Annotated in this window: 82 protein-coding genes, 2 tRNA genes, 2 pseudogenes and 1 riboswitch (2 of these 87 only partly in view); of the genes and pseudogenes, 35 read left to right on the top strand and 51 right to left on the bottom strand. The window is 71.8% G+C overall.

Annotation, left to right across the window (positions count from 1 at the left end; all coding sequences use genetic code 11):
- Window positions 1–61: the final stretch of a pyridoxamine 5'-phosphate oxidase family protein gene (locus OHS59_RS07785; protein ID WP_328492648.1), read on the top strand. The gene continues 437 nt to the left of window position 1, outside the view; only the last 61 of its 498 coding nucleotides appear in the window; its start codon lies off the left edge, out of view; it ends in the stop codon at window positions 59–61.
- 159 nt (window positions 62–220) lie between these two features.
- Here the strand turns inward: OHS59_RS07785 and OHS59_RS07790 are convergent, their stop codons facing one another.
- The 5 genes from OHS59_RS07790 to OHS59_RS07810 form a co-directional block, all read right to left on the bottom strand.
- Window positions 221–1,135, bottom strand: coding sequence for a YceI family protein (locus OHS59_RS07790; protein WP_328492649.1), 915 nt, complete (start codon window positions 1,133–1,135; stop codon window positions 221–223).
- A gap of 163 nt (window positions 1,136–1,298) precedes the next feature.
- The gene (locus tag OHS59_RS07795; RefSeq protein ID WP_328492650.1) at window positions 1,299–2,771 is read right to left on the bottom strand and encodes a glycoside hydrolase; all 1,473 of its coding nucleotides are present in this window, start codon (window positions 2,769–2,771) and stop codon (window positions 1,299–1,301) included.
- Between the two features lie 112 nt (window positions 2,772–2,883).
- The gene (locus OHS59_RS07800) at window positions 2,884–3,084 is read right to left on the bottom strand and encodes a hypothetical protein (protein WP_328492651.1); all 201 of its coding nucleotides are present in this window, start codon (window positions 3,082–3,084) and stop codon (window positions 2,884–2,886) included.
- A 132-nt stretch (window positions 3,085–3,216) separates the two neighbouring features.
- A complete protein-coding gene (locus OHS59_RS07805) occupies window positions 3,217–4,272 on the bottom strand; it encodes a maleylacetate reductase (protein WP_328499103.1) in 1,056 nt (351 codons plus the stop codon).
- A 32-nt stretch (window positions 4,273–4,304) separates the two neighbouring features.
- Complete coding sequence (locus tag OHS59_RS07810) at window positions 4,305–5,192, bottom strand: dioxygenase family protein (RefSeq protein WP_328492652.1); 888 nt, start codon at window positions 5,190–5,192, stop codon at window positions 4,305–4,307.
- 265 nt (window positions 5,193–5,457) lie between these two features.
- Here OHS59_RS07810 and OHS59_RS07815 point away from each other — a divergent pair, with 265 nt between their 5' ends.
- From OHS59_RS07815 to OHS59_RS07825, 3 genes and pseudogenes are all read left to right on the top strand, one after another.
- Window positions 5,458–7,470, top strand: a complete 2,013-nt coding sequence (locus tag OHS59_RS07815) for a helix-turn-helix domain-containing protein (protein WP_328492653.1) — start codon at window positions 5,458–5,460, stop codon at window positions 7,468–7,470.
- A gap of 321 nt (window positions 7,471–7,791) precedes the next feature.
- Window positions 7,792–7,977: pseudogene (locus tag OHS59_RS07820) on the top strand (AfsR/SARP family transcriptional regulator); the annotation flags it as partial.
- A 9-nt stretch (window positions 7,978–7,986) separates the two neighbouring features.
- A complete protein-coding gene (locus OHS59_RS07825) occupies window positions 7,987–8,469 on the top strand; it encodes an AfsR/SARP family transcriptional regulator (RefSeq protein ID WP_328499104.1) in 483 nt (160 codons plus the stop codon).
- A gap of 206 nt (window positions 8,470–8,675) precedes the next feature.
- On the opposite strand, the gene OHS59_RS07830 is transcribed toward OHS59_RS07825, so the two are convergent.
- The gene (locus OHS59_RS07830; protein WP_328492654.1) at window positions 8,676–9,674 is read right to left on the bottom strand and encodes a DUF2156 domain-containing protein; all 999 of its coding nucleotides are present in this window, start codon (window positions 9,672–9,674) and stop codon (window positions 8,676–8,678) included.
- A 160-nt stretch (window positions 9,675–9,834) separates the two neighbouring features.
- Here OHS59_RS07830 and OHS59_RS07835 point away from each other — a divergent pair, with 160 nt between their 5' ends.
- From OHS59_RS07835 to OHS59_RS07865, 7 genes are all read left to right on the top strand, one after another.
- The gene (locus OHS59_RS07835) at window positions 9,835–11,499 is read left to right on the top strand and encodes an aldehyde dehydrogenase family protein (RefSeq protein WP_328499105.1); all 1,665 of its coding nucleotides are present in this window, start codon (window positions 9,835–9,837) and stop codon (window positions 11,497–11,499) included.
- 119 nt (window positions 11,500–11,618) lie between these two features.
- Entirely contained in the window at window positions 11,619–12,800 is a 1,182-nt protein-coding gene (locus tag OHS59_RS07840) for an acyl-CoA dehydrogenase family protein (RefSeq protein WP_328492655.1), read from the top strand.
- Between the two features lie 13 nt (window positions 12,801–12,813).
- Window positions 12,814–14,079, top strand: a complete 1,266-nt coding sequence (locus OHS59_RS07845; protein ID WP_328492656.1) for an aspartate aminotransferase family protein — start codon at window positions 12,814–12,816, stop codon at window positions 14,077–14,079.
- Window positions 14,080–14,083: 4 nt separating this feature from the next.
- Window positions 14,084–14,563: a type II toxin-antitoxin system RatA family toxin gene (locus OHS59_RS07850; protein ID WP_328492657.1), complete on the top strand. Its 480-nt coding sequence runs from the start codon at window positions 14,084–14,086 to the stop codon at window positions 14,561–14,563.
- A complete protein-coding gene (locus OHS59_RS07855; protein ID WP_328492658.1) occupies window positions 14,563–15,114 on the top strand; it encodes a hypothetical protein in 552 nt (183 codons plus the stop codon). Before OHS59_RS07850 ends, OHS59_RS07855 begins: the two co-directional genes overlap by 1 nt.
- A complete protein-coding gene (locus tag OHS59_RS07860; protein ID WP_328492659.1) occupies window positions 15,111–15,602 on the top strand; it encodes a flavin reductase family protein in 492 nt (163 codons plus the stop codon). The genes OHS59_RS07855 and OHS59_RS07860 overlap by 4 nt, the downstream gene beginning before the upstream one ends.
- A 97-nt stretch (window positions 15,603–15,699) precedes the next feature.
- Window positions 15,700–16,587 (top strand): VlmB-like protein, encoded by an 888-nt coding sequence (locus tag OHS59_RS07865; protein ID WP_328499106.1) that lies wholly within the window; start codon window positions 15,700–15,702, stop codon window positions 16,585–16,587.
- Window positions 16,588–16,620: 33 nt separating this feature from the next.
- Here the strand turns inward: OHS59_RS07865 and OHS59_RS07870 are convergent, their stop codons facing one another.
- The 3 genes from OHS59_RS07870 to OHS59_RS07880 are packed head-to-tail and all read right to left on the bottom strand — an operon-like array spanning window position 16,621 to window position 20,992.
- Window positions 16,621–17,349 carry a hypothetical protein gene (locus OHS59_RS07870; RefSeq protein ID WP_328492660.1) on the bottom strand — a complete coding sequence of 243 codons (729 nt, stop codon included), beginning with the start codon at window positions 17,347–17,349 and terminating at the stop codon, window positions 16,621–16,623.
- Window positions 17,346–19,388 carry an MmgE/PrpD family protein gene (locus OHS59_RS07875; protein WP_328492661.1) on the bottom strand — a complete coding sequence of 681 codons (2,043 nt, stop codon included), beginning with the start codon at window positions 19,386–19,388 and terminating at the stop codon, window positions 17,346–17,348. Before OHS59_RS07875 ends, OHS59_RS07870 begins: the two co-directional genes overlap by 4 nt.
- Entirely contained in the window at window positions 19,385–20,992 is a 1,608-nt protein-coding gene (locus OHS59_RS07880; protein ID WP_328492662.1) for an MFS transporter, read from the bottom strand. Before OHS59_RS07880 ends, OHS59_RS07875 begins: the two co-directional genes overlap by 4 nt.
- 121 nt (window positions 20,993–21,113) lie before the next feature.
- Between OHS59_RS07880 and OHS59_RS07885 the strand changes: the two genes are divergently transcribed.
- The 4 genes from OHS59_RS07885 to OHS59_RS07900 all read left to right on the top strand — a co-directional run bounded on the left by OHS59_RS07885 (window position 21,114) and on the right by OHS59_RS07900 (window position 24,244).
- Window positions 21,114–21,752 (top strand): TetR/AcrR family transcriptional regulator, encoded by a 639-nt coding sequence (locus OHS59_RS07885; RefSeq protein ID WP_328492663.1) that lies wholly within the window; start codon window positions 21,114–21,116, stop codon window positions 21,750–21,752.
- A gap of 104 nt (window positions 21,753–21,856) precedes the next feature.
- Window positions 21,857–21,943: transfer RNA gene (locus OHS59_RS07890), tRNA-OTHER, on the top strand.
- Window positions 21,944–22,021: 78 nt separating this feature from the next.
- Window positions 22,022–23,041, top strand: a complete 1,020-nt coding sequence (locus tag OHS59_RS07895; protein ID WP_328492664.1) for a diacylglycerol/lipid kinase family protein — start codon at window positions 22,022–22,024, stop codon at window positions 23,039–23,041.
- A 144-nt stretch (window positions 23,042–23,185) separates the two neighbouring features.
- Window positions 23,186–24,244: a LacI family DNA-binding transcriptional regulator gene (locus tag OHS59_RS07900; protein ID WP_328492665.1), complete on the top strand. Its 1,059-nt coding sequence runs from the start codon at window positions 23,186–23,188 to the stop codon at window positions 24,242–24,244.
- Between the two features lie 36 nt (window positions 24,245–24,280).
- Here OHS59_RS07900 and OHS59_RS07905 read toward each other — a convergent pair whose 3' ends face one another.
- The 3 genes from OHS59_RS07905 to OHS59_RS07915 form a co-directional block, all read right to left on the bottom strand.
- Window positions 24,281–25,528 carry an alginate lyase family protein gene (locus OHS59_RS07905; RefSeq protein WP_328492666.1) on the bottom strand — a complete coding sequence of 416 codons (1,248 nt, stop codon included), beginning with the start codon at window positions 25,526–25,528 and terminating at the stop codon, window positions 24,281–24,283.
- Window positions 25,529–25,925: 397 nt separating this feature from the next.
- Entirely contained in the window at window positions 25,926–27,698 is a 1,773-nt protein-coding gene (locus OHS59_RS07910) for a putative Ig domain-containing protein (RefSeq protein WP_328492667.1), read from the bottom strand.
- 151 nt (window positions 27,699–27,849) lie between these two features.
- The gene (locus OHS59_RS07915) at window positions 27,850–29,466 is read right to left on the bottom strand and encodes a glycoside hydrolase family 43 protein (RefSeq protein ID WP_328492668.1); all 1,617 of its coding nucleotides are present in this window, start codon (window positions 29,464–29,466) and stop codon (window positions 27,850–27,852) included.
- A gap of 402 nt (window positions 29,467–29,868) precedes the next feature.
- On the opposite strand from OHS59_RS07915, the gene OHS59_RS07920 reads away from it, so the two are divergent.
- Complete coding sequence (locus OHS59_RS07920; protein WP_328492669.1) at window positions 29,869–30,873, top strand: RNA polymerase sigma factor; 1,005 nt, start codon at window positions 29,869–29,871, stop codon at window positions 30,871–30,873.
- Window positions 30,874–30,933: 60 nt separating this feature from the next.
- Here the strand turns inward: OHS59_RS07920 and OHS59_RS07925 are convergent, their stop codons facing one another.
- From OHS59_RS07925 to OHS59_RS44505, 5 genes are all read right to left on the bottom strand, one after another.
- Entirely contained in the window at window positions 30,934–32,061 is a 1,128-nt protein-coding gene (locus tag OHS59_RS07925) for an LLM class flavin-dependent oxidoreductase (RefSeq protein ID WP_328492670.1), read from the bottom strand.
- 15 nt (window positions 32,062–32,076) lie between these two features.
- Window positions 32,077–33,168, bottom strand: a complete 1,092-nt coding sequence (locus OHS59_RS07930) for an LLM class flavin-dependent oxidoreductase (protein WP_328492671.1) — start codon at window positions 33,166–33,168, stop codon at window positions 32,077–32,079.
- Window positions 33,165–34,574 (bottom strand): NtaA/DmoA family FMN-dependent monooxygenase, encoded by a 1,410-nt coding sequence (locus OHS59_RS07935; RefSeq protein WP_328492672.1) that lies wholly within the window; start codon window positions 34,572–34,574, stop codon window positions 33,165–33,167. The genes OHS59_RS07930 and OHS59_RS07935 overlap by 4 nt, the downstream gene beginning before the upstream one ends.
- Window positions 34,575–34,593: 19 nt before the next feature.
- Complete coding sequence (locus OHS59_RS07940) at window positions 34,594–35,871, bottom strand: LLM class flavin-dependent oxidoreductase (RefSeq protein ID WP_328492673.1); 1,278 nt, start codon at window positions 35,869–35,871, stop codon at window positions 34,594–34,596.
- 76 nt (window positions 35,872–35,947) lie between these two features.
- Entirely contained in the window at window positions 35,948–36,277 is a 330-nt protein-coding gene (locus OHS59_RS44505; protein WP_443061397.1) for a putative leader peptide, read from the bottom strand.
- 62 nt (window positions 36,278–36,339) lie between these two features.
- Window positions 36,340–36,486: riboswitch (SAM riboswitch) on the top strand.
- Between OHS59_RS44505 and OHS59_RS44510 the strand changes: the two genes are divergently transcribed.
- The 3 genes from OHS59_RS44510 (at window position 36,480) to OHS59_RS07950 (ending at window position 38,221) form a co-directional block, all read left to right on the top strand.
- A complete protein-coding gene (locus OHS59_RS44510) occupies window positions 36,480–36,587 on the top strand; it encodes a putative leader peptide (RefSeq protein ID WP_443061398.1) in 108 nt (35 codons plus the stop codon). It overlaps the preceding riboswitch by 7 nt.
- 119 nt (window positions 36,588–36,706) lie before the next feature.
- On the top strand, window positions 36,707–37,504 hold the full coding sequence (locus tag OHS59_RS07945) for a glutathione S-transferase family protein (protein ID WP_328492674.1): 798 nt from the start codon (window positions 36,707–36,709) through the stop codon (window positions 37,502–37,504).
- 99 nt (window positions 37,505–37,603) lie between these two features.
- Window positions 37,604–38,221 (top strand): GNAT family N-acetyltransferase, encoded by a 618-nt coding sequence (locus OHS59_RS07950; RefSeq protein WP_328492675.1) that lies wholly within the window; start codon window positions 37,604–37,606, stop codon window positions 38,219–38,221.
- Between the two features lie 13 nt (window positions 38,222–38,234).
- Here the strand turns inward: OHS59_RS07950 and OHS59_RS07955 are convergent, their stop codons facing one another.
- From OHS59_RS07955 to OHS59_RS08015, 13 genes are all read right to left on the bottom strand, one after another.
- Complete coding sequence (locus OHS59_RS07955) at window positions 38,235–39,770, bottom strand: C40 family peptidase (RefSeq protein ID WP_328492676.1); 1,536 nt, start codon at window positions 39,768–39,770, stop codon at window positions 38,235–38,237.
- A 396-nt stretch (window positions 39,771–40,166) separates the two neighbouring features.
- Window positions 40,167–41,168 (bottom strand): sugar kinase, encoded by a 1,002-nt coding sequence (locus OHS59_RS07960; protein ID WP_328492677.1) that lies wholly within the window; start codon window positions 41,166–41,168, stop codon window positions 40,167–40,169.
- A complete protein-coding gene (locus OHS59_RS07965; RefSeq protein WP_328499107.1) occupies window positions 41,165–42,037 on the bottom strand; it encodes an SMP-30/gluconolactonase/LRE family protein in 873 nt (290 codons plus the stop codon). Before OHS59_RS07965 ends, OHS59_RS07960 begins: the two co-directional genes overlap by 4 nt.
- A gap of 116 nt (window positions 42,038–42,153) precedes the next feature.
- Window positions 42,154–42,804, bottom strand: a complete 651-nt coding sequence (locus OHS59_RS07970; RefSeq protein ID WP_328499108.1) for a bifunctional 4-hydroxy-2-oxoglutarate aldolase/2-dehydro-3-deoxy-phosphogluconate aldolase — start codon at window positions 42,802–42,804, stop codon at window positions 42,154–42,156.
- Between the two features lie 62 nt (window positions 42,805–42,866).
- A complete protein-coding gene (locus tag OHS59_RS07975; RefSeq protein ID WP_328492678.1) occupies window positions 42,867–43,736 on the bottom strand; it encodes a hypothetical protein in 870 nt (289 codons plus the stop codon).
- Window positions 43,733–44,878, bottom strand: coding sequence for a galactonate dehydratase (gene dgoD / locus OHS59_RS07980; protein WP_328492679.1), 1,146 nt, complete (start codon window positions 44,876–44,878; stop codon window positions 43,733–43,735). The genes OHS59_RS07975 and dgoD overlap by 4 nt, the downstream gene beginning before the upstream one ends.
- On the bottom strand, window positions 44,875–45,630 hold the full coding sequence (locus OHS59_RS07985; protein WP_328492680.1) for a FadR/GntR family transcriptional regulator: 756 nt from the start codon (window positions 45,628–45,630) through the stop codon (window positions 44,875–44,877). Before OHS59_RS07985 ends, dgoD begins: the two co-directional genes overlap by 4 nt.
- Before the next feature lie 88 nt (window positions 45,631–45,718).
- Window positions 45,719–46,516, bottom strand: coding sequence for an SDR family NAD(P)-dependent oxidoreductase (locus tag OHS59_RS07990; protein WP_328492681.1), 798 nt, complete (start codon window positions 46,514–46,516; stop codon window positions 45,719–45,721).
- A gap of 92 nt (window positions 46,517–46,608) precedes the next feature.
- Window positions 46,609–48,729, bottom strand: a complete 2,121-nt coding sequence (locus tag OHS59_RS07995; protein WP_328499109.1) for an alpha-galactosidase — start codon at window positions 48,727–48,729, stop codon at window positions 46,609–46,611.
- Window positions 48,730–48,767: 38 nt separating this feature from the next.
- Window positions 48,768–49,634 carry a carbohydrate ABC transporter permease gene (locus OHS59_RS08000; RefSeq protein WP_328492682.1) on the bottom strand — a complete coding sequence of 289 codons (867 nt, stop codon included), beginning with the start codon at window positions 49,632–49,634 and terminating at the stop codon, window positions 48,768–48,770.
- Window positions 49,634–50,578: a carbohydrate ABC transporter permease gene (locus OHS59_RS08005; RefSeq protein ID WP_328492683.1), complete on the bottom strand. Its 945-nt coding sequence runs from the start codon at window positions 50,576–50,578 to the stop codon at window positions 49,634–49,636. The genes OHS59_RS08000 and OHS59_RS08005 overlap by 1 nt, the downstream gene beginning before the upstream one ends.
- A gap of 1 nt (window position 50,579) precedes the next feature.
- On the bottom strand, window positions 50,580–51,866 hold the full coding sequence (locus OHS59_RS08010; protein ID WP_328492684.1) for an ABC transporter substrate-binding protein: 1,287 nt from the start codon (window positions 51,864–51,866) through the stop codon (window positions 50,580–50,582).
- 114 nt (window positions 51,867–51,980) lie between these two features.
- The gene (locus OHS59_RS08015; RefSeq protein WP_443061399.1) at window positions 51,981–54,194 is read right to left on the bottom strand and encodes a glycoside hydrolase family 27 protein; all 2,214 of its coding nucleotides are present in this window, start codon (window positions 54,192–54,194) and stop codon (window positions 51,981–51,983) included.
- Window positions 54,195–54,477: 283 nt separating this feature from the next.
- Between OHS59_RS08015 and OHS59_RS08020 the strand changes: the two genes are divergently transcribed.
- On the top strand, window positions 54,478–58,578 hold the full coding sequence (locus OHS59_RS08020; RefSeq protein ID WP_328492685.1) for a discoidin domain-containing protein: 4,101 nt from the start codon (window positions 54,478–54,480) through the stop codon (window positions 58,576–58,578).
- A 63-nt stretch (window positions 58,579–58,641) separates the two neighbouring features.
- Here OHS59_RS08020 and OHS59_RS08025 read toward each other — a convergent pair whose 3' ends face one another.
- From OHS59_RS08025 to OHS59_RS08035, 3 genes are all read right to left on the bottom strand, one after another.
- The gene (locus tag OHS59_RS08025; RefSeq protein ID WP_328492686.1) at window positions 58,642–60,594 is read right to left on the bottom strand and encodes a LamG-like jellyroll fold domain-containing protein; all 1,953 of its coding nucleotides are present in this window, start codon (window positions 60,592–60,594) and stop codon (window positions 58,642–58,644) included.
- 145 nt (window positions 60,595–60,739) lie between these two features.
- On the bottom strand, window positions 60,740–61,045 hold the full coding sequence (locus OHS59_RS08030; protein WP_328492687.1) for a hypothetical protein: 306 nt from the start codon (window positions 61,043–61,045) through the stop codon (window positions 60,740–60,742).
- A 164-nt stretch (window positions 61,046–61,209) separates the two neighbouring features.
- Window positions 61,210–61,283: transfer RNA gene (locus tag OHS59_RS08035), tRNA-Pro, on the bottom strand.
- Window positions 61,284–61,383: 100 nt separating this feature from the next.
- Between OHS59_RS08035 and OHS59_RS08040 the strand changes: the two genes are divergently transcribed.
- The 3 genes from OHS59_RS08040 (at window position 61,384) to OHS59_RS08050 (ending at window position 64,966) form a co-directional block, all read left to right on the top strand.
- Complete coding sequence (locus tag OHS59_RS08040; protein ID WP_328492688.1) at window positions 61,384–61,896, top strand: DUF309 domain-containing protein; 513 nt, start codon at window positions 61,384–61,386, stop codon at window positions 61,894–61,896.
- Between the two features lie 59 nt (window positions 61,897–61,955).
- A complete protein-coding gene (cobF, locus tag OHS59_RS08045) occupies window positions 61,956–62,753 on the top strand; it encodes a precorrin-6A synthase (deacetylating) (protein WP_328492689.1) in 798 nt (265 codons plus the stop codon).
- Between the two features lie 185 nt (window positions 62,754–62,938).
- Window positions 62,939–64,966 carry an MDR family MFS transporter gene (locus tag OHS59_RS08050; RefSeq protein WP_443061616.1) on the top strand — a complete coding sequence of 676 codons (2,028 nt, stop codon included), beginning with the start codon at window positions 62,939–62,941 and terminating at the stop codon, window positions 64,964–64,966.
- A 151-nt stretch (window positions 64,967–65,117) separates the two neighbouring features.
- On the opposite strand, the gene OHS59_RS08055 is transcribed toward OHS59_RS08050, so the two are convergent.
- Together OHS59_RS08055 and OHS59_RS08060 are read right to left on the bottom strand one after the other, a co-directional pair.
- Window positions 65,118–66,959, bottom strand: coding sequence for a glycoside hydrolase family 15 protein (locus OHS59_RS08055; protein WP_328492690.1), 1,842 nt, complete (start codon window positions 66,957–66,959; stop codon window positions 65,118–65,120).
- 168 nt (window positions 66,960–67,127) lie between these two features.
- Window positions 67,128–67,901: a sulfite exporter TauE/SafE family protein gene (locus OHS59_RS08060; RefSeq protein WP_328492691.1), complete on the bottom strand. Its 774-nt coding sequence runs from the start codon at window positions 67,899–67,901 to the stop codon at window positions 67,128–67,130.
- Between the two features lie 199 nt (window positions 67,902–68,100).
- Between OHS59_RS08060 and OHS59_RS08065 the strand changes: the two genes are divergently transcribed.
- Window positions 68,101–68,922: an alpha/beta hydrolase gene (locus tag OHS59_RS08065; protein WP_328492692.1), complete on the top strand. Its 822-nt coding sequence runs from the start codon at window positions 68,101–68,103 to the stop codon at window positions 68,920–68,922.
- A 69-nt stretch (window positions 68,923–68,991) separates the two neighbouring features.
- The gene (locus tag OHS59_RS08070) at window positions 68,992–69,354 is read left to right on the top strand and encodes a DUF3140 domain-containing protein (RefSeq protein WP_328492693.1); all 363 of its coding nucleotides are present in this window, start codon (window positions 68,992–68,994) and stop codon (window positions 69,352–69,354) included.
- Window positions 69,355–69,376: 22 nt separating this feature from the next.
- On the opposite strand, the gene OHS59_RS08075 is transcribed toward OHS59_RS08070, so the two are convergent.
- From OHS59_RS08075 to OHS59_RS08110, 8 genes and pseudogenes are all read right to left on the bottom strand, one after another.
- Window positions 69,377–70,066, bottom strand: a complete 690-nt coding sequence (locus tag OHS59_RS08075) for an SDR family NAD(P)-dependent oxidoreductase (protein WP_328492694.1) — start codon at window positions 70,064–70,066, stop codon at window positions 69,377–69,379.
- Window positions 70,063–70,986 carry a cupin domain-containing protein gene (locus OHS59_RS08080; protein WP_328492695.1) on the bottom strand — a complete coding sequence of 308 codons (924 nt, stop codon included), beginning with the start codon at window positions 70,984–70,986 and terminating at the stop codon, window positions 70,063–70,065. The genes OHS59_RS08075 and OHS59_RS08080 overlap by 4 nt, the downstream gene beginning before the upstream one ends.
- Window positions 70,983–72,341 (bottom strand): amidohydrolase family protein, encoded by a 1,359-nt coding sequence (locus tag OHS59_RS08085; protein WP_328492696.1) that lies wholly within the window; start codon window positions 72,339–72,341, stop codon window positions 70,983–70,985. The genes OHS59_RS08080 and OHS59_RS08085 overlap by 4 nt, the downstream gene beginning before the upstream one ends.
- 30 nt (window positions 72,342–72,371) lie before the next feature.
- Window positions 72,372–73,352, bottom strand: a complete 981-nt coding sequence (locus OHS59_RS08090; RefSeq protein ID WP_328492697.1) for an alpha-ketoacid dehydrogenase subunit beta — start codon at window positions 73,350–73,352, stop codon at window positions 72,372–72,374.
- Window positions 73,340–74,371 carry a thiamine pyrophosphate-dependent dehydrogenase E1 component subunit alpha gene (locus tag OHS59_RS08095; protein ID WP_443061400.1) on the bottom strand — a complete coding sequence of 344 codons (1,032 nt, stop codon included), beginning with the start codon at window positions 74,369–74,371 and terminating at the stop codon, window positions 73,340–73,342. The genes OHS59_RS08090 and OHS59_RS08095 overlap by 13 nt, the downstream gene beginning before the upstream one ends.
- Window positions 74,368–75,708, bottom strand: coding sequence for a M24 family metallopeptidase (locus OHS59_RS08100; protein ID WP_328492698.1), 1,341 nt, complete (start codon window positions 75,706–75,708; stop codon window positions 74,368–74,370). The genes OHS59_RS08095 and OHS59_RS08100 overlap by 4 nt, the downstream gene beginning before the upstream one ends.
- Before the next feature lie 47 nt (window positions 75,709–75,755).
- Window positions 75,756–76,412: a helix-turn-helix domain-containing protein gene (locus tag OHS59_RS08105; protein WP_328492699.1), complete on the bottom strand. Its 657-nt coding sequence runs from the start codon at window positions 76,410–76,412 to the stop codon at window positions 75,756–75,758.
- Between the two features lie 175 nt (window positions 76,413–76,587).
- A pseudogene (locus OHS59_RS08110) lies at window positions 76,588–76,910 on the bottom strand (penicillin acylase family protein); the annotation flags it as partial.
- A 137-nt stretch (window positions 76,911–77,047) separates the two neighbouring features.
- Here OHS59_RS08110 and OHS59_RS08115 point away from each other — a divergent pair.
- Window positions 77,048–77,707 carry an isochorismatase family protein gene (locus OHS59_RS08115; RefSeq protein ID WP_328492700.1) on the top strand — a complete coding sequence of 220 codons (660 nt, stop codon included), beginning with the start codon at window positions 77,048–77,050 and terminating at the stop codon, window positions 77,705–77,707.
- Window positions 77,708–77,805: 98 nt separating this feature from the next.
- Here OHS59_RS08115 and OHS59_RS08120 read toward each other — a convergent pair whose 3' ends face one another.
- From OHS59_RS08120 to OHS59_RS08135, 4 genes are all read right to left on the bottom strand, one after another.
- Window positions 77,806–78,063, bottom strand: a complete 258-nt coding sequence (locus tag OHS59_RS08120) for a hypothetical protein (protein WP_328492701.1) — start codon at window positions 78,061–78,063, stop codon at window positions 77,806–77,808.
- Window positions 78,060–79,634, bottom strand: coding sequence for an amidohydrolase (locus OHS59_RS08125; RefSeq protein ID WP_328492702.1), 1,575 nt, complete (start codon window positions 79,632–79,634; stop codon window positions 78,060–78,062). Before OHS59_RS08125 ends, OHS59_RS08120 begins: the two co-directional genes overlap by 4 nt.
- A 10-nt stretch (window positions 79,635–79,644) precedes the next feature.
- Window positions 79,645–79,866 carry an MbtH family protein gene (locus OHS59_RS08130; RefSeq protein WP_328492703.1) on the bottom strand — a complete coding sequence of 74 codons (222 nt, stop codon included), beginning with the start codon at window positions 79,864–79,866 and terminating at the stop codon, window positions 79,645–79,647.
- A gap of 63 nt (window positions 79,867–79,929) precedes the next feature.
- Window positions 79,930–99,204, bottom strand: a complete 19,275-nt coding sequence (locus OHS59_RS08135) for a non-ribosomal peptide synthetase (RefSeq protein ID WP_328492704.1) — start codon at window positions 99,202–99,204, stop codon at window positions 79,930–79,932.
- Between the two features lie 188 nt (window positions 99,205–99,392).
- Here OHS59_RS08135 and OHS59_RS08140 point away from each other — a divergent pair, with 188 nt between their 5' ends.
- From OHS59_RS08140 to OHS59_RS08155, 4 genes are all read left to right on the top strand, one after another.
- Complete coding sequence (locus OHS59_RS08140) at window positions 99,393–100,415, top strand: FecCD family ABC transporter permease (protein WP_443061401.1); 1,023 nt, start codon at window positions 99,393–99,395, stop codon at window positions 100,413–100,415.
- A 2-nt stretch (window positions 100,416–100,417) separates the two neighbouring features.
- On the top strand, window positions 100,418–101,536 hold the full coding sequence (locus OHS59_RS08145; RefSeq protein ID WP_328492706.1) for a FecCD family ABC transporter permease: 1,119 nt from the start codon (window positions 100,418–100,420) through the stop codon (window positions 101,534–101,536).
- Window positions 101,537–101,540: 4 nt separating this feature from the next.
- The gene (locus OHS59_RS08150; RefSeq protein WP_328492707.1) at window positions 101,541–102,446 is read left to right on the top strand and encodes an ABC transporter ATP-binding protein; all 906 of its coding nucleotides are present in this window, start codon (window positions 101,541–101,543) and stop codon (window positions 102,444–102,446) included.
- A gap of 268 nt (window positions 102,447–102,714) precedes the next feature.
- Window positions 102,715–103,575 carry a glycoside hydrolase family 16 protein gene (locus OHS59_RS08155; protein ID WP_328492708.1) on the top strand — a complete coding sequence of 287 codons (861 nt, stop codon included), beginning with the start codon at window positions 102,715–102,717 and terminating at the stop codon, window positions 103,573–103,575.
- 112 nt (window positions 103,576–103,687) lie between these two features.
- On the opposite strand, the gene argB is transcribed toward OHS59_RS08155, so the two are convergent.
- Entirely contained in the window at window positions 103,688–104,641 is a 954-nt protein-coding gene (gene argB / locus OHS59_RS08160; protein ID WP_443061617.1) for an acetylglutamate kinase, read from the bottom strand.
- Between the two features lie 71 nt (window positions 104,642–104,712).
- Window positions 104,713–105,660, bottom strand: a complete 948-nt coding sequence (locus OHS59_RS08165; RefSeq protein WP_328492710.1) for a methionyl-tRNA formyltransferase — start codon at window positions 105,658–105,660, stop codon at window positions 104,713–104,715.
- Between the two features lie 86 nt (window positions 105,661–105,746).
- Here OHS59_RS08165 and OHS59_RS08170 point away from each other — a divergent pair, with 86 nt between their 5' ends.
- The 5 genes from OHS59_RS08170 (at window position 105,747) to OHS59_RS08190 (ending at window position 112,631) form a co-directional block, all read left to right on the top strand.
- Complete coding sequence (locus tag OHS59_RS08170) at window positions 105,747–107,084, top strand: lysine N(6)-hydroxylase/L-ornithine N(5)-oxygenase family protein (RefSeq protein ID WP_328492711.1); 1,338 nt, start codon at window positions 105,747–105,749, stop codon at window positions 107,082–107,084.
- 221 nt (window positions 107,085–107,305) lie between these two features.
- Window positions 107,306–109,000 carry an ABC transporter ATP-binding protein gene (locus tag OHS59_RS08175; RefSeq protein ID WP_328492712.1) on the top strand — a complete coding sequence of 565 codons (1,695 nt, stop codon included), beginning with the start codon at window positions 107,306–107,308 and terminating at the stop codon, window positions 108,998–109,000.
- Entirely contained in the window at window positions 108,997–110,898 is a 1,902-nt protein-coding gene (locus tag OHS59_RS08180) for an ABC transporter ATP-binding protein (RefSeq protein WP_328492713.1), read from the top strand. The genes OHS59_RS08175 and OHS59_RS08180 overlap by 4 nt, the downstream gene beginning before the upstream one ends.
- Window positions 110,898–111,965 carry an iron-siderophore ABC transporter substrate-binding protein gene (locus tag OHS59_RS08185; RefSeq protein ID WP_328492714.1) on the top strand — a complete coding sequence of 356 codons (1,068 nt, stop codon included), beginning with the start codon at window positions 110,898–110,900 and terminating at the stop codon, window positions 111,963–111,965. The genes OHS59_RS08180 and OHS59_RS08185 overlap by 1 nt, the downstream gene beginning before the upstream one ends.
- Before the next feature lie 138 nt (window positions 111,966–112,103).
- Complete coding sequence (locus tag OHS59_RS08190) at window positions 112,104–112,631, top strand: NUDIX hydrolase family protein (RefSeq protein ID WP_328499113.1); 528 nt, start codon at window positions 112,104–112,106, stop codon at window positions 112,629–112,631.
- Between the two features lie 19 nt (window positions 112,632–112,650).
- Here the strand turns inward: OHS59_RS08190 and OHS59_RS08195 are convergent, their stop codons facing one another.
- Both OHS59_RS08195 and OHS59_RS08200 read right to left on the bottom strand, forming a co-directional pair.
- On the bottom strand, window positions 112,651–113,736 hold the full coding sequence (locus OHS59_RS08195; RefSeq protein WP_328492715.1) for an Ldh family oxidoreductase: 1,086 nt from the start codon (window positions 113,734–113,736) through the stop codon (window positions 112,651–112,653).
- Window positions 113,737–113,787: 51 nt separating this feature from the next.
- On the bottom strand, window positions 113,788–115,343 hold the 3' portion of the coding sequence (locus OHS59_RS08200; RefSeq protein ID WP_328492716.1) for a thiamine pyrophosphate-dependent enzyme. Its footprint extends 247 nt past the window's final position; the window shows 1,556 of its 1,803 coding nt (coding positions 248–1,803); its start codon lies off the right edge, out of view; it ends in the stop codon at window positions 113,788–113,790.

Below are 115,343 nucleotides of genomic sequence, written 5' to 3' on the forward strand. Positions count from 1 at the left end.
GCGCGACGGGATGTGGCTGGGTCGGCGGCCGTCCCGCCGCCTGCTCACAGACGACGGCTGACGCCGCAGGCGGCACCCTTCAGAGGCGCGGGGTGACACCGCGGGCATCGCCCCTCAGCACCACGGGCTGACACCGCAGGCAGCGCCCTTCAGGGGCGCGGGGAACCGCGCGGCCGGCCCCCACCCGCCCGCAGACAACCACCCACCCCCAGCGGCAGCGTCACCGCGGTGGCGTAGGTGTGTCATGTGTGCGGTACATCGCCTGTACGTCCAGCTCCAGTTGGACCGTCGGGCCGACCACCGCGATGCCTCGCGCCAGCATGGAGCGCCAGTTGAGCGTGTAGTCCTCGCGGTGCAACTCCGCCTTCGCCAGCGCCGCGCAGCGGAGTTCCTCGCCGTAGCCGCCGTTCACCGTGCCGAGGTAGGTGGTGTCCAGGGCGACCGAGCGGCTCACCCCGTGCATCGTCAGCGAGCCGTGCACGGTCCACTTGCTGCCGCCGCGGTACGCGAACCGCGTGCTGTGGAAGTCGATGTGCGGGAACCGCTCGACGTCCAGGAAGTCACCGGAGCGCAGGTGGTCGTCGCGTGTGCGGTTGCCGGTGGTGATGCTCGACGCGTCGATACGGACGTGGAGCCGGGACTCGGCCATGTCCCCGGCGATCTGGATGCCGCCGTCGAAGCGCTCGAAGCGGCCGTGCACATGGGCCATGCCGACGTGCTTGGCGATGAACCGGATCGCCGTGTGGGGCGGGTCGAAGAGCCAGTTCCCCTGCGCCGGAAGTTCCAGCAGGCGGGCGGGCTGCAGCCAGATCTGTTCCCCGGCGGCGGGTCCGGCCACCACGTCGACCGTCTCGCGGTGCGGGTGCAGGCCCTCGGCGGCGATCATCAGGCTGTACTGGCCGGGCGGCAGCGCCGCGAGGAAGTAGCCGTACGGGTCGGTGGTGCCGCGGGCCACGACTCGGTGCGTGTCCAGCGCGGTGACCGTCACGTCGGCCCCGCCCATCGGCTGGCCCATCGGGTCGACGACCTCGCGGTTGACGGCACCCGCGCCCGGCGGCAGGGGAAGCGAGACGCCCGTCGCGCCGGCACCGGGGGACCGTCCCCACCGTCGGCGCCGAAGCAGTGCGAGGGCCATGGTGTTCACCTTTCTTCACCTGCGTCAGAGCCCCGGCGGAACGGCACGCAGCTCATGACGATCCTGGACCCGGACGCGCGAAGGCGGGTGTCTCACATTGAGACACCCGCCTTCCCGGGGCGACGGCACCACCGCCCTGGTCACTGCGTCCCCACCGGGACCGTCACACGGTGACTCCGTCGATCTCGAAGGTCTGCACCGAGCCGGCGGCGAACGGCACGCTCAGGCTCTTGCCGTTCAGGTAGGTGTCCGAGCGGGCGGTGTAGAGGTCTCCGCCGCCGGAGGTGAGCGTGCTCCAGCGCCGTACGAGTCCGCCCGAGCCGCCGGTGACCGCGGAGAAGCGGGAGAGGTCGAAGGTGAGCGTCTGCGCGGCCCCGGAGTTGACCGCCACGACGACCAGGCGTTTCTGGGTCGCGTCGTGAGCGGCCACCGCGTAGCCGACACCCGTGTCGACGATGGTCATCCCCGGCCGGATGTGACGGCTGAACTGAGCCATCACGTAGTACTTGGTCTGCACGGTGGTCGGCTGCAGGGTGCTCGCGTCGTACGCGATCATCGCCCAGCCCGTGGAGGGGTCCATCACCTGCCAGTAGACCCAGGCGGTCGGGTGCAGCCAGCGGAAGTCCAGGCACAGGTTGCTCGCCAGGGTGAGGCCGGTGCCGTCGCTGTCCCCGGTCTCCGAGTTCCAGAGCTTCTTGCCCGCCGTCGTGACGGCATCGGTGTAGAGGAGGTCGCGTCGGCCGCCCGAGCCCTGGTAGCCGTGCACGTTGACCTGGCTGACCAGCGCCTTCGTCGAGGACCCGAAGGAGTTCCAGGTCGTACGGGCCAGGTCGTAGCTCGTCTCGTCGGACGCCGAGAGCCTGACACCGGACAGTCCGCGGGTGTCCAGCTCACTGCGCATGTACGGGAGGACGGCCGCCTGGACGGTGGCGTCCATGTGGCAGCCCTCCTGCGTGCCGGTGGCGGTCCACCAGTTGGAGGAGGGCTCGTTGAACGGGTCCACGGTCGCGAAGTTCACGCCCCAGTTGTTCTTCGCGTACAGGGCGACGGCGGCCAGGTGGGAGGCGTGCTGGCGGTAGTTCCAGGACTGGAGGTTGTTGCCGCCGCCGGACGCTCCGGAGGGGTTGTGGTTGAGGCACATCCACCACATGGGCGAGTTGGCGAACAGCTCGGACACGGCGCCCCGTTGGGTCGCCTTGACGAGGGCGGCGCGCTGGTTGGCGTCGGCCGTCCAGTCCCAGGCTGCGGAAGTGGGGCTCTCGTTGTTCCAGTCCTGCCAGTAGCCCTCGATCTGCTTGAACGCCGGGATGTTGGGCGAGGCCGCCATGCTCTGGCCGCCCACACTGTTCCAGCTGCACGCGCCGAGGTTGTAGCGGGCGATGTTCAGACCGAGGCCGGGCAGGGTCCTGCCGCCGTACGCCACGGACTTGGTGGTGAAGAAGATGTCGGCGAAGTCGTCACGCGCGCCGAAGACGTTGGCCCACCACGCGAGGGAGGTGCCCCAGCCCTCCCAACGCCCGTAGCTGGTGGCGGGGTTGACCGCGACGGTCGCGTCGGCCCGGGCGGTGCCCGTCGCCAGCGCGCTGCCCAGCAGCGTGCCGCCCGCCGCCGCCAGCAGCGATCTGCGCTTGATCATGAGGTCTCCTGTCACGCTCATGCCACAACCTGCTTGAAGAATGGGGTGGGCACAAACGGTTGTCGAGACGCATGACAGCGCTTTCTCTTTCGATAGTTGCGGGACGCCCGTGTCACATGGGTCGCGCGTGCTCGCGCCACATGGGTCGCGCGTGCCCGCGTCCCACGGTTTCGTCGGCGAGGTTCCACGGGTAGTGGAGCGGCACGGGTGAGGTCCTCGCGACCTCGGCCGTGCCGGAGATGGTGGGCGTCGGATCCTCCAAGTACGCGAGCACGCCCTCCGGTTCGCGGACCACGCACTGCGAGGTCTCCACCGTCCAGGGCGTGTGGGGGTCGAGCGCCTCGCCCCAGTCGTCGCCGACGGCCGGATTGCCGACGGCCGGATCGCCGCCGGACCAGGCCCGGAGCGACTGCGCCGGGAAGCCGACGTCAGGAAGGCCCGCGTCCTAGAGGCCGGCGTCCGGGAGGCCCGTGCGGGGCGTCTGCCCCGCGTACGCCGCCGTCAGCACGGCCAGTGCGCCTTCCGTCGTGACCGGGCGCGGATTGGCGTACGCCTGTCCCGCGACCAGCTCGGCCGCCGCCGTCAGATCGGTTTCGGACAGGCCGAGCCGAGCGAGGGAGCGGAGTGCTCCGAGGTCTCCGGCGAGGGTCCACAGGGCGTGCGGGGCGTCGTCGGTGCCGAGGGCACGGTTCAGGGCGCCGACCGCCGCGGGGACGGCGGGCGCGTTGTACGCGAGGGCGTACGGCAGGACCACCGTGTGCGTCTCGGCGTGCGGCAGACCGAAGGTACCGCCCAGCACGTGGCAGAGCTTGTGGTGCAGGCCCATGGTGGTCGCGCCCAGGCAGGAACCGCAGAGCCAGGCCCCGTAGAGGGCGCGGCTCCGGGCCTGCGGGTCCGACGGCTCCGCGGCGATGTCCGGAAGAGCCGAGGCCATCGCCCGTACCCCCTCCTCCGCCATCAAGGAGATCAGGGGCGAGGTGTCGGGGGCGTACAGCGCCTCGACCGCGTGCGCGACGGCGTTGACGCCGCTGGTGACGGAGAGCGGTACGGGCATGGAGAGGGTGAGTTCGGGGTCGTACACGACGCTGCGCGGGAGGACCGACGGGTCGCGGCCGGTGCGTTTGGCGCCGTGCTCGGTGAGGCCCCAGACGGGGGTCATCTCGGAGCCGGAGTACGTCGAGGGCACGGCGATCAGCGGCAGGCCGGTGCGCAGCGCGACCGCCTTGCCGAGGCCGATCGACGAGCCACCGCCGACCGCGACACAGCCGTCGGCGCCGGTCTCCCGCGCCACTTCGACGGCCCGGTCCGCGACCTCGGCCGGGACGTGCATACGGGCCTGTGCGTGCACTCCGGCGCAGAGGCCGCCCAGCGAGTCCGCGACCGCCTTCGCGGTGTCCGCGCCGCGCGCGCCGGAGATCACCAGCACCCGCCGCAGGCCGAGCCGCTCGACCTCGCCGGCCGTCGCGGTCACCGAGGCGCCGGGCCGGAAGACGACCCGCATCGGCTGTGCCTCGTACGAGAAGTCCACGGAGTTCACGCGCTCCGCTCCGGAGTCAGTACGAGGTCGAACCGGGCGTGCCTGAAAGGGTTCGGGATGCCGAACTCCGCTGCCAGGGAGGGGTTGTCGGTCTCCGTGAAGTCCTGGACCAGGCTGTGCTTGACCGCGAAGACCGCGTCCGAGTCGAGGTAGTCGCTGCCCGCCACGAAGATGTGGGTGGTGACCGGGGTGTGGCCCTCGGCGGTGGCGATGAAGTGGATGTGGGCCGGCCGGTAGGGGTGTCGGCCGGTGGCGCGGAGCAGGTCGCCGACCGGGCCGTCGGTCGGGATGGGGTACGGGCTCGGGACGCAGGTGCGGAAGTGGAAACGGCCCGCCGCGTCCGTGGTGAAGAGGCCGCGGCCGTTGCCCGCGGGCTGGACGTCGGGCCGCTGCACGTCGTAGAAGCCGTGGGCGTCGGCCTGCCACACGTCGAGGACCGCTCCGGGCAACGGGGTGCCGTCCTGGGACAGCACGCGGCCGCTGACCACGCACGGCTCGCCGCTGCCCACCAGGTCGATGTCGGCGCCGAGTTCACGCGTCGGGGACTCGGTCATGTGGAAGGGGCCGAGGACAGTCGACTCGGTGGCGCCCGGGCCGCGGTCGGCGTTCAGGGTCTCCACCAGCATCGACAGTCCGAGCACGTCGGAGAGGAGGATGAACTCCTGCCGGGTGTCGGTGCACGCCCGGCCGGTCGCCGTCAGGAAGCCGATCGCCCGCTCCCACTCCTCCTGGGTGAGCCGGGTCTCCCGCGCGAAGTCGTGGAGATGGTGGATGAGCGCGCCGAGCAGCTCGCGCAACCGCGGATCGGTATCCGCGCCGAGGCTGCCGACAGCCTCCTCGGTGACAGTGGCAGTGACTGTGGCCTCACCGGCATCGACACTCATGACGACTCCCGCTCCGTTGTGTCCTGCGTCCCGACCACCATTGTCCCCGCCGCCCCGGCCACGTCCCCCGGCCGCCGCGCCCGCCGGACCCGCAGGAATCCACGACCCGTCCCGCCCCCTCTGACCCTGAGGAGACCGCGCCCCGCCCCGCCCCCTCAGGGGCGCGGGGAACTGCGCGACCAGCGACGACGCACCCGCACCCGCATGACGGCCCAGGCCACCCCTTGTTGCCCCTTCAACAACGCCGGGTACGGTGGACGACGCTGTGACCACCGCAAAAGACTCCCCCACCCAGACCCCCCAGCCCGCCCTCCCCGCCCTCACCCCGCTGCGCCAGGCGCGCGAGCGCTTCCTGACGGGGCTCCCGCTGCCCGACGGCGTACCGGACGAGGTCGTCGCCGCCTGGCGCCGCGCCCGCTTCTTCGGCGTACCGCACGACCTCACAGGATCCGCCCGGCCCGTACACCCGGTGGGGTCCGCCCTGCTGACCGCCGCGCGGCCGGTGCTCGAACGGCTCGCGCCCGCGCTCTCCGACGGGCCGTCGGCCCTGGTCCTCACCGACGAGCGGCTGCGGGTGGTGTGGTCGGGCGGGAACGCGCCGCACGACGACCGGTACCGCGACCTGTCCGAACGGGAGGTCGGGCACAACAGCGCGGCACTCGCCGTACGCAGCCGTCGCCGCGCGGAGGTGCACGGCCCGGAGCACTTCCTCGACCTGTGGCAGGACGTGTCCGCCGTGAGTGTTCCGGTGCTGGCGCCGGAGAGCGGCCGGGTCCTGGGCACGGTGACCGTCGCGTCGGGTCTGGCCGCCGAGTGCTCGCCGCATCCCGGGGCCGCCCTCGCCGAGGCCACGGTGGCGGCAGTCGAGGCGGAGCTACTGACCCGGTCGCGTACGACGGAACGCGTGTTGCTCGACGCCTACCAGCGGGCGGCCTCCCGGCCGGGGGTGGCGGTCGTGGCGCTGGACGGGCGCAACCGTCTGCTGAACGAGACGGCGGCGGGACTGCTGTCGCCGTCGGCGGTGGAGACGCTGGAGCGAAGTGCCGGGGCGAGCGGGCCGGGCTCGTACGGACCCGACGGCCCGGACGCGTCTGAGCCCGACGGCCCGGACACGTCTGAGCCCGACGGCCCGGACACGTCTGAGCCCGACGGCCTGGACACGTCTGGACCCGACGGCCCGGACTCGGCCGAACCGGAGGCCGCGAACGGATCGGCGTCGGTGTGTCCCTCGGCGGCTCGGAGCGGGAGCGGTTCGGCCGCGTACGAGCTGGAACTGCCGGACGGCGTCGGCAGCGCGCGGGTCACTCGGGTACGCCATCAGGGCGCGGTCATCGGTGTGGTCGCCGTGCTCGAACCACCCGCCGGGGACGTCACGCGGTCCCCCAGGGGCGTCGCACGGCCCGACGGGGCCGTCGCACGGCCGGTCGGGAGCGCCGCACGGCTCGTCGGGAGCGCCGCACGGCCTCACGGGCAACCCCGCGTGGCGCTCACCGGGCGTTCGGTCCCCTGGCGGCACGCGACGAGCCGGGCGGCTGAACTGGCGCGCTCCCGGGAGCCCTTGCTGCTGACCGGCGAGCGGGGCACCGGGAAGACGTTCCTGGCAAGGGAGTTGCTCGCCTCGCGCGACGGACCGGCGCCGCTGGTCGTGGACGCGGCGGAGCGGTCGGCCGGCGAGATCGACGGCTGGGCCGGGGCGTCGGCGGACGGGCGTGCGCTCCTGCTGCGCCACGCCGAGCGGCTCGCCCAATCCGATGTCGCCTCGCTCAACTCCCTGCTCGACAGGCACCCGCACGCACCGCTCGTGGTCACGTACACCCCCGATGCCTCCCCCGGCCCCTGCCTTCAGCGGCTGCTCGACACCCTGGGCGCCCGCTCGGTGGCACTTCCGGCGCTGCGTGAACGCCCGGACGACGTCAGGGAGTTGCTGCCGGAACTGACGCCGCGGCCCGCGCCGGGTCTACCGCCCCTGACCTGGACACTGGACGCGCTGCACGCCTTGGAGCGGCATCCGTGGCCCGGCAACGTCACCGAACTCGCCCATCTGGTGCGGGCGTTGGCAAAGCGGCGGCGGACGACCGGGCCGGTGCGGCGGGCCGAACTGCCGGACCCGGTCCGGGAAGGCCCCTCGGCACGGCCGCTGAGTCCGATGGAGCACGCCGAGCGCACGGCCATCCTGGAGGCGCTGCGCAGCCACGGCGGCAACAAGGCACGCGCGGCGGCGGCACTGGGCATCGCCCGCGCCACCCTGTACCGGAAGCTGCGCGGTTACCGGGGCTGAACGTCACGGTCGGCCGACGCCCCAGGACACAGCCGGTGGAACCGGAGGAAGCCGCCGGGTGGAACCCCAGGAGACAGCCGGGTGTCATGGGAATGCAAGGGGCACAGGGGGCGGAAAGGCGAATGTCACCGCGGACAGTGGGACACCTCACCTCTGGGACAGCCGCGTTGCTCCTCTCCAGGCCGGGAATTACCCTTCCCTCACGCGTTCGTACACGCTCGAACCACGGGGGAAAAATTGAAGGTTCGTCTGCTCGGGCCATTGGAACTGACGGATGGCCCCGTCACGCTGCGTCTCCCCGGCGAGAAACTCCGGGCGACTGTGGCCGCACTGGCGCTCTCACCCAACAGGGCGGTCTCACGCAGTGATCTGATCGACGAGTTGTGGGGCGAGGAACTCCCCCGCAATGCGGAGAACTCCCTGCACGGTCATGTCGCCCGACTTCGCCGCATCATTGACACGCACACGGGAAAGGACAATCTGCGTGATCTGATTCGAACATCGAGTTTCGGATACATGATTTCTCTGCCCGAAAATGACATCGACGCCTCACTCTTCTGCAATCTGACCCGCCAGGCGGCCACGCTCCACAGGTCCTCGCCCGGCCAGGCGATCCCGCTGCTGAACCAGGCGCTCGCCCTGTGGCGCGGTCCGGCACTGCTGGACACCGGGCAGGGGCTGATCAGCAGGATGGCGTACACCCGGCTCACCGAGACCCGGCTCACGGCGTACGAGTACCTCTTCGACGCCGCGCTGCGCCTCGGCCAGCACCGGGAGATCGTCACGGAACTGCAGCCGCTGCACTCGCGCTATCCGCTGCGCGAGCGCTTCTGCGAACAGCTCATCACCGCGCTGTACCGGTCCGGACGGCAGGCGGAGGCACTCGACGTCTACCACCGCACCCGGCGGCGGCTCGCCGACAACCTGGGCCTGGAGCCGGGGGACGCGTTGCGGGCGCAGTTCGAGAGGGTGCTGCGACGGGAGCCGCTGACGGTCTGAGAGGCACCCTTTCCGAGGGACACCCTTCGAGAGACGGTGCTGTTCGCCGGGCGCGCCCCGGCGAACAGCACCGCTGTCCTGTCCGGGGGAAGGCTGACGTCCGTCCGGCCATGGGTCAGTGGTCAAGTCCGGGGCCAGGGCCCGCCGACAGGGCTGCCGTCACGCCCGCCGGTAGGGTTGCCGTCACGCCCTCAGCGGGTTCGCCCTCACACCGACTTGGTCACCCGCAGGAGCCGCCAGACCGCGCCCGCGCGGGCCCGTCCGTGGAAGGCCAGGTACTGAGGGAGCACCAGGCCCGGCGCCCACTTCTCCTTGTACGCCAGTTGGCTCGCCGCCGGATACACCCGCTCCCCGTGGTCGGCGAGGAACCGCAGGAAGCGGCCGGTCGCCGCGCTGGCCGAAGCCGCCTCATGCTCCTCGGACAGCCCGGTGAAGGGTGTGAACCCGAAATGCAGCCACTGCGCGCCCTCGCTCCGGAACACCTCGACGGCCCGCATGTTGACGGCCTCCAGAATCCCCGGCGCGCTCGACGGCACCCGGCGGGTCAGATCGTGCAGCCACCCGGAGTGCCGGCCGTACGCCGGTGAGTACGAGATGTACGCGACGGCCTTCCCCTCGATCCGCCCCACGAAGAGCCGCCGTTCGGGCTGCGCCGGTCCGCCCAGCTGCCCGACCAGGAACTCGATCTCCTTCACATGCCGTCCCTTGGCACGCAGCCAGGGACGGTCCACGGCCGCCAGCTCACCGGCGACCTCGCCGAACGGCACCTCGTCGATCTCCAGGCCCGCCCGCCGGGCCCGCGAGATCTTGTTGCGGAGCTTCACGAACCGGGTGCCCGCGAGGGAGAAGTCCGGCAGCGCCAGCGCGTAGGCGCAGCCGATCTGGTTCACGGTGAACCCGGAACGGGCGTACAGATCGACGTCACCGCTCTGCAGCTGTACGGCGACGACCCGCCGGCGCTGTGCACAGGCGAATTCCAGAAAGGCCGCCAGGAGTTCGGGCCGTTCGCTTTCGGGGGCGAAAGGGCCGCCGAACTGGATCAGATATCGTCCGGCCCGCCGGTGAACGACCACTCCGGAACTCCCGGGCCGAGTGAAGTAGTCGTTCCCGGTGTTCAGCGCGAGGAACGCGCTGGGATTCTCCGCGTACTCGCCGAGCGCGTACAGAACCCTGTCGAATGTCGCCGTCTCCCGGGTGGTTGACATATCCCTTCCCCCTGTCGTCGGATCAATTCCCCACCCTTGCGCGCCGCCCTTCGATCCTTCTGAAACGCCCGTCTCAGTCCGGTGTCAGAACCTTCTCAGCGCCGGCTGGAAGCTTGTGGGAAATCAGCGGGAGATGAATCAGGGGGCCGGTGTGACCGGAATACAGGCGAGGACTCGTGACGTACGTACGGGGAACGAGGTGCGGCTGAGTCCCGACGCGCGGAGCTACGGCTCGTACATCGGGGGACGGAGTGTCTCCGGGGACGACTGGGTGTACGTGGTGGACGCGGCCGCGCTGCTCGACGACGCCTTCTCCAATCTGACGCTCAAGCGGCGTCTCGAACGCGGCCAGGCCCCGGACGGGGAACTGCCGCCCTCGATCGTCGGCCGGGTCGCCAAGGCCGGTCCGGACGAGGTGCGCCTGGCTCTGGAGGCCGCCGCACGGGCCGCCGTCGAGTGGGCCGCCGTGCCGCTGGAGATCCGGCTCGACCGGGTGTGCACGCTGCTGCACCGCCGGATCGCCGAACGCGCCGAGGAGATCGAGGAGATCCTGGTCCAGGAGGGGCACCCCCGGGTGCTCGCCCGCTGGCAGGTCTCCGGGATGCTGGAGTGCTGGGGTCCCGAGTCCGTCGGCTTCTACCACTCGCAGCTGCACCAGGAGTTCCGGCACGGCGTACGGGAGATCTCCGTACGCCGCAGGCCGGACGGTGTGGTCTGCCTGAACCCGCCGCAGAACGCCCCGATGGCCAGTGCCCTGCTCGGCGTGCACGCGATCTTCGCGGGCAACGCCCTGGTCGTACGCGCCCCGAGGAGCGGACCCCTCGGTGTGATGTACGCGCTGCAGGAGCTGGTCGCCCCGGTGCTGGACGAGGTGGGCGCTCCCCCCGGCACCCTCGGGGTGGTCTGCGGCGACCCCGCTCCCCTGCTGGGCGCCTGGCTGGACAGCCCGCTGGTCGACGACATCATGTACTTCGGTAGCAGTGAGGCCGGCATGCGCTTCCAGGACCGGTGCGTGGCCGCGGGCAAGAAGCCGATCCTGGAGCTGGCCGGCAACGACGTGGTGACGATCTGGAAGGACGCCGACGTCGAGCTGGCCGCGGAGGCACTGACCGAGGGGTTCTTCGGCTCCGGCCAGTTGTGCATGATCCCCAACCAGGTCCTGGTCCATCCCGACGTCGCCGAGCGGCTGCTGGCCGAACTGGTCCGCCAGGCCTCTCTCGTACGGCCGGGCCGCGCGGGTGACGAGGACGTGCTGCTCACACCGGTGCTGCGCAACGAGAAGTTCTTCGCCTGCCTGGACGACGCCCTGCTGCAGGGTGCCGAGCTGGTCTGCGGCGGGCACGCGATGCTCGTCGACGGTACGCGCGACCCTGCGGGCATCTTCCTGGAGCCGACCGTGGTCCTCGTCCGCGGCATGACGGACGCGCGGCGTATGACGGCCGTCAGCCAGGAGACGTTCTTCCCGCTGCTGCCCGTGATCGTGGCCGAACCCGACGACGACGAGCGGCTGTTGCAGAAGTTCATCGACTTCGTGAACAGCACCGGCTACGGCCTGCGCAACTCGCTGTGGGCCGCCGACCGCGAGGTGGTCGACCGCTTCGTCGACCGGGTCACCGAGGGCGGTCTCCTCAAGGTCAACGACTCCCACATCGGGTTCCTGCCCTATCTGCCCTCGCACGGCGGCACGGGTCTGACCGGCGGGGTGTTCGGCGAGGCCAACTACCCGGCCCTGCGCACCACGCACGTCCAGGGCGTCAGCGTGTCCCCGGGCGGGATCCGCCCCCGGGACGCGGTCTTCGGCACCGGCCGGCGCCCGGCGGCCTGACTCCGGCGGGGCGCCGGCCTCCGCGAGTCCGGCGTCAACACCCCTCATGCACAAGCGCGTTCCCAGGCACCGACAGTTGCCAGACACCGAGAGCAAGACACCGAGAGTTCGAGGAACCCATGCGTTCGATGGACCACGCCCGGGAGACCTGTGAGGCCTTTCTCCCCGGCCTGCTCGACAAGCTCGACGACATCCCCCTGTCCGAACTGGAGGCGCCGGGCAGCCCCGCGCTCGACCACTTCCGGGCCTGTGGGGGCCCCGGGCTGGTGATCCCCACCAAGTACCACGGCGGTGGGGCCGACCCGCTCCAGGCCCTGGCGGTCGTCCGCGCGGTCGGCGCCCACTCGCCGTCCCTGGCGGTCGCCACGACCATGCACCACTTCTCCGTGGCCACCCTGTTCACCCTCGCCGACAGCGTGCAGCGCTCCGGCATGGAGTGGGCGCTGCTCGAAGGCATCGCGGAGCAGGGCCTGTTGGTGGCCTCCGGGTTCGCCGAGGGGCGGCCGGGACAGGGCATCCTCGCCCCGACGGTCCGGGCGGAGGCGGTAGACGGCGGCTATCTGGTCAACGGCAGCAAGAAACCGTGCAGCCTGTCCGCGTCGATGGACCTGCTGACGGCGAGCGTGGCACTGCCCACGAAGAACGGCCCGGACAGCCCGGACGGCACGAGCGACGCCACCGGCGACGGTGACGGCACGGAACTCGCGGTGATGCTCCTCCCCCGGCCCACCGAGGGCATCAGCGTGCACCCCTTCTGGAAGAGCTGGGCGCTGGCGGGGGCGGAGAGCGACGAGGTGCGGCTGACCGACGTCTTCGTGGACGAGCAGCTGCTCATGCGGACGGGCGCCGCCGAACCCGGCCGGCTCGACGAACTGCAGACCGTCGGCTTCCTCTGGTTCGAACTGCTCATCTCCGCCTCCTACCTGGGCGCGGCCGGCGCGCTGGTCGAAAGCGCCCTCGGGCGGGAGCGGGGCAGTACGTCGGACCGCGCCGACCTGGTGACACGCCTGGAGACGGCGAACCTGCTCCTTGAGGGCGTCGCCCGGATGCTGCGGGACGGCGAGAACGGCGACGAGGCGCTCGGCAAGGCGCTCGTGGCGCGGTACGCGGCACAGGACGCGCTGGGCGAGACGGTGCGGCGTGCGGTGGAGATGCTCGGCGGGACGGCTTTCATCGCCTCGTCCGAGGTCGCGTACCTCGCCGCCGTCTCGCACGGGCTCGGCTTCCACCCGCCGTCCCGGGCGAGCTTCGCCGCCCCCTATCTGGAGCACGTGGCGGGCAGCCCGCTGCGGCTCGCGTGAGGCGGAGGACGTCATGACTGTCGCACCCACGCCGACCGCACGGGAGGAGCTCGGCCGGCTGTACCGCAGCCGCCTGAGCAAGGGCCGGGCCACCCTCGGCGAGATGTTCGGCGGCCACATCGAGGTCGCCTCGGAAGGCGCCTGGGTCACCACGGCCGAGGGCAGCCGGTTCCTCAACTGCGGTGGCTACGGCGTCTTTTTGACCGGCGCCCGGCACCCCACCGTCCTGCGGTACGTGACCGAGCAGCTCCACTCCCACCCCGTGGCGACCCGGCTCTTCCTGGAGCCGCAGGCCGCCCTCGCCGCGGACGCGCTCGTGTCCGTCGCCCCGCCCGGCCTGGAGCGAGTCCACTTCGCGGGCTCGGGGGCGGAGGCCGTGGAGACCGCCATCAAGGTGGCCCGCACCAAGGGCAGGACCCGGCTGATCGCGATGGAGTCCTGCTACCACGGCAAGACCATGGGAGCGCTGAGCCTGACCGGCAAGGACGTCTTCCAGAAGCCGTTCCGGCCGCTGCTGCCCGACACCACGCATGTGCCGTACGGGGACACCGCCGCGCTCGGTGAGGCGCTGGCGGCGGCGTCCGGTGAGGCGTGCGTGTTCGTCGAGCCGGTGCAGGGCGAGGCCGGGGTCGTGATCCCGCCGCCCGGCTGGCTGCGGGAGGTGGAGCGGCTGTGCCGGGAGCACGGGGCGCTGCTCGTCCTCGACGAGATCCAGACCGGTATGGGCCGGCTGGGCAGCTGGTGGGGCGCCGACGCCGAGGGTGTCCGCCCCGATCTGATGCTGGTCGGCAAGGGGCTCAGCGGCGGGGTCGTACCCGTGTCGGCCGTGCTGTCGACGCCGGAGGCTTTCTCGGTGCTCGACCGCGACCCGTATCTGCACACCTCGACGTTCTCCGGCGCGCCCCTCGCGATGGCGGCCGCGCGCGGGGCACTCGCGGCGATCCAGGAGGACGAACTGGTCGACCGGGCTCGGGTGCTGGGCGAGGAGATCCTGAGCGTGCTGCGCCGGATCGTCCGGACCCACTACGGGAGCGCGGTACGCGAGGTGCGCGGCCGGGGCCTGCTGCTGGGCGTGGAGTTCGCCGAGCCGGGGGCCGCCGGGGACCTGCTGATCGAACTGATCCAGCACGGGGTCGTCGCGAACCACTCGCTCAACTCCCATCTGGTCCTGCGGCTGACGCCGCCCGCCGTGCTGACCCGCGGCGACCTGGACTTCCTTTACGAGGCGCTCGACCGGGCCTGCCGTGCGCAGTCGGCCCGCTACGGAAAGGTGACGTGACGACATGCGAAGCGCTCAACTGACGGTACGGACCGGGGGTGTCGGCGCCGACGAGGCGTACCGGCGCATCCGGGACTTCGCCCGCTATCCCGAACTGTCGCCCGTCGTCAGGACAGTGACGGTGCGCCAGGGCACGGACGGCGAGGAGCACAGCGACTGGGAGGTGTACTTCCGCAACGGCATCCTGCGCTGGACGGAGGCCGACCGGTTCGACGAGGAGCGGCTGACCATCGCCTTCCGTCAACTGCACGGTGACTTCGAGGAGTTCACCGGCACCTGGCGGGTGCGGGTCGGCGCAGGCTGCCTGATCGAGTTCGCCGCCGAGTTCGACTTCGGGATCCCCAGCCTGGCGGGGATCCTCGACCCGGTGGCCGAGCGGGTGCTCAAGGAGACCATCGCGACCGTCCTGACGGGCCTGTTCCCGGGCGCGACGGTGGTCGGCCCCGAGGGGACGGGCGAGCACGAACCCGCGGTGGCCGCCTGATGGACGCGCACAATCTCTTCGAGACACCCACCACCTACCGGCTGATCCGCCTGGAGTACGCGCTCGGTCTCGTCGTCGCGGCGGCGTTGTTCCTCACGCACCTCGACGAGGTGCGCTGGCTGCCGGCGCTCGCGCTCTTCGTGTACATCGACCTGATCGGCTACCTCCCCGGAGCGATCGCCCACCGGCGGGCCAAGGGCAGGCGGATCCCGCGGACGTACCACGTCCTCTACAACGTGATGCACAGTCTCGTCACCCAGGGGCTGGTGGCGCTGGCGTGGATCTGGCTGTTCGGCGCGGAGTGGGCGCTGCTGGCGCTGCCGATCCATCTCTTCGGCGACCGGGCGCTGTTCGGGAACTTCCTGAAACCGTTCGGGCTGCGCTTCGAGCCGGAGACCCATCCGGCGTACGAGCGGTTCCGCGCCGAATACGCGGCCCTGTCCCCGGAGACCCGGGAAACCACCGGGGCGGCGGCCGGTACGGACCCGGCGCACCAGGAGCCCCGGCTCAGCGACCGGTTCGACGACCGGTTCGACGTGAGGACGACATGACGGGCACCGGCCTGCTGAGCGAGGGCACCGCGGTGTGGCGGTCCGCGGCCGGTGTGGCCGTGCTGACCTGCGGCCCGGCGGAACGGGCCCACGGCGTCACGGTCAGCACCCTGTCCGTCGCCTCGCTGCGCCCGCCCATGGTCTCCGTCGCCCTGCGCCGAGGCAGCAGGGGGCTGGCGACACTCCTGGGCTCGGGCCGTTTCGCGGCCAACGCGCTGTCCGACCGGCAGGCCCGGCTGGCCCGGCACTTCGCCCGCTCCGACCGTACGGACGGCTGGGACCTGCCGGGCGCCACCGGCCTGTGGGACGGCCGCTCGGCCTGCGGTGCTCCGCTGCTGCGCGACGCCGTGGGCTGGCTGGAGTGCCAGGTCGAGCGGACCGTGCCGGTCGGCGACCACGAACTGGTGCTGGCCCGTGTCCTGAGCTCCCGAGCCGGCACCGGATCACCCCTGCTGAACACCCTCCCGACAGGAGCAGACCGTGACTGACACCCCAAGCGCTCCGAACACTCCGGCCTCTCCGGCCACCACCGCCGTCCCGGCCGAGGCCGACTGGGAGAAGGCCCCCTCGCTCGTCGAGGGCGCGATGAATCTGGAACTGACCGCCCAGGACTGCGATCTGCGCTACTGGCTGCGCTCGGTCCCGCAGGGCACCCTGCGCGGCCAGGTGCTCGGCCACGCCCCCGAGGTGCGGCCCCTCGACGTCACCCGCGAACCCGGCCCGCTCAACGACGCGCTCACCCAGGAGCTGGCCTTCCGCTCGATCGCCGAGGAGAAGGCCACCCGGGCCATCTCGTACCTGGTCGCGCTGGCCCCGTCCCTGGAGACGATGGAGTTCTACGCCACCCAGCTGATCGACGAGGCACGGCACTCCATGGTGTTCCGCAGCCATCTCACCGCGCTGGGGGTCGAGGACCTGACCGCCGACGTGGAGCGGCTCGCGGGGGCGGACCGGGACGCGATCCTCGTCCCGCTGGAGGAGCTGGGTCTTCGGGTCCTGCGTGAGGAGGCCGACTTCATCGGCGGTGTGGTCGTACTGACCATCCTCGTCGAGGGTGTGCTGGCGCCGGCCGCCGAGCTGAGCGAACGCAAGTGGCGGATCTTCGACCCGGCGGCCTCGGACATCGAGCGGGGCGCGGGCATCGACGAGATACGCCATCTCACGGTCGGCAGTTCCGTCGCCCGCGAACATCTCCTCGCCCACCCCGAGGACCGGCCGCGGATCCTCGATCTCATCGTGCGCGGACGGCAGTTGTGGAGCGAACTGCCCGTGACCGACATGGTGCTGCGCCGTGAGGCCCTGTTCCAGGAGGGGCTCGACAAGCACACCGGGCTGGTCGGCGACTACGAGATCTGGCCCGGGCGGCGGCTCGTGGACACGACCGTCGAGGAGCGGGTCGGCACGGCGTTGCGGTGGTCGCAGGAGATGCAGACACGGCGGCTCGCGTACATGGGCCTCCCGGAAGCCGGCTGATCCCCCGGCGGTCTCCGGCAGCCCGTCGTCGGCTCACGGCACCCCGCGCGCGAGGGCACGCACCACGGCGGCGGCGGCCACCGCGTGCCCCCTGCTGCTGAGCCGGCCGGGCCCCGGTGCCCACAGGGAGTTCGGGTCGAGGCCCCGCTGGTGCCGCATCAGGTCGACGTGCCGGGCCGCGTGATGGAGCGTCACCAGGGCGATGCGCTGGACGAGCCGGAGCTGACGTTCGCGTACCGCGGTGTCCCGCTGGGTGGAGGAGGCGCGGGCGGCCTGCGGTCCGCCCGCCGCGGACCGGTCGAAGGGGCTGATCACGACGGCGTCGCGGTAGGTGGCGCTCCGCAGGGATTCCAGGATCCGGCTGAGTTCGGCCTCCACGGAGTCGAGGTCGAACGTCGCCTCCCTCAGTTCGGGGCCGCCGCACGAGATCAGCGCCAGGTCGCCGCGGAAGACGAGGGCGTCCAGCACCTGCCGGGAGCGCATCTCGAACAGCGACAGGTCCCTGCGTCCGCGCGCGGTACGGCAGGCGAGGCCGGGGTGCGCCGCACGGAGCGCGGCGGACACCCGGTCGCTCCAGCTCACCGGGCGGTATCCGGGCACGACGGCCGCCCGCGCCAGACGCGACTCGTGCTCCCCGAGGATCACGACCCGTCGCCAGGGCGCGTCCGCGAGGGCGGTGACGGCCTCACCGGGACGCAGGCAGCGCGGGTCGTCGTCCTCCGAGGGAGGCGCGAGAGACGGCGCGTCCGTGTCATCCGTCATGGGCGTTCCCCCGCGCCTCTCTCCGCACCTTCGCCACGCCCGTCTCGGCGCCCTGTTCCAGCGCCCGTCTCCGCGCCCGCCCCCACGTCCGTCTCGGCGCTCGCTCCAGCACTCCTTCCAGCGCCCGTCTCGGCACTCGCTCCAGCGCTTGTCCCCAAGCTCTTCTCCGCACGCTCGACGTGGCCGCGGAGTTCCTCGACGACCCGCGACCAGAGTCCTTCGTCGCCCGCGGGCATCCGGTCGAGCACACCGAGCAGGTGGGCGGCGTTCCGGCGTACCAGGTCGACGAGCACGTCTCGCGGTGCCGAGGCGAGGAGCGCGTCGACCGTCGCCTTCGCCGCCTCCGAGAGCACACCCGAGGTCGCCAACGCGGCTGCCTGCACGGCGAGTTCGGCCAGCACACGGTCGGGGACGGAGTCGGCGGACGCCAGCAGACGCCCGTACGCCCCCTCCAACGCACGGGTGTCCACCGAGCCGGTCCGCCGACTCCGTCCGGGGCGCCGTCGTTCGCCCCGGGGAATCTCCGCCCGCGCCTCGTCCGCCGCTCCGGACAGCGCAAGGGAGATGAGTCGTGCGACCCCGTTCACATCGAGGTCCGGCAACTCCGAGATCAAGTGCGGGACTTCGGGATCGCCTCCGCTTCGCAGGAACTTCTCACGGGCCAGTGCCGAGTGGTCCGCGCCGCCCACGGCCCCGACGGCCTGCGCACGGTGGGCGGACAACTCGCGCCCGTCGCGCAGCCGTACGGTCACGCGCGCGCCCAGGCGCTTGGTGGCGAAGCGGAAGTCGGTCTCGGGGGCCAGCCAGGCCGGGGGCAGCATGTCGGCCGCGTGCCCGTCGGCTCCGCGCACCCAGGCGTCGGCGTGTTCGCCGGCGCGCCGCAGGGCTTGGCCGAGGGGCGCGGTCGACAGCAGCGCGGCGCGGCTGAACTGCGGGTCGTGGACGGTGCGTACCCTCGCCGCGAGTTTCCAGCGTTCGGGGCGTTCGACGGCGGGGGGCATCAGATCCGCGGGTTCGAGGGCGCCGGTGAGGAGCGCGGTGGCCACGTTGTAGGGCAGGGAGAAGTTCAGTGCGGCGACGCTCGCGTTCGGGCCGATGTGCCGTGCCCGGGACGCCCGGTCGAGTCCGCTGGTGAGGAGGGACCCCTCGACGACGACCTCCGCGATGCCGTCGGGGTCGACGCCTGCGGCTCGCAGTGCGACCGAGCAGTCCACCGCGCAGTCGACGGCGGCACTGAGATAGGCGCTGCCCGGGTGGATCTTGTAGGAGAGCGTCTCCGTGTGCCAGAGCGTGCCCAGTCCGGCCACCGCCTCCTCGGGCAGCGGCACGTCCGCGTACCGGCGCAGGAATCCCTCCGGGTGTTCCAGTACGTCCGCGGGTCCCCGCAGTCCGGCAAGGGCCCCGTCGCAGGCGGCGAGGCCGGTCTGGATGGGTGCCGCCGCGGCGAACCCCTTGGCGTCGGTGGAGAGGAAGCCCGGGGTGAGGGTCCAGGGCGGTACGGAGAAGGCCAGGCCGAGCCCGTTCACCCAGGTGCGGGCGGGCGCGTCGAGGGCTCTCAGCCGGCCGGCGACCGTGCCCGCGAGGTGGGTGTGCGCGGCGGCCTGTCCGCGGAAGGGGCCGAGGGTCGCGGCGGCGGTGACCCGTGCCGCGCTCTCGTCGGCGGCCAGGATCGCCGTGAGCAACTGCCGTCCGTCGAGCCGCAGTTGCCCGGCGTACACGAGGGGCACGGTGACGCAGGAGTGCGAGAGGTGACCCGCGTACGCCGTGTCGTCGTGGTCCAGGCAGATGGCGGCCATCGCCAGGGAGACGGCCGCGCGCGCCGGGTCCTGCTGGAGCGGTCCGCCGTACGCCCTGGCGATCCGTCTGCCGAGCGGGTGCGCGTATCCGGTGCGGGCGGCGGCGAGCTGGCTGAGGAGCTGGCTCCTGAGGTGGGCGACGACCCGGTCGGGGGCGTCGTCGAGTTCCAGGTCGCTCGCCCAGTCGGCGAGTCGGCCCAGCAGGGTGCGGCCGCCGGAGGCGTCGGCCGGCTCCGAGGTCACCGGGTGTTTCCCGTCCTCGTCCCGGCGGGTGCGGCGACCTCGGGCGCGGCTGGGACGTCAGCGGCGACCCGCCCCGCGCCGCGCCCGAGGAGCACCAGTGCGCAGAGCCCGCCGGCGAGCGTGCCGGCCGCCGCGACCTGCATCACGAGATGCACGCCGTCGACGAAGACGGGGCCCACCGCGTCGAGGACCGGCCGCCGCAGTTCGGGCGGCAGGGCGTCGGTGCGGGACAGGTCACCGTCGCTGAGCAGCGCGTACGCACGGTCGCGGGCGTCCTGCGGCATGGGCACCCCGGCGAGCGCCCCGGGCAGCGCGTCGCGCAGGTGGCGCAGCAGCAGCGCCCCGGCGAGCGCCACCCCGAAGACGGCGCCGACCTGGCGGAACGTGTTGGAGATGCCGGACGCCGTGCCGGCCTGCTCGGGCGGTACGGATCCGAGCAGGGCGACGGTCGCGGGCGCGCCGGTGAAGGAGACGCCGATGCCGAGCAGGGTCAGCGCCCACCAGTAGTCGCCGAAGCCGCTGCCCGCGTCGAGCGCCGTGAGGCCGTACAGCCCGGCCGCCGAGAAGAGCGAGCCGGCCACGATGGGGGCACGCGGTCCGGTCCTGGCCGCGACGACGCTCGCCGCGAACGAGGCGATCATGATGGGCACGGTCAGCGCCAGGAACCGTACGCCCGTCTCGATGCTGCTCAGTCCCTGCACGCTCTGCAGATGGAGGGTCAGCAGGAAGATCGCCGCGAACAGGCCGAAGAGACTGAGGAAGTTGACCGCGCCCGCCACCGCCACGACCGGCTTGCGGAACAGCTTCGGCGGCAGCATCGGATCCGGCTGCCGCAGCTCCCACACCACGAACGCCGCGAGCGTCACCACCGACGTGGCGAACGCGCCGACGATGAGTGCGGAGGTCCACCCCTCGGTGTTGCCCTCGATGAGCGCGTACGCCAGTGAGGCGATCGCGACGACGAACAGCAGCTGGCCCACGATGTCCGGACGCCGGGCGCGCGGCCCGCGGTTCTCGGTCAGCAGCCGGGCCAGCACTACGGTGGCGAGCACCCCGATGGGTACGTTGACCCAGAAGATGCTCTGCCAGCCGACGGTGTCGACGAGCACTCCGCCGACCAACGGCCCTGCGGACAGGGCGAGTCCGCCGATCCCGGCCCAGATACCGATGGCCTTCGCGCGGGCCGCCGGCTCGGTGTACGTCGCCGAGACCAGCGCGAGCGACACCGGGATCATGATGGACCCGCACACGCCCTGCAGGGCCCGCCCGGCCAGCAGGGCGCCCGTCGATCCGGCGAGCGCGCACAGGACCGAGCTGAGCGTGAAGCCGACCAGACCGCCGAGGAACAGCCGTTTGCGGCCGATGATGTCGCCGACGGTGCCCGAGGTGAGCAGCAGACAGGCGAAGGCGAGGGCGTACGCGTCGACGACCCACTGGAGTCCGGCCAGATCGGCGTTCAGGTCCCGCTGGATGTCGGGCAGCGCCACGTTCACGATCGTGGCGTCGAGGTAGACCATGAACACGCCGAAACAGACGAAGAACAGGAGCAGGCCCTTCGAGTGGTGCGTGGTCCGCGCACCGGTCGCGCGGGTTGCGTCGCTCATTGCGGGTCCTCACCGTGTGGGGCCGGAGCGGGGCTTGCGTGAGAAAGTAATGACCGGCGGTCAGTCAGTCAACGGAGAATGACCGACGGTCAGTCAAATCCCTTACAGAAAAGGCGAACTGATGGCACCGGCAGCCACCCGACGCAAACGGGTCACCAAGAGTCCCGAGGACCGCAGGGCCGCATTGGTGCGGGGTGCGGCGAAGGTCTTCCGCGAGAAGGGTTTCGCGGCGGCGACGATCGCCGAGCTGGCCGAGGCGGGCGAGGTCGCCAAGGGCACCTTCTATCTGTACTTCGACTCCAAGGACCATCTGCTGGGCGCGATGTGGGAGGAGTACGTCGACGGGTTCCTGCAGGCCACCCGGGAGCGCCTGGAGGAGAGCGAGGACTGGTGGCCGACGCTGGACCGGCTGGTGCGCGCGCTCGTGGAGCACGCCGTGGAGAACGCGGCCCTGCACCGGATCGTCTACGGGTCGGCGAACGCCAAGGCCCTGGAACTGTGCCGGAGTTCGAACCGTCGGGTGGTGGACCTGGTCGGCGACTTCGTCGAACGCGGCGCGCACGCGGGGGCGTTCGAGGCCTGCGACCCCCGGTTGGTCTGCCGGATGCTGTTCTACGCGGCGGACGGCCTGCTCGACGACATGATCAGCCGCGACGAGGACATCGACCCGGAGGCGATCGTGACAGCGGTACGGGAGCTGACGCATCGCGGTCTCGGCGGTCCGCCCGTCCCCTCGGATCCGGCGTCCGCGACCTCCTGACCGCGGACGGACCGCCGATCTCAGCCCCGTGTCAGCGGCGTCTCAGCAGCCCGCGGCAGCATCGGACTCGCAACGGTTCCACGCGGTTCCACATGCTTCGACCGGGAGAGGTGCCCGCAGCGGCCCAACGGGGTTCCGGCGTCAGCCGGTTCGGGTGCAAGCCCGCGCAGGTTCGAATCCTGCCCTCTCCGCACAGTTCTCGCGCCACAGTCCTTGCCGCACAGTCCTCGCCACACGCATCGCCGTCGATCGCGCCGGAGAGTCCGCCGATGAGTCCTGAACCGCCGCTGAGCACGCCTGCCACGCCGAATTCGGGGCCAGCTCTCCAGCCGGTTCCCAAGTCCGTTCTGCTGGTGGCCAATCCGGCCGCCGGATCGTACTCGGCCGACGTCGCCGCCGACGCCCTGCGGCTGGTCCTGGAGGCCGGTCCCGCCGTCGACCTGCTCCTGACGCAGCACCCCGGCCACGCCCGCGCACTCGCCCGGGCGGCCACCGGACCCGGCCGCGCCGACGTGCTGGTGTCGCTGGGCGGCGACGGTACCGCGCACGAGCTGATGACGGGCCTGGCCGACTCCCCCGAGCACCCGGCCCTCCTGGTCCTGCCCGGTGGCAGCGGCAACTCCCTCTACCGGGAACTCTGGTCGGACCGCCCCTGGCAGTCGGTCCTGGAAACGGCCCTCACCACTCCCTATGTACGGCAGGTGGACCTGATCCGGGTGGCGGAGACCGGCGGCACCGCGTTGCTGGGCGCCTCGACCGGCCTCGCGGCCCAGACGCTGATGCCCACCGAGACCCCCGCCGGGGCTCCCACCGGCGAGAGTGCGGCACGGGGCCGCGACCGCTACGAGAAGGCACTGCTCGACGCCCTCCGCACCGGCTTCCCGCCCTATCCCGGCCGGGTGACCGTGGACGGGGCCGAGGTCCACCGCGGCGACACGGTCTGCGCCAACGTGGGCGGCGGCCGCTACCGGGCCGGCCGTTTCATGGCCTGCCCGCGCTCCGTCCTGGACGACGGCCTCCTCGACGTCTGTGTCGCGGGCACCGCCCTGCCCACCCCCGAGCTGCTCCAACTGGCCCGCGATGGACGGCACCTGGGCCGCGAGGGCGTGGTCTACGCCCGTGGCCGCCGGATCGTCCTGGAACGCACCGACGGCCGCCCGCTGCTCTTCGAGTACGACGGCGACCTGGTCCGCTCCGGCGACGCCACGCGGTACACGCTGGACGTCGTGCCACAAGCCCTGCGGGTCCTGGCCCCGGCACCGCACCCGTCGGCCGACCCCGCAGACTGAACGGCCGGCTGAACCACCGGCTGAACCGCCCCGGAAGCTCCTGTTTTCCCCACCCCTCCCCCTCCGCCTCCCGCGCTGCTAGCCTCCGGCGGGGGAACCGGTTGCCAAAAGCGTTGCCGCACTTCCCGGGGGGAGAGACGAGCCATGACGAGGAAACCCGCCGGCGACAACGGCGGCCGGAGCACCATCCGGGACGTGGCGGCACGGGCGGGCGTGTCGGCGTCCACGGTGTCGCGCGTGCTGGGCGGCGACTACCCGGTGAGCGGCACGACCCGGACGCGCGTGATGCGGGCCGTCCGAGAACTCGACTACGTGGCCGACGCCCGCGCCAAGGCCATCGCGGGCGCGGGCACACCGACCCTCGCCTTCGTCCTGGACGACATCACCGGACCGTCCTTCGCGCACATGGCGCACGGCGTGGAGCGCGAGGCGACCCGGCTCGGCCATCTCTGTCTGGTCTGCAGCACCGACGGCGACGCGGACCGGCAGCTGGAGTTCATCGAGATGATGCGGGCCCAGCGCGCCGCGGCCGTGATCCTGGTCGGCGGCACCGCGGACACCGCCGAGTACCGCGCGCGCATGGCCCGTATCGCCGACTCCCTGGCCGCCGCGGGCTCCCGGCTCGTGCTCTGCGGCAGGCCGCCCCTGGACCCGGGCGCGCCGGTGACGGTCATCGAGTACGACAACGAGAACGGGGCGTTCGCGCTCTGCGCCCATCTGCTCTCCCAGGGCCACCACCGTGTCCTCTTCCTGGGCGGCAAGCCCTCCAACACCACCGCCCAGGGCCGTGAACAGGGCTATCTGTCGGCCCACCGGGCCCGGGGCATCGACCCGGACCCGGCGCTGCGCCTCTTCGGCGACTTCACCCGGGACTCGGGGCACCGACTCGTCCGCCAGGCCCTCGCCCGGAAGCTGGACTTCACGGCGGTGATGGCGTCCACCGACATGGTCGCGTCGGGCGCCCTGACCGCGCTGCACGAAGCGGGCCTGTCCGTCCCCCGGGACGTCTCGCTCGCCGGGTACGACGACATCCCCTTCGCCCGCGACCTGAACCCGCCGCTCACCACGGTCCACGTCCCCTACGAGGAACTGGGCCGCCTGGCGGTCCGTACCGCCCTGACCCGGTCCCCGGACGCCCCCGACGAACACCTGCTCCTGGGCACCCACGTGACGGTACGGGCCTCGGTGGCGCCCCCGCCCTGACCGGACACGGGGCGCCGAACTCCGTCTGCTGCGCGCCTACTTGGCGTACATCAGCGTCCCGAAGCCGAGTTGGTCGAAGCCGCCGCTGTTCGCCCCGTAGTCACCGCCGCCGCCCTCGGGCCGCACGCTCTCGGCCATGGCGGTGATGTACGGCACGGACAGACCCCGGCGGCGGGCGTAGTGGTGGTGCAGGGCGTCCCACACCGGTCTGACCTGCCCGCGGCTCGCCGACGAGATCACCGTGTGGGACTGCTGGGCACAGTTCTGGCCCGTCCCCCAGGTGTACGTCGTGAAGGGCACGTCCTGCCCGAGGTTGTACTTGGCGACGTACTGGGCGGCCTTCATGAACCGGTTGCTGTCGTAGCCGTACAGGTCGTCGCCCTGTGACCACGCCATCTCGCAGAAGGCGCCCAGCTGCCCCATGCCCATCATGGTGTGGCCCTGGTCCCGCCCGCTCTCCTGCCACTGGGCGAGGCCCTGCGCGTCGTACAGGAACGGGACCGCGTGGGCGAGGGAGCCGTTGCCCGCGCCGTTCTTGAAGTAGCCGACGGCCTGGTCGTACTTGGCGGCGTCGTCGCAGAGGATGCCGATGGCCAGGATCGAGTTCATGGTGCAGAGATCCCAGTTGGCCCAGTAGTTGGTGACGCAGGCGTCGTTGTGCCGGGTGAGGAACTGGTTGTTGAGCGGATAGAAGACGTTCAGCATCATCCGCCTGAACCGGTCGAGGTCGAACCCGCCGTAGCCGCGCATGAGTTCGGCGGCGTTCGCGAACTGGTAGCCGTAGATCCCGGCGGCCAGGAATCGGTCGGCGTTCCCGGTGACCGTGGTGAGCGTGGCCGACCAGGCGTTGAGGATGTCGCGTGCCGTGTCGCCGTGCGCGGTGGTGCCGGCGATCTTCCAGCGCAGGGCGTTCTGGTAGGCGGCGTGGATGTCGTTGTACAGGGTGCCGTAGTTCTCGCCGGTGCCGCCGCGAATAACCGTGGCCGTCGGGCGCGGTGTCCAGCCGGCGGCCGAGTGGGAGTTGGCGGTCAGCCGGTTCCAGCCGGAGAGCCAGGGGTCGTCGCCCGCGGCGACCCGGACCTTGGCGCGGTTGAGTTCGCCGTAGGCGTGCAGCATGCCCGGGTGGGTGAAGGTCGCCGGGGCGGCCGCCGCCGTGCTGCCGGTGACGGCGGTGGTGGAGGCGCCGAGCGCGAGGGCCGTGGTGAGACCTCCGGCGGTCCTGAGCAGCCCTCGACGGCTCAACTGTGCTGCTGGGAGGTGCTGGTGGGGGGATGTGCGGCTCATTCTGTGCATCTCCGATCTTTCGGGACGGTGTCGGCGGGCGCGTTCCGGTGGGTTCTGGACGCGTGGCCGGTGTCGCGGGGGCCCGTATCGGTCGTGGGGCCGATTGGTGGGGGCCGTGTCGGTCCGGGGGGGGCCGATGTGGTGGGGCCGGGCCCGGTCATGGGCCGATGCCGTGGGGCCGGTGCCGGAGATGCCAGGCCGCGGGCGGTCGCCGCCACCCGCCCCGAGATGCCGCTCTCCTCCTGCGGGCCGGTGACGGCGACCGTGTAGTAGTACGTGCGATCCGCGTGGATGCCTCGGCAGGGACGGTCGCGAAGAGCATCCGGTGCGGCCCGGTTCCCCGTCATGGGCGGCGCGGGCTTCATGGGCGGGGCGCGGTTCATGGATGGCACACCGTTCAGGGGTGGTGCACGGTGAGTTCGAGGGACCCGGTCGCGGTGCCCACGGCGTTGGTGGCCGAGACGGTGACCGTGTGGATGCCGGGCTCCGCCGGGGTACCGGAGACCAGACCGGTCGCCCTGTCGACGGCCAGTCCCCTCGGCAGCCCCTCGGCGCCGAACGAGGTCGGCAGCGCGGTCGCCGTGACGAGGTGGTTGAAGGCGTACCCGGCCGTCGCCGTCGCCTCTCCCACGCCGGTGATCTCCGGCGTCGTGGTGGCGGCGGCCGTCACCGCGTCGAGGAAGCGGAGGCCGTGCACGTGCTCGTTGGCGAACATCGGCACCATGTCGGTGGTCAGGAACCAGCCCGGCTTCTCCATCGCGTCGTGGACGACCGTGCCGTTGACCGTCAGATTCTGGAAGGTGACGTTCCTGACGGGCCGGTCGGCGTCGTAACCCGCCAGGATCGCCGTCCCCGCCCGCGTGCCGTCGTACGTCAGGTCGCGCACGTACACGTCCTCGATGCCCCGGCCGGGCGCGGTGTTGTACCGGTTGGCCATGACCCGCAGGTTGATGAGCTGGCCCCGGGCGAAGTCCTCCACGCGGACGTCCTGGATGCGGACGCCCCGGATCAGGTTGCCGTCGCCGGCGTTCAGGGCGAGGCACCCCTGGTAGGGGATCTGCGGCTCGCGGTGCTGGAGGACGTCGATGCCGCTGAGGACGATGTTCTCGATGACCTCGGGTCTCTCCGGGTCGCCGTGGGTGCCGATGTTGACCGGGTGGGCGGTGTCGGCCCACAGCGTGGAGTCGCGGACGACGATGTCGCGGCAGTCGCCGCGGTAGTCCCAGCGGTGGCCGTAGATCGCGACGCAGTCGTCGCTGTTGCGCAGGAAGGCGCCCTCGATCAGGACGTCCTCGCTGCTGAACACGTCGATGCCGTCGCCCCACCGGCCGGAGCTGTAGGAGTGCAGGTTGCGGACGGTGACCTGCCGGGACTGCCCGATGGTGCAGGCGTAGCCGGACCTCGGGTCGAGGACGAGGACGCCGTCGATCTCGATGTTCCGGGAGAAGGCCACCAGGATGCCGCCGTCCGGGCCGAGGACGGTACCGCGGCCGGTCAGCCGGGCGTTCTCGACGTGCGTGAACTCCACGCGGGCCTTCAGCACCGCCCCGCCGGCGAGATGGACGGTGGTGTCGCTCGGCACCTTCAGCACTTCGTCCGGGACCGTGTGGATTCCCGGGCCGAAGCGGATGACGTGGGGGGCGTCGTCGGGGGCGTCGGGGTCGCTCTCCTCGTGCCGCGGCTCCTCGATCGCATTGGCGTGCAGGTGGAGGTTGTCGTGGAGGTCGCCGTCGGCCTCGACGGAGAGGTTGCGCGGCTCGGTGAGGCTGAGGTGGACGGTGTCGCCGCCCACCTCGTACGGGATGCCGTACGAGAGGGGGCGGATCCGTGCGGAGCCGATGGCGCCCTTGGACGAGGTGACCTCGACCTCCACCGTGCCGGTGAAGTCGAGGTTGGCGACCGAGGAGTTCCTGACCACACCGGCGCCGGTCCGCTCGTCGACGGTCCTGGTCCTGGCCCGCATGACGGGCACCGCGCGCCAATCTCCGCCGGGTGTACGGGCCTTGACGGAGAAGCTGGTGTTGAGCGGCACCCCGTCCGGGACGGGATGCACCACGAGCCGGTCGACGGCCTCCGGCCGCCGCGGTCCGATGCTCGGGGCGGCACCGCTCCGGACGTCGGCGCCAGGGGCATCGATGCTCTGGACGTCGATGCTCTGAACGTCGGTCATGGCTGGTCCTTGTCCGAGTGGGCCGACAGGGGGAGGCTGGGCCGGAGGGAGGGACAACCGGTTGCCATCGGTCAGTGGGCAGAGCTTCTTCCTCCGCGGAAACCACGTCAAGGGCTTGCGCCGACTTTCGAAACTACCGGGGAAACCGGTTTCACTCCCGGCCGTCGAGTTCCCGCAGCTCGAACCAGTCGAAGTCCGCCGGAGTCCGGGTCCCGCCCAGATCCTGCGCACAGACACCGACGAACGCTCCGGTGAACCGCAGCCGGGACCCGTGGTCGTCGGATAGTTTCCCCGCGTCCAGAACGGGCCCCACGGGATGCCAGTCCATGCCGTCGGGCGACGCGGAGAAGCGCAGTTCCGCCTCGTCGAAGCGGGCCCGCAGATGGACCGACGGCCAGTCGTCCGTGGCGAGTTCGCTCTCCGGAAGCTCGCTGTACGCGCCGTCGTCGGTGAGGACGATCCCGAGCACGCGGCCCTTGCCCTCGGCGTGGGTGAGGCGGAGGTAGTAGTGCGTCGAGGTGTCGTACCAGCAGATGAGGCCGGCGAGTTGACCGAAGTGCGCGGGCCGGAAGTCGACGACCGTCGTCGCCTCGCACCGCACGGAGGTGAGCCTTCTCGCGACCAGGCTCTGGTCGAACCGTGAGTGCGGACTCTGGCGCCCACGCAGCCGCAGATGCCCCGGACGTTCACCCAGGGACAGCCAGTCGGGGGCGGGGGCCCTGCGGAGCGTGCTCCAATGCCCGCCCAGGGAGACGGAGTCGAAGTCGTCACGGAGGACCGGCACGGGCACGGGACCAGGACCAGGCCCAGGACCGGGTTCCGCTCCCATGGGCGCCGCGACCTCCAGGCTCGGCAGTCGTCCGCCGTCGGCCAGGCGCAGCCAGGCGTCGTCCGTCCACGTCACGCGCTGCAGGCAGGTCTCCCGGCCGAGGACACAGCGCGGCCCGTCCGGTGTGGCCACGGGCCGGGAGGCCAGGTGCGCGAGGTACCACTCCCCCTCCGGGGTCTCGACCAGCTCACCGTGACCGGCCTTCTGCAGCGGCCAGCCGGGGGCGTCCCGGGTGGTCAACAACGAGCCCCGGGGGTCGAGTTCGTACGGGCCCGCCAACTCCCGCGAGCGGGCCATGAGGATGCCGTGGTTCCAGCCGGTTCCCCCCTCGGCCAGCATCAGGTGATACCAGCCGTCGCGCCGGTACACGTTGGGGCCCTCGACCAGTTCCCCGTGCGTGAGGATCGTGCGCGGCCGGCCGATCAGGGCCCGCTTCCCGGCGTCGTACTCCTGCAGGACGATCCCGGCGAAGGAGGGGTGTCCGTCGCGCGGATCCCACTGGAGGTTGAGCAGCCAACTGCGGCCGTCCTCGTCGTGGAAGAAGGACGGATCGAAGCCGGAGGAGTTGAGGAACACCGGCTCCGACCACGGACCGTCGATCGACGGAGCCGTGATCAGGAGATTGTCGACGTCCTTGTACGGGTGCCCGACGGTCCGCACGATGCTGTGGACCAGCCAGAACCGCTCGTCGTGGTACGAGAGGGAGGGCGCCCACACACCGGCCGAGTCGGCGACTCCGCGCAGGTCGAGCAGGTCGGGGCGGTCCAGGATGTGGCCGGCCGGAGTCCAGTGGACGAGATCGGTCGAACGGTGCACGGGTACACCCGGGAACCACTCGAAGGTGGAGGTGACCAGGAAGTACTCCGCGCAGACGCGCACGATGCCCGGGTCCGGGTGGAATCCGGGCAGCACGGGGTTGCGGATGCGGGCCGCGGTCATGGGGGTCCCTCCGAGGTCCTGGGCACGCTGGGCGTGCCGGGCGCTGAGGCGCGCTCAACCTAGGAACCGGTTGCCGCCGGGTCAACGCCTCCGGCACCCGGGCACCGCTATTCGAAACTTTTCGGCCGCCCGGCCCCGGCGCCCCGGAAACACGGAAAATCCGCGCAGCCGACCCGGAGGCGGACTCACGAAACGCCTCGAAAAGCAACCACGCGGAACACGTGATACATCTCACCCGAATTTTGCGATAATTCCGTGCCCTCTCCGACGGCTCGGGCGGGTGTACCTTTATGAGCGGAAAGTGGAATGACGAGAATGTGGGATTTCCTGGGGCCCAGAGGTCCTGGTTGACATTGCTGAGTGTGCGCGGGGACTGAGGCCCGGGAAGAGATGCTGAGCGCGATGGAGACAGACACCCAGGAGCAGCAGGCCCTTCCGCTGTCTCCGGACGACGAGTCCGACGCCCCTGAACCCGTGCTCACGTCCGACGGCGCCAGCGTCGATCAGGTCCGCGACTACCTCAAGGTGATCAGCCGCGTCCGCCTGCTCACCGCCGCGCAGGAGGTGGATCTCGCCAGACGGATCGAGGCCGGCCTCTTCGCGCAGCGGAAGCTCGACGAGGAACACGCTCTGGACCCGGTGTTCCGGCAGGAGCTGACCGCGGTCGCCGAGGACGGTCTCCGGGCGAAGTCCCACCTCACCGAGGCGAACCTCAGGCTGGTCGTGTCCATAGCCAAGCGCTACACGAGGCGCGGGCTCAACTTCCTGGACCTGATCCAGGAGGGCAACACGGGTCTGATCCGGGCCGTCGAGAAGTTCGACTACGTCAAGGGATTCAAGTTCTCGACCTACGCGACCTGGTGGATCCGGCAGGCGATTTCACGCGCTCTGGCCGATCAGAGCCGCACCATCCGTATTCCGGTCCACGCGGTGGAAGCGATCAACAAAGTGGCCCGACTGCGTCGGGAATTGATCCAGGAGCTGGGCGTCGAGCCCACGGTGGAGCAGATCGCGGAAAAACTGGATCTACCCGTATCGAAGATCGTGGAACTCGACACCTACATCAAGGAACCCGTCTCCCTGCATATGCCGCTGGGCGAGGAGGGCGGCACCGAACTCGGTGACGTGATCGAGGACAGTGAGAGTGTCTCCCCCTTCGACGCGGTGTCGTTCCGTCTCCTCAGGGACACCATCCAGACCGTCCTGTCCCATATGACCCCGCGCGAAGCGGGCATCATCACCCTCCGCTACGGGCTCCTGGACGGCCAGGCGAAGACCCTGGAGGAGATCGGCCAGGTCTACGGGGTCACCCGTGAGCGCATCCGCCAGATCGAGTCCAAGACGATGTCGAAGCTGCGCCACCCGTCGCGCTCGCAGGCACTGCAGGACTACGTGGGCCTGGGCTGAGCCCCGCCCACTCGCCCGCGGAGGAGCGGAAAGCCCCGCCGCGAACGAGCCGGCGCACTCTCACCTCTGTCGCCACTCCTCCGCCAGCAGCTCGTACGAGCGGACCCGGTCCGCGTGGTCGTGGGTGATGGTGGTGATCAGCAGCTCGTCGGCCCCGGTGGCCTCCCGCAGTTGTTCCAGTTGCCCGGCGACCCGGCTCGGGGAGCCGACGAACTGGGTGTCGAGCCGGTCCTGGACCAGCGCCCGGTCCGCGTCGGTCCAGACATGGGCGCGGGCCTCGTCGGGAGTGGGGAAGGGGATCGCGCCCTCCGCCGTGCGGATGCTGCGCACCCACGGACCGTATCCGGCGGCCAGTTCACGGGCTCGCGCGTCGTCCTCGGCGACCACGACGTCGGCCGAGACGCTCACATACGGCTTGTCGAGTACGTCGGAGGGCTGGAACGCGGCCCGGTAGGCCTCGACCGCCTCCAGTACGGTCCCCGGACTGACGTGGTAGTTCGCCGCGAACCGCAGGCCGCCCCGGCCCGCGACCTCGGCGCTCTCACCACCGCTGCTGCCCAGGATCCACACCTGGACGTCGGCGCCCTCACCCGGGACCACATGGGCCTCGACGCCGTCCGGCGACCGGTAGGTGCCGGCCAGCAGCGCGAGGATGTCGTCGATCTGCTCGCCGTACTCCTGCGACTCGGCGTTCGGCTGCTTGAGCAGTCTCAGCTGGAGCGCGACGCGGGGCGAGCCGAGCAGGTGCGCGAAGGAGAACTTCGGCGGGATCAGCAGGCCGTTCGGGGCGCGGCCGTCCACGACCGGCGTCGCGTCCGGCAGGGGTTCGGCGGGTCCGCCGGGCGGTCGGCCGCCGGAGCGGCCGAGGCCCAGGTCGAGGCGCCCGGGATGGAGCGCGTCGATCAGTCCGAACTCCTCGACCGTGGACAGGGCGGTGCGGTGGCCCAGTTGTACGGCTCCGGAGCCGAGCCGGATCGTCGAGGTCGCGGACGCGGTGAGCGCGAGCACGACCGCCGGGGAGGTGCCGGCCACTCCGGGGTTCAGGTGGTGCTCGGCGAACCAGTAGCGCGAGTAGCCCAGTTGTTCGCTCCGCCGGGCCAGGTCGATGGAGTTGCGCAGCGCGTCGGCCGCGGTGGAGCCGGACGACACCGGGACCAGGTCCAGGACGCCGAGAGGGATGTCTGACATGGGTGGGGGTGCTCCTCAGCGGTCGGCGGCGACGGGTACCGGCGTGGGTCCGGTCTGCACCGGGCCCCAGGGGAACGGCGGGTCGGGGATCTCGCGGCGCAGCACCGGGGCGATGGCCGACTGGAAGAGCGCGAGCGAGTCGCGGTGCCGGGTGTCCGTCAGTCCACCGGCGTCCGCGTGCAGATGCAGCACGGTGTGTCCGAACCGTTCGTGGTAGCGGTGCACTTTCTCGATGATCTGCTGCGGGCTGCCGATGAGCGCCGAGCTGCGCTCCACGAAGTCCTCCAGGGTGGCGAAGACCGGCTCCAGACCGAGCCGCTTCTGGAACGCCAACTGACCCTCGAAGACCGGCCGGTAGGCGCTGATCGCCTCCTGTGACGTACGGGCCGCGTAGTAGCCCGCGGTCCCGGCGCCGACCGCGATACGGGCCGGGTCGTGGCCGTGGAACTCCCAGCGTTCGCGGTAGTACCGGATCAACTCGGCGTACGGCTCGATGGGGTTGGTGACGTTCGCCGAGAAGAGCGGGTCTCCGTAGCGGGCGGCGAGGTCCACGGACTCCTTGCTCGTGGCGCTGCCGTGCCAGACGCGGATGGGCTGTTGGAGCGGTCTGGGCCATACCTCCGCGTCGACCAGTTCCGGGCGGAAGCGGGTCTCCGCCGTCACCTTGTCCTGCCGCCAGAGCTGCCGGAACACCTCGTAGCTCTCGGCGTTGCGGTCCCACTGATCCTCAGGGGTGACGTGGAACAGGTCGCGCTGGGCGGCCCCGTTGCCCTTGCCGATGATCAGTTCGAGGCGTCCGCCGGACAGGTGGTCAAGGGTCGCGTAGTCCTCGTACGCGCGCACCGGATCGAGGAGGCTGAGGGTGGTCACCGCCGTGAACAGGCGGATCCGGGAGGTGAGTGCGGCGATGTGGCTGAGGACGACGGGCGGCGAGGAGGAGATGAAAGGGCGCTCGTGCCGCTCCCCCACGCCGAAGCCGTCGAAGCCCAGCTCCTCGGCGAGCAGGGCGTTGTCGAGGACTTCGCGGAAGCGGGCGGCGGTGGACTTCTGGACGCCTGTCACCGGGTCCGGCGCGTGCACGATCAGGGTGATGGCCAGGAATTTCATGAGGCGGCTGCCCGCTCGGCCTGCGGCGCGGAGTCGGCGGAACCGGACCGGGCGGAGGGCCGGGCCAGTCCCAGGTGGTCGCGCAGGGTCGTGCCCTCGTACTCCGTGCGGAAGACGCCGCGCTCCTGGAGCAGCGGGACGACGGTGTCGGCGAAGACGTCGAGGCCGCCGGGGGTGATGTGCGGGACGAGGATGAACCCGTCGCTGGCGTCGGCCTGCACGAACTCGTTGATCGTGTCCGCGACCGTCGCCGGGGAGCCGACGAAGGCCTGCCGGCTGCCCGTCTCGATGACCAGGTCGCGGATCGACCACTTGTTGGCCGCGGCCAGCTCCCGCCACTCGCGGGCGGTGGCCAGCGGGTCGCGGTACATCCGCACCTGGGCCCGGCCGCGGGCGAGGGTGTGCTCTCCGAGGTCGGGGTCGATGTCGGGCAGCGGCCCGTCCGGGTCGTACCCGGACAGGTCGCGGTTCCAGACGAACTCCAGGTGCTTGAGCGCGGTCGCCCCGCTGACCTGCTGCCGGCGCACCTCGTGGGCCAGTTCCTGGGCCTCGGCGTCCGTGTCGCCCAGGACGAAGGTCGCGGCGGGCAGGATCAGCAGCTGGTCGGGGGTACGGCCGTGGCGGGCCAGCCGGCCCTTGACGTCCGTGTAGAACTCCTGGCCCTCCTTGAGGGTGGCGTACCGGCTGAAGATCGCGTCGGCGCCGGCCGCGGCGAACTCGCGGCCCTCCTCGGAGTCGCCGGCCTGGAAGATCACCGGGCGGCCCTGCGGGGAGCGGGGGACGTTGAACCGCCCCTCGATGTCGAAGTGCTGCCCCTGGTGGACGAAGGCTCCGGCCTTGGCGTCGCGCAGGAACGTGCCGGTCTCCTGGTCGGCGACGATCTCGTCCCCGCGCCAGGAGTCGAAGAGCTCGTTCGCGGTGGCCAGGAACTCCTTGGCCCGGGAGTAGCGCTCCTCCTTCGGGAGGAAGCCGCCGCGGCGGAAGTTCTCGCCGGTGAAGGCGTCCCAGGAGGTGACGACGTTCCAGGCGGCGCGTCCGTCGGAGAGGTGGTCGAGGCTCGCGAACTGCCGGGCCACCTCGTAGGGCTCGTTGAACGTGGAGTTGATGGTGCCGGTCAGTCCGAGGCGTTCGGTGACGGCGGCGAGCGCGGACAGGACGGTGAAGGTGTCGGGCCGGCCGACGACGTCCAAGTCGTATATCCGGCCGCCCTGTTCGCGCAGGCGCAGGCCTTCGGCGAGGAACAGGAAGTCGAACTTGGCGCGTTCGGCGGTGCGCGCGAAATGGGCGAAGGAGCTGAACTCGATGTGGCTGCCGGCTTCGGGGTCGCTCCACACGGTGGTGTTGTTGACGCCGGGGAAGTGGGCCGCGAGGTGGATCTGCTTGACGGGCTTGCGGGGCTCGCTCATGTTCGTGGGTCCTTCCGGCTCAGGCGGTGGTGACGGCGTCGGCGGCCACGGCTTCGGGGGCGGCGTAGCGGTTGGCCGGGCGGTCGAGCCCGAGCAGCCCGCGCAGGGTGTCGGCCTCGTACGCGTGCCGGAAGACGCCCCGGCGCTGGAGTTCGGGGACCAGGCCCCGGGTGATCGCGGGGAGGTCGTGACCGGCGACGGCGGGGCGCAGCCGGAAGCCGGTGAGCCCGGCCTCGCTCAACTCCTGGAGCAGGTCGGCCAGTTCGACCGGGGTGCCGGTGAAGATCCGGGCGTCGCTCGTGTACGGGTACCCCGCGAGGGCGTCGAGCCGCTCCTTGCGGGCCGCGGCCTCGGCGGGGTCGTCGTCCAGGAGGACGACCAGGTCGCCGAAGAGGTGCAGGGTCTCCCCGGCCCGCCCGGCCGCGTCCTGTTCGGCGCGCACCGCGGCCACGATCGTCCGGGCCTGCCCGATGTCGTGCGGGGTGACGAACCCGAGGTCGGCGGAGCGGCCGAGGAGCCGGAACGGCGCGCCGGTCACGGTCTCGTGGGCGAGCGCACCGACCAGCGGCTGGCCCTGCGGGGGCCTGGGGGTGATCGAGGGTCCCTTGACGCTGAAGTGCTTGCCCTCGAAGTCGATGTAGTGCAGCTTGTCCCGGTCCACGAACCGGCCGGTGGCGACGTCCCGGATCTCCGCGCCGTCCTCCCAACTGTCCCACAGCCGCCGTACCGCTTCGACGTGGTCGGCCGCCTCGTCGAAGAGGTCGACCGTCAGCTCCCGCACCTCGGGGCTGCCCAGGTCCTCGATACGGAACGAGGGGAGCGTACGGCGGCCGAAGTGCGCGGCCTCGTTCCGGCGGGCCGACACCTGCACCCGGACGCCCGCGCGGCCGGTGCTCACATAGTCGAGCGTGGCGATGGCCTTCGAAATGTGGAAGGGCTCCGTGTGGGTGGCCACCACGGTCGGCAGCAGACCTATGTGGCTGGTCAGCGGTGCGACGCGGGCGGCGATGAGGACGGCGTCGAGACGGCCGCGGACCTGGTCGGTCCGTCCGTCGGGTTCGGTGAAGTGCGAGGACTGGAGGCCGAGGGCGTCCTCGATGGTCACGAAGTCGAGCAGGCCGCGTTCGGCCTCGGTGACGAGGTCCGTCCAGTAGCCGGCGGTGAGCAGGTCACGGGGGCGGGCAACCGGTTCGCGCCAGGCGGCGGGGTGCCAGCCCGCGCCGTCGAGCGCCACGGCGAGGTGCAGGGCGGCGCTGTGGGGAGTTGGTGAGGGCAGGGCAGAGGGTGCTGAGGACACGGGACGTGCCTTCCTGATCGACCGTAGGGGAGAGCCGGCCCTCACCGGACGAGGGCAGAGCCGCGAGACGTACGGGTCAGGGACGACAGAGCGCGCCGGCGATGCGCAGGAGGTCGATGTGCGGCCGGGTGTAAAGGCGGACGCGGCGCCTCGGGGCGATCTCGGGAACGTGGAGGCGGGGCACGGGGCGTGGTCGCACGTGCGTCACCTCCGTCCCTGCGGCTCGGCGGACCCGCGTCCGGCCGGCCTCGTTCGCGGTCCCGTGATCGGGCGCCGTCTGCTCGTCGACGCACACAACAGTACGGCTGTTCCTTTTCTTCCGGCAGACGGTAATTGATCTCGGAAGTCCGGGGACGGCTCGGCCCGCGGTCCGGCTGCCCACGTACTGACCGGTCCGGCTGCCCACGTACTGAGACGTCGTCTCGCCTTCTTGACGACCTCACTCAGCGCACCGACACTTGCGGGGACGGTCACGATTGTCAGCGCCCGTCGGACGGAGTCCTTCCCGTCCGTGCGGTCATCGGCCCCGGCCCGCTGGCAGGCAACCCTTCCACCGCGACGGGGTGCCCCGGGTGACGACCGGGTTCCGCCGGTGCGGCGGGACAAGCGTGGTCCCGCCTCGTGCGGGCCAGGACCGGGACGGGTGGGAATTGCCCAGGAACGGCTTGACGAGGCGACTGCACATCGATCTGTTGCGCGTCTCCAGCGCTTACTAGTCCACCGCCGGTCCGTTGGATCCGGGCCTGTTGGACCTGCACGACACAGCGCAGTCACTCCGTTTCGCCACTGGTGCCCACAAGGCGGCCAGGGCTTCCGCGATTCCCTCTGGAGAGCCATGCCCGAGACAGTTTCCCGCGGTGCGAGCACAGGTACCTTCGCGACGGCCGCACGTACGCCGGTCACCGACACACCCGCCTGTAGTGGGGCCGCACCGAGCGCGACCGCACGCCCGCACCGCTTCCGCGGCCGCATAGGCGTCGGCCTCGCCGGCGGCTTCTACCCGGCGGCGCACCGCTATCAGCTGTATCTGTCCGAAGGCTGTCAGCGTTCGCTGCGCGTCTCGATCACCCTCGCCCTGCTGGGACTTGAGAACTCCACGGCCACCACGGTCCTGACCCGCCCCGCCGAGACACCCGACGCCTTCGCCGCGCTGCGCCGGGCCTACGAGGCGACCTGGCACCACTACGACGGCCCGCTCACCGCGCCCGCGCTGTGCGACCGGTGGAGCGGACGCGTCGTCAGCAACCACACGCCCGACATCCTGCGCGACCTCGCCGACCTCGCGGAACTCGCCGACCTCCGGGACGGCGAAGGGCCCTGTCCGCCCGCGCTGCGGCCACCGGCCCTGGCCGCCGAGATCGACGCCCTGCGTGAACTCCTCGACCGGGACGTCACTCCGACCGCCCCGCCCCATGCCAGGGCGGCGACCCTGACCCTGCTCGATCACCAACTGTCTGTGAACACCCACGCGTTGGGTGACGCGATCACCGCCGCGGACGTCGACCTCTGGGTCGCGCTCACCCACCTCGGCACGGATGGCGGCGCCCGGTCCGCGTACCCCCACCTGGATCGGTACGTCCGGCGTCTCGGCCGGCACCCGGCCTTCCTCGGCAGTGGGCGGACGGGGCGTTAGAGCCCTGCCCGGCCACCGTTGCGAACACGGTGTTTCCGTTCTGCGAACAGGAGGCCGCAGCCGACGACACGCCTCGCCCGCCGGTGTGAGCATGTCCGCATGATCAGGGAAGAAGCCACGGAAACCCTGGAAGCCAGGGAAGCCAGGGAAGCCAGGGACGAGGATTGTGCCGTCCGGCGGGCACCGGCGGTCCGCTGGGTGTCCGAGGAGTGGGACGCCCCGGCTCCGGCCCGGCTGCGGGAGCAGATGTCCGCCGAACTGGCCCCGCGCTACGCGCCCGTCGAGCACCGGCGGGTGCGTGCGCCGCAGCCCGCGGCCGAGGAGATCGTCGTCACCTGGGTCGCCTACGCCGACGACGTGCCGGTGGCCACCGCCTCACTGCGCAGGCTGCCCGACCGGCACGAGGTGAAGCGGGTGTTCGTGCACCCCGACCACCGTGGCCGGGGCCTGGCGCGAGCGGCTCTTTCGGCGGTGGAGTCGACCGCGCTGAGCCTCGGCGTCGAGCGGCTGTGGCTGCAGACGGGCGCGCTCCAGCCGGAGGCACGGGCGCTCTACACGCGGGAGGGCTGGCAGGAGGTGCGGCCGTACGCCCCGTACGACCGCAACCCGTTCAGCGTCTGTTTCACCAAGGCGCTCACGGAGCCGACACCGGCATCCGCATCGGCATCGGCATCGGCATCGGCATCGGCATCGGCATCGGCGCCACGGTCCCGCTGACCGCCGACGCCCCTCAGGCGGGGCGTATCACGCTGTGGATCGCCGACTCGCCGGCCCAGTAGATCGACTCCTCGCGGATGGCCACGCCCGGGCTCGGTGCGTGGATCATCATGTTGTTGCCGGTGCAGATGCCCACGTGTGCGACCTGCCCGCTGAAGAGAACCAGGTCGCCGGGCCGGATGTCCGCGACGGACACCATCGTGCCGGCGGTCGCCTGGTCCTGGACGCTACGCGGGAGCGCGACCCCGGCGGCCTTCCAGGCGGCCTGCGTGAGACTGGAGGGGTCGTACGAACCCGGACCCATCGCGCCCCATACGCACGGCTTGCCGATCTGGGCGCGTGCGAACTCGACGGCCCTGGCGCCCTGCCCGCCGTACCCGGGGTCGGGCGCCGCGTAGGCGGGTGTGGCGTAAGCCGGCGCGGCGTAGGCGGGGTCGGGGGCGGGCACGCCGTACCCGGGACTGGTCGCAGCCTGCATGTCGAGGGCGACCCCCGTGGCGATGGGCGTGCTCGCGTCGACGTACATGCTCGTGTCGGACTGCTGGACACCGGTGTACTGGGGGCCGACGTACTGGTCGACTGCGAGGTACATGCCGTTGCCGATGCTCTGGTCGGCGGCGACACCCGCTCCCGTGCCGGGCATGCCGGGGTACATGGGCGCACCGGCGTACATGTCCGTACCCGCGCGCATGTCCGTACCGATGGCCGGTTGCTGCCACGCGTCCGCTCCGGTGCCGGCCGCGCGGTAACTCTGTTCCTGGGCGGCGGGACCCCAGGCGCCCTCGATCGGGCGGAAGGGCCGCGACTCCGCGACGGGTGCGGGTGCGCTCCGCCGGGCGGCATGCCCGGCGAGCAGGTCACGGGCCTGCCCGAGCTTTCGCTGGTTGCGCTGCTTCGAGGACTTCAGCGTCGCCTGCGACGGCCCGCCGGACGGTCCGGGCGAGGCCTTGTCGGCCGCCTGGCGCTGTGCAGGTACGGCCGGCAGCGCGGCGACGGGTCCCGCGGTCAACTCCGGCCCGGGCCCCGCGGTCAGCTCCGCGACGGGTCCGGCGGCACCTCCGGCACCGGGACCGGCGCTCGGACCGGCGGTCAGTTCCAGGACGGGCCTGTCGGAAGCCGCACGGCTCTCACGGCCACCGCCGCCCGGACGGCCGCCCGCATCGGCGGCGGGCCGGGACCCGGCCGAGCCGCGGTCCGGCATCCGGTCGGGCGGCAGCACCGCCTGAAATACGGGACCCAGCTGCGAACGCCCCACGTCGAACCACTGCTTCGCGACGTCCGGCAGCGGGGCGGCGGCATCGGCGCCTGCGCCTCGGCCGCCCCTGTCCCTCTCCCTGGAAGTCGGCTTGACCGTGTCGCGCGACGCCGTGGTCATCGCACGGGTGGCGTTGAAGTTTCCGCTGGCGTTCTCGACGCGGTCGTAGAGATTGCTGATCCGCTGCTGGACTTCCTCGCGGCTGGGCTCGTCGCCCCGCTGGGCGGGAATGCCTGCGGAGGAGAACTGGTCCACGGAAGAGGGGGCCGCCTTCACGAGGGCGGAGCGGGACATGCCGGGGAGGCCGGTGCCTCCGGGGCGCTGCGTTCGTTCCGGCGCGATGGGAGACGACTCCTTCCGTGCACCGCCTGCCGGGTCGTCTTTCGGGTCCGGGCGGACGGTTCCGGAAGGCATGCCCTACGACCCCTGTCCGCTGGACAGTTGGGCCGATTCACCCTGAAAGTCGACTGGACCTCCGGCTCCGACCGCCGTGAGGGCCTGTCGGATTCGGCGGAGACCGCGCGACCCGGCGAGGTTCACCGGTGGGAGTCGTACGGTCTGTCCGTCAACTTAGCCAACTTGTGTGTCTCGCGTGAAGATTGAAGTGCGAAGTGTCCGATATGTAAATGTGACCTTCGTCGTACCCGAAGGTGACCTCCGCTACTTGACCACCGCAGTGCGACCGGTTCGTCACTCGCGGTTCACGGCGGCCCATTCGTGCGCGGGGAGGCCGAGGAGCCGTTCGATCCGGGCACTGTCGGGCAACGGGCCGTGATCGCCCGTCACTTGGAGTGCCGACCCGGCCGTGATGTGCCCGAGCCTCAGCGCGCGCTCCATGTCGACGCCCCGCAGCAGTCCGGTCAGGAATCCGGCGGCGAAGGCGTCTCCCGCGCCGACGGGCTCCACCACGTCCGTGCGCAGAGCGGGCACGGTCCAGGAGTCTTCGCCGCCGAAGACGGTGGCTGTCCGGCCACCGTCCTTGACGACGAGGAGGCGCGGGTGCGGCAACAGCCGGCGTACGTCGGCGAGTTCGAGGCCGGCGCCCCAGAGGTCCTGTGCCTCGTCCAGTCCGACGAAGGTGATGTCGGCACGGTCGGCGAGGTCGCGCAGCACGGGGGCGGCCGTTCCGGGCGGCCACAGCGCGGGGCGGTGGTTGACGTCGAAGCTCACGGCGTGGGGACGCTCGGCCTGCGGTACGGCGAGCGCCTCCACGACCAGGCTCCGGCAGGACGGGGAGAGGGCCGCGGTCACGCCCGTGAGATGGACGACGGAGGCGGTCGTGAGTCTGTCGTCCTTCAGTACGTCGGGGCCCAGGGCCGAGGCCGCCGAGTCGCCCCGGTAGTAGTGGACACTGGTGCCCGAGCCGGTGGGCTCCTTCACGAGCAGGCCCGTGGGCCGTTCCGGGTCGTGGCGCACTCCGCCGACATCGACGCCGGGCGCGCCGACCGCGGCGAGCACCCGCCGCCCCAACGCGTCGTCGCCCAGCGCCGAGAGCCAGGAGACGGGGACGCCCAGGTCGGCCAGGTACATCGCCACGTTCGACTCGGCCCCGGCCACCGACACCCGCAGGTCCTCGGCGGTCTCCAGGGACTCGGACGGGGCGGGGGCCAACGCGGCCATGGTCTCGCCGATGCAGACCACCGCTCCCTCGCGGGGCCGCCAGACAGCGCGGGGTACGGACGCGCTCTTCACGACGCCTCCCGTCGGGCCGGTCGGGCCGGGTCGGGGGCAGAGGCATCCGTGCGGTGCCGGTACACGTCCGCCCGCCTGCCCGGTACGTCGACCCGCGCGGTGAACACGGCGCCGTCGTACGGGCCGGGCTCGGCGAGGCCCACCCGGGCGGTGGTGATGTGCAGTACGTCCTCCCCCAGGCACACTCCGGCGGGCTGCCGCGCGGGCAGGCGCACCGTCCGGTCGAGGCGGCCGTCCGGCAGATACCGGCGTACGGTGCCGGTGCCCCACACCGCCACCCACACCGCGCCCTCGGCGTCCACGGCCATCCCGTCGGGGCTGCCGTCGTCGACGGTGACGTACACCTCCGGGGTTCCGAGTTCGGCGGTGACCGGGTCGACGGGGTAGCGCCGGACGACTCCCCGGGCGCTGTCGGCCAGGTACATGGTGCGGCCGTCGGCCGTGAAGGCGGGCCCGTTGGGCACCGTGATGCCGTCGAGGACGCGGGCCACCGTGCCGTCGTGGTCGACGCGGTAGAGGGAGCCGGCTCCGTCGTCGGCGTCGTAGGCCATGCTGCCCGCCCAGAAGCGGCCGAAAGGATCGGCGGTGCCGTCGTTCATCCGCACGGGCCGTACGGCGTCCGCCTCGGGCTGTGCCAGCGAGCGTGTCGAGCCGTCGGGGGCGAGCAGGCAGAAACCGGTTCCGGCGGCGGCGATCCAGGTGCCGGGGGCGTCGGCCACGGGGGCCACCGCGCCCAGCGGAACCGGCAGTTGGGCCAGCTGTCGCAGCGGCTCGGTGGGATCGTCCCCGGCGGTGAGCAGGCGGCCCGCGAGGATGTCCACGAGCACGAGGCCCTGGTCCGTCCAGCGGATGCCTTCGCCGAGTTCCAGCCGGTCGGGGCGGAGGGCTTCCGCTTCGACCGACTGGAACTCGGTGGGCGCGGCGCCTTCGGCCGGTTCGGGGCCTCCGATGGGCCCGGCGCCTTCGGCCTTCGCTGCGGCGTCGGTCACGGCGTACCTTCCTGCGCGACGGCGATGTCGTTCGCCACGGTGAGGAACGCCCGCGCACGGTCCCGCAGCGCGGTCAGGCTGCCGCCGTCGGCCGCGTCCCCGACCAGCGGTGACCCGACGCCGACGGCGGTCGCCCCGGCCGCCAGATACGCGCGGGCGGCGGCCCCGTCGACACCGCCCACCGGCACGAACAGCTCGTGCGGGAACGGGCCGCGCAGGGCCTTGAGGTAGGCGGGGCCGCCCGCCTGGGCAGCGGGGAAGATCTTGAGTGCGGCCACGCCGAGACCACGCGCGGCCACGATCTCGGTCGGGGTCATCACCCCGGCCAGGACCGGCAGTCCGAGCTCGCGCGCCGCGGTCACGCCGTCCCCGAGCGCGGGGGTGACGGCGAAGTCCGCGCCGGCCCGGCGGGCGTCGCGCGCGTCGTCGGCGGTCAGGACCGTCCCCGCGCCGAGTGGCCGGTCGGGGCCGAGCGCTTCGCGGGCCCGCTCGATGACCGTCAGGGCGTCCTTGCCGCTGAGGGACACCTCGATCAGCTCGACGCCCTCTTCGGCCAGGGCCAGCACGGTGCGTACGGCGGCTTCCGGGTCGTCGCCGCGCACGATCGCGACCAGGCGGTGGGCGGTCAGGGCCGCTCGAAGATCCAGAAGATCCATGCAAACTCCTTGTGGCACAGGTTGGTTCACGCGTTCTGCGTTCACGCGTTGTTTCAGGTGCAACGGCAGTTCTCGGTCAGCGTCAGCCGCCACCGCACCTCGCCGGACGCGGGTACCCGGGCAACATCACCGGCACCCGCCTCGGCGAGGTCGAAGACGCGGCCGAGCATGGGCTCGACGCCCGTGCTGCGGTACGGGCCCCCGGCGGGGAAACCCGCGAGGTTGCGCCACAGGGCGACGGACATCGGCTGCCCCTCGGCCTCCAGGGCCAGCGACAGCCGGTCCGTGTCGTCGTGGACGCAGCACCCGGCGGCGTCCACGACGGCTCCGACCGCGGTGCCGTCGTCCGGGCCGAACCGGTCCAGGCGCAGCCCGCAAGGAGCGGGCCAGTTCCCCTCCACCCACGGGGCGCCCTTAGGCCACGCCCGCTCCAACAGCGGTGCCGCTTCGGGGAAGAGGCGGGTGCGCGCACCTTCGCCGATGTGGAGGCTCGCCCGGTCGGAGAGGTCGAGCAGGGCATGGGCGGCCCACACGAAGCGGAAGCCCGCGTCGGCCGTCAGCACGTAGTCGGCCTCCGCGCCCTCCCTGGTGCCACGGATCGTGCGGCTCAGCGTGAACCGGTCGCAGTGGACGGCGTACCGGTCTCCGGCCGGGTCCGAACCCGGGCCCCTGTCCAGGTCCCCTCCCCGGTCCGCCTCCCGTGTCCAGGGCCGTGCCCAGGCGTCCCCGTGGTCGGGGGTGCCGCGGACCGTGGGGACGCACTCCTCCAGTCCGCCCGCGTCCACGAAGGGGTCGCCGGGCGACACGCTCTCCCGCTCGGGAGCCTCGCGGTGCCACAGCCACTCCCGGCCGGCAGCCGTGCGCAGGGAGGTCCAACGGCCGCCGAGGGCAGGGTCGGTGACGATCTCCAGCGGCATGCTCACCACTCCGCGAAGGAGCCGTCGGCGTGCCGCCACACCGGGTTGCGCCAGGCGTGCCCGGACCGGTCGGCGGCCCGTACCGCGGCCTCGTCGACGGTGATCCCGAGTCCGGGGGCGTCGCCGCGGGAGGCATGCCCGTCGACGAACCGGAACGGCTCGGGGTCGGCCACGTACGACAGCAGGTCGGCGTCCTTGTTGTAGTGGATACCGCGGCTCTGCTCCTGGATGAGGAAGTTCGGTGTGGCGAAGGCGACTTGGAGGCTGGCCGCCAGGGCGATCGGGCCGAGCGGGCAGTGCGGGGCGAGCTGGGCGCCGTAGGTGTCGGCGAGCGAGGCGATGCGGTGCACCTCGGAGATGCCGCCGGCGTGGGACAGGTCGGGCTGGGCGACAGCGATGCCCGCGGTGAGCGCGGGCAGGAAGTCGGCCCGTCCGTACAGGCGTTCACCGGTGGCGAGCGGGATCGGACTCGCCTCGACGAGTCCGGCGAGCAGGTGGCCGTGCTCGGGCAGGACGGGTTCCTCGACGAACAGCGGGTGCAGGGGCGCGAGTTCGGCCAGGACGCGGCGGGCGCCGGCGGCGGTGAGGCGGCCGTGGAAGTCGACGGCGACATCGCGGTCCGGGCCGAGCGCCTCGCGGGCGGCCGCCACCCGGCTCACGATCGCGGCGGTCTCGGCGGGAGTGGGGATCGGTGAGGTGGCTCCGGCCGCGTTCATCTTCACCGCGGTGAAGCCCGCCTCGACCTGGGCGGCTATCTGCTCGGTCAGTTGGGCGGGTTCGTCGCCGCCGACCCAGGCGTAGACCCGGACGCGGTCGCGCACCGGACCGCCCAGCAGGGCGTGCACCGGGGCGCCGTACGTCTTGCCCGCGATGTCCCACAGGGCCTGGTCGAGGCCGGCGACGGCGCTGGAGAGGACCGGACCGCCGCGGTAGAAGCCGCCCTTGGACAACACCTGCCAGTGGTCCTGGATGCGCAACGGGTCCTGGCCGACGAGGTATTCGGCCAGCACGTCGACGGCGGCGCGGACGATCTCGGCACGCCCCTCGACAACCGGTTCGCCCCAGCCGATGACGCCTTCGTCGGTCTCGATCCGGCAGAACAGCCAGCGGGGCGGAACCAGGAAGGTTTCGATACGGGTGATCTTCACTGAGAGCGGGAGCCTTCCGTCTCGTCGGGCGCATGGGGGTCGTCGGCGTCGCCGAGGCGGTCCAGATCGCGGCCGGCCTGGTCGAGCAGGGCGCGCATCGCGGTCTCGGCGGCCCGTGGGTCCCGGTCGCGTACGGCGTCCAGGACGGCTCGGTGCGCCGGGACCGGGTCCTCGCTGTGCGGGGAGCTGTGCACGATGCGGTCGCGATGGGCCAGGCCCGACTCGATCACCATCTCCATGCGTTCGAGGAGTTCGTTGTGGGTGGCGGCCAGCAGGGCCCGGTGGAAGGCGAGGTCGGCCTCCACGGCGTGGGCGGCGTCACTGGCGCTCTCCCCCATCGCGTCCAGGGCGCCGTCGAGGGCGGCCAGGTCGGCATCGGTGCGCCGGTCGGCGGCCAGCCGCACGGCGGCCGGTTCGATGATGGCGCGCACCTCGGCGAGGTTCTGCAGCAGCGCCTCGTCGGCCTCGGAGGTGCGGCCGCCCTCGAACTGCCAGCGCAGTACGTCGACGTCGAGGAGGTTCCACTCGGCCCGGGTGCGGACGAACGTGCCGCGCTTCTGGCGGGCGTCGACCATCCCCTTGGCGGCCAGCACCTTGAGGGACTCACGCAGAGCGGTGAGGCTCACGTCCAGCTCGCTCTGCAGCGCCACCAGGTCCAGCGTGGCCCCCTCGGGGATCTCGCCGCCCAGGATGCGGCGGGCGAGGACTTCCACGGTCTGGCCGTGCACGCCGCGGCGGGCATAGGGCGTCATCTCGTACAGCCTTTCTGCTGGGCTTTCTGCTGGGAGGCGGGCTCTTCTGGGAGGTGGGCTCTACCGGGAGGTGAGCGTGGTCAACCGGTCATGCGGAGGCCTTGACGACGCTCCAGCCGCCGTCCACGACCAGGCTCGTCCCGGTGATGTAGGAGGCTTCGTCGGCGCCGAGGAAGGCGATGGCCGCGGCCACCTCCTCCGGTGTGCCGAAGCGGCGCGCCGCCGTCTCGGCGATGCTGCGCTCCCGGTCCCCGGGCGCGACCCTGTCCCAGGCGGCGGTCAGGATGGGGCCGGGCACGACGGCGTTGACGCGCACCTCGGGCCCGTACTCGACGGCGAGCTGGGAGCACAGGGACAGCAGGGCTCCCTTGGAGGCGGCGTAGGCGGGGTGGCCGGGGATGCCGCGGTTCGCGTGGACGGACGAGGTCAGCACCACGGCTCCCCGGCGTCTCCGCAGGTCGGGCAGGAGGGCCTTGAAGCCGAGGAAGCTGCCGGTGGTGTTGACGGCGAGCTGCCGCTGCCACGAGTCGAGGGACATCTCGTGGGCCGGGGCCACCTCGACGGTGTAGGCGTTGCTGACGAGGACGTCCACGGGCCCGAAGTGGTGGGCGGCGGCGACGATCCGGGTCCAGTCGTCCTCCGCGGCGACATCGGCCCGTACGAACCGGGCGCGGCCGCCGGCCTTCGTGATGCGCTCGGCGACGGTCTCGCCCCGGTCCTCGGCGAGGTCGGCGAGCACGACGGCGGCGCCCTCCTCGGCGAGGCGTTCGGCCGTGGCGGCTCCGATGCCGGAGGCCGCTCCGGTGACCACGGCCGTACGGCCCGTGAAGCGATCGGCCGTACGGCCGGTGAGGCGGGCGCCGGGCCGTCGTGCGGGCTGCTCCATCGTGGGGTTCGACTCCTTCGGTGCTCTTCGCGTGCGGGGGACGGCCGGTGAGCCGTCGCGGGAACGTCCTGAAAACATATGCCGGACCGCTGTCACCGCCGTGTCAGGACCACCAGTTCGGCGTCGTGGTCGTCGCTCCAGGTGAAGGGCAGCCCGTAGTGGAGCAGATGCGCTCCGCTGTACGTACGGTCCGTGTCGGCGTCGTGGTAGCGCGCACGCGGGTCGAGACCGCGCAGCCTGAGCCGGTCGGGGCGGCCGGGCAGCAGCGGGGCCCCGTCGAGGCGCCCGGTGCCGAGGGCCGCGACGACCGTGCGCCCCGACCGCGGGTCGTCGTACTGCACGCCGAAGGTGGGGCTCGCGGGCGTGCCGAGGAGGTGGACGTCTCCCTGGTGGACGGTCTCCCGTACGTCCTTGTAGCGGGCGATCCACCGGGCGGCCTCGGTTCGCTGTCCGGGCGTCCAGGCGCGCAGGTCGGCCCCGATGCCGAGGACGCCGCACATGGCGTTGACGAACCGGAAGGCGAGGCTGCGGGGGCGCGGGTCGAAGATCCCGGGGGCGTCGGTGACCCATGAGCTCATGACGTGCGGGGCGTGGGCGTGCAGGAAGCCGTACTGGATGGACAGCCGGTCCAGCGGGGCGGTGTTGTCGCTGGGCCACACGACGTCGGTGCGTGCAACGGTGGCGTGCTCGATGCGGGCGCCGCCGCCCGCGCAGCCTTCGACCGTGACGTCGGGGTGGGCGGCGCGCAGGTGGTCCAGGACGCGCAGGTATCCGCCGACGTGCTCGGCGTCCAGGTCGGGCCGCCCGTCGTGCGGGGCTCCCGGACGGCCGCGTTCGGTGGGCGGCCGGTTCATGTCCCACTTCAGATAGCTGATGTCGTACGTGTTCAGCAGCCGGTCCAGTGTGCCGATGACGAAGTCCTGGACGTCGGTGCGGCCGAGGTCGAGCAGCAGCTGGTTGCGGACCAGCCGGGCGGGGCGGCCCTCGATCCGGTAGGCCCACTCGGGGTGTTCGGCGTGGAGGCGGCTGCCCGGGCTGACGGCCTCGGGCTCGACCCACAGGCCGAAGTCGAGGCCGAGCCCCCGGATGTCGTCGACGAACCGGCCGAAGCCCTGCGGGAAGGCCGCCGGGTCCGGGTACCAGTCGCCCAGTCCCCCGGTGTCGTCGCCGCGGCCGGTGAACCAGCCGTCGTCGACGACGAACAGTTCGGCTCCGATGTCGGCGGCCAGCTTGGCCAGTTCCAGCTGCCCGGCCGCGTCGACGTCGAAGCCGGTGGCCTCCCAGGAGTTGTAGAGGACCTTGCGGGGCCGGTGCAGCCGCTCGCCGGAGAGCCTGCGTTCGTAGCGGTGCCAGACGCGGGAGAGCCCGTCGAGGCCGTCCGGGCTGAACGCGCAGGCCAGACGTGGAGTCGTGAGGGTCTCGCCGGGGGCCAGGGGCACGGCGCCCTCGTGCGGGACCCGTCCTGCGCGGACGCGTACGAGGCCGCCCGGTTCGGCCTCCGCGGTGATGTGCCAGTTGCCGGACCATTCGAGGGCGATGCCGTAGGCCGCGCCCTCGTCCCGGGCCTCCCCGGCTCCCCCGTCCTGTACGGCGAGCCAGGGCGCGTACGCGTGTCCGGGCACGCCCTGGAGACTGCCCATGGTGAACGTGCCCCGGGGCAGGTCGAGTCGGGTGCGCTGGAACTCCTGCGACCACTGGCCGGTGAGATACGTCAGGCGGGCGGCGCCCGCGACGGGGATGTTCACGGCGGCCGAGTCGAGCCGTTCCAGGCGCAGTTCGTCAGTGGTCGCGGTCAGTTCGGTCCAGCGCAGGATCACGTCCGTGCCCGGCACCGTCTCGTAGCAGAGGACCGTACGCAGGCCCAGGACATCGTCGGAGAAGGCGAGCCGCAGACCGCACTTCCCCTCTTCGTCCCCCTCTGCCGCTTCCTCCGCGCCGTCGAAGTGCCACCACGAGCCCCGCTCACCGTCCGCACGCCCGGCGATCAGCTCGCTTCCGGTGAACGGCCGCAGCCCGTACGGCAGATACTCGGCCGGTGCCGCGTCCGCGGGCGTGATGAAGTGGGTGCGCCGCGACCAGTCGAAGGCGGACGGGCCGTCCTCGACGCCGGTCGGGCCCCAGGCTTCGAGCTCGGCCCACGGGCCGTCCGGGGACAGCCGCACGGTGTAGCTGGTGTGCTCGGCGCGCAGGGTCCAGCGCCGGGGTGTGGTCACCTGACCGGCTCCCGTCGCGACCGGCCCGGTTCCCGTCGTCACTTCACCGCTCCCAGGTTGAGGCCGGCCACGAAGTGCCGCTGGAACCGCAGGAAAACGATCACGGTGGGCGCGGCGGCGATGACGGAGCCGGCGGCGATCACGTTCCACATGGACACGTACTGGCCCTGAAGTCCGATGAGGGCCGCGGTGATCGGCATCTTGGTGTCGCTGCGCAGCACGGTGATCGCCCACAGCAGGTCGTTGAAGATCCAGGTGAACGACAGCGCGCTGAGGGCCGCCAGGGCGGGGCGGGTCAGCGGCAGGATGATCCGCCAGAAGATCTGCCAGGGCCCGGCGCCGTCGACGACGGCCGCCTGCTGGATCTCCGGTGGGATGGACCGCATGAAGCCGTGCAGGACGAAGACGTAGAAGCCGACACCGAAGCCGATCTGTACGCCGATGAGCGCGGGCAACGTGTCGTAGACGCCCAGCAGTTCGCTCAGCTTGGAGACGGGGATGAGCAGGATCTGCGGCGGGAGCAGGTTGCCGCCGAGCATGAGCAGCAGCAGGGAGCGGCGGAACGACATGTCGTAGCGGCTGAGTCCGAACGCGGCCATGGCGGCCAGCGCGAGCGTCACCAGGACGGCCGGCACGGTGACCAGCAGGCTGTTGATCAGGGCGCGCTGCTGGCCGCCGTCGTTCCAGGCCTGGCCGAAGTTGCCGAGGGTGAAGGAGTGCGGCCAGCTGCCCAGGCCGTGTGCGGCGATGTCGTCGAAGGTGCGCAGGCTGGTCACCAGGACGAGGGCGATGGGCAGCAGCCACAGGACCGCCAGGGTGCCGGCGCCGAGGTGGAAGCCCGCGGTCGCGGCCCGCCTGCGGCGCAGCGCGGTGGAGGAGGCGGACGGGGCTGACGGGGCGGACATCAGTCGGCCTCCCGGAACGCGCGGACGAGATAGGAGCAGATGACGCCGAAGGCCAGCACGAAGATGACGACGGCGAGGGCGGACCCGTAACCGAGGCGCAGGGACTGGAAGGCGGTGGAGTACATGTACGTGCTCAGCAGCTCGGACGAGTGGTAGGGGCCGCCGCGGGTCAGCGACCACACGACGTCGAAGGAGCGCAGCGAGTCGATGACGATGACCGACAGGACGACGGCGTTGACGCTGCGCAGCTGCGGCAGGGTGACGTGGCGCAGTCGCTGCCAGGCACTGGCGCCGTCGACCTTGGCGGCCTCGTACAGGGCCGGGTCGATGCCTTTGAGGCCGGCCAGGTAGAGGACCATGACGTAGCCGATCTGCCGCCAGAGCGCGGGCACGATCACGGCGTACAGGGCGGTGTCCTGGTCGGCGAGCCAGGCGTGGCGCAGGCTGCCGAGGCCGACCGATTCGAGGAGCTGGTTGAGGACTCCGTCGGGCTGGTAGATGGCCTGCCAGACCAGTGCGGTGGCGACCAGGGAGAAGACGACGGGCAGGAACAGTGCGGCCCGGTAGAAGCCGACGCCGCGCCGTTCCTGCTGGAGCATGAGCGCGGTGCCGAGGCCCAGCAGGGCGGAGAGGCCGCCGAAGAGGACGAGCCAGAGCACGGTGTGGCCGGTCGCGTCGAGGAAGACGTCGTCGTGGGCCATCTCGCGGAAGTTGTCCAGGCCGACGAACTTCGGTGCGGAGACGCCGTCCCAGCTGGTGAGGGCGAGGTAGAAGCCCTGCAGGGCCGGCCAGAACACCCACACTGCCTCGACCAGCAGCGGGACGAGGACGAAGGCGAGGACCAGCGGGGGTGTGCGGCGCGGGCCCCGGTTGCGCCTGCCCCGGGGAGCCGGCGGGGCAGGCGCCTTTCGGTCGGGGACGGTCAGGACCGCCGTGTCGGGCATGTCAGGCGTTCCAGATCTTCGCGGCGTCGCGCTGCCAGTCGGTGAGGATGGAGCCGATCTGTTTGGGCTTGGCGATGAACTTGGTGAGGGCGTTGTCCGCGGTGGGCTGGAGTGCGTCGCTGGAGTCCCGGTTGAAGAACTGGGTGATCTCGGTGGCCTCCTCGATGTGCGCCCGGCCCTTCTTCACCAGGGCGGTGCCGGCGTCCTCGGCCTCGGGGTTGCACGGCAGGACGGTGCCGGACGAGCCCTTGATGTAGATCTCCTGGGCCTCGGCGGTGGCGAGGTAGCGCATCAGGTCGACGACCTGGTCGTGGCGGCCGGTGCGGGCGCTGGCGAAGTAGCCGTCCGTGGGAGCCTCCTCGGCGAGCGGGACCTTCGCGTCGATGACGGGGAAGCGGAAGAAGTCGATGTCGTCGAGGGCGTCCTTGGGCGCGGCGTCGGCGAAGAAGGTGCCGATGAGCATCATGGCGCTGCGGCCGTTGAGCAGGGAGGTCGTGGCGTCCTGGAAGGCGACGGCGGTGCCGTCCGGGTCGAAGTAGGGCAGTACTTCCTGCCAGCGGTCGAAGACCTTGCGCACCTCGGGGTCGTCGAACCGGTGCTTCCCCGCGAGGAGTTCGCGGTGGTACTCCGCGCCGTTGATCCGGATGTCCAGGTAGTCGAACCAGGCCGAGGCCACCCAGGCGGTGTTGCCGCCCGCGCCCAGGCCGATGGGGTTGACGCCCTTGCTCTTGAGCTTGTCGCACAGGTCGAGGAAGTCGTCCCAGCTCTTGGGCTCGCTCACGCCCCACTTGGCGAAGTTCGACTTCCGGTAGAACATGCCCCACCAGTAGTAGGTGGTGGGCACGAACACCTTCTTGCCGGAGGCGGCGGTGCACAGGCTGTTCAGGGCCTTGGAGTAGCCCTTGAGGTCGGGTGAGGACCAGACCTCGCCGAGGTCGAGCAGCAGGTCCTTCTTCGCGTACGCGTCGGCCACCGAACCGGGGTACCAGGTGTAGACGTCCGGCGGGTTGGCGGAGGTGAGGTACGTCGGCAGCTGGGTGCGGAAGGTCTCCGCGGCGACCGTGTTGAGGCTCGCGCGCCCCGAGCCCTTCTTGGCGTACGCGGCGACGACGTCCTCCATCGCGGCCTTGGCCTGCGGGGCGGAGAGGTTGGACTGGAGGGTCACCGAGCCCTTCGACGAGCTCTTGCCGGTCGAGGTGGAGGTGACACAGCCGCTGAGCAGCGCCGCTGTCCCGGCGGCGCCGGCCCCGGCGAGAAACCGGCGGCGGCTTGCGTGGTGGTTCGTCATGAATGGCTCCCTGTGGATCCGCGCGGGCGGGGCGGGCCCTCCTGACGGCCGGGCCCCGCTCGCGCTGATCCAGATTCGCGTGACGCTCGCGCCACGTCAAGAATAATTACTAATTTATTTGAACTGGGTGAAGCGAGTCAGGTGAACGCGGCCGTCGACGCCGCGGAACACCGCGTCGACCGTGCCACCGGGGCCCGCCACCGCTCCGAGCGAGCCGTCGAAGGCGGCACCCGGGAACTCGTCCCGCTTGGTCCAGCCCTGCCAGGCCCCGTTCGCGTACCGCTGCTGCCAGAGCGTGTAGTCGGCGGCGCGCGCGTACAGCACCACGTCGTCCCCCACGCTGACGAGCGTCGGGCTGCCGCTGACGGTCCCGCCGATCGAGGTCCACTGCGACCACTCCCCCGACGCCGTCCGGGACCGCGTCCACACGTCGTCCGCCGCGGTACGGACGGCCACGTGGACCTGCCCGTCCGCGTCGACGACGGCGGACGGCCGCCCGTACGTCTGCCGCCCACCGGGTGTGCCGAGCGACGACCAGCCGGACGACGGGCCGCGCCGCACGACCTCGCCGTCGGTGCCGCGGGCGACCAGCGTCCAGTGGCCGGGGTCGGTGAAGGCCACCGTCGGCGCGTCGGTCACCCGGCCGCCGAGGCTCTGCCACGCGCCCCAGTGCCCGCCGTTGAGGACCCGCCGGTACACCCGGGAGTCGGCCCCGCGCACGAAGACGTCGATCCGGCCGCCGGCCGAGGCGTACGCGGCGGGCTGCCCCAGGATCCTGCCTCCCGTGGGACCACCGAGGTCCCGGGTCCGGCCCCCGCCGTCGGAGGTGGGGGTGTGCTGGACGAGGGAGCCGTTCGGCCCGCGCAGGAAGGTGGTGAGCGTGTCGCCCTCGCGCGTCACGGCCGGACTGGCGCCGGCCTTCTGCCCCAGACTTGTCCCAGGCAGGGCGTCGGCGCCGGTCAGCTTCAGGAACGCGGTCCCGTGCGCGGGGACTTCGACCGTGTACGTGTCGCTGTGGGCGCCCCGGTCCGTGCGGGCCCGCAGGTCGCGGACCTTCACCGCCCCGCCGAGCCCGACATCCGAGAACCGGACCGTGCGCTCGGCCGGCTCGTCGGAGCGGTTGAGCAGCACGACCGCGCGCCGGCCCTCGCCCTGGAGGACCTTGCTGTAGACGTCACCGACGGAGTCGCTCGCCACCCGTACGCCCTGGACGGCCAGGGGATCCTGGTCGACGGCGACGATCTCCGGGTTGCGCAGCGTCCTGAGCATCGACGGCGACAACGTACGGGGATCGGAACCCAGGACGAGCGGCGAGGCCATCTCGGCCCACATCACGAACTGGGTGGTGGACTCCTCCTCCGTCAGCTCCAGGGAACCGTCGCTCATGCGCCGGGTGGGGATGAGGTAGTCCGGGTCGTTGTAGTGGCCAGGACCCTGCGCCTCGGGGTGCCAGGCGTTGGCGTCCATGTTGCGCAGCACGTTGGGCCACTGCCCGGCGGTCGGGGTCCCCCAGGCGATGTCCGTGCCCGTGCGCCACGAGTCGGCGATCGTCGGGGCGTAGACGTACGAGTTGTGCGCGTCCTGCTCGGGCGTGTGCGGCACGCCCCAGTCGTCGGTCAGCGGGTTGCACAGGTTCAACAGCATCTTCCGGCCCGACTTGGCGACCGCGTCGCTGAACTCCTTGAACGCCGGGCCCGGATCGAGCTTGGCGCCGATCCCGCACAGGAAGTCGACCTTGACCGCGTCGATCTTCCAGCCGGCGAACTGCCGCGCGTCCTCCTCGTAGTGGCCCCTGCTGCCGAGTCCGCAGCTCTTGCCGCCGTCGTAGGCGCCGGCGTCGGTGTAGATGCCCGCCTTCAGACCCCGCTTGTGGAGGTAGGAGACCAGGGCCGGAATGCCGGAGGGGAAGCGGTCCGGATGGGCGGCCAGCTTGCCTTGTGCGTCACGCGGGTTGTCGGCCTGCCAGCCGCCGTCGAGCCACACGATGTCGTAGCCGCTGTCGCGCAGACCGCTACTCACCAGCTTGTCGGCGACCGAGCGCACCTCCTTCTCGGTGGGTGCGCCGAGCCCGTAGTAGGTGTTCCAGCCCATGTAGGGCGTGGGCGCGAGACCACTGTCGTAGTACTCGGGCGCGCCCTGATCGACGGCGGTCCCGTCAACGACGGTCCGGCCACTGGCGGTCCGGTCGACGGCGGTCCGGTCGACGGCCGGCTGTGCCGTGGCCGCTGGGGCCGCGGTCACCGCCAGGACTGTCGCTATCGCGGCCGTGGTGGCACGGCGGGTCAGTCTGCTTGCCGCGGGTGTGCGGACCTGCGGGTGTGAAGTCACTTGCCTCTCCCGATGGTTGGGAAGCACGAGGGCGCTGGGAAGCACGGGGGCGTGACGCGGGCCGCACTGTGACAGGGGCCGCCGACGTCACGGCGAAGACTGTGGCGCGTGGCCGAAACGCTGTCAATATTAATTCCTAATTTAATAGAAAGACGGGTGGGTCATGTCGCAGGGGTTGACAGGAATCCCTCCGCGTCACAGCCTTTGGCAACGTTGTCAGTGCCTCCCGCGAGCCGCGTCGTGTCCGGCTCGCGCAGCTGTCTTCTGATGGGACATCACGCTCATGACAGATCAGTCGAGTTCGCCGCGCCGGCTGTCGCGGAGATCCGTCGTCACCACGGGTTCCACCCTGCTGGCAGGGTTCGGCCTCGGTGCCCTGACCCCCCTGCCGACTGCCGCCGCCGCAGGTGGCGAGGGGTCGGCCGGTTCCGCCCCGCCCGGCGAACTCGCGCTCCACCGCCCGGTCGCCGTCTCCTCGACGGCCTACGCGCCCACGCCGGGCTCCTTCGTCGTCGACCGGCTCACCTCGCCGGGCGTGCGGGGCAGCGGCTGGCGGGCCGGGGCGGGCGACCCGCAGTGGATCTCGATCGATCTGCAGGCCCGGTGCGAGGTCACCTGGATCCGACTCACCTTCGAGGGCGACGCGAGCGACCCGGTGTTCACGCCTCCCACCACGGGAAATCCGGCCAGTGGCACGACGGGCGAGGAGATCCAGTCGAGCTACGCGGTCGACTTCGTGGTCGAGACGTCGACCGACCACACCTCCTGGACCAGCGTGTACCGCACGACGGCGGGCACCGGCGGTGTGGTGGACATCCAGCTTCCGCGCCCGGTCACCGCGCGCTGGGTGCGGATGACCTCACGCAGGCGCTCCAACCCCAACCCGCTGGGCCTGAACGGCTTCGAGGTGCACGGCAACGCCAAGGGGCACCGGCCGTCGGCCACCGGCTGGACCGACTGGGGCACCCGTCACGGACCCGCGCCGAAGCTGACGGTGGCCGCCGACGGCACGGTGCCGCTGGAGTCCGGCTGGCGGCTCACCCTCGACGACTGGGCCGACGGCGACGGCAAGGAGCTGTCGAAGACGTCCGCCGACACCAGCACATGGCTGCCCGCCACCGTGCCCGGCACGGTGCTCGCCTCCCTCGTGGACCAGGGCAAGCTGCCCGATCCCGTGGTCGGGCTGAACAACCTCCAGGTGCCTGAGGCGCTCTCCCGGCACTCGTGGTGGTACAAGCGGGACTTCGAGCTGCCGCGGGGCCTGCGCACCGGAGCGGGGCGCCGGGTCTGGCTGGAGTTCGACGGCGTCAACCACACGGCCGACATCTGGTTCAACGGCCACCACGTGGGCGATCTGACCTATCCCTTCGCCCGCTCGTCCCACGACGTGACCGAACTGCTCGCCACGGGCGGCGGAGCCAACGCGCTCGCGGTCAGGATCACACCGATGCCGGTGCCCGGCAGCCCCGGCGACAAGGGCCCGGCGGGCGAGGCCTGGGTGGACGCGGGCGCCAACCAGATGAACCTCAACTCCCCCACCTACCTGGCCGCCTCGGGCTGGGACTGGATGCCCGCGGTACGCGACCGGGCCGCGGGCATCTGGAACCATGTCCGGCTGAGATCGACCGGCCATGTCGTGATCGGCGACCCCCGCGTCGACACCGCCCTGCCGAAGCTCCCCGACGTGTCCGTGGCCGAACTGACGATCGTCGTCCCGGTCCGCAACGCCGACACCGCCGACCACCGGACGACGGTGTCAGCCTCCTTCGACGTCGGAGGCGGTACGGGCGGTACGGGCGGCATACGGGTCAGCAAGGTCGTCACCGTCCCGGCGGGCAAGAGCGTCGACGTCACGTTCACCCCCGACGCGTACGGCCGACTGCGGGTACGCGACCCGAAGTTGTGGTGGCCCAACGGACTCGGCGACGCCACCCTGCACGACCTCACCCTCACCGCCTCGGTCGACGGCGCCGAGAGCGACCGCCGCACCACCCGGTTCGGCATCCGCCGGTTCGGCTACGAGTTCGAGGTGCCGCTGCCGTTCACCTCCACCGGCGACGCGTACACCCAGTCCGTCACCTTCGACCGGCGGGAAGCCAGATACGTACGTATCAAGTGCCTTACCAGGGCCACGAGTTGGGGCAGTTCGCTGTGGACGCTGGCCGTGTTCGACAGTGCCCGGCCCTCGGCCGACCTCGCCCTGCACGCACCGGCCAAGGCGTCGAGCGAGGACGGAGGCGACCGCGGTCCGGCCAACGCGACCGACGGCGATCCCGGCACCCGCTGGTCGTCGGCCTACGAGGACGACCAGTGGATCCGGGTCGACCTCGGGTCCCAGCAGTCCTTCGACCGGGTCGACCTGACCTGGGAGCAGGCGTACGCGAAGACCTACGTCGTCCAGGTCTCCTCGGACGACGACACCTGGACCGATGTGAAGTCGGTGGACAACGGCGCGATACCGCTGCCCTTCAACAGCGGCAACGCCAGTCTCCAGGTCGAGGACTTCGCGCCGCGCACCGCCCGGTACGTCCGTCTCGCCTGCGGGGTGCGCAACACGAGCTGGGGCAACTCCCTGTGGTCCCTCGGCGTCATCGACAGCGCCGAGCCCGGCACCGACCTGGCCCTGCGGCGGAAGGCGACCGCGTCCACCGAGGAGTCCGACCACCCGGCCGCGAACGCCACCGACGGCGACGCGGGAACCCGCTGGTCCTCCGCCTACGAGGACCACCAGTGGATCCAGGTCGACCTCGGCGCCGCGAAGAGGTTCGACCGGGTGGCCGTCGTGTGGGAACCGGCCTACCCGAAGACGTACGTCATCCAGGTGTCCGACGACGGGGACACCTGGACCGATGTGAGGTCCGTGTCCAACACCCCCGACCCGCTGAAGATCAGCGTGAACGGCGTACGGGTCCTGGCCCGGGGCGGCAACTGGGGCTGGGACGAGCTGCTGCGCCGGATGCCGCCGGAGCGGATGGACGCGGCGGTGCGGATGCACCGCGACATGAACTTCACGATGATCCGCAACTGGGTCGGCACCTGCGACCGGGAGGAGTTCTTCGCGGCCTGCGACGAGCACGGCATCCTGGTGTGGAACGACTTCCCCAACGCCTGGGCCATGGACCCGCCGGACCACGAGGCCTTCAACTCGATCGCGCGGGACACCGTGCTGCGCTACCGGATCCACCCGAGCGTGGTGATCTGGTGCGGGGCCAACGAGGGCAACCCGCCCGCCGCCATCGACAAGGGCATGCGCGAGGCCGTCGAGGAGCAGGCTCCCGGCCTGCTCTACCAGAACAACTCGGCCGGCGGGATCATCACCGGCGGCGGCCCGTACGGCTGGGTCGAGCCGGACAAGTACTTCGACCCGGCCACGTACGGCAGCAAGGACTTCGGCTTCCACACCGAGATCGGCATGCCCGTCGTCTCGACCGCCGCCAGCATGCGGAACATGACGGGCGACGAGCCCGAGTGGCCGATCCGCGGCGCGTGGTACTACCACGACTGGAGCGAGCGCGGGAATCAGGCGCCGCAGAACTACAAGGCCGCCGTCGAGGCCCGCCTCGGCACAGCCACGGACCTGGACGACTTCGCCCGCAAGGCCCAGTTCGTCAACTACGAGAACACGCGCGCCATGTTCGAGGCGTGGAACGCGAACCTGTGGGACAACGCCAGCGGCCTCATGCTGTGGATGTCCCACCCCGCCTGGCACAGCACCGTATGGCAGACCTACGACTACGACTTCGACGTCAACGGCACCTACTTCGGGGCCCGTTCGGCCTGCGAACCGCTGCACGTCCAGGCCGACCCGGAGGGGCAGGTCATCGCGGTCAACCACACGCGCAAGAACCTGAGGAAGGCCGTCGTCTCGGCGCGGCTGCTCGACCTCTCGGGCCGGCAGCTCGGCAAGGACCGGAGCGCGCGGCTGGACGTGGCACCGGCCGCCACCGAGAAGGCGTTCACGGTCGGCTGGACCGACGATCTGCCCGAACTGCACCTCCTGCGCCTGACCCTGGAGGACGATGACGGCCGCGTCCTGTCGCGGAACACCTACTGGCGCTACCGCACCCCGGCCGCGATGCGGGCCCTGACGCGGGTGCCACGGGCGAAGGTCTCCTCGAAGGTCACCCGCCTGTCCCGTTCCGGGTCCGGGTCCCGTCACGAACTGACCGCGACCGTGCGCAACCAGGGGGCGTCCGTCGCCGCCATGGTCCGGCTGTCGCTGCTGGACGAGAAGACGGGCGACCGCGTGCTGCCGACCCTCTACAGCGACAACTACCTGTGGCTGCTGCCCGGCGAGTCCCGGACGGTCACCCTGTCCTGGCCTGCCCTGGCCCTCCCGTCCTCGCACAAGCCGCGCCTCACGGCGGAGGCGTTCAACGGCTGAGGGGACGGACGGGTGCGGGGTCTTCGTGGACGGTCGCCCGCGAAGGCCCCGCACCCTCACACCTCACTCGAAGGGCGTGAGGAACTCCCGTACGGGCAATGCCCGGTTCACGATGCGGGTGTCACCGATCCAGCCGTAGAAGCCCTGTCCGAAGCTCTCGTCGAACTGCGTGGCGCCGATGACGAACGGCTTGCCGAGGGTGGCGATGCCGGTGGAGGGCTGCGTGGGGTTGCGGGCGATCTTCGAGCCGTCCACGTACATCACCGTACGGCGGCCGTCGTTGACGAGCGCGATGTGCATCCAGCGGCCGACCGGCACCGCGTGGCTCCACGACGTGGGGTCGGCGTCCTGGCGCTGCGGATAGACGACGTACTGGAGGAACCGCTCGGGAGAGAGGTTGAGGCTGCAGGTGGGTTCCAGCGGGGACCAGCCCGTGGTCTTGCCCGCGTCCCCGTTGCGCCCCTCCCAGCTGAGGATGCCCATCCAGGAGTGGTCGCCCTCGAAGGGCTCGGGCAGCCTGATGAAGGTCTCGATGGTGTAGCCGCGGAGGAACTTCTCGCTGTTCAGGGCCGCTCGGGCACCCGTGGTGAGGGTCGCGCCGCGGTCCGGGCTCTTGCCGCCGTCGAAGCGGAGGCTGGCGTGCGCCGGCTGGCCGGGATGGTGGTCGGGCGACCAGGTCAGCGCGTCCGAACCGCCGGCGGCCAGCCGGTTCACGGTCAGGTCGTTCCCGTTGCCGGTCAGGTCGCGCACGACGGCTCCGTCCGCGACGGGCTTGCCCGCGGTGCCGCCCGCGGCCGTCCCGGAGGCGTCGAAGCGCCAGTACGCGACCGTGCCGCGCGGCATCACCGCGGAGGCGGGACGCGGCTTCGGCACCACGACGGGCGCGAAGCCCTTGAAGCGCTCGTCGAAGTCGATGTCGAGGCTGAACCGGTCGGCGTCGCCGGTCAGTTCGATGGTCTCGGCCTCCAGCGGCGACCGCTTCTCCGGATCACGGGCGAGGAGCCACGGCGAGAAGGTCTCGACGTCGATGACGCCCCGCGCCAGGTCGAATCCGTACGTACGGATCATTCCGGCGCCGCCGTAGTAGCGGTCCTGGTAGTTGGTGATGTGGACGTGGACATCGTTGTCTTCGTCGTTGCGCAGGACCGTGCGGCCCGGCGGCCAGTAGTGGCCGCCCAGCGCCAGGAAGATCTGGTCGTTGCCGCGGATGAGCCCGTCCCACACGCGCTTGCCGTTGTCCGACAGCTGCGCCTTGCCGTCGTCGTCGGCCCAGGCGATGTCATGGGTGGTGAGGACGGCGGGCAGCGTGGGGTGCGCGTCGAGGACGCCCTGCGCCCACTTCAGCCCCTTGTCGGAGATCCGCCAGTCCAGGGCCAGGACCAGCCAGGACCGGTCCGCGGCCGTCAGCACGTGGTACGTGTTGTAGCCGTCGGGCGAGGCCCCCCGGTAGGTCGGCATGGACTTGTAGCGGGCGGGCCCGAAGGCCGCGAGGTACGCGGAGTCGCCGCGCTGGTCGTCCCCGGAGGCGATGTCGTGGTTGCCCGCCAGGACGCTGTAGGGCACCTTGCCGTGGATGGTCCGGAAGGTGTCGGCGGCGCGCTCGATCTCGTCCTCGGTGCCGTGTTCGGTGACATCACCGAGGTGCGTCATGAAGGCGATGTTCGCCTCGCCGCGCTCGGCGACCAGATGCCGGAAGGCCTCCCGCAGCGGGGCGGGGTCGGTGCTGTCGGCGTCGAAGAGGTACTGGGTGTCGGGGAGGACGGCCAGTACGAAGCGGGGGCTCGCGGGGTCGAACCGGCCGGCGTGGGACGCGGTGGCGGAGCCGGGGCCCAGGCCTGAAGAAGAGGCGGCCGAGGAGGTGGAGGCGGCCTGAGCCTGGGCTTGCGCCTGGGCCTGCATCTCGAAGGCGGCGACGCCCGCGCCGGCCACGGGCAGGACTGCCGCGGCTCGCAGCAGCGCGCGTCTTTGGAGAGGGTGCGGGGGGCGCGGGGGCTTCTGAGGTTCTGCGGCAGTCATGGACACTCCGTAGGACAGGACCGGACGGCACCGGTCGGCAGCCCGTACGCTCCTCACCCGCCACAGCCGGGCGATGGCGGGGAGTTGAACGTCTGCCGCCCGGCGTCCGGACGTTTGGCGGAGTGGCCGTCCTGACCGCGCGGGCTCAGGTCCCGTCAGCGGTCTCCGATTCCTTGTCCTTCTCTTCCTTGGCGGCGTCGGCGGCTTCCTTCTCCGCCATGCCGAGGAAGTGCCGGATCGTCCCGACCGGCATGTCGAGCCCCTCGGACGCGGACTGCTCGTCGCCGAACACCTGAACCGCCTCGGCGACCGCCACGGCCAGCTCGGTCTCCGCCTTGCGGACCTTGATCTCGGCCTTGTCCACGGTGTCGACCACCGCCAACTGGCGACGCTGCTTCTCCTGAAGCCGCTGCTTACGGGAAGCCGTCTTGTCGATGTTCTGCACAGTCACGGGCAAGATCATAATCAACGGGGTACGCACGAACGAAATCGCGGACATGAGATCCGGAACGCCGTTGCCGCGACCGAACCCCCGGCAAAGGTCGCCCCGAGAAACACAGAGGGCCGGTTTTCGGATGTTCCCGAAACCGGCCCTCTGTCTGCGACTCTCACGAGTCGGGACGACAGGATTTGAACCTGCGACCCCTTGACCCCCAGTCAAGTGCGCTACCAAGCTGCGCCACGTCCCGATGCGCCTCGCCGTGGTGAACGGCGTGATCGCGCGAACAGAACCTTACCGCACACAGAGGGATGCCTCGAAGACGGCGAGTGAGGAGGGACAATCGGTGCATGAGCAACACTTCTGGCGACAGGCGGGACCGGGACACGGAGGGCCGGGCGCGCAATGCCCGGCCCCGGGACGGGCTCGGGCGGCCCCTGCCGTACGGGGACGACGGAGTGGAGCGGCAGCCCGAGGGAGTGGTGCGCGCGCCCGAGGACACCGTCACCGAGGCGCAGGCGCTGCTGACCGCGGGCAAGCCGTTCCACGCGCACGAGGTGTTCGAGGACGCCTGGAAGGCGGGGCCCGACGAGGAGCGCGCGCTGTGGCGCGGGCTCGCCCAGCTCGCCGTGGGACTCACGCACGCGGCCCGGGGGAACGTGACGGGCGGCGCGCGGCTGCTGCGGCGGGGCGCGGGCGCCGTCGGGGAGTGGGGCGCGGGTTCGGGGACGGCGCGTCCTTACGGACTGGCGCTGGACGAACTCGCTTCCTGGGCGCGTGAGTTGGCGGACGTCGTGGAGCGGGACGAGGCCTCCGTGGACGCGTCGGTGTGGGCCCCGCGGTTGCGTGGGAGCAACTCCTAGGCCGGGCGCCAGCCGAGTGGGACGACCGGGTCCGTGATGCCGTGCGGCAGACTCGACGTGTGCGAAAGATTCATGTCATCGGCATCGGCGCGGGCGACCCAGACCAACTGACCCTGCAGGCGGTCAAGGCGCTGAGGAGCACGGATGTGTTCTTCGTCCTGGACAAGGGCGAGGTGAAGTCGGACCTCGTCCGGCTGCGCCGTGACATCCTCGGCGCGCACCTGCCGGAGGGGACGTACCGGACGGTCGAGGCGCGCGACCCCGAGCGCGACCGCACCGCCGAGGGAGCGGGCTACTCCCCCGCCGTCGGGGACTGGCGGAGCGCCCGCGCCGACGTCTGCGAGCGGCTGATCGCCGAGGAGCTGGGCGAGGACGGGAGCGGGGCGTTCCTCGTCTGGGGCGACCCCTCGCTGTACGACAGCACGCTGGGCGTCCTGGAGGAGATCCTGGAGCGGGGCGCCGTGGCCTTCGAGTACGACGTCGTGCCGGGTATCAGCAGCGTCTCGTCCCTGGCCGCCCGTCATCGCGTCGGCCTCAACCGCGTGGCGCGCCCCGTGCAGATCACCACCGGCCGCCGGCTCGCCGAGGGCTTCCCCGAGGACGTCGACGACGTGGTCGTCATGCTGGACGCCCACCAGACCTTCCAGCGGTACGCCGACTCCGGCGAGGACATCGACATCTACTGGGGCGCCTGTCTGGGCACCCCGGACGAGATCCTCGCCTCGGGGCCGCTGGCCGAGACGGCTCCCCGTATCGCCGCGCTCCGTGCGGAGGCCCGCGAGCGCAAGGGCTGGATCATGGACACGTATCTGCTGCGCAGGCGTCCGCGGCACCGGGGTGTCGACGGGGCGGGCTGACCCCGGACCCCGCACCCCCATGCGGACGGCCCCGCATGCACACCCCACCGGCCGATGTGAAGCTGACGGGTGTGACGACCATCGACACCGCCGGACCGCCCACGGGACCGCCTGCCGCGGAGGCTCCCGCCGCCCAGCCCCCCGTGCTGGACAAGCGCCGCCGCAACGTCGTCTTCGTGACGATCATGCTCGGCATGCTGCTGGCCGCGCTGGACCAGACGATCGTGGGCACGGCGCTGCCCACGATCGTGTCGGACCTCGGCGGCGCCGAGCACATGTCGTGGGTGGTCACCAGTTATCTGCTGGCGGAGACCGTCGCCACGGTGCTCGTCGGCAAGTTCGGTGATCTGTTCGGCCGCAAGCTCGTCTTCCAGGCGTCGGCGATCATCTTCATCACCGGCTCGTTCCTGTGCGGCCTCTCCTCGAACATGCTGCTGCTGATCTCCTGGCGGGCCATGCAGGGCATCGGCGCGGGCGGTCTGATGGTCACCGCGATGGCCCTGATCGCCGACGTGATCCCGCTGCGGGAGCGTGGCAAGTACCAGGGTGCGATCGGCGCTGTGTTCGGCGTCGCCACCGTGATCGGCCCGCTGCTCGGCGGCCTCTTCACCGACCATCTGACCTGGCGCTGGGCGTTCTACGTCAACGTCCCCATCGCGATCCTCGTCGTGGTGGCCGCGGCCCGCACGATCCCTGTCGTGAAGTCGCCGTCCAAGCCGGTCATCGACTATCTGGGCATCGCCCTGGTGGCGGTCGGCGCCAGCGCCCTGATCCTGGCGACGAGCTGGGGCGGCAACGAGTACGCCTGGGGCTCCCCCACCATCATCGGCCTCTTCGCGGGCGGTGTCCTCGCCCTCGCGGGCTTCTGCTGGGTGGAGACCCGCGCGGCCGAACCCATGCTGCCGATGCGCCTGTTCGGCAACCCCGTCTTCACGGTCTGCTCGATCCTCAGCTTCATCGTGGGCTTCGCGATGCTCGGCGCGATGACGTTCCTGCCGACGTATCTGCAGTACGTGGACGGCGACTCGGCGACGATCTCCGGCGTACGCACCCTGCCCATGGTCGTCGGTCTGCTCATCGCGTCGGTCTTCAGCGGCAACGTGATCAGCAAGACCGGCCACTACCGGGTCTTCCCCATCGTCGGGTCCCTGGTGATGGGCGTCGGGCTCTATCTGCTCTCCCTGATGGACAGCGGCACCAGCGTCTGGCTCTCCTCGCTCTACATGTTCGTGCTCGGGGCGGGGATCGGGCTGTGCATGCAGGTCCTCACCATCGCCGTGCAGAACACCGTCGAGTACACCGACCTGGGAACCGCGACGTCCGGCGTCACCTTCTTCCGTACGCTGGGCAGTTCGTTCGGCACCGCGGTCTTCGGCACGATCTACGCCAACACGCTGAAGCCGAACCTGGCGGACGGGGTCGCCGAGGCGGCCCGGACCAGCGGGACCGATCCCGCGGCCATCACCAAGGCGGCGACCAGCCCGGAAGGGCTGCACGACCTGCCGTCGGCGACCGCGGCGCCCCTGGTGAAGGCGTACGCGGAGACGCTCCAGACCGTCTTCCTGTGGACCGTGCCCGTGGCGCTGCTCGGTTTCCTGGTCTCGCTGTTCCTCAAGCAGGTGCAGCTGCGGGACAGCGCGCGGATGGGGTCCACGGACATGGGCGACGGCTTCGCGACCCCGTCCGCGGCCGACAACCGGCAGCGTCTGGAGGCGGCGGTCGGGAAGATCATCGGCAGTACCGGGTCCGACACTCTGCGCCGGATCGTCATCGGCGCGGACACGCGGCTGGACATCGCGGGCGCCTGGGCGGTGATGCAGGTGGAGCTGTTCACCCGGATGGTCGGTCATGCCAACCTGTCCCTGATCGCCGCGCGTCGGCACATGCCCCCGGAGGCGCTGGTGCCGGTCTTCCAGCGCATGGTCGACGAGGGGTACCTCACCCGTGAGGGCACGCTGTTCTCGCACACCGAGGCGGGTGCCCGTGAGGCACGGGTCGTCGGCGACGCGTGGGGGCGGTGGCTGGCCGACCGGGTCGAGCGGGATCTTGGGCGGCCGTCGGGGGCGGAGCTTCGTGTCGCCGTCGACAGCATCGCCAAGCGGCTGTTGGTCGAGGACCTGACGGACGATGCCTCGGTGGGGGGTCGCACCAAGGTCCTGGCCACGGCCTCCTCCTCCGCTGGCCCTGCCTCGGCGGAGGGCGGCCGTCCGTAGCTCCGCCGGGGGGCGGTGAGTTGTCCGCGGGTGCGTCGTGGCTGGGCGCGCAGTTCCCCCCGCCCCTCCCTGGAGGGCGCTTGGCGCGCCCACGCGTCGGAGTCGCGGAATGTCACAGCCCCGCGCCCCTGAAGGGCGCTGGGCTCGGCCGTCAGCCCAGGGCCTTGTCCAGGTTGAAGGCAGCGCTGATCAGGGCCAGGTGGGTGAAGGCCTGGGGGAAGTTGCCCTGTTGTTCGCCGGTGTGGCTGATCTCCTCGGCGTACAGACCGAGGTGGTTGGCGTAGGTGAGCATCTTCTCGAAGGCCAGCCGTGCCTCGTCGAGCCGGCCGGCCCGGGTCAGCGCCTCGACGTACCAGAAGGAGCAGATCGAGAAGGTGCCCTCCTCGCCCTGCAGGCCGTCGGGGCTCGCCTTCGGGTCGTAGCGGTAGACCAGTGAGTCGGAGACCAGATCCTCGGTGAGCGCGTCGAGTGTGGAGAGCCACTTCGGGTCGGTGGGCGAGATGAACTTGGCCAGCGGCATCATGAGCACCGCGGCGTCCAGGACGTCGTCGTCCTCGTGCTGGACGAACGCCTGCCGCGTCGGTGACCAGCAGCGGTCCATGATCCGCCGGTAGATCGTGTCGCGGGCGCCGCGCCAGCGCAGGATGTCCGCGGGCAGGCCCCGGCGGGTGGCCAGCCTGATCGCCCGCTCGATCGCCACCCAGCACATGAGCCGGGAGTAGAGGAAGTTCTTACGGCCGCCGCGGGTCTCCCAGACTCCCTCGTCGGGCTGGTCCCAGTGGTCGCAGACCCACTCGACCAGGGCGCAGATGTCGTCCCACTGGTCGCTGGAGATCGGCTGGGCCCATTTGTCGTAGAGGTAGACCGAGTCGATGAGGGCGCCGTAGATGTCCAGCTGGAGCTGGTCGGCCGCCGCGTTGCCGATCCGGACGGGGGCGGAGCCCTGGTAGCCCTCCAGGTGGGCCAGTTCCCGTTCGGACAGGTCGGTGCGGCCGTCGATGCCGTACATGATCTGCAGTGGGCCCGCGGGGCGGCCGTCGCCGGGGCTGATGTGCCTGGCCGTGAACGCCATGAACGACTTGGCCTCGCTGGTGAACCCCAGTCGCAGGAGTGCGTACACACAGAAGGCGGCGTCGCGGACCCACACGTACCGGTAGTCCCAGTTCCGTTCGCCGCCCAGCTGTTCGGGCAGGCTGGTCGTCGCCGCGGCCACGATCGCGCCGGTCGGCGCGTAGGTGAGCAGTTTGAGGGTCAGCGCGGAGCGGTGCACCATCTCCCGCCACCGGCCGCGGTACTGGGAGGCGGTCAGCCAGTTCCGCCAGAACGCCACGGTCGCGCCGAACAGCTCCTCCGCCTCGGCGCGTGGGCAGCAGCGGGGCTCCATGTCGCCGCTGACCTGGTCGAGGGCGAACACCGCCGACTCGCCCTCCTGGAGTTTGAAGTTCGCCGTCGCGTCGAGCCCGTCGCATTCGAGCGGCTCGGTGGAGGTCAGGGCGAGCGACAGGTCCGCGGACTCGAAGACCACCATGTCGTCGTGGACGCGGGCGGTGTGCGGCTGCGCCGCGTAGTCGAACCGGGGTGCCACGCGCGCGTGGAAGGGGATCGAGCCGCGGACGCACAGCACGCGCCGGATCAGCCGGTGCCGGTCCGCCTCGATCGCGTCGCCTTCGCTGTCCACCGGCATGAAGTCCTGGATCTCGCCCACGCCGTCCTCGGTGAAGAAGCGGGTGAGCAGGACGTTGGTGTCCGGGAAGTAGAACTGCTTGGTCCGGGCCGGTACGGCGGCCGCCAGTTCGAACGAGCCGCCCCGGTCCGCGTCGAGGATCGAGGCGAAGACGCTCGGCGCGTCGAAGGAGGGGCAGCAGTACCAGTCGATCGTGCCGTTGGTGCCGACCAGGGCGACGGTGCGCAGGTCGCCGATCAGGCCGTGGTCGGCGATCGGGAGGTAGTGGCCGGATGGCGGTGGGTCCTGGTGAGCGGATGCCTCGGACATGGCCTCAGCGTAGACGCTCCGCTGGGGGGTTTGCCGGGAATCTGCGGGTCCGGTTGGGCCGGTCGCGCAGTTCCCCGCGCCCCTGTCGGGGGTCTCGCCGTCGTTCGGCCGCGGGTCCGATTGGGCTGGTCACGCAGCTCCCCGCGCCCCCGAGAGACGAGGGCGCTCTCAGCGCAGGAGCAGTTGCAGGCCGCCCACTACCGTGGCTGCGATCACCAGGCGTTCGAACAGGCGTTGGTTGATGCGGTTCACCGCCCATTTGCCGATGAGGGCGCCCGGGAGGACGAACGCGGCCAGGGCCGCGTCCAGCAGCAGCGAGTGGCCGTCGATCAGGCCGAGGCCGACGCTGAAGGGGACCTTGGAGACGTTGACGATCAGGAAGAAGAAGGCCGAGGTGCCCAGGAAGCCGAGCTTTCGGAAGCCCGCGGAGAGGAGGTACATCGACATCACCGGGCCGCCCGCGTTGGCGACCATCGTGGTGAAGCCGCCCAGCACTCCGTAGGAGCGGGCCTTGATCCGGCCGGTCCGCGTGGCCACCGAGTCGGGTTCCTCGTCCGTCTCTGCCTTCCGGCGGCGCCACATCGTGACCCCGGCCATCAGCAGGAGGATGGCGCCGATCGACGTCCGTACCATCGCGTCGTCGGCCCATACCAGGAACACCGTGCCGACGACCACCCCCGCGGCGACCGCCGGGAACAGTTTCCACAGGGTCGGCCAGTGCGCGTGCCGCCGATAGGTGAGTACCGCGAGTACGTCCCCGACGATCAGGATGGGCAGCAGCACCCCCGTGGACGCCTTGGCCGGCAGGACCGCCGCGAAGATCGCGAGGCTGACGGTGTTGGCCCCGCTCACGGCGGTCTTGGAGAAGCCGACGAGCAGGGCCGCGGCGGCGAGGGCGGCGAACTCCCAGGGAGTGATGTTCCAGAGCGTCATCGTGTTCATGCGGGGACCGATGCTATGCCCACCTATCCGGACCTGTCAGGGGCGTCTCGACAGGTGACCCCTGCCGCCACCACGGGCCCGGCGCTCTGGACCGCCCCCCTCACCCCCTGGAAAGATCGCCCCGGACCGCCCGGACCGCCCGGATCGCCCAGATCACCCAGATCGCCCTCGAACCTTCGCCGACGCCGATGGAGGACCCATGGCCGACTCCCGCGAGCACACCCTCACGGGCACCCGGAGCAGCATCACCGCACGCGAGTGGCCACGGGAACGGCCGCGGTACGTGGCGCTGCTGGTCCACGGATACGGCGAGCACATCGGCCGTTACGAGTACGTCGCGGACGTGCTGCACGGGCAGGGCGCGGCGGTGTTCGGCCCCGACCACATGGGGCACGGGAAGTCGGGCGGCGAGCGGGTGCTGGTCGAGGACTTCGAGGACGTGGTGAGCGACGTCCACGCGGTGGAGTCGGTGGCCCGGGACGCGTACCCGGGTGTGCCGGTCGTGCTGATCGGCCACTCCATGGGCGGCCTCGTCGCCGCGCGGCACGCCCAGCGGTACGGGGACGGGCTGGCCGCGCTCGTCCTGTCGGGGCCGGTGATCGGCCACTGGGAGCCGCTCCATCAGCTGCTCGCGCTCGATCCGCTGCCGGAGGTCCCGATCGACCCGACGGCGCTCTCGCGCGATCCGGCGGTCGGCCGGGCGTACGCGGCGGATCCGCTGGTCTGGCACGGGCCCTTCAAGCGCCCCACGCTGGAGGCGTTCGTCCGCACCCTGGAGACCATCTCCAAGAGCGGTGACGTGGGGACGCTCCCGCTGCTGTGGCTGCACGGGGACGACGACCGGATCGTGCCGCTGCCCGCCAGCCGGGCGGGCGTCGAGGAGCTGCGCGGCGCCGAGTGGAGCGAGCGGATCTATGCGGGCGCTCAGCACGAGGTGTTCAACGAGACGGTCAAGGACACGGTCCTCGCGGACCTGACACGCTTCGTGGACGGCGTGCTCGCGCGGGGACACCACTCGTAGAGACACCCGCGTAGAAACACCTGTGCCGGGCAGGCAGGACACGAGACCCGCGAACGAAAGGGACACCTGATGGCCGACGCCCTCGAACTCGACGCGCTGTGGGCCGAGTTCCACCGCGTGGTGAACATGACCTCGCAGGAGCTGGCCGCCTGGCTGCGGGTGAACGACGCGGCCGGGGAGTCGGTGGACCCGCCCGAGCACGCGGGTGCGCCGACGGGCGAGCATGTGCTGGCCATCCTGCAGAAGCGCCGTATCGACCTCACCGAGGAGGACCTCGACGTGATGTACGAGGTCGTGGACACCGTCACGGCGGAGACCGGCCCCGAGCGTGAGTCGAAGGACGCGTCCGACGCCGAATCCGAGGCCGCGGAGACCCGTCGCCGGCATCGGCTGATGACTCTGGGCCACGATCCGAGCAGGCCCCCGGGATGAGCGGGGCGGCCGAACCGCTCGTTCAGCGCAGGGTCCACCCGCCGTCCACCGCGAGGTTGACGCCGTTGACGGCCGCGTTGCCGAGCAGGAGGTCCACCGCGTCCACGACGTCCCGCATGCGCGCGAGCCGTCCTGTGGGCGTCTGGGCCCGGTAGTCCTCCAGCACCTCGGCGGGCTTGTCCGCCCAGAACGGGCTGTCTCCGACGATGCCCGGATGGACGGCGTTGACGCGGATCGGGGCGAGTTCGACGGCGAGGGTGCGCACCAGGCCGGTGACGCCCGCGTTCACCGTCGCGACCGTCGTGGCGCCGGGGTAGGGCCGCTCCTTGGCCTGCCCGCCGAAGACGACGACGGCACTCTTCTCGGTCATCCGCGGCACCAGTGTGTGGACGACCTCGGTGTAGCCGACGAGCTTGAGGGTCACGAGGTGCAGCGCGGCCTCGATGTCGTACTCGGTGACGGTGTTGCTGTCGCGCGAGATACCGGCGAGGACGAGGTGATCGACCCGCTCGACGCCGGTCAGCGCGGATGCGATCTCCCGCGGCCGGGAGAGGTCCAGGGCGAGGCCGTGCGCGCCGATCTCCTTGGCCACCGTGTCGGCCCGGTGGGCGTCGCGGCCGGTGAGGACGACCTCGTCACCGCGTTCCGCCCGGGCGCGGGCGATCGCGTGTCCGATTCCGGCCGTACCGCCGATGACGACAACACTGCTCATGACTTCTCCTCCCCTGCGTCCGGTGTGTCCAGTACGTCGCGCAGGTGGTCCCAGTCGCGGGCGAACCGGTAGGAGTGGCGTGACGGGGGCTGCGGCGCCTGTGTCTCCAGCCAACGCACCGGCCCCGTACCGGCGTTGGTGAAGCCGTGGACGCAACCGGCGCCCGCCCAGGCTGCGTCGCCCACGCCGAGCCGGTACCGCTCGCCGTCGAAGGTGGCGTCCACGGCTCCCTCGACGATCAGGTACGTCTCCTCGAAGGGGTGGTCGTGCGCGCCCGCGACGCCGTCGGACGCGTACCGGACCATGAACATCGTCGAGGCGACGGCGCCCAGGTCCGCGTCCACCATCATCTTCACGGTGATCCCGCTGTAGACGAGCAGCGCGGTGCGCATACTGGCCGACACCGCCAGGAGGTCCTGGGACTGCTTTCCCGGGTCCATCTGGGCGGCCTCGAAATGCCCGAAGGAGCGGGTCCGGGGGTCGCGCACGTCGATGCGGACCGGCTCGCGGCCGGGCGGGGCCGGGAGGGCGTGCAAGGCCTGGGTGTCGTGGCCGTAGCGGGCTCTCGGCACCGGCGCGAGCATGTCCGCCCAGCGGGCGACGGTGTCCCCGCCGCCGCGCCAGGCGTGCGGGACGCCCGTCGGCAGCAGCCCGTAGTCGCCCTCTTCGAGAAGGTACGAGCCCTCGGGCGTATCGAGGATCACGGTCCCGGAGAGCAGGTGGAAGGACTCCTCGTACGAGTGGACGTGGGCGCCGATCGTCCCGTCCGGCGTCAGTTCGCAGACCCCGAAGCCGGTGTGTACGGAGCCGTCCTCCTCGCCGACCACGGTCCGCCGGGTGAATCCGCTGCTGCTGAAGGGCAGTTGGGGCGGGGCGGCGAACGTGGCGTCCGCCGCCCGCCTGATCACGTGGTGCGTCATGCCTGGCGCTCTTCGCGCGCCCGGGCCGCCTCGGTGAGGCGGTCGCGGGACTCCTCGACCAGGCGCCGGGCCCGCCCGACGTCGGCGAGCAGTTTGCCGTCGCGCTTGCGGACGACGCCGTCGACGATGACGGTCTCGACGTTGGAGACGTCCGCGCTCAGGGTCACGGCGGCCACCGGGTCGATGAGCGGCGCGACGTTGAGCGCCGTCGCGTCGATCGCCACGACGTCGGCGCGCTTGCCGGGGGTCAGCGAACCGGTCCGGGCTTCGAGTCCCGCGACATGGGCGCCGTCGACCGTCGCGATCTCCAGCATCCGACGTGCCGTCAACATCGTTTCGGGGACGGGGCTGTCGGCCTGCCAGCACTCGGCGTTCACGCGGGCACGCTCGGCGCCGAAGGCGGCACGGATCTGGGTGAACATGTCGCCGGGCACGGTGGTGACGACGTCGATGCTCAGGGAGGGCCTCAGACCGTACTCGATCGCCTTCATCACGGGCGGCCAGCCGTGCCCCATCTGCGTCTCCACCTGCGGGGCGATGGACACCGTGCCGCCGCTGTCGGCGACCATCCGCCACTCCTCCTCACTGAAGTAGCAGCAGTGCACATAGGTGGTGTCGGGGCCGAGCAGGCCGAGGCCGTGGAGCTGTTTCACCATTCCGAAGCGGCCGGCCAGCCGTCCCATGCCCGCGTGCACGGTGATGGGGATGCCCAGTTCGCGCGCGAGGCGCCATTCGGACTCGACGACGTCGTTGATGCAGAAGCCGGGTCCGCGGGTGGCGAGGCCCATGGTCAACAGGCCCTCGTCGGAGGAGAAATGCCGCTCGCGGACCCTGCGTACGTCGTCGCCGGGTATCGCGATCTTGCTCTCGTACCAGTAGTCGGCGAGCGAGGTGTTGGCGCTGCCGTACGCGTACTGGGCGCGGATGCCGGTCTCGGTGAGGGCCTGCACCGCCGCGTCCGGGTGCTCGGGGGTGTTGTTGATGTGGGACCAGTCGACAAGGGTCGTGATGCCGGCGTTCAGGCACTCAAGCGAGCCCGCCAGGTTGCCCGCGTACACGTCCTCGGGGCCGTAGACGGGCGCGTAGGTGTCCAGGACCTCCACGAAGTAGTCGTCGAGTGTGGCGTCGGGCGCGCAGCCGCGGATGGACGCCTCCCAGGTGTGCCGGTGGGTGTCGACGAAGCCCGGCACGAGGACGCGGCCCGTCATGTCGAGCACCTCCGCGTCCGCGCTGATGTCGTGCGCGACCGCGGCGATCCGCCCGTCCTCGATCAGGACGTCACCGCCGGGCAGGTCCCCGATGGCGGGATCCATCGAGAGCACGTGGCCCGAGCGCAGGAGCATTCGGTTGGTCATGGCCCTATTCGCCTCTCTCTACAACCGGCATCAGTACGCACTGAGGTCGCGGACCTTCGCCACGACCTTGTCGACGGTCGGGACGACCTCCCTTTCGAGCACGTCCGCGAACGGCAGCGGCACGCACGCGGCGGCGACCCTGCGTACGGGCGCGTCGAGGAGGGCGAATCCCTCGTCGGCGACGATCGACACGAGCGTGCCGCCCCAGCCGCCCTGGTAGGGGTTCTCCTCGACGGTCACGAGCCGTGAGGTCTTGGCGAGGGAGCCGAGCACGGTCATCGCGTCGAGCGGCACGAGGCAGCGCAGGTCGATCACCTCCGCGTCGATGCCCTCCTCGGCCAGCCGCTCGGCGGCGGTGAGCGCCAGGGGCACCATCGAGGCGAGGGCCACGAGGGTGACGTCCTCGCCCTCGCGCACGACGGCCGCGTGTCCCAGTTCGACGACGTGGTCCGGCGGCGCGGGCGGTCCCTTGGTGGCGAGCAGCCCCTTGTGCTCGAAGAAGACCACGGGGTCGTCGCTGCGGACGGCCGCCGCCATCATGCCGATCACGTCGGCGGGCGTGGCCGGTGCCGCGATCTTCAGCCCGGGGACGGTCAGCGCCCAGTTCTCGGTGGCCTGGGAGTGCTGCGCGCCGAAGCCGAGGCCGCCGCCGTTGGCCGTCCGCACCACCAGCGGCACGGTGACCTGACCGCCCGTCATGTACCGCACCTTGGGGATCTCGTTGGCGAGGTAGTCCCAGCAACAGGCCAGGAAGTCGGAGAACATGACCTCCGCGACGGGGCGCATCCCGGTCATCGCGGCGCCCATCGCCGCCCCGACGATGGCCTGTTCGGAGATCGGCGTGTCCCACACCCGCCGCGGCCCGAACTCCTCGTGCAGACCGGCCGTCGTCTTGAACACCCCGCCCGCAGCGCCGATGTCCTCCCCGAGGCACACCACCGCGGGATCGCGTCGCATCTCCCGCGCGATGCCCTCGGCGACGGCCTGCCGGTAGGTGATCACGTCCGCCACCGCGCACCTCCGTCGGCCCATACATCGGTGAACGCCTGCCGCGGATCGGGCGCGGGCGCGTCCTTCGCCGCCTCGACCGCCGCCTGTACGAGGGCTTCGGCGCGCTCGTCGGCCGCGGCGAACTTCTCTGCCGGTACGCCGAGTTCGGCGAGCCGGCCGCGTGCCACGTCGAGCGGGTCGTGCTTGAGCCAGCGCTCGACCTCCTCGGCCGGGCGGTAGGTCGCGGGGTCGGCGCGGCTGTGGCCGAAGTGCCGGTAGGTCTGCGCCTCCAGCAGGCCGGGCCCGCCCCCCGCACGGGCCCGGTCCGCCAGCCGGGTCACCGCCTCCCGCACGGCGACCACGTCGTTGCCGTCGACGATCTCTCCGGGGATGCCGTGGGCGGGCGCCCGGTCGGCCGCGGGGTTGGCCACGGCGGTGACGTCGGCGATCGGGGTGTACTCCATGTACAGGTTGTTCTCGCAGACGAACAGCACGGGCAGTTTCCACACGGCGGCCAGGTTGAGCGCCTCGTGGAAGGCGCCGATGTTGGTCGCTCCGTCGCCGAAGAAGGCCACGGCGATCTGCCCGGTTCCCCTCAGCACGGCCGACCAGGCGGCGCCGACCGCCAGGGGGAGATGGGCGCCGACGATCGCGTACGAGCCGAGCATGTTGCTCGATGCCTTGGTGAGGTGCATCGAGCCGCCCTTGGCTCCGCAGAGGCCGCTCGCGCGGCTCATCAGTTCGGCGAGGCACTCCTCGGGGGTCGCGCCGCGGGCCAGGGCGTGGTGGTGGCCGCGGTAGGTGGCGAACACGTAGTCGTCGTCGCGCAGGGCCGCACTCGCGCCGACCGCGACGGCCTCGTGTCCGGCGGCGAGGTGGGTGGTGCCTTTGACGAGGCCGGACAGGAACAGGTCGTGGGCGGCTTTCTCCGTGCGCCGGATCACGGCCATCTCCTCGTACAGGGCGAGGAGTTCGGCGGGCTCGGGGCCGGGGCCCGTTCCTGCTTCCGAGCCGGCTGCCGGCTGCGGGGCGCGGGTCATCGGTCTCCCCTGCCCTCGCGGGTGTTCAGGTGGGACTGGGACTCCCGGCGGGTGTCGAGTGCGCCGCCGACGGTCCAGTACTTGCGGCCCGCGACGAGGAGTTCCTCCGCCGGGAACTTGGTGATCACCTCGCACCCGTCGGCGGTGACGACGACCTCTTCCTCGATGCGCGCCGCCGACCAGCCGTCCGCCGCCGGCCAGTACGTCTCCAGCGCGAACACCATGCCCTCTTCGAGGACTTCGGGATGGTCGAGCGAGACAAGACGGCTGAAGACGGGCTTCTCCCAGATGGACAGGCCCACCCCGTGTCCGTACTGCAGGGCGAACGCGGCTGTCTCGTCGGGGAAGCCGAACTCCTCGGCGCGCGGCCAGACTTCGACGATGTCGGCGGTCGTGGCGCCGGGCCGGACCAGGGCGATCGCCTCGTCCATGTAGGCGCGGCAGCGGACGTACGCGTCGCGCTGCGCGGGTGAGGCGCTGCCCACGGCGAACGTGCGGTAGTAGCAGGTGCGGTAGCCGAGGTGGCTGTGCAGGATGTCGAAGAAGGCGGGGTCTCCGGGGCGGATCAGCCGGTCGCTGTAGACGTGCGGATGCGGTGAACAGCGTTCTCCGGAGATGGCGTTGACGCCTTCTACGTACTCGCTGCCCAGGTCGTAGAGGACCTTGCTGACGAGTCCGACGCACTCGTTCTCGCGCACGCCCGGCCGGAGGTGGCCGTACAGCTCCTCGTACGCGGCGTCGACCATCGAGCACGCCTGGGTGAGCAGGGAGATCTCGTCGGGGGTCTTGACCCTGCGTGCCTCCAGGAACACCTGCTGGCCGTCGACGACGTCGATGCCCTGATCCCTGAGGGCGTGCAGGACGGGCATCTCGGCGATGTCGATGCCCAACGGCTCTCCCGCCAGGCCGTGTTCACGCAGTTCGGCGGCCACCTTCGTCGCGACGTCCGCGCCGATCCCGGCGGCCGGGTGGAAGGCGCCGCGCAGGGTGGAGATGCCCGCGCGGGCACCGGTGGGCGGGCCGCCCTCCTTGCCGTCGCCGTAGTCGAGCCACGGGTTGAACAGCTGGTGGTGGCGGGCGGCGGAGCCGAAGTCCCAGACGATGGGTTCGCCGCCGCGGACGAGCAGCGCGAAGCGGATCAGTTTGTCCATCGCCCAGGTGCCGATGTGGGTGGACGACATGTAGCGGATGTTGGCGAAGTCGAAGCTCAGCAGAGCGCCCAACTCGCTGCGGTTCAGGGCCGCGTGGAGCCGCGCCAGCCGTTCCTTGCGGAGCCGGTCGAGGTCGATGCGCTGTTCCCAGTCGACGGCGTTCGGTCCGTAGGTGCGGATTGCCATGACGACCACCACCCTCATCCGGAGTGAACGACCGTCCGGGGAAAGTGTCAAGGCATACTGAACACGAACCAGACGCCGACGGCCGGTTCGCTGCCGTCGTTGCGGTAGCGGTGCGGGGTCGTCGACTCGAAGGAGACCGCGTCCCCGGGCCGGATCACGTACTCGTCGAAGCCGAGCGTGAGGACCAGTTCGCCGGAGGTCAGGTAGCCGTACTCGGTCCCGGAGTGCCGCATCAGGCCGCCCGCGCCGGAGGAGGCTCCGCCGGGACGGTAGGTCACGAGCAGGAAGTCGACGTCCGCTCCGGGGACACGGCCGAGACGCTCCCACACGACGCCCGAGTCCAGCTCCAGCACTTCCCGTTCACCGGCTTCGACCAGCGGACCGATCCTGCGGCCGGGGTCGGCCGCGAAGGCGGCGAGCGCGTGCAGCACGGTGCCGGGCGGTGTGCCCACGGGGGTGGGAGCGAGGGCCTGGGCGGGTTCCGGGTCCGTCCCGGCGTCGAAGAGCGACTCGACCGGGATGGCGAGCGCGGTGGTGATCGCGTACAGGGTGCTCACCGACGGCTGGCTCTTCCCGGTCTCGATCTGCGAGACGAGGCTCGCGGACACCCCGATCTCCCGGGCCAGCGCGCGCAGGCTCATCCCCCGCGCCGTACGCGCCCGGCGGATGCGCGCGCCGACCGGTGGCACCACGACAGGGGACACGGGTGGCTCCTCTCGCGGCGACGGCCCTAGCGGGGGCGTTCACCTCCATTGAACAGTACGGGGTCGCCACTCGTCGTCGGGTTCCTCGGTGAGGCGCGCGAAGTCGGTGACGACGGGGGCGAGTTCGCCACGCAGCCACAGGGGAAGCTGGTCCCGGTGGTGTGCGTGCCCCGGGGATCTGCTGGTAGAAGCCGGGGTTCTGGATGAAGCGGTGCGGGTCCCCGGCGATCAGCGGCGACCCGGAGGCGGTGCGGTCGCCCGAGACCATCCAGCCGTTCGAGCCCGCGGTGCCGGGACCGTCGGTGGCGAACAGTTCCAGGGGACGGCGCCCGCGCCGAGGAAGGAGGCGGTGGTGCCCTGGGAGCGGTGCCGTTCGACCTCCAGCTGCCAGGCCCGGTCGCGCGCCGCGTTCCGCCCCTGGGCGAAGGCCAGTCGCAGCGGATCGGAGGCCCGCAGATGCGGAATGCCCCAGGCGTCCCGGTACGTGGTCCCGGCCATGATCCGCTCCCCTGAATATCGCCGAAGTACGGCTGGACCGGGTCCCTGACGACACGATCCCCGCCAAGTTAGCTTAGGCTAAGCTAACTTCCATCGATCGGGCTCGGGCGTCCACGCCACCTGGGAGGAGTCCGCCCATGGTCCTACCCGTCATCAACTCCTATGCCATGCCCGACCGTTCCGCGGTTCCCGCGTCCGGCCCGCCCTGGACGATCGACCCGGCGCGGGCCGCGCTGTTGGTCCACGACATGCAGAACCACTTCGTCCAGGCCTTCCCGCCGGACTGCTCACCCGTCGTGGAACTGATCGACAACATCGCGACCCTGCGCGAACTGGCGGGCACCCTCGGCATGCCGATCGTCTTCAGCGCCGAACCGGCCGAGCAACGCCCCGGCCAGCGGGGCCTGATGAGTGACATCTGGGGCCCTGGCATCGGCCCGGAGCCCGACGGGGACGCGTCGGTGGTGGCGCCGCTCAGGCCCCGGGTCGGCGAGCACCTGATGGTCAACGTCCGCCACAACGCGTTCCTCCGCAGCCACCTCGGCAGGCTGCTGCGCTCCGAGGGGCGCGACCAGCTGATCCTCTGCGGGGTGCGGGCGCATCTCGGCATCCTGCTCACGGCGGCGGACGCCTTCATGCACGACATCCAGCCGTTCGTCGTGGCCGACGCGGTGGCCGACTTCTCCGCAGAGGACCACTCCATGGCGCTGCGGTGGATCGCCCGTACCGGCGTGGTCTGCACCACCAACCAGCTGATCCGTCATCTCCTGCACGGCCGGGCGGCGCAGAGCATGTGACGGACACGGGTGGACCGTTCCGCCCGCGGGGAAACCCAACCGCGCTCGACGGCACGGTCGTTGACGCAAAGACGCTTCCGTTCACGCGCAAGGGCGGTTCAGGCGCAGGGGCGTCCCGGATAGTCGTCGCTCTCCGGTACGCCCGCCTCGCGCATCCTGCGCAGCACCTCGCGCCGCGTCGGCCCGTCGTCGATGTCCACCAGGCAGTTGGTGTCCCGGTCGAAGACGAGGACGTCGCCCGCGGTGTCCCAGAGCACCCATCGGCGCGGGTACGGCGGCGCCTGCCACAGGTGGGCGTACGTGTCCATGGCGTGCGCCTCCTCGGCATCGGTGTGCCTACGCGTGCCGGTGCTCACAGTGCGGCTCCTTCGGTTTCCCGGCCGTCGACGAATGTCGCGACCACGTCGATGTCGCCGATGCGCGAGACCTCGACGCTCGTCGGGTCGTCGCCCAGGACGACCAGATCTGCCTGCTTGCCCGGCGTGAGGCTGCCCGCGCTGTCCTCCCAGTGGCAGGCGAAGGCGCCGGCCACGGTGTAGGCGCGCAGCGCCTCGTCGACGGTGACGCCCTCGTCCGGGCCGATGATCCGCCCCGACTCGGAGGCCCGCTCGACCATGAACTGGACCGCCCTGAGCGGCGATCCGTCCGCGACGGGCCGGTCGGAACTGCCGACCAGCGTGATGCCGTGGTCGAGGAATCCTCTCCCCCGGTACAGCCAGGGCGCCCGCTCCTCCCCCATGATCTCCGCGTAGTCGTCGCCGAAGTACCGCAGGAAGTTCGGCTGGATCACGGCCGTCACGCCCAGCCGCGCGATGCGGTCCAGCTGGTCGGGCCGGACGAGGCCCGCGTGCTCGATACGGTGCCGGGCGCCCGGCCTCGGCCGGAGGCTCTGTGCCCGTTCCAGGGCGTCCAGGGCCACGTCGGCCGCCCGGTCGCCGATGGCGTGGACGGCGAGCTGCCAGCCCGCGAGATGGCCGTCCACGATGGTGTCCGCGAGCACCTCGGGGTCGTCCTGCAACTGGCCCGCGTGGTCGAGCCCCTCGTAGGGGCGGCTCAAGGCGGCGGTCCGGGCCATCATGCCGCCGTCCGTGTAGACCTTCAGCGCGCCGACGGAGAGCCGGTCGCCGCCGAACCCCGTACGCAGGCCGAGGTCCAGTGCGCGGGGAATGCCGTCGTCGTGGTGCGCGACGACCGGACGCAGCCGGTCCGCGGACACCATGAGCTGCACCCGCAGGGGCAGTTTCCCCTGCTCCGAGGCCAGTTGGTACGCGCCCAGCTCGACCGGGCTGTGCCCGAACAGGGCGCCTCCGATGCCCGCCTCCGCGCACGCGGTCACGCCCTCGGCCAGGCAGGTACGCGCCGCGGTTCCGATCGCGTCCGCCAACTCCTGCTGGGAGTAGGGCAGTCGCAGCGCCCGCGCGGCCCCCATGGCTCCCTCGGCGAGAAAGCCCTCCTCGTGCGGGAGTCCGGCGGGCAGCAGGTCCAGGACGGCCGTGTTGACCATGCAGCCGTGCCCGGAGTCGTGCATCAGGAACACCTTGCGCCCGGCGCCGACCTTGTCCAGTTCGGCGGCGGTCAGATGGCGGCCGAGGCCCCGCTGGTCGTACCCCGCGAGGTCCGTCCAGCCCCCTTCCGGGGTACGTGCCGCCGCCTCGGCCACCACGGCCAGTACGTCCTCGACCGACCGGCACGGTGCGATGCTCGGCGTGCCCGCCTTGAAGCCGGTCCAGGCCAGATGGACATGGCTGTCGATGAATCCGGGCAGCACGGTGGCGCCCTGGAGGTCGACCACCCTGCGGGCGGGCAGGTCGGCCACCTCCTCGTCCAGGCCGACGATCCGGCCCCGCCAGATGCCCAGTTCGCGGGCGACGGGACGGTCGGGGTCCATGGTGAGGACGCGGGCGTTGGTCAGTCTCGTGGAGAACATCGCCGGGACCTCAGCCGGCCTGGTCCGCCGTCCGCTCCACGAGGCTCTTGGGGCGCATGTCCGTCCAGTTGACCTCGATGTGGTCCAGGCACTCCTGGCGGGGAGCGGGGCCGTGCTCGACGGTCCAGCCGGCCGGCACGTCCACGAAGTCGGGCCACAGGCTGTACTGGCCCTCGTCGTTGACGAGCACGGAGTAGGTGCCTTCGGGGTTCTCGAACGGGTTGGTGCTCATGAGGGTCCTCCGACTCGCTTGGTTCGCATGGGGGTTGATCTGACGGTTTGTGCGGGGATTGGACTAGTCGTGGGTCGCAGGTGTCGCCGGGCGGTTCGCTCGTGTCTCCGCGCGGGCGACCAGGGCCCGGAGCGCGCGGAACCAGGTCTCCGCCAGGTCGCGGACCGCCTCCTCGTCCAGGACCGCCTCGGGCCAGGACCAGTGGGCGGCGAGGACAGGACCGTCGGCACGGTCCTCGGTCACCACGTTGATGCCGAGTGCGTGCCCCTCCCGCATACCGGGCTCGGGGCCGATGTCCGAGACGTCCTCCTCGGGTGCGTACGACCAGTCCGTCGCCTCGGGGATGCCGAAACGGCCGAGGTAGTTGAACTCGATCGGCGGTGCCTCGAAACCGGCGAGCACCGGTGACGTACGGGGGTTGAGGTGGCGGAGCATGCCGTAGCCGACGCCGTTCGCGGGCAGCGAGGCGAGGTGCCGCCGGGTCCGGTCGAGTGCCTCCTCGACGGCCGGGCCGCCCTCCAGTGCCGCGTCCAGGTCGACGGGGCCGGGGTCCAGGAGGACGGGGAAGACGCTGGTGAACCAGCCGACCGTACGGGACAGGTCGACGTCCTCCGCCACCTCTTCGTCGCGGCCGTGGCTCTCCAGGTCGACCAGGACCGGTCCGCCGGGGCCGTCGTCGTGGCGTCGGCGCCAGTCGGCGACGGCGAGTCCGAGGCCGGTGAGCAGCACGTCGTTGACGTTCGCGGTGAAGGCGGACGGTACCGCGGACAGCAGGGGTCCCGTGTGCTCGGCGGGCAGCCGCAGCTCCAGCCGGCGTACGGTGCCGAGCGTGTCGCGGACCGGGTCGAGCGGGCTCTTCAGCGGGAGGGGTACAGCGCCCTCCAACACGTCTGTCCAGTAAGGCAGTTCGGTCTCTCGGGCCGGGTCCCGGGCCAGTTCCTGGAGTGTGCGTGCCCAGGTGCGGAAGGACGTGTCCACGGGCGGGAGTTCCGCGGGGCGGCCCGCCTCGACGGCCCGCCAGGCGGTCTCCATGTCCGGCAGGAGGACGCGCCAGGAGACGCCGTCGGTGACCAGGTGGTGGGCCATCAGGAGGAGCCTGCCGGGCTCGTCGCCCGCGTCGAACCAGACCGCCTTCACCATGACACCGGCGTCGGGGTCGAGTGCCGCGCGGGCGGCGACGGCGCCGTCCGCCACGGCCGTCCGCAGCGCGGCGGGGTCGAGCCCGGTGACGTCGACGCGGTGGATCCAGGTTCCGGGGTCCACGGCGCCCGCGGGTGGCACGGCGATGCTCCACGCGCCGGTGCCCTCCGGGCCGGCGGTCGTTTGTTGGGTGCGGGTGAGTGTGTGCCGGTCGCGCAGTTCCCCGCGCCCCTGACGGGACGCCTGCGGCAGCCCCTGCCCGGGGGTGGCCGCGGCGCCATCGGTGCGGACCAGTGTGGCTCGCAGCATGGCGTGGCGGTCTGCGAGTGCTCGTAGGACCGCTGTGAGCTTCCGGTGGTCCAGGGTTGCCGGGGTGCGGACCAGCGCGGACTGGTGGTAGCCCTGGAACGGGCCGCCGAGTTCGCGCAGCCAGTGCATGACCGGGGTGAGCGGCACGATGCCGGTCCCCTCGTCGGCGGGGCGGGCGCCGGCGGCCCCGGTGGTCGTCGCCACCTCCGCGAGTCCGGCGACCGTACGGTGCCGGAGCACCAGGCGCGGGGTGATCCGTACATCCGCCGCACGGGCCCTGCTGACGAGTTGCATCGCCATGATGCTGTCGCCGCCGAGGGTGAAGAAGTCGTCGTCGACACCGACCTCGGCCAGGCCGAGCACGTCGGCGAACACCGTGCACAGGGTCTTCTCCAGCTCGGTGCCGGGCGCCCGCCCGGTGGAGAGCGCGGAGAAGTCAGGGGCGGGCAGGGCGGCCCGGTCCAGCTTGCCGTTGGCGAGCTGCGGCAGCCGGTCCAGGAGGACCACGGCGGCCGGGACCATGTGGTCCGGCAGCTGTCCGCCGACGTGGGCGCGCAGTCGTCCGGGGTCGGGGACGGCCCCGGAGGCGGGGACCACGTACGCCACGAGCAGTTTCCGCGTCGCCTCCTGACGGACCGTCACCACGCTCTGGGCGACGTCCGGATGGGCGGTCAGTACGGATTCGATCTCGCCGGGTTCGATACGGAAGCCGCGGATCTTGACCTGGTCGTCCGCGCGGCCCAGGTAGTCGAGGTACCCGTCGGACGTCCAGCGGGCCAGGTCGCCGGTCCGGTAGAGGCGGGAGCCGGGCCCGCCTCCGAAGGGGTCGGCGACGAAGCGCTCGGCCGTCAGGGCGGGCCGGCCCAGGTAGCCGCGGGCGAGGCCGCCGCCGGCCAGGTACAGCTCGCCCGTCACCCCGGGCGGCACGGGTTGCAGCCGGTCGTCGAGGACGTACGCGCGCGTGCCCGCGACCGGGCGGCCGACGAGCGGCCGGTCGCTGTCGCGCACCCGTGCCACGAGCGCGTCGACGGTGGACTCGGTGGGCCCGTACAGGTTGAACGCCTCGGTGCCGTTCAGCCGTCCGAGCCGCTCCCACAGCGCGACCGGTACGGCTTCGCCGCCGACGCCGACGACCGCGAGGGGGCTGCTGCCGTCCTCGCGCACGAGGCCCGTCCCGGCCATCTGCGCGAAGAACGACGGCGTGACCTCCAGGAAGTCGAAGCCGTGCTCGACGACGGCCGCGGCGAGGAGGTCCGGGTCGCGGCGGGTCTCGTCGGAGACGACGTGGACGCAGTGCCCGTCGAGGAGCCACAGCTGGGGCTGCCAGGAGGCGTCGAAGGAGAACGCCCAGGCGTGTCCGGCGCGCAGATGCCGTCGGCCGGTGATCGCCTTGGCGGGCTCGTACAGCGTTTCGCGGTGGCTGTGGAAGAGGTTGCCGACCGTCTCGTGGGTGATGACGACGCCCTTGGGGCGGCCGGTGGAGCCCGAGGTGTAGATGACGTACGCGGGATGGCGCGGGGTCAGGGGCGCGGTGCGGTCGGTGTCGGTGAGGTCGGTCGCGGGCTGGGCGGAAAGCAGTTCGGCGGTCGCCTCGGCGTCCAGTTCCAGGACCGGCGGGCCGTCCGCGGGGAGCAGCGGGGCGATCTGCCGGGTGGTGAGCGTGAGGATCGGCCGGGCGTCGGCGAGCGTGTCGCCCAGGTGGGCGGTCGGTGCGTCCGGGTCGAGCGGCAGGTAGGCGGCGCCCGCCTTGTGCACGGCGAGGATGGCGAGGAGGGCGCGGGCGGTACGGGGCAGGGCGAGCGCCACGAGCCGTTCCGGTCCCGCGCCCTGGGCGACCAGCAGTCGGGCGAGGCGGTTCGCCTTGGCGTTGAGCTGCGCGAACGTCAGCTTGATGCCGTCGGACGCGACGGCCGGTGCGTCCGGTGAGAGCGCGGCCTGCCGTTCGAAGAGCGCCGGCACGGTGGTCGGTCCGGCGAGCAGGGGCCGGGCGTTCCACTCGGTGAGGATGCGTCGGCGCTCGGCGTCGCCGAGGATGTCGATCCGGCTGATCGGGGCGTCGGGGGCGGCGACCACGGCCCGCAGCAGTCGCACGAGCCGTTCGGCGATCGCCTCGGCGGTCGAGCGGTCGAAGAGGTCGGTGCTGTACTCCAGCACACCGTCGACTCCGCCGTCGTCCGCACCGTCCCCTCCGTCGCGTTCCACGAAGTCGAAGGAGAGGTCGAACTTGGCGCCGGTCGCGCCGACTTCCTCCCGTCGGGCGTCGAGGCCGCCGAGGACGTCGCCGCCACCGCCCGCGGCCAGGTACACGACCATGACCTGGAACAGCGGGTGCCGGGACAGCGAGCGGGCGGGGCTGAGCACGTCCACCACCCGCTCGAACGGCACGTCCTGGTGGTCGAAGGCGGCCAGGTCGGTCTCCCGTACCCGGGCGAGCAGTTCGCGGAAGGCCGGGTCGCCGGAGGTGTCGGTGCGCAGGACGAGGGTGTTGAGGAAGAACCCGACCAGGTCCTCCAGCACCTCTTCGGTGCGCCCGGCGATCGGGCTGCCGAGCGGGATGTCCGTACCGGCGCCCAGCCTGGTCAGCAGGGCCGCCACCGCCGCCTGGACGATCATGAACATGCTGACGTTGCCGGAGCGGGCCAGCTCGCGCAGTCCCGCCGTCAGCTCCGGGTCCAGGGGCATGTCGACCACGCCACCGCGGTAGCTTGCCTCCAGCGGACGCGGCCGGTCGACGGGCAGCCCCAATTCCTCGGGGAGCCCGTCCAACGCCTGCTTCCAGAAGCCGAGTTGGCGGAAGGCCAGGCTCCGCGGGTCCTTCTCGTCGCCGAGCACGGCACGCTGCCACAGGCTGTAGTCGGCGTACTGGACGGGCAGCGGTGCCCGCTCGGGCGTCCGGCCCGCCGCGCGTGCCTCGTAGGCGGCGGCCAGGTCGCGGGTGAGCGGCCGGTCCGACCACTCGTCGCCCGCGATGTGGTGGAGCAGGAGCAGCAGGACGTGCTCGTCCTCGGCGGTGCGGAAGAGGTGCACGCGCAGGGGCGCTTCCCGGTCCAGCTCGAAGCCGTACCCGGTGGCCTCGGCCAGCCGCTCGGACAGCTCGTCCTCGTCGGTCACGGCGGCGGTCCGCACGGCGACTTCGGCCCGAGCGGGGTCCAGGATCAGCTGGTACGCCCGCCCGTCCTCCTCGGGGAAGACGGTGCGCAGCGGCTCGTGGCGGGCGACCAGGTCGTCGACCGCGAGCTGCAGCGCGTCGGCGTCGAGCGCCCCGGTGAGCCGCCAGACGAGCGGGATGTTGTACGTGGGACTGGGGCCCTCCACCCGGTACAGGACCCACAGCCGCTGCTGGGCGAAGGACAGCGGCAGCCGTTCCGGCCGGTCCGCAGGGGCGAGGACTGGCAGGTCGGCGCGGGTCCCGTCGGTCGCCCCGTCGCGCAGTGCCTCGGCGAGGCGGGCGGGCGTCGGGGCCTCGAAGACCGTGCGCAGCGATGCCTCGGCGCCGAGCACCGACCGGACGCGGCCGGCCAGCCGCATGGCCACGAGGGAGTGGCCGCCGAGGGCGAAGAAGTCGTCGTGGACACCGACCCGTTCCAGGCCGAGGACGTCGGCGAACAGACCGCAGAGGATCTCCTCGCGCGGGGTGCGCGGCAGGGTCTCGGTGGTGCCGGCGGCGAAGTCGGGGGCGGGCAGCGCGCCGCGGTCGAGCTTGCCGTTGGGGGTCAGCGGCAGGACGTCGAGGGCCACGAAGGCCGCGGGGACCATGTGCTCGGGCAGTTCGGCGGCGGTGTGACGGCGCAGAGCCGAAGTGACGTCAGGGTCCGTGACGCTTCCCGCGGCCGGGACGACGTACGCCACGAGCCTCTGGTCGTACGGGACGACGACGGCCCGGGCCACGGTGTCGTGCCGTTCGAGGACGGTCTCGATCTCGCCGAGTTCGATCCGGAAGCCGCGGATCTTGACCTGGTCGTCGGTGCGGCCCAGGTATTCGACCGTGCCGTCGGACGTCCAGCGGGCGAGGTCGCCCGTGCGGTACATGCGCTCGCCGGGTCCGCCGTACGGATCGGCGACGAACCGCTCTGCGGTGAGTCCAGCGCGGTCGAGATAGCCGCGGGCCAGCTGGGCACCGGCGAGGTACAGCTCCCCCGCGACGCCCGGCGGCACCGGGCGCAGCGCGGCGTCCAGGACGTACACGCGGGTGTTCCACACCGGCCGCCCGATGGGTACGGACGTGGCGCCGGGTCGCACCTGGGTCGCGGTGACGTCGACGGAGGCCTCGGTCGGTCCGTACAGGTTGTGCAGTTCGACCTCGCCGAGTGTCCGGTGGAAGCGGTCCGCGAGCGGGGCGGGCAGTGCCTCGCCGCTGCACATCACCTTGCTCAGGCCCGTGCACCCTGCGGCCGACGGTTCCTCCAGGAACAGCTGGAGCATCGAGGGCACGAAGTGCGCGACGGTGACGTCCTGCCGTTGGATGAGCTCGGCGAGATAGCGGGGGTCCTTGTGTCCGTCGGGCCTGGCGACCACCAGGGCCGCCCCGGTGATCAGCGGCCAGAAGAACTCCCACACCGAGACGTCGAAGCTGGACGGGGTCTTCTGCAGCACCCGGTCCGCACCGGTCAGTCCGTACGCGTCCTGCATCCACAGCAGGCGGTTGACGATGCCCGACTGCGGTACGACCACACCCTTCGGACGCCCCGTGGAACCGGAGGTGTAGATGACGTAGGCGGGGCTCGACGGGTCGTACGTGTCGGGGAGCGCGCCCTCAGCGCCCTCGGCCCCTTCGGCCCCCTCGGGCAGGTGATCGCGGATCACGCACACCGGGCGGGTGTCCTCCAGCATGAACGCGAGGCGCTCCTGCGGGTAGTCGGAGTCCAGCGGCAGATACGCTCCGCCCGCGCGGTGCACCGCGAGCAGGGCGATGACGAGGTCGGCCGAGCGCGGGAGCGCCACGGCCACCGTGCGCTCCGGCCCCACGCCCATACCGGCCAGCACGCGTGCGGTGTGCTCGACGCGCGCGTCCAACTCGGCGTACGTCAGGCGCTGTTCGCCGAAGACGAGTGCGAGCGCGTCGGGTGTGCGGTCCGCCTGGGCGCGGAACAGCTCCGGGAGGGTGGTCGAGGCGGTCTCGTGGGCCGTGTCGTTCCACTGCCCGAGGACGAGCGCCCGCTCGGCCGGCGCCAGCACCTCCACGTCGCGCACCGGCAGGTCCGGTGTGCCGGCGACCTGTTCCAGCAGCCGGACCAGGCGTCCGGCAAGGCGGTCCGCCGTCGCCTCGTCGCACAGGTCGGCCGCGTAGTCGAGCAGCAGTACCAGGTGGTCCGGCTCGTCCACGAAGGTGAAGTGGAGGTCGAACTTGGCCCTGCCGGTGTCCATCTCGGACCACTCGGTGGACAGGCCCAGCAGGTCGGGGTCGCCGTCGGGGCGGTAGTGGTAGCCCAGCATCACCTGGAACAGCGGGTTGCGGCCCGCCACACGCGGCGGGTTGACGGCTTCCACGACCCGGTCGAAGGGCAGGTCCTGGTGCTCGAAGGCGGCGAGCGCCGACTCACGTACCCGACCGATCAGTTGACGGTACGTCAGGTCGTCGCCGGACAGATCGGTACGCAGGACCAGTGTGTTGACGAAGAAGCCGACCAGGTCGTCGAGGCCGCTGTCCGTGCGGCCCGCGATGGGCGCGCCGAGCGGGATGTCGTCGCCCGCGCCCAGCCGGTGCAGCAGGGTCGCCGTGGCCGCCTGGAGGAGCATGAACATGCTGGTGCCGGTCTCGCCGGACAGTTCGCGCAGGCTCCGGCCGACCTGGGCGGGCACTTCGAGACGGACCTTGCCGCCAAGTCCCGTCGGCTCGGCGGGCCGCGGCCGGTCCAGGGGCAGCGTCAGCTCCTCCGGGAGCCCGTTCAGGGTCCGCGTCCAGTGGGCGAGCTGTTCGTCGCCGACCTGGTCGAGCAGCTGTTCCTGCCACAGTGTGTAGTCGGCGTACTGCACCGGCAGCGGTGCCCAGCCGGGCTCCTCGCCCGCTGCCCGGGCCGCGTACGCGGTGTTCAGGTCGGCCAGGAACGGCCGGTCGGACCATTCGTCGGTGGTGATGTGGTGCAGCACGACGGCGACCACGTGATCGGCCGGAGCGATCCGCAACACCTCGCACCGCAGCGGGAGTTCGTGTGCCAGGTCGAAGGGGCGGCGCTGCGCCGACTCGATCAGACCGTCCAGCGCCTCCTCGGCGCAGTCCGTCACGGTGAACTCGGGCACGGCCTCGGCGGCCGGGACGATGACCTGGTACGGCTCTCCGTCGTGCTCGTGGAACACCGTGCGCAGCGCCTCGTGCCGCCCCGCCACATCGCTCAGGGCGGCCCGCAGCGCGTCGACATCGAGTTCCCCGCGCAGCCGGAAGACCAGCGGGAAGTTGTACGCGACACCGCTGCCGGTGATCCGTTCGACCAGCCACAGCCGCCGCTGGGCGGGGGAGAGCGGGATGCGGTCGGGGCGTTCGGCGGGGGCGACGGCCGGGCGGGCGGGGCGCCCCGTGTCGGCCCGCGCGGCGAGCAGTTCCGGCGTCGGCGCCTCGAAGAGGTCACGGATCGCCAGTTCGGCGCCCAGCTCGGTGCGGGCCCGGCTGATCAGCCGGGTGGCCAGCAGGGAGTGGCCGCCCAGGTCGAAGAAGCCGTCCTCCGCGCCGACTTCGGGCAGGCCCAGCACCTCGGCGAAGAGCCGGCAGAGCACCTCTTCCTGCGGGGTGCGCGGCCCGCGTCCCGTCCCCAGGGCGATGACCGGCTCGGCGTCGGGCAGGGCGCGTACGTCCAGCTTGCCGTTGTCGTTCATGGGCAGCCGGTCGAGGGTCACGAACGCGGCCGGGACCATGTACTCGGGCAGTTGCTGCTTGAGGTCGTCGCGCAGCCGCCTGACCAGGCTGTTGGCGCCGCGGGCCGCGGTGGGTTCGTTGGCGTAGGGGGCCTCGCCGCCGCCGGGGAGGTAGAGCCCGGCGGTGCGCCCGGGGCCCTCGCCCGTTCCCATGCCGGTGCCGGCGCCGTCATGGGCGCCTTCGGCGTGTGCGGCTACGAACACGGCGTCGTACGTGCCCGGCCCGCGCGACCAGGTCGTCAGGACGCGGCGGCCGAGGCGGGCGCCGAGGTCGTGCAGCGTCTCGGGGTCCACTCCCCCGGCGGCACCGAGGCGGGCGTCGGGAATGCCGGTGAACCGTAGCGGGGTGACCGCGCGGACGAGGTCCGTCAGGTCGAGGTCGTCGGTGAAGCCGACCGACGGCACGCGCTCCAGTGCGAGGTCGGCCTCACCTGCGTACAGGACGGCGTCGTAGCGGTGGCGGGTCAGTTCGTTGTGGTGACGGGCGCGCTTGGTGCGCAGGTCGACGCGGTGGCCGAGGGTGGTGAAGTAGTCGGGGTCGACGAGGAGTTCCTTCTCCAGGCGCAGCCCGCGTTCGACGGCCCGGTCGAGGCCCTCTCCCGTGACTCCCCTGGCCCGCTGGATCTCCGTCTGGAAGGTCCGGGCGAGGCGCAGGTTGCGTACGTCGCCGACGAACAGCGCGCCGCCCGGCGCCAGCAGCCGCATCGCTCCGTCGATCACCGACGTCAGGTAGTCGATGCTCGGGAAGTACTGGATGACGGAGTTGATGACGACGGTGTCGAAGTAGCCGTCGTCGGGCAGGCCGGTCAGGTCGTCGGCGGGCTGGGCGCGCAGCGTGACCCGCGCGGCCAACTCCGGGTCCCGGCGCAGCTCTTCGCCGATCTTGCGGATGACGGGGGCGGCGAAGTCGGTCGCCCAGTAGGCCTCCGCCTCCGGTGCGAGCCTGGACAGCAGCAGACCGGAGCCGACGCCGATCTCCAGGATGCGGCGCGGCCTCAGCGAGCGGATCCGCGCGACGGTGGCCTCGCGCCACTCCCGCATCTCCTCGAAGGGAATGGGCTGCCCGTCGTACGAGGAGTCCCAGCCCGCGTAGTCCTCGGTGAAGACGGCGGTGCTGATCTCCTCGTACTCGTCGGAGTAGATCTCCTGCCACTCGCCGACCTGTTCGCGTTCGGCGCCGTCGCGGTCGTCGCCGGTGAGCGGGGCCGGGACGACGTACCCGACGAGCCGTTCGTCACGGACGACCACGGCGGCGTGCGCGACCTGGGGGTGCCGGGAGAGCGCGGCCTCGATCTCGCCCAGTTCCACGCGGTAGCCGCGGATCTTGACCTGGTCGTCGGTGCGGCCGAGGAAGTCGAGGTTCCCGTCCGGGTTGCGGCGTACGAGGTCTCCGGTGCGGTACATGCGCTCGCCGGGTTCGCCGAAGGGGTCGGCGACGAACCGCTCGGCGGTCAGGCCGGGCCGCTCCAGATAGCCGCGGGCCAGGCCGATGCCCGCGATGTACAGCTCGCCGGGCACGCCCTCGGGGACCGGCCGCAGCCAGGCGTCCAGGATGTGGGCGCGGGTTCCGCGGATCGGACGGCCGACGGTCGGGGTGGCGCTGTCGAGGGTGCCCCCGCCGAGGGTGTTGATGGTGTACTCGGTCGGCCCGTAGAGGTTGTAGCCGTACGTGCCCTCGGTGTCGCGGAGCCGGTTCCACACGGTCTCGGAGACGGCCTCGCCGCCGAGCAGCACGAGCGGCGGCCGATGGCCCTCCAACAGGCCCTGCTCGATGAGGAGGTGGGCGTAGGTGGGCGTCACGTTGATGACGTCGACGCGATGGGTCTCGCAGTACGCGACCAGGGCCTCGGCGTCGCGCCGCAGCTCCTCGTCGCAGATGTGCACCTCATGCCCCTCGACGAGCCACAGCAGCTCCTCCCAGGACATGTCGAAGGCGAACGACACGGTGTGCGCGATGCGCAGGGCGCGCCCGCCCGCCGAGGCGATGGCCGGTTCGAAGATCTCGCGCTGGTGGTTGAGCTGCATGTTGGTCAGGCCGCGGTAGGGCGTGACGACACCCTTGGGCCGGCCGGTGGACCCGGACGTGTAGATGACGTACGCCGGGTGCTCCAGGCTGAAGACCTGCCGCTCCAAGTCGGCCGGGAACGCGGCTAGTTCGGCGACGACCGCCGGGTCGTCCAGCAGGGCGCGGGGGGTGTCGGCCGCCGCCAGCCTCGCGGAGACGGCCTCGTTGGAGAGGAGCAGGGTGGGCCGGGCGTCCTGGAGCATCGCCACGAGCCGGTCGTCCGGATAGTCCAGCTCCAGGGGCAGGTACGCGGCGCCCGTGCGCAGCACCGCGAAGAGCGCGACGACCATGTCGAGGGAGCGGGGCAGTCCGAGCGCGACGACCCGTTCGGGCGCGGCGCCCCGGGCGAGCAGCAGGCGGGCCATGCGGTTGATGCGGGCGTCGAGTTCGGCGTACGTGAGGGTCTGGTCGCCGAAGACGAGTGCGGTGGTGTCGGGTGTGGCCAGGGCCTGGGCCGCCAGTAGGTCGGCGATGGTGTCCTCGGGGTCGGGCACCCGGCCCGCGGCCCTCTCGCGCTCCAATTGCAGCTGTTCGGCGGGGAGTTGCGCGTCAAGTCGTCCGACCGGGGCGTCGAGGTCATGGGTGAGCCGTGCCAGGAGCAGGGTGAACCGGTCGAGCAGTTCCTGGGCCTCGGGGCGTGCGATGACGTCGGCCCGGTGGGTCAGGGTGACCTGGATGGAGCGTCCCGGGGTGACGACGAGGTTGACGGGATAGTGCGTCGCGTCGACGTTGGCGACGGCGGTGGCCCCGTGCCTCTCGGTCAGCTCGGCGAGCCGCTCCTCGGTGTCGCTGTTGCGCAGCACGAAGAGCGTGTCGAACAGCCGCCGGTGTCCGGTCTCGGCCTGCAGCACGCCGAGGCCCAGGTACTCGTACGGCATGACGGCCAGCCGTTCGTCCTGGACGCGGCGCAGCAGTGCGAGCACGGGCTCGGCCGGGTCGTAGGCGATGCGCGCCGGGACGGTGTTGAGGAACATGCCGATGACGTTCTCGATCTCCGGCACCTCGCTCGGCCGGCCCGCGACGGTGGTGCCGAAGACGACGTCGGTACGGCCGGTCGCGCTCGCCAGGGTCAGGCCCCAGGCGGCGTTGAGGACCGTGTTGAGGGTCAGTCCGTGGCGGCGGCCGATGTCGCGCAGCCGTGTCCCCACCTCGTCCGGCACGAAGGCGTCGAGGCTCTCCGGGATGTCCGGCTCCAGGCCCTGGTCGGCGGCGGCGAGCAGGGTGGGCTCGTCGAGTCCGGCGAGGGCGGTGCGCCAGGCGGCGGTGGCGACGTCCGTGTCCTGGACCTCCAGCCAGGTCAGGTAGTCGCGGTACGAGCCGGGCGCCACCAGAGCGCTCGCGTCGCCGCCGGACTCGTACAGGGCGAAGAGCTGGTCGAGGAAGAGCCAGGCGGACCAGCCGTCCCACAGAAGCAGGTGGCGGCCGACGACGAGGCGGTCGCCGCGCTCCTCGCCGAGCCGGACGACCAGGATGCGGAAGAGCAGCGGCCGGGTGAGGTCGAAGCGGCGGGACCGCTCGGCGTCCGTCAACTCCCGCAGTCTGACGTCCTGTTCCTCAGTGGGCAGTCCGGAGAGGTCGACCTCTTCGAGGGGGATCTCGGGGTCGCGGACGATGAACTGCACCGGCTGGCGCAGCCCCTCGCTGGTGAACCCGGCGCGCAGGCTGGGAGTGCGGTCCAGCAGCACCCGTACGGCGGTGCGGAGCCGGTCCGTGTCGAGCGGGACGGCGATGTCGAACGACTCGTGGACGGTGTAGACGTCCAGGGTGCCGGCGTCGTACGTGGAGTGGAAGAACAGACCCTCTTGGAGCGGGGCGAGGGGCCAGATGTCGTCCACCGGGCCCGGGCTGAGGCGGTGGACGCGCTCGGTCTCCTCCGCGGTGAGGGCGAAGTCGGAGTGCGGGGCGCGCGCCTCGGTGACCGGGGTGGACGCGGCGGCCAGGGCCGCGGGTGTGCGGTGCTCGAAGACGTCGCGGGGGTTCAGGTCGAGGCCGGCCCGGCGGGCGCGGCTGGAGACGCCGATCGAGGTGATGCTGTCGCCGCCGAGCATGAAGAAGTCGTCGTCGATGCCGACCTCGTCGAGCTTCAGCACGGCCGCGAAGATCCCGGTGAGGGCGGCCTCCCGCTCGTCCCGTGGTGCGCGCACCTCGGCCCGTACCGCCTGTGGGGCGGGCAGCGCGGCCCGGTCGAGCTTGCCGCTGGGGGTGAGCGGGAGCGCGTCGAGGACGACGTAGGCGCCGGGCACCACGGCAGCGGGCAGGGACTCGGCGAGCGCGGCCTGGAGTTCGGCCGGCTCGGGGTGGGCGTCGCGGGCGGGGACGACGTAGGCGACCAGCGCGCCGCCCGTGACGGTGACGGCGGCCTGGGCGACGGACGTCTGCCGGGCCAACGCGGCCTCGATCTCGCCCAGTTCGACGCGGTTGCCGCGGATCTTGACCTGCCGGTCGGTGCGGCCCAGGTACTCGACGACTCCGTCGGCGCGACGGCGTACGAGGTCACCCGTGCGGTACATGCGGTCGCCGGGCCCGCCGTACGGGTCGGCGACGAAGCGCTCGGCGGTCAGGCCCGGCCGCGCGTGATAGCCGCGGGCCAGCTGGACGCCGGTCAGGTACAGCTCGCCGGGCACTCCCTCGGGGACCGGGCGCAGGCAGGAGTCCAGGACACGCAGGTCCGTGTTCCACACCGGCCTGCCGATGGGCACGGTGGTGCCGGGCGTTCCGTCGTACCGGTGGTGGGTGACGTCGACGGCTGCCTCGGTGGGGCCGTACAGGTTGTGCAGGGGCACGCCGGTGAGGTCCCGCCAGCGGGCCGACGCCGCGCCGGGCAGGGCCTCGCCGCTGCTGAAGACGCGCCGCAGGGAAACGGCCCACGCGGGGTCGGCGGTGATCTCCTCCGACTGCAGGAAGGCTTCGAGCATCGACGGTACGAAGTGCAGGGTGGTGACGCCCTGTTCGCGGATCAGTTCGGCGAGGTAGGCGGGGTCGCGGTGTCCGTCCGGGCGGGCGAGCACGACCGTGGCGCCCTCGCACAGCGCCCAGAAGAACTCCCAGACGCTGACGTCGAAGCTGGCCGGGGTCTTCTGCAGCACCCGGTCGTCGGCGGTCAGTCCGTACTCGCCCTGCATCCAGGCCAGCCGGTTGACGATGGAGCGGTGGGTGACGACGACACCCTTGGGGAGGCCGGTGGAACCGGAGGTGTAGATCAGGTAGGCGGGGTCGTCGGGGTCTGCCGCGACGGGGTCGGCAACGGGGGTACGGGTGGGCTCGGGATGCTCGTAGCCCTCGCCGAGCGAGCCGTCGGCGGCGACGACGACGTCGGCGTCCACCAGCAGGTGGGTGAGGCCCGGGACCTCGGGCAGGCGGTGGGCGGTGTCCGCGGTCGTGACGACCGTCGTCGCCCCGGAGTCGGTGAGCATGTGGGTCACCCGGTCGGCCGGGTAGTCCACGTCGACCGGGAGGTAGGCGGCCCCGGACTTGAGCACACCGAGCAGGGCGACCATGAGGGCGGCGGAGCGCGGTACGGCGACCGCGACGATCGTGCCGGGCCCGGCACCTCCCGAGCGGGTGCGGATCCCGCGCGCCAGCTCCGCGGCGCGGGCGTCTAGTTCCTCGTAGGTGAGGGTCTCGTCCTCGTACACCACCGCCGTGGCACGCGGGGTGCGGGCGGCCTGCGCCTCGAAGGCGGCGGCAAGGGTGGTCGCGGGCACCCGGCGGCGGTCACCGGCCGGGTGGGCGTGGGACAGCTCCGCCGCCGAGAGCAGTTCCAGGGCGGCGACCGGCTGCCCGGGGTCCGCGGCCAGGGCGTGCAGGATCCGGGTGAGGCGGTCGGCGATGCCACGCACGGCCTGGGCGTCGAGCCGCTGGGCGTGGTGCTTCAGCCGCAGGTCGAGACGGCGGCCCGGCTTCACGATCAGGGCGAGCGGGTAGTGGACGGCGTCATGGAACTCGTGACCCGTGACCCGGACGCGGCCGGAGGGGTCGGCGAGGCCGGTGGCGGCCGGGTAGTTCTCGAAGACGACCAGGGTGTCGAAGAGTTCGCCGCCGCCCGCGAGTCCGGCGGCCCGCTGGATCTCGGCGAGACCGAGATGCTGGTGGTCCAGCAGAGCGGCCTGCTCGTCCTGGAGCCGTCCGAGGAGACCGGCGAGGGTGTCCGACGGCTCCCAACGAAAGCGCGTGGGCAGGGTGTTGATGAACAGGCCGACCATGGACTCGATGCCCTCGACCTCGGCGTCCCGGCCGGAGACGGTGGTGCCGAACACCACGTCCTGGCGGGCGGTCAGCCGTCCGATCAGCAGGCCCCAGGCGCCCTGGACGACCGTCCCCAGCGTCACGCCGAGCTCGCGGGCGCGGGCCGACAGCCGGGCGGTGACCTGCTCGGACAGCTCGACGCGGATCTGCGCGGGCGTGATCGGGGCGCCGTCGGCGGGTGTCTCGACGAGGCGGGTGGGCTCCTCGATCCCGGCGAGCGCGTCACGCCAGGTCGCGCGGGCCGCGTCACGGTCGGCCGCTGCCAGGCCGCGCAGGTACGAGCGGTACGGGGCGACCTCGGGCAGCGGGGCCGGGTTCTCGCCGTAGGAGGCCAGCAGCTCGCGGTGCAGGACCGGCAGGGACCAGCCGTCGGCGACGCTGTGGTGGAACGTCAGCAGCAGGCGGGCGCGGTCGTCGCTGAGCCTGATGAACGCGCACCGCAGCAGGGGCGGACGGGCGAGGTCGAAGCGGCGGGCGCGCTCCTCGGCGGCGACCGCCTCGGCGACCGGCCGCAGACCGTTCTCGGAGGCCCGGCCGTCGTCCGCCGACAGGTCCACCTCACGCCAGGGCAGTTCGAGCCCTTCGGCGATGATCTGCACGGGGCGCCCGTCGGGGAGCGGGCGGAAGCAGGCCCGCAGCGGGGCGTGCCGGTCGAGGACGCGCTGGGCGGCCCGGCGCAGGGCTTCGGCGTCGACCGGCCCGGACAGTTCGAGGGCCTGCTGGACCACGTAGGCGTCGCGGTCGGCGCCGTCGACGAGGGCGTGGAAGTAGAAGCCCTCCTGGAGGGGGCTCAACGGCAGCAGTTCCTGCACGGTGACCGGGTGGTCGCCCTGGATCTCGGCGAGTTCGGCCTCGGTGAGCAGGACGAGCGGGGTCTGCTCGGCGGAGATCCCCGCGCCGGTCCCAGCGTCGCTCCCCGTACCGGTTCCCGTGTCGGTGCGCACACCGGCGGCCTCGGCGAGGGCCGCCACCGTGCGATGCCGGAAGACATCGCGGGAGCTGAGCCTGAGCCCGGCCCTGCGGGCGTGGATGAGCAGCTGGATGGCGGTGATGCTGTCGCCGCCCAGGGCGAAGAAGTCGTCGTCGATGGTCGCCGACCGCAGGCCGAGCACCTCGGCGTAGGCCGCGCACAGCACTTCCTCGCGGGCGTCGCGCGGCGCGCGGCCGGAGCTGAGGGCCCCGTAGTCGGGTACAGGGAGCGCGGCGCCGTCGAGCTTGCCGCTGGGGGTGACCGGGAGGTGGCCCAGGGGGACGACGGCGGACGGGACCATGTACTCCGGGAGCTGCTCTGCCGCGTACGAACGCAGCGCCTTCATCAAGGAGTTCACGTCACGGAAGGGCGCGGGGCGGTTGGCGTGCGGGACGGCTCCGGACGGGCGGTAGAGCGGGACCGCCGCGTCCGGCCCGGAGCCGGCGGGGCCGAAGACCACGTCGAGGCTGCCGTCGTCGGCGACCCCGTTCCAGGTGACGGCGGCCCGCAGGCCGTGCCGGGCAGCGAGGGCGTGCAGGTCCTCCGGGTCCGGCGCGTCGGCGGGGGACGTGGTGCGGCTGCTGTCGTCGAGCGCGGACAGGGCGGCCAGGTCCTCGGCGAGACGGGCATTGGGCAGACCGGTGACCCGGAGCGGGGCCGGACGCCCGGCGGACGTCACGCCACGCGTGGTGAGCAAGGCGTCGAGGGCGTCCAGGCCTCGTGGGCCGTCCGCCAGGACCCGGGGGCCGTCCGCGGGGCCGTGCCCGGGGCTGTCCGCGGCAGGGTGCGCGGGGGTGCGCGGGACGCCCAGGTCCGCCCATGCGATCTCGTCGCCGACGACCGACGTCGAACCGGCCGACGTCGAACCGATCGTCGGCGGGCCGGCCGGCGGCGTCGGCTCACCGGCCGTTGCCGTGTCCTCGGTGCGCTTGCGCAGCACCGCGTCGTAGCGGTACCGGGTCAGCTCGTTGTGATGGCCGCCCCGCTTGACCCGGATGTCGACGTCGAAGCCGTCGAGGGACGCGAAGTAGTCGGGGTCGAGGAGCAGTTCGCCCTCCCAGGCGACCGACCGTTCCACGGCTGCCCGCAGTGTCTGCTTGTCCTCGGGGTCGGCCGCGCGGCGCGTCTCCACGGCGGCCCGAAGGCAGTGCAGCAGACGGGCGTTGCGCACGTCGCCGACGAACAGCCGTCCCCCCGGGGCCAGTAGCTCGGCGGCGGTGCCGATGACATCGGTGAGGTAGTCGGCGCCGGGGAAGTACTGGGCGACGGAGTTGAGGACGACCGTGTCGAAGTAGGCCCGGGGCAGCCCGGAGGTGTCATGCGCGGGCCGGGCGCTCAGGTGCACCCGGTCGGCAAGCTCCGGCACCGCGTCGACCTGGGCGCGCAGGGCCCGTACCGCCTCCTCGGAGAGGTCGGTGCCCCAGTACGTCTCGCAGCCGGGGGCGATCCTGGAGAGGATCAGGCCGCTGCCTACGCCGATCTCCAGCACACGGCGCGGGGTGAGTTCCTCGATGCGGGCGACGGTCGCCTCGCGCCACTCCCGCATCTCCGGCACGGGGATGGGCAGCCCGTCGTACATGCTGTTCCAGCCGGCGAAGTTCTCCCGGAAGCCCGCGGACACGTCACGGCGGCCCGCGGAACTGCCGTCCCGGCCGGCGGACTCCTCCCGCCGCCCTTCGGATCCCGCCGCCGCGTAGAGCAGTTCGTGCAGGTCCTTCCACTCCTTGACCTGCTCGCCGAAGTCCCGGTCCGCGTCCAGCGAGGGAACCACGTAGGCGGCGAGCCTGCGGTCGCCCGGGCGGTCCTCGCGGACCAGGACCGCCGCCTGCTCCACGGCCGGGTGGGCGCGCAGCACGGACTCGATCTCGCCGGGTTCGATGCGGAAGCCGCGGATCTTCACCTGCGAGTCGGCGCGGCCGAGGAACTCCAGCCTGCCGTCGGCCTTCCAGCGCACCAGGTCGCCGGTGCGGTACAGCCGTTCGCCGGGCGGGCCGAACGGGTCGGCGACGAACCGCTCGGCCGTCAGGTCGGGCCTGCCCAGATAGCCGCGGGCGAGACCGGCGCCGCCGAGGTACAACTCGCCGGGCACACCGGCCGGTACGGGCCGGAGCCGGGCGTCGAGCACATAGGCGCGGGTGCCGGGGTCGGGGACACCGATCGGCACGATCGTGCCGGCGGGGGTGTCGGGGTCGCACAGGCCGAGGGTGGAGTTGGTGGTCGCCTCGGTGGGGCCGTACGCGTTGAACATCATCCGGCCGCGCGCGTACCGGCCGACCAGTTCGGGCGAGACGCGCTCGGTCCCCGCGAGCAGTGTGGCGGGCGGCAGTTCGACGTCCTCGGGCATCGCGGCGAGCAGTGCCGGCGGGAGGATCATGAAGGTGATGCCGTTGGCGTGCGCGTAGTCGGCGAGCGGTGCGCCGGGCACCCTCAACTCGGCCGGTACGACCACGAGTCGGCCGCCGGAGAGCAGACCGAGGCACAGATCCCAGAACGCGACGTCGAAGCTCGGCGAGGCGAACTGCAGGACCCGGCTGTGCGGTCCGATACCGAACCGTTCGGTCTGCGTGGCGACCAGTTTGGCGACGCCCGCGTGGGAGAGCACCACACCCTTGGGACGGCCGGTGGAACCGGAGGTGTAGATGACGTAGGCGGCGTTCTCGACGGAGAGGGAGCGGGCGGGTTCGTGCGGCTGCCGCGACGCCGGCTCCCGTAGGGTGTCCGGCGCGTCCAGCACCACGACGTCCATGCCCTCGCACGGCGGGATGTCCGCCGCGACCCCGGAGGTGGTGAGCAGGCAGGCGGGGCGGGCGTCGGCCAGCATGTAGGAGATGCGGTCGGCCGGATAGTCGGTGTCCACCGGCAGATAGGCGGCGCCGGACTTCAGTACGGCGACCTCGGCGACGATCAGTTCGGCCGAGCGGGGCACCGCGAGGGCCACCACGCGCTCGGGTCCGGCGCCGCGCGCGATCAGGGCGTGGGCCAGCCGGTCGGCCCGTTCGTCCAGTTCGGCGTAGGTCAGCCGGGTGTCCTCGAAGACCAGGGCGATCTCGTCGGGCCGCTGCCGTACCTGCTCCGCGAACATCTCGGGCCAGGTCCGCGGGGGGACGTCGTGGTCGGTGTCGTTCCACTCCTCCAGAACCCGGTGCCGTTCTTCGGCGTCCAGCAGGTCGAGTTCGCCGATCGGGGCGTTCGGCCGGGCGATCGCGTCGGCCAGCAGGGTGGCGTAGTGGCCCGCGGCGCGCAGTGCGGTCCCGTCCCGGAAGAGGTCCTGCCGGTACGTCACCCGGACCTCACCGGCGTGGACTTCGAGCGCGAGGTCGAGCGAGCCGCCGGAGGCGCCGCCGGACACCGGCCCGAAGGCCGTGTTGAACAGCAGGCCGCCGCCCCGGGTGGGTTCGGGCCTCAACTGGGTGACCAGTGCGGCCGGTTCGACACGGTGGGCCTCGGCCGCCTCGCAGGCCTCACGGACGCGCCGGACCAGTTCGGCGAATCCGGTCCCGCCGTCGAGAGCCACCCGGACGGGCAGTCCGCCGTACCCGACGGTGATGTCCTGCGCGCCGCCGTAGCGGTGCAGCAGCGCCACGAACGCGGACAGGAGGGTGACCTCGTCGGCCGTCGCGTCCAGCGTGCGGCTGATGGTGCGCGGCTCGCCGCCTGGCTTGAGCGGGTACGGGAAGTCGACCGGGAGGACCGCCTCCTGAGGGAGGGGGTCGAGCCGACGACGCCAGTACGCCGTCACGTCGACCTCATCGACACCGGACACACGCGATTCGAAACCGGACACAGCTGACCGTGCCTCCAGAGTGTGCGGAACCGGCTCAGCCGGAGGACCGCAGGTCATACTAAGGTAAGGATTACCTAACCAAAAGGCCCAGTCTCTGCGGACCTCGTCCCCCGCACTACGATCAAGGCCTGCCTAACCTAAGGGAGCTGGCCGTTGGAGACCGCAAGGTGACGGGCAAGAGAGTGCGCCCTGTCCTTCTCGTGACACTGCTGGGTACCGTCCTGGCCGTCCTCTGTCTGCTGTCACTGGCGCTCGGCGCGGCCAACATCCCGCCGGACCAGGTGATCTCGGCGCTGTTCGGCGAGGCGCCGAGCCGCTTCGTCGACAACGTCGTCTGGTCGGCGCGCATGCCGCGCACCGCCCTCGGACTCACCGCGGGTGCGGCCCTCGGGCTGGCCGGGGCGCTGATGCAGGCCCTGACCCGCAATCCGCTCGCCGACCCCGGAGTGCTGGGGGTCAGCGCCGGTGCCTCCTTCGCCATCGTGCTCGCCGTCGGCGTGCTCGGGGTCAACTCGCTCTACGGCTATGTGTGGTTCGCGTTCGCCGGAGCCCTGATCGCCACCGTGGCCGTCTATCTGCTGGGCGGTCTCGGGCGGTCCGGGATGACCCCCGTGAAGCTGGCGCTCGCGGGCATCGCGGTCACCTCGATGCTGTGGTCGTTCACGCAGGCCATCGTGCTCACCGACGTGGACGCGCTCAACAAGTACCGGTTCTGGTCCGCCGGGACGCTCGCCGACGTGGACGGCGGCATGGTGTGGCGGGTCCTGCCCTTCCTCGTCGTCGGCGCGGTGCTGGCGCTGGCCTGCGCCCCCGCCCTCAACAGCATGGCCCTGGGCGACGACGTGGCGGCCTCGCTCGGCCGGCGCCTCGGCCTGGTCCGGCTGGCCGGTGTCGCGGCGATCACCCTGCTGACGGGTGGCGCGGTCGCGGTCATCGGCCCGGTCGTCTTCATCGGCCTGGTGGTCCCCCATGTCGCCCGCGTGCTCGCCCAGTCGGCGGGCGTCGGCCCCGACCAGCGCTGGCTGCTGCCCCTGTCGGCCGTGCTCGCCCCCGTCCTGCTGCTCGCCGCGGACATCCTCGGACGCCTGGTGGCACGGCCCACCGAGATCCAGGCGGGTGTCCTGGTCGCCTTCATCGGCGGTCCGTTCTTCATCGCCATGGTCCGTCGGCGCAATCTGGCGGAGGTGTGAGCATGCCGAACCCGAAGTCCACCCTCAAGTCCCCCACCGGCCCCACGTCACTTTCAGGCAGGAGCAGTTCGGCCGGGTCGGCCCGCTACCGCACCTACCGGCCGGCCCTCCTGCCCGTCTCGGGTGTCTTCCGCCCCCGGCTGGTCGCCCTGTCCGTGGTGCTCGCCGCGGGTACCTTCGTCCTGTTCTGCTGGGGCCTGACGACCGGCGACTACCCGATCGGTTTCACCGACGTCGTACGGGCCCTGGTGGGCTCCGGCGACCCCGGCACCGTCCTCGTGGTGGAGGAGCTGCGCCTGCCCCGCGCCCTGGTCGGACTGCTCGCCGGAATCGCCTTCGGGGTCTCCGGAGCGCTGTTCCAGACCATGACGCGCAATCCGCTGGCCAGCCCCGACATGATCGGCCTCACCCAGGGCGCGGGCACCGCCGTGGTCGCGGGCATCGTCCTCGGCTGGGACGGCGGCCTCGGCACCCAGGCCCTCGGTCTGCTCGGCGCCCTGGTCACGGCCCTCACCGTGTACGCCCTGGCCTGGCGGCGCGGCACCACCGGATACCGCATCATCCTGGTCGGCATCGGCGTGGCCTGGATCTGCACGAGTGCCACGGACTATCTGGTGGCCAAGGGCGGACGCTTCCAGGCGCAGGCCGCCCTCGGCTGGCTGGTCGGCAACCTCAACGGCCGCACCTGGGACCAAGTGGGCCCGCTCGCCGTCGCGTTGGCCGTGCTCCTGCCGACGGCTCTCCTGCTCGGCCGTCTGCTGCGGACCCTCCAGCTCGGTGACGACGTGGCCACCGGCCTCGGTACGCGCGTCCAGCCCGTACGCCTGGCCATCCTGCTCACCGGTGTCGGCCTGATCGCCTTCGCCACCGCGTCCGCGGGTCCGGTGGCCTTCGTGGCACTCGCCGCCCCGCAGATCGCCCAACGGCTGGCCGGCACGGCCTGGCCGCCCACCGTCGCCTCGGGGCTCACCGGGGCGCTCGTCGTGCTGGGCGGCGACCTCATCGCCCGTACCCTCGTCTCCGGCACGGAACTGCCGGTCGGCATCGTCACCGGTGTGCTCGGCGCGCCGATCCTGCTCTGGCTGCTCGTCCGCGCCAACCGCGCGGGCTCAGGAGGTTGATCCCATGTCGGCTGATCCCCTGTCGACCGACCGCGCGTCGGACGGCGCCGTGTCCCCCGGCCCCCTGTCACCGACCGACCCCGACCCCGACCTGCGGGCGAGCGGTCTGCGGCTGGCGTACGACAACCGTCTGGTGGTCGACGGCCTCGACCTGGCGATCCCGCCCGGCCGCATCACGGCCATCGTCGGCGCCAACGCCTGCGGGAAGTCCACCCTGTTGCGGGCTCTCGCCCGGCTGCTGGCGCCCAAGGAGGGCGCCGTCCACCTCGACGGCCGGGCGCTCCAGTCCATCCCGAGCAGGGAGCTGGCCCAGCGTCTGGGCATCCTGCCGCAGAGCCCGGTGGCGCCCGAGGGGCTGACCGTCATCGACCTGGTCAACCGCGGGCGTTCACCGCACCAGACCTGGTGGCGGCAGTGGTCGAAGGCGGACGAGCAGGCGGTGCACCAGGCGCTGGCCGCCACCAACATGACCGACCTCGCCGACCGGCCCGTGGACGAGCTCTCCGGCGGCCAGCGGCAGCGCGCCTGGATCGCCATGGCGGTCGCCCAGGGCACGCCCGTCCTGCTCCTCGACGAGCCGACGACGTATCTCGACCTGGCCCATCAGATCGACGTCCTGGACCTGGTCACCGACCTCAACCGCCGCGAGAACCGCACGGTCGTGATGGTGCTCCACGACCTCAACCAGGCCTGCCGGTACGCCGATCACGTCGTCGCCATGAAGTCCGGGAAGATCGTCGCCGAGGGGAGCCCGGCCGAGGTCATCACCGCCGAGACGGTCGAGGACGTCTTCGACCTGACCTGCCGCATCACACCGGACCCGGTCAGCGGCACCCCCCTGGTCATCCCGATGGGCCGCCACCACGGGGGTCCGGCCCTGGAAGCGGCGGCGGTGCACGCGGCCGACTAGGTTCGCCCGCACGGGACTTGCTCACGTGGTGCCGCGTACGTGGGGCCGCGGGCGTGGGGTGCCGCGTGCGTCGCCTTGTGTACGTCGCCTTGTGTGCATCGTATGGCCGAACAGTGACCGTAAGAGGCAGATGAGGCTGGGGGGACGGAAGGTCCGTACCTGTGTCTTGACACTGCTCTCGTTCACTTCTTAGAACGAGAGGCGAAGCATTTCCCCCCACCTCAGTGGGCGCGCCCCCGCACAGGGACGCCCTACGGAAGGGAGAGTCGTGGCTTCCCCACGTCTGCTCCGCAAATGCCTTCTCGCAGCGCTGCCCGCCGCCCTCGTCGCGGCCGCGTCCGTCGCCCCCGCCGCCCATGCGGACCCCACTCCGCGGGCGGCCCAGGCCGTGACGTTCTCCGACACCTTCGACGGGGCCGCCGGTTCCGGTGTCGACCAGGGCAAGTGGCAGGTCGAGACCGGCGACAACGTCAACAACCACGAGCGCCAGTACTACACGGCGGGCAACAACAACGCGAAGCTCGACGGCCAGGGCCACCTGGTCATCGAGGCCCGCCGTGAGAATCCTGCCAACTACCAGTGCTGGTACGGGTCGTGCGAGTACACCTCGGCGCGGCTCAACACCTCCGGCAAGTTCACCGCCACGTACGGGCACGTCGAGGCGCGGATGAAGATCCCGCGCGGCCAGGGCATCTGGCCCGCGTTCTGGATGCTCGGCCAGGACATCGGCGACGTCGGCTGGCCCAACTCCGGTGAGATCGACATCATGGAGAACGTCGGCTTCGAACCAGGAACCGTGCACGGCACCCTGCACGGCCCCGGCTACTCCGGCTCCGGCGGCATAGGCGCGGGCTACTCGCTGCCGAACGGCCAGGCGTTCGCGGACGCCTTCCACACCTTCGCGGTGGACTGGGCACCTGACAGGATCACCTGGTCCGTGGACGGCACCGTCTACCAGACCCGCACGCCGGCCGACCTGAACGGAAACACCTGGGTCTTCGACAAGCCGTTCTTCCTGATCCTCAACCTCGCTGTCGGCGGCTACTGGCCCGGCGACCCCGACGGTTCGACCAGCTTCCCGCAGCAACTGGTCGTCGACGAGGTGAAGGTGACGACCAGCGACGGCTGACGGAGCCGCCGGCGACACCCTCTGAAGTGTGACCGCCGGAACGCGTTCAAGACCCGAACACGTGGTGCCCGGCCGGGAAGGCTTCCCGGCCGGGCACCACGTGCGTCTCAGCTCACCGGGCCACCGGATGCGCCGCCGTCACCGAGGACGCGGAGGGCGCGGAAGGCACGGACGACGCGGAGGCCGCCGGGTCCGGCACGATCGTCGTGCCGGATCCGGCGGCGCCGACCAGCCCGTCAAGCAGGGCATGCGGCGCCCGCCCGTCAAGAACCCGGGCAACGCCCACCCCGCCCCGAACGGCCCGCAGACACGCCTCCATCTTCGGCCCCATACCGCCGTTCAACGCGGGCAGCACCCGCTCCAACTCCCCCGCTCCGATCCGGTCGACGACCCGATCGGAGCGGGGCCAGTCGGCATACAGCCCGGGCACATCGGTCAGAACGACCAGAACCCGCGTCCCCAACGCGACAGCCACCGCACCGGCGGCCGTGTCCGCGTTGACGTTGTAGACCTGCCCGTCCTCGCCCCGGCCGACGGAGGAGATCACCGGGATGTGGCCGCCCTCCAACAACAGTCGCACGACAGCGGTGTTGACCCGTGCGACATCACCGACCAGCCCGATGTCCACGCGCTCACCGGCCACTTCGGCGTACCGCTTGACGGCGGTGAGGGTGTGCCCGTCCTCGCCGCTGAGGCCGACCGCGTGCGGCCCGTGCTCGTTGAGCAGTCCGACCAGGTCTTTCTGGACCTTGCCGGACAGCACCATCCGTACGACCTCCATGGTCTCGGGGGTGGTGACCCGAAGCCCGTCGAGGAAGTCGGACTTGAGCCCGAGGCGGTCCAGGTGGGCGGCGATCTGCGGACCGCCGCCGTGCACCACGACCGGCCGGACGCCCGCCCTGTACAGGGTCAGGACGTCCTGTGCGAAGGCCCGCCGGAGCGTGTCGTCGGTCATCGCGTGGCCGCCGTACTTGACGACGACGGTGTGTCCGCGCAGGGGCTCCAGCGCCACGAGACGCTCGGCGAGACCGACGGACGCGGCGACATCGGTCACCGCGTCCGTCATGGCCAGGTCCGTCAGAGCCGAGTCGGCCTCTGCCGTGGTGCTCACCACCGTGGTGCTCACTGCCCTGGCGCTCACGGGCGAGCGGTCAGGTAGCCGCCCATCGTGCGGAAATAGTCCGTCGCCGCGTGCTCCGTCCCGTCCTCGGTGCGGACACGCTTGACGACCAGCCCGCGCAGCCGGCCGTTCCTCGCCTCGGTACCGGCGACGATGACCACTCCGTCGCCCTCCCGGATGAAGATCCGCCCCGGGGTGCCGCCGTAACGGCCCTCCGAGACCGCGGACTCGACGATCCGGATCCGCTGCCCGCGGTGGTGCGTGAAGGCGTTCGGGTACGGGTCGCACTGGGCCCGTACCAGCCGCTCGATGTCCTCGGCCGGCCACGTCCAGTCGATCCGGCTGTCCTCCAGGGACCGCTTGTGGAAGAAGCTGGCCCGGCTGCGGTCCTGCGGTATCCACTGGGCGCGGCCCGAGGCGATGAGGTCGAGCGACTCGTTCACGACCGGGCCGATCAGGTCGACCGTGCGGTGGAACAGGTCGGCGACGGTGTCCGCCGCGCCGACCGGCACAGCGCGCTGCAGCAGGACGTCACCGGCGTCGAGTTCGGCGTTCATCCGGTGCGCGGTGACACCGACCTCCCGCTCGCCGTTGATCAGCGCCCAGATCAGCGGGGAGAAGCCCGCGTAGGCCGGGAGCAGCGAGTCGTGGATGTTGAGCGTGCCGTGGGGCGGCAGGTCGAAGACCTCCGGAGGCAGCACCGTGCGCCAGTTGTTCGCGACGATCAGGTCCGGCTCCGCGTCCTTCAGCGCGGCGAGGAGCTCGGGGTCGTCGGGCCGGTTGCGCAGCAGCACCGGTACGCCGTGCTTCTCGGCCAGGTCGGCCACCGAGTCGTCCCAGATCTTCTCGTACACGTGGTCGCTCTTGGGGTGGGTCACGGCCAGGACCACCTCGTGGTCGGAGTCCAACAGAGCCTGAAGGGTGCGATGCCCCCAGGTCTGGTAGCCGAACATGACGACCCGCATAGTCGATCCTCTCTTAGGACACACCATTGCAAGGTAAGGCTAACCTTATTTACCATCAGTGGCGCCTAGGGGAAGGAAAAGTTGCGGTGAACGCACTGCACGACGAACCGGACGCCGTCCTTGACGTGCTCGGTATAGGGTTTGGGCCGTCAAATCTCGCGCTGGCCATCGCGGTTGAGGAACACAACGCCCAAGCCGCTCCGGAGAACCGGATCCGCGCGGGATTCCTGGAGCGCCAGCCGTCGTTCGGCTGGCACCGGGGAATGCTCATCGAAGACGCCACGATGCAGGTCTCCTTTCTCAAGGACCTGGTCACCATGCGCAACCCGACCAGCGACTTCAGCTTCCTGTGTTTCCTGCGGGAGCGGGGCAGGATGGTGGACTTCCTCAACGCCAAGACACTGTTCCCCCTGCGGATCGAGTTCCACGAGTACTTCGAGTGGGCCGCCGCCCGGGTGGCGCACCTCGTCGACTACTCGGACGAGGTCGTGTCCGTCGAGCCGGTGACCGGCCCCGACGGGGAGATCCGCTGGCTGGACGTCGTCAGCAGCGTGCCCGGTGAACCCGGGCGGACCATCACGCGACGGGCCCGGAACATCTCGGTGGCCGTCGGCCTGGAGCCGCATCTGCCGCCGGACACGGCCCTGTCGGACCGCATCTGGCACAACAGCCAGCTCGTGCCGCGCGTCCGTGAGCTGAACGAGTCCGGGCAGCCGGTGGGCCGCGTCCTGGTGCTCGGGGCGGGCCAGAGCGCCGCCGAGGCGCTCGACTACCTGCACGGTTCCTTCCCCGAGGCGGAGATCTGCGCGATCTTCGCCAAGTACGGGTACACGCCCGCCGACGACAGCCCGTTCGCCAACCGGATCTTCGACCCGGAGGCCGTGGACGTCTACTTCCGGTCCACGCCGGAGGTGAAACAGTCCCTGGTCGACTACCACCGCAGCACCAACTACTCGGTGGTCGACATGGATCTCATCGAGTCGCTGTACGCGACGATGTACCGCGAGAAGGTCCAGGGCCGTGAGCGGCTGCAACTGCGCAACGTGTCCCGCATCCGGGACGTACGCAGCTTCGACGACCACTTGGAGGTCACCGTCGAGTATCTCCCCACCGGGGAACGGGAGGTGCTCTCCGCGGACCTGCTGGTCCACGCGACGGGCTACCGCCCCAGAGACCTCGACACCCTGCTGGGCCGAACCGCGAAACTCTGCCTGCGGGACGACAAGGACGCCGTACGCGTCGGGCGCGACCACCGCGTCGAACTCACTCCCGACGTCAGCGCGGGGATCTATCTGCAGGGTGCGACCGAGCACACGCACGGCCTCACCTCGACCCTGCTGTCCACCACGGCGGTGCGGTCCGGCGAGATCCTGGAGTCCCTGATCGCCCACCGCGCGGCCGACTTGGCGGTGCCGGCCGGCTGAGGGGCCCGCACGCCCGTACGCGGGTGCGGCGGCACGGGTTCGTGCCGCCACGCCCGCGCGGGTGTCCCACCGGGGTGCCCGACGAGAGCGGCCCGCGCGGGCCGCTTCGGCGCGCGGGGCCCGCACCCGCACTCACGGGGCCCGCCCTGGGCAATGCCATGGTCAGCAACTTAGAGTAGCCTCACCTAAGTTTTCTTCGTCCGATCCCGGAGGGGTTGCGGGTGAGTCCTACATATCCGTCAGGACGTGACGTCCTGCGGGAGTCGGTCAGGGAGCAACGCCGGGACGTCGGTCTCGGCGCGCTGCTCGCTTCCGGACACCAGGTCGGTGAAGCCCTGGTTCCGGTGCTGATCGGCGTGGTGATCGACCGGGCCGTCACCGGCTCCGACACCGGCGCCCTCCTCCTGTGGCTCGGCGTCCTCGCCGTGGTCTACGCCGCTCTGGCGCTGTCGTTCCGCTTCGGCGCCTGGGCCGGCGACCGGTCCGCGGTCCGCTCCGAACACTCCCTGCGCATCGCCCTCGTACGACGGGTGCTGCACCCCGGCGGTGGCGCCGAGGACGGGCGGCTGCCCGGAGCGCTCGCCAACACCGCGACCGAGGACGCCAAGCGCGTCGGCGGCGTCAACACGGCCGTGATGTACGGGATCGCGTCCCTGGCCGGCATCCTCACCTGCGCCTTCGTCCTACTGCGTACCTCGGTCCTGCTCGGTCTTGTCGTCCTGCTGGGCACACCCGTGCTGCTCTGGCTCGGGCATCTGCTGAGCAAGCCCCTGGAGACCCGCAGCGAGGCCGAGCAGGAGCGCGCGGCACACGCCTCCGCGGTCGCCGCCGACCTGGTGGCCGGCCTCCGGATCCTCAAGGGCATCGGCGGCGAGTCGGCGGCCATCGACCGCTACCGGACCACCAGCCGTGACTCCCTGGCGGCCACGCTGAAGGCGGCCCGCGCGCAGGCCTTCCAGAGCGGCATGGTGCTGGCCCTGACCGGCTGTCTGATCGCCGTGGTCGCGCTGGTCGGTGGACGGCTGGCCGCCGAAGGAAGCATCAGCCTGGGCCAGTTGGTGTCGGCCGTCGGGCTCGCGCTCTTCCTCGTCGGCCCCCTCGAAGTACTCGCCTGGGTCAACGCCGAACTCGCCCAGGGCCGGGCCTCGGCCGGCCGGGTCGCGGAGGTCCTGGCGACCCCGCACGCCGTCACGGCCGGCGCCCTGAGCCTGCCCACCCAGGTGCGCGGCGCGCTGCGGCTGACCGGCGTCAGCCACGGCGGGCTGCGCGAGGTGGACCTGGACATCGCGCCCGGCGAACTGCTCGGCGTGGTCGCGACCGACCCCGCCCACGCCACCGACCTGCTGCGCTGCCTGGCCCGGCGCGCCGACCCCGACCAGGGCACGGTGGAACTGGACGGCGTCTCCCTGCGGGACCTGGACCCCGCCGAGATGCGTACGGCCCTGCTGGTCGCCGAGCACGACGCGGACCTCTTCGAAGGGACCGTCCGCGACAACGTCACGGCCGCCGCGCCCGAGTCCGGCGACCCCGAACCCGCCATGACGGCGGCCGGGGTGGCCCAGGTCGCGCAGACCCTGCCCGAGGGCGAGGACACCGCGGTCAGCGAGCGCGGCCGCTCGCTCTCCGGCGGACAGCGCCAACGGGTGGCGCTCGCCCGCGCGTTGGCGGCCGACCGGCCCGTCCTGGTGGTCCACGATCCGACCACGGCGGTCGACGCCGTGACCGAGGCGGGCATCGCGACCGGCCTGCGCGAGGTCCGCAAGGGCCGCACCACGGTCCTGGTGACCACCAGCCCCGCACTGCTGTCCGTGACCGACCGGGTGGTGCTGCTCGACGACGGACGGGTCACCGACACGGCCTCGCACGCGCACCTGATCGCCCGTCATGAGACCTACCGAGCTGCGGTGTTGGCATGAGCGAGACCGTCGGTGACCTGCGTGGCACCGCCACCACAGCGGGCCGGGAGCTGCTGCCCACCGCGACCCAGGCCCGTACCCGTGCGGCCGTACGCGAACTGATACGCCCGCACCGCCGCCTGGCCCTCGGCGGCTTCGCCATGATGGTCGTGGCCACCGCCGTCGGTCTGCTGGTCCAGCCGCTGCTCGGCCGCATCGTGGACCTCGTCGCCGACCACCGCCCGCCGGGGAGCATCACCCTGCCGGCCGTCCTGCTGGTGCTGGTCGCCCTCGCGCAGGGCGGAACGACCGTGCTGGGCCTGTCACTTGTGGCCCGGCTCGGCGAGACCGCCCTCGCACAACTGCGTGAGCGGTTCGTCGAGAAGGCCCTGCGACTGCCCCTGGAGCAGGTGGAGAAGGCGGGAGCGGGCGACCTCACCGCGCGGGTCACCCGGGACGTCTCGGTGGTGGGCGAGGCGGTGCGCTCGGCCCTGCCCGAACTGGCCCGCTCCCTGCTGGCCATCGTGCTCACCCTGGCCGCGATGGCCGCGCTGGACTGGCGGTTCTTCCTCGCGGCACTCATCGCGGTGCCCGTCCAGGCGTCCACGGCCCGCTGGTACGTACGCAACGCCGTGCCGCTCTACGCCGAGCAGCGGATCGCCACCGGGTCCCAGCAGCAGCAGCTGCTGGACACGATCGCGGGCGCCGGGACCGTACGGGCGTTCCGGCTTGAGGAGGAGCACACCGCGCGGGTGACCCGGCGTTCGTCGGCGGCGGTCGAGCTGACCCTGCGCGGGGTACGGCTGGTGCTGAACTTCTACAACCGGCTGCACGTGGCGGAGTACGCCGGACTCGCGGCGGTCCTCGTCACCGGGTTCCTGCTCGTGCGCGGCGGATCGGTTTCCATCGGTACGGCCACGGCCGCCGCGCTCTACTTCCACAGTCTGTTCTCGCCGGTCAACCAGGCGCTCGTCCTCCTCGACGACGCGCAGTCGGCGACGGCCGCGCTCGCCCGCCTGGTCGGGGTCGCCGACGAGCCGACGCCCGAGCCGTCCCCGAACGGGCCGGCCCCGTCCGAACCGTCCCTCTCCGGGCCCTCGGACGCGCACGGCACCGTCACCGTGACAGGCATCCACCACGCCTACGAGCCCGGCCGCCCCGTCCTGCACGACGTCGACCTCACGCTCCGGGCGGGTGAGCGGGTCGCCCTGGTCGGTGTGAGCGGCGCAGGCAAGACCACGCTGGCCAAACTCATCGCGGGCGTGCACCGGCCGACGTCCGGCTCGGTACGCGTGACGACCGACGACGGCGTACCCCGGGAGGGACTGCCGGTCGCGCTGGTCACCCAGGAGACGCATGTCTTCGCCGGACCGCTGGCGGACGATCTGCGGCTCGCGCGGGCCGGTGCCACCGACGACGAACTGCGTGCCGCGCTGGCCACCGTGGACGCTCTCGACTGGGCCGGGGCTCTGCCCGAGGGCCTGGACACGGTCGTCGGCGACGGCGGGCACCGCCTCACCTCCGCCCAGGTCCAGCAGCTCGCCCTGGCGCGGCTGGTGCTGGCCGATCCGCCGGTGGCCGTGCTGGACGAGGCCACGGCCGAAGCGGGCAGCACCGGCGCCCGGCTCCTGGAGCAGGCGGCCGACCGGGCGGTCGAGGGCCGCACGGCGCTGGTCGTCGCGCACCGCCTCACCCAGGCCGCCACCGCGGACCGGATCGTCGTCATGGACGCCGGCCGGATCGTGGAGAACGGCACCCACGACGAGCTGTGCGCCGCGGCCGGCCCCTACGCCTCCCTCTGGGCGGCGTGGTCCGGCACCCGCGCCACGGCCGGACAGACCCCCACGCACCCTCACAGCCCCGACCCCACAAGCCCTGTCACCACCAGCCCTGACACCACCACCGTGAAGGACCACTGATGCCCGGCTCCTCCAGAGGCGCACGCCTTGTCGCGGCGCTCGCCTCCGCGCTCCTCCTGTTCACCACCGCAGCGGCCTGCGGCTCCGACGACGACTCCGGCTCGGACGCGGCGGGCGCCGACAAGTCCGCGTCCGCGAACAGCGCCTTCCCGGTGACCCTGGCCCACAAATACGGCGACACCACCGTCAAGTCCGAGCCGAAGCGGATCGTCACGGTCGGGCTGACCGACCAGGACGCCGTCCTCGCCCTCGGCAAGGTGCCCGTCGGGACCACCGAGTGGCTCGGCGGCTACAAGGGCGCCATCGGCCCCTGGGCCACCGACAAACTGGGCAGCGGGAAGACCCCGACCGTCCTGAAGGACACCGGCACGGGTCCGCAGACGGAGAAGATCGCCGCGCTGAAGCCCGATCTGATCCTCGCGGTCTACGGCGGCCTCACGAAGGACCAGTACGCGACCCTCTCGAAGTTCGCGCCGGTCGTCGCCCAGCCGAAGCAGTACAACGACTTCGGTGTGCCGTGGCAGCAGCAGACCGAGATCATCGGCAAGGCGCTCGGCCAGGAGTCCGCGGCGAAGGACCTGGTGAAGGGCGTCGAGGCCGACTTCGCGACCGCCGCCAAGGACAACCCGGAGTTCGCCGAGTCCACCGGCGTGATGGCGACGCCGTACGAGGGCATCTTCGTCTTCGGCAGCCAGGACTCGCGCTCGCGGGTCCTGACCGACCTCGGTTTCAAACTGCCGACGGACCTAGACAAGGTCATCGGTGACAAGTTCGGTGCCAACATCAGCAAGGAACGCACCGACCTGCTGGACACCGACGCCGCCGTCTGGATCGTCGGCGACAAGGCGAAGGACGAGGCCAAGCTCCACAAGAACGCGCTCTACGGCGACCTGGACGTGGTGAAGCAGGGCCGCGAGGTCTTCGTCGAGGAGACCAGCGACTACGGAAACTCCGTGTCCTTCGTCTCGGTGCTGAGCCTGCCCTACATGCTGGACCGCCTGGTCCCGCAGCTGGCCGCCGCCGTCGACGGCGACACCGCCACGAAGGTGACCGCACCGACCTCTTGAGAGTGACCTCGCGATTGCGGCGGGGACGAGCGGACAGAAGATCCGGGGCCACGGAAGATCCGTGGCTCCGGACCCCGCTGTGTCGGGCGACACGCTCGCGACACCAGAGGCTGAAAGTATGATCAACCAATGTCTGACATGACCGAAACCACGCCCGGCTGGCTGCCTCACGACGAGCTTGAGCAGGCGCGCGCCCGCATGCCGATCCTGTATGTCGAGGCCGTGCCGGTGCGCGTCGACGACAGCGGCGAAGTGACCAGCATCGGACTGCTGCTCCGCATGGGGTCGGGCGGGGCGGTCAGCCGCGCGCTCGTCTCCGGCCGGGTGCTGCACCACGAGCGGGTCAGGGACGCCCTGCTGCGCCACCTGGAGAAGGACCTCGGCCCGGTCGCGCTGCCCCGGGTGCCGGCCTCGCTGCAGCCCTTCACCGTCGCCGAGTACTTCCCGACGCTGGGGGACACGCCGTTCCACGACCCGCGCCAGCACGCGGTGTCCCTGGCCTACATCGTGCCGGTGACCGGCGACTGCCGTCCCCGCCAGGACGCCCTCGACCTGGTCTGGTTCAGCCCTCAGGAGGCCTCGTCCCCCATGGTCCTCAACGAGATGCCGGGCGGCCACGGCGCCCTGCTCAAGCAGGCGCTCGCGCATGTGGGCGCCCTGTCCTGAGGTCGGTGCGCGCGTCCGGTCAGGCCGTCGGCGTGAGCGTGGGCGTCGGCGGAGTGATCCCGAACCTCTCGGCGTTCTCCGTCAGCTCACGCCACACCCCGAGCGCCACGGGGATCCCCCGTACGCCCCGCTCGGCGGCCACCTCCGCGCTGCGCTCGCCCGGGTAGAAGACCCCCTCACCGCCGTCCGCCGCCGGCAGCCCCTTGAGGGTGCCGAGTGTGGCGTCGACGGCCGAGGTGAAGCCCTCCGCACCTGCGAAGGCGGCCGGGTCGAGTGCGATGAGCAGGGCGTTCTGGCGGTGCCTGCGGCCCTTCGGGTCGTCCGAGTGGAACGCGGTGAGGATCGGCGCGCCGACGAGCACGCTGGTGAGCAGTTCGAAGGCGAGCGACATGCCCGCCCCCTTGGCGCCGCCCAGCGGCAGCGGCATGACCGCCTTCTCGGGATCGGTGGTGGGGGTCCCGTCCTCGGTGGCGGCGGCTCCTTCCGGAAGCGGGCTCCCGCTCGCCCGGGCCTGGCGGATCTTCCCGAGGGCGATGGTGGCGGTGGCCATGTCGAGGAGCAGCGGGGCGTGCTCGGCGGCCGGTACGGCGACGGCGAGCGGGCTGGTCGCGACGGCGGCGCCCTTGACGCCCGGGTAACCCATGTTGGGCATGCCCGCGACGAAGCCGAGTCCGACCATGCCCTGTTCGGCGATCTTCGAGACGTAGTAGCCGATGGCGCCGGTGTGGACGGTGCCGCGCACACCGACGGAGGCGATGCCGGTGGTCCTCGCCCGTACCACGGCCTCGGTGGCGGCGGCGCTCAGCGCCACCGGGCCGGGGGCGCGGCCGGCGTCCAGGACGGCCGCGGCGGGCGTGCTGGACTCGATCCTGATCTCGGCGTTCGCGTTGGCCACGCCCTTGGCGAGCAGTTCCAGATAGGCGGGGACGCGGGCGATGCCGTGGGAGTCGACGCCGCGCAGCGCCGCCCAGACGAAGACGTCGGCGGTGGTGGCCGCGTGCTCCGGGCTGAGGCCGCCCTTCTCCAGGAGGGCGGCGGAGAAGGTACGCAGCGCTTCGGCGGGGAGGCGGACCTTGCCCGGCTGGGCGGTCGGTGTGTCGGTCATGGCGGCGGGTGCCTCCTTGAGGTGGGGGAAGTCGGCGGGACTGAGCAGGACTCAGCGGGTGACCAGGACGTCGACGACGGCTGTGGTGCCCTCCGACACGGCCTTGAGGGCGCGTTCGAGCGCGGGCGCGAGGGCGTCCGGCGCGTCGACCGTCTCGGTGTGCATGCCGAACGGCTCGGCGAACCGCGCCAGTCGGGGCAGCCGGCGCAGGTCGGTACCGAGCCACTCCCCCGTCTCGGCCGCCGCGCCCTCGGGGTAGAACCTGCGGTGGTTGAGGTTCATCGACTTGTAGACACGGTTGTTGAACACCACGATCAGCAGCGGCAGTTCATAGGTCTTCGAGGCGTCGTACGACGGGATGACCGGGTTGTACGCGAAGGCGCCGTCGCCGATCGTGAGGACCACCGGGCGCTCCCGGGCGGCGAGTTTGACGCCGAGCGCGACCGCGATGCCCTGGCCCAGTCCGCCCTGCACGTAGAAGTACGAGTCGGGCGCGTCGGTCCGGACGTGGCGCCTGACGACACGGCTGTGGGTGATGGTCTCGTCGACGACGATGCCGTCCCGGCCGTGCAGCAGTTCGCGCAGGGTGGCGGCGACGAGGACGGGGTCGACGCCGTCGGACCGTCCCCGGTCCCCTCCCTCGGCGGTCCGGGCGGAGGCGGGCGTCTCCGCGGCCTTCGTCTCCGCGGCGGCGATCGCGGCCCGCTCGGAACGGTGCCGTTCCTCCTGTGCCGTACGACGGATCGCCACCGCGGTCCCGTCGAGGCCCTTCGCCCGCTCGGCCAGCTGGCGCAGGGTGTTGGTCACCTCACCCTCCAGGTACCTGTCGGCGAACAGGACTTGGTAGACGACGTGCGGGCGCTGCGGCACCTCGTCGATGACGACGACCCGTGCCCGGGAGGGGCGGCGGGACGGCGGGTAGAAGGGGGCGCGGCAGTTGACGAGGAGGATGAGGTCCGCGTCGTCCATCCACGGCCCGATGCCGCTGCCGGCATGCAACGGATGGCTGCGCGGGAAGTTGCCGCAGACCGCCGAGTCGGGCTCGACGACCGGGAGGCTCCATGCCTCGGCGAAGGCGACCAGCGCTTCGAAGCCGCCCTCCTCACGGCCCGCCGTCTCGGTCACGATCACCGGGTTGCGGGCTTCCCGGATCAGCCGCGCGACCTGGTCGACCTGCTCGGGCGAGCTGTGGGTGGAGCCCGGCGGCACGACGGGGTGGGCCTCCCGGCCGTCCCACTCCTCAAGGAGGATCTCCAGCGGGATGTTCAGGTACGCCGGTCCCGCCGGTGCCCGCCAGGCCAGTTCCGCGGCCCGCGTGATCATGGTGGGCAGGGTGTGGACGCTCGCGGCCTCGGTGGCCCACTTGGTGAAGGGCCGGGCGACGCCGTGCGGGCCGCCCACGATGGAGAGGTTGCGGTACCACTGGCCGCCGGGGTCCTGGCCGGGTCCGTCGCCGTACGTGGTCGACTCCGAGGAGGCCACCACCATGGGGACGCCCGCGAGCAGCGCCCCGTGCACGGCCATGGAGCCCTGCAGCAGCCCGGGGGCCGCGTGCAGCAGCACGCCCTGGGGGCGGCGCCTGAGCAGACCGTAGCCGGTGGCCATGC

The sequence above is a fragment of the Streptomyces sp. NBC_00414 genome, assembly GCF_036038375.1.
Taxonomy (GTDB): domain Bacteria; phylum Actinomycetota; class Actinomycetes; order Streptomycetales; family Streptomycetaceae; genus Streptomyces.

What these genes read in the sequence shown, in the direction of transcription:
- OHS59_RS07790 (WP_328492649.1), bottom strand. Translation starts at nt 1,135, where the DNA reads ATGGCCCTCGCACTGCTTCGGCGCCGACGGTGGGGACGGTCCCCCGGT.
- OHS59_RS07795 (WP_328492650.1), bottom strand. Translation starts at nt 2,771, where the DNA reads ATGATCAAGCGCAGATCGCTGCTGGCGGCGGCGGGCGGCACGCTGCTG.
- OHS59_RS07805 (WP_328499103.1), bottom strand. Translation starts at nt 4,272, where the DNA reads ATGCGGGTCGTCTTCCGGCCCGGCGCCTCGGTGACCGCGACGGCCGGC.
- OHS59_RS07810 (WP_328492652.1), bottom strand. Translation starts at nt 5,192, where the DNA reads ATGAGTGTCGATGCCGGTGAGGCCACAGTCACTGCCACTGTCACCGAG.
- OHS59_RS07825 (WP_328499104.1), top strand. Translation starts at nt 7,987, where the DNA reads ATGATTTCTCTGCCCGAAAATGACATCGACGCCTCACTCTTCTGCAAT.
- OHS59_RS07830 (WP_328492654.1), bottom strand. Translation starts at nt 9,674, where the DNA reads ATGTCAACCACCCGGGAGACGGCGACATTCGACAGGGTTCTGTACGCG.
- OHS59_RS07840 (WP_328492655.1), top strand. Translation starts at nt 11,619, where the DNA reads ATGCGTTCGATGGACCACGCCCGGGAGACCTGTGAGGCCTTTCTCCCC.
- OHS59_RS07845 (WP_328492656.1), top strand. Translation starts at nt 12,814, where the DNA reads ATGACTGTCGCACCCACGCCGACCGCACGGGAGGAGCTCGGCCGGCTG.
- OHS59_RS07850 (WP_328492657.1), top strand. Translation starts at nt 14,084, where the DNA reads ATGCGAAGCGCTCAACTGACGGTACGGACCGGGGGTGTCGGCGCCGAC.
- OHS59_RS07855 (WP_328492658.1), top strand. Translation starts at nt 14,563, where the DNA reads ATGGACGCGCACAATCTCTTCGAGACACCCACCACCTACCGGCTGATC.
- OHS59_RS07860 (WP_328492659.1), top strand. Translation starts at nt 15,111, where the DNA reads ATGACGGGCACCGGCCTGCTGAGCGAGGGCACCGCGGTGTGGCGGTCC.
- OHS59_RS07865 (WP_328499106.1), top strand. Translation starts at nt 15,700, where the DNA reads ATGAATCTGGAACTGACCGCCCAGGACTGCGATCTGCGCTACTGGCTG.
- OHS59_RS07870 (WP_328492660.1), bottom strand. Translation starts at nt 17,349, where the DNA reads ATGACGGATGACACGGACGCGCCGTCTCTCGCGCCTCCCTCGGAGGAC.
- OHS59_RS07880 (WP_328492662.1), bottom strand. Translation starts at nt 20,992, where the DNA reads ATGAGCGACGCAACCCGCGCGACCGGTGCGCGGACCACGCACCACTCG.
- OHS59_RS07885 (WP_328492663.1), top strand. Translation starts at nt 21,114, where the DNA reads ATGGCACCGGCAGCCACCCGACGCAAACGGGTCACCAAGAGTCCCGAG.
- OHS59_RS07895 (WP_328492664.1), top strand. Translation starts at nt 22,022, where the DNA reads ATGAGTCCTGAACCGCCGCTGAGCACGCCTGCCACGCCGAATTCGGGG.
- OHS59_RS07900 (WP_328492665.1), top strand. Translation starts at nt 23,186, where the DNA reads ATGACGAGGAAACCCGCCGGCGACAACGGCGGCCGGAGCACCATCCGG.
- OHS59_RS07905 (WP_328492666.1), bottom strand. Translation starts at nt 25,528, where the DNA reads ATGAGCCGCACATCCCCCCACCAGCACCTCCCAGCAGCACAGTTGAGC.
- OHS59_RS07910 (WP_328492667.1), bottom strand. Translation starts at nt 27,698, where the DNA reads ATGACCGACGTTCAGAGCATCGACGTCCAGAGCATCGATGCCCCTGGC.
- OHS59_RS07915 (WP_328492668.1), bottom strand. Translation starts at nt 29,466, where the DNA reads ATGACCGCGGCCCGCATCCGCAACCCCGTGCTGCCCGGATTCCACCCG.
- OHS59_RS07920 (WP_328492669.1), top strand. Translation starts at nt 29,869, where the DNA reads ATGGAGACAGACACCCAGGAGCAGCAGGCCCTTCCGCTGTCTCCGGAC.
- OHS59_RS07925 (WP_328492670.1), bottom strand. Translation starts at nt 32,061, where the DNA reads ATGTCAGACATCCCTCTCGGCGTCCTGGACCTGGTCCCGGTGTCGTCC.
- OHS59_RS07930 (WP_328492671.1), bottom strand. Translation starts at nt 33,168, where the DNA reads ATGAAATTCCTGGCCATCACCCTGATCGTGCACGCGCCGGACCCGGTG.
- OHS59_RS07935 (WP_328492672.1), bottom strand. Translation starts at nt 34,574, where the DNA reads ATGAGCGAGCCCCGCAAGCCCGTCAAGCAGATCCACCTCGCGGCCCAC.
- OHS59_RS07945 (WP_328492674.1), top strand. Translation starts at nt 36,707, where the DNA reads ATGCCCGAGACAGTTTCCCGCGGTGCGAGCACAGGTACCTTCGCGACG.
- OHS59_RS07950 (WP_328492675.1), top strand. Translation starts at nt 37,604, where the DNA reads ATGATCAGGGAAGAAGCCACGGAAACCCTGGAAGCCAGGGAAGCCAGG.
- OHS59_RS07955 (WP_328492676.1), bottom strand. Translation starts at nt 39,770, where the DNA reads ATGTCCCGCTCCGCCCTCGTGAAGGCGGCCCCCTCTTCCGTGGACCAG.
- OHS59_RS07985 (WP_328492680.1), bottom strand. Translation starts at nt 45,630, where the DNA reads ATGACGCCCTATGCCCGCCGCGGCGTGCACGGCCAGACCGTGGAAGTC.
- OHS59_RS07990 (WP_328492681.1), bottom strand. Translation starts at nt 46,516, where the DNA reads ATGGAGCAGCCCGCACGACGGCCCGGCGCCCGCCTCACCGGCCGTACG.
- OHS59_RS08000 (WP_328492682.1), bottom strand. Translation starts at nt 49,634, where the DNA reads ATGTCCGCCCCGTCAGCCCCGTCCGCCTCCTCCACCGCGCTGCGCCGC.
- OHS59_RS08005 (WP_328492683.1), bottom strand. Translation starts at nt 50,578, where the DNA reads ATGCCCGACACGGCGGTCCTGACCGTCCCCGACCGAAAGGCGCCTGCC.
- OHS59_RS08010 (WP_328492684.1), bottom strand. Translation starts at nt 51,866, where the DNA reads ATGACGAACCACCACGCAAGCCGCCGCCGGTTTCTCGCCGGGGCCGGC.
- OHS59_RS08020 (WP_328492685.1), top strand. Translation starts at nt 54,478, where the DNA reads ATGACAGATCAGTCGAGTTCGCCGCGCCGGCTGTCGCGGAGATCCGTC.
- OHS59_RS08025 (WP_328492686.1), bottom strand. Translation starts at nt 60,594, where the DNA reads ATGACTGCCGCAGAACCTCAGAAGCCCCCGCGCCCCCCGCACCCTCTC.
- OHS59_RS08040 (WP_328492688.1), top strand. Translation starts at nt 61,384, where the DNA reads ATGAGCAACACTTCTGGCGACAGGCGGGACCGGGACACGGAGGGCCGG.
- OHS59_RS08050 (WP_443061616.1), top strand. Translation starts at nt 62,939, where the DNA reads ATGCTCGGCATGCTGCTGGCCGCGCTGGACCAGACGATCGTGGGCACG.
- OHS59_RS08055 (WP_328492690.1), bottom strand. Translation starts at nt 66,959, where the DNA reads ATGTCCGAGGCATCCGCTCACCAGGACCCACCGCCATCCGGCCACTAC.
- OHS59_RS08060 (WP_328492691.1), bottom strand. Translation starts at nt 67,901, where the DNA reads ATGAACACGATGACGCTCTGGAACATCACTCCCTGGGAGTTCGCCGCC.
- OHS59_RS08065 (WP_328492692.1), top strand. Translation starts at nt 68,101, where the DNA reads ATGGCCGACTCCCGCGAGCACACCCTCACGGGCACCCGGAGCAGCATC.
- OHS59_RS08070 (WP_328492693.1), top strand. Translation starts at nt 68,992, where the DNA reads ATGGCCGACGCCCTCGAACTCGACGCGCTGTGGGCCGAGTTCCACCGC.
- OHS59_RS08075 (WP_328492694.1), bottom strand. Translation starts at nt 70,066, where the DNA reads ATGAGCAGTGTTGTCGTCATCGGCGGTACGGCCGGAATCGGACACGCG.
- OHS59_RS08080 (WP_328492695.1), bottom strand. Translation starts at nt 70,986, where the DNA reads ATGACGCACCACGTGATCAGGCGGGCGGCGGACGCCACGTTCGCCGCC.
- OHS59_RS08085 (WP_328492696.1), bottom strand. Translation starts at nt 72,341, where the DNA reads ATGACCAACCGAATGCTCCTGCGCTCGGGCCACGTGCTCTCGATGGAT.
- OHS59_RS08095 (WP_443061400.1), bottom strand. Translation starts at nt 74,371, where the DNA reads ATGACCCGCGCCCCGCAGCCGGCAGCCGGCTCGGAAGCAGGAACGGGC.
- OHS59_RS08100 (WP_328492698.1), bottom strand. Translation starts at nt 75,708, where the DNA reads ATGGCAATCCGCACCTACGGACCGAACGCCGTCGACTGGGAACAGCGC.
- OHS59_RS08115 (WP_328492700.1), top strand. Translation starts at nt 77,048, where the DNA reads ATGGTCCTACCCGTCATCAACTCCTATGCCATGCCCGACCGTTCCGCG.
- OHS59_RS08125 (WP_328492702.1), bottom strand. Translation starts at nt 79,634, where the DNA reads ATGTTCTCCACGAGACTGACCAACGCCCGCGTCCTCACCATGGACCCC.
- OHS59_RS08130 (WP_328492703.1), bottom strand. Translation starts at nt 79,866, where the DNA reads ATGAGCACCAACCCGTTCGAGAACCCCGAAGGCACCTACTCCGTGCTC.
- OHS59_RS08145 (WP_328492706.1), top strand. Translation starts at nt 100,418, where the DNA reads ATGCCGAACCCGAAGTCCACCCTCAAGTCCCCCACCGGCCCCACGTCA.
- OHS59_RS08150 (WP_328492707.1), top strand. Translation starts at nt 101,541, where the DNA reads ATGTCGGCTGATCCCCTGTCGACCGACCGCGCGTCGGACGGCGCCGTG.
- argB (WP_443061617.1), bottom strand. Translation starts at nt 104,641, where the DNA reads ATGACGGACGCGGTGACCGATGTCGCCGCGTCCGTCGGTCTCGCCGAG.
- OHS59_RS08165 (WP_328492710.1), bottom strand. Translation starts at nt 105,660, where the DNA reads ATGCGGGTCGTCATGTTCGGCTACCAGACCTGGGGGCATCGCACCCTT.
- OHS59_RS08180 (WP_328492713.1), top strand. Translation starts at nt 108,997, where the DNA reads ATGAGCGAGACCGTCGGTGACCTGCGTGGCACCGCCACCACAGCGGGC.
- OHS59_RS08185 (WP_328492714.1), top strand. Translation starts at nt 110,898, where the DNA reads ATGCCCGGCTCCTCCAGAGGCGCACGCCTTGTCGCGGCGCTCGCCTCC.
- OHS59_RS08190 (WP_328499113.1), top strand. Translation starts at nt 112,104, where the DNA reads ATGACCGAAACCACGCCCGGCTGGCTGCCTCACGACGAGCTTGAGCAG.
- OHS59_RS08195 (WP_328492715.1), bottom strand. Translation starts at nt 113,736, where the DNA reads ATGACCGACACACCGACCGCCCAGCCGGGCAAGGTCCGCCTCCCCGCC.